This is a genomic window from Paenibacillus alkaliterrae (assembly GCF_021532375.1).
GTDB lineage: Bacteria > Bacillota > Bacilli > Paenibacillales > Paenibacillaceae > Pristimantibacillus > Pristimantibacillus alkaliterrae.
This window is the reverse complement of record NZ_JAKGAP010000032.1, coordinates 1-81418: the sequence shown is the minus strand read 5'-3', so window position 1 is coordinate 81418 and position 81418 is coordinate 1. Positions and strand designations below refer to the sequence as shown.

Sequence of the window (81418 nt, the reverse complement as noted above, 5' to 3'; positions counted from 1 at the left end):
CAGTTAGATGGAACGCCGAGATGCTGGGAAACTGGCACGTCCGGTGTGGAGCAGGGGAAAAGCTGGAGATCACATCAAATGCTTACCTATTGCTACTCTGTTTATTGTCGTCAGCGGCGTTCTCTGTGGATACAATGAATGGGACGATATTTATACGTGGGCAAAAGTGCCAGCAACCCAAGAATGGTGTCGAAGAACGCTTCGCGGGCAGTACGTTCCCCTCCCCCGACGAGATCACCGAGGCCTTTTGGCAAGCGTGCCACGGCGGGCAGCGAGGAGCGGCGGAGTACCTGCTCGAGCAGGGCGCCGACCTCGATTGGATCGGCTACGACGGGCTGACCCCTCTCGATACCGCACGCCGCAGCAACGCAGACGAGCTGGTCGAGTGGCTGCGCGATCGGGGCGCCAATTCCGCCAGCGAGCTATAATGGAGTGAAATGTAAATAAATGATATGATTATTTGAAGCGAAGGAGGGACTAACATGCAACGCTTAAATGCCTTTGGAGAGGACGGTCGCAGGAAGCCGGACATATCTCGTATAAAGATATTAACGGGTTCAAAGGGAGAACTGCCTAAATTCATTGAGACGGGTCCGACTCTAACATTTTTTAAAGCGGGTGCAAAACAAGGAGATCAATACTCTAAGGTAGAGCCGGTTACAGAAGTTATCTGTTATGAGGTTGGAACTCTTCTTGGATTTGACTGCGTACCATACCAATTAATATGGTTAGATCAAGAGATCTTTAATTCAAAAGGCCAAGTGCTTGCATGTGTTAGCAAATCCTTTAAAAAAGATAATTATATCTACATTACTGCTGAAGAAATTTTGGGAAGTATAGATACGGAAACAAATATTTATCAGGAATTAATTCAAATATCTCCCTCTGTTAAAAAGTCAATTAATAAGATGGTTGTATTTGATTATCTATTTAATAATACAGATCGCCATTTAAATAACTTTGAATTTTTTTTCAGTACAGATTCCCAGATTGAAATGGCACCTTTATTTGACAATGAGCGCTCATTATTAAATGAAATTAGTCTGGAAGATGATGCAGAGTTTGAGGACCGTTTATTGTATGACAGTGCCAAACCATTTGAGTATACACATAAAGAAGCCATAAAATTGGTTGATAATTTTAAGGAACTTGGGCTGGATTTTACTCACGAGTGGCCTGAGATCGTATCGTTATTCGATAAGCATGCTGCTCTTTTAAACAGATCTCGGCTGCAGCTTATGAAAGCAATTTTTGTGAGGAGGTACAATAATGTCAGAAAACTACTGCTTGATGCACAAGAACGCTAATATTGGAATGATTTCTTATGATGGCAAAAAGTTTAGTTATATTTTAAATCAAAAAGCTGCGAATTCTTTACCTATCGTTGTTGGATATCCTCCGGGTTTGTTTAATAGTGTGATGGCATGGATGAAGTCTCGCTCGACGGGTATGGCAAAAAGCGAAGTGATAAAGAGTTTGCTGCCGCCTAATCATGAGAAAATCGAATACTGGTTATCAAAAAGAGTAATCTCAGCCAGCCGTTCAGATCTTTCTACGATATTAACGATGGCTGGTTTTAATCCTAACGGCTATGATATATGGGAGCTCAATAAGTACACAAAAAGCATATCAATGACGGATGATTATTGGATAACGGATGATTTGTCTATGAAATATGAAGATTTTCATCCCAAGTATTTATTTGAAACGCAGCAATTGGACAAAATGAAGCATCTGCAAGATATCGGGGTCATCCCGATATAGCTGTGATGCGCTAACCAAGGCCGCCGATATTCGGATGCCTTGGTTATTATTTGGTTCAATCCCAATTTGTAATATCAGTCCCGCATAATCTTTCATGTGCGCTTTCCGTAAATAATCCCTCTAATCCGATCTTCACTTAAGTTAAATATTTCAGCGAGTTCCGCAATGCTTAATCCTCCATGGTATTGCTGGAATATTTCCTCGTTACGCAACTCCATTTCATCGCGAATTCCAGTTGAAGCCCCCCAACTTTGTCGTTCTGTTTGTGGTATATAAATGTGTTGGCCTTTTACATACTTTTGAATTTCCTTTATGAGAGCATCAGGTAAAACTTCCTTTGCATTTACATACTTTTTCATATCGTGTTATGCCTTTTAAACAGATCTGTATAAACGCATTATATTAGCTTTTTCTAAACCTTCATTATGGAATCCTTCGCTAACCATCGCAGCAAAAACATTAAAATTTTTCAAAGTAATTCGTGTATTAGCGTGAACCAAACCTAATTGTTTCATCGAAACCAAGCAACCTTGTAAAAATCTTCGTATTTCCGCACGGTTCAACGCATATTTAGGTCTAATATGAATTCCGAAAGCAATTGCATCCAACAATTCGTTGTCAGTACCTCTATTAGCTATGACCACCCGATAAAAAGCGATGCATGCAATTTCATCCGAAGCTTTATCTTTAAGAGTAATCACTACTTGATCTGGTTTTTTGGTAGAGGAATATTGATTTTGGAATAATTCCGCCATTTCGTCTTCCCCATCTTCAATCAGAATTTGCTTTATGTCTACATAATCTATTTCAACCGCGGGTTCTATACCTGTTATATCAAAGTCTTCAGATTCTTTCCAATTTGTTAAATCTAACATTGTTGTAACCATCGAATATTCATCCGATGTAAACCCCAACTTTTCCCATAATGTAATTTCCTTATTTCTTACCTGCCCAAATTTGGTAGAAGTAAATTTAAAGATTTTGTTGCCCCCTCCTTTTCGAATATAAAGAGTGCATTTAATCAATAATTTATCAAATACAGGGGCTCGTGACGGCGCAAACGATTGAACTTGCGGCCATGGTCATCGCTTCAATTCCAATGATCATTATGTATCCTTTCGCTCAAAAGTTTTTTGTAAAGGGTATTTTACTCGGTTCGGTAAAAGGATAAACGAAGGATTTGAACGTGAAGGAGTCTAAAAGCGATGAATGAACGAGGGACACTTAAGGTATTTACTCAGGAGCGCGGAGCGGAATTAGGCGACCTGTTCGGCATCTTTTTCGAGGACCTGAATCATGCGGCGGACGGAGGGCTTTACGCGGAGCTTGTTCAGAACCGGTCCTTCGAATTCGATCCGATCGATCATTCGGATTACCACGCCTTGACGGCATGGGGGAAAGTCGAACGGGGCAAGGGAAGCGCTGAATTAACGGTGGAAGAGAGCGCGCCTTTTTCTGAGCGCAACAAGCATTACGCGGTTATCGAGATTTTGTCGGAAGGCGACGGCGTCGGCATTTTGAACCAGGGCTTTAATTCCGGGATTCCTGTCAAGGAAGGCGAAGCTTATATGTTTTCCTTCTACGCCAGACGGGATTCCAGCTTTGACGTACCGGTCCGGATCGCGGTCGAAGGCTTGGACGGTATTGTTCATGCTGCAGCGGAAATCGCGGTGTGTTCTGATGAGTGGACAAAGTATGAAGCGGTGATGACGGCGAAAGCCACGGATTACAGCAGCCGTTTGGTCATCGTGACAAAAGGAAGCGGAAAGCTATATCTGGATATGGTATCCTTGTTTCCGGCAAAAACCTTCCGGGACCGTCCTAACGGGATGCGCGAGGATATTGCGGCGATGATCGCGGAATTGAAGCCGAAATTTATGCGTTTTCCGGGCGGCTGTCTGGTTCATGACGGTTCGCTCAATGCCGACGAACGGAATTCGATGTACCGTTGGAAAAATACGATAGGCGACATAGAGCAGAGACCGGCAAGACGGAATAATTGGCGATATAATCAGACCTTGGGCCTCGGGTATTATGAGTATTTCCTGTTCTGCGAGGACATTGGAGCCAAGCCGATTCCGATTCTGACGGCCGGCTACGACCCTCATCATAAACGGATCGTTCCTCTCGATGAGCTGCAGCCCTGGATCGATGACGCGCTTGATCTGATCGAGTTTGCTTGCGGCGACTCCTCGACCGAATGGGGCGGCATCCGCGCGGGGTTAGGCCATCCGGAGCCATTCGGACTGGAATATATCGGCATCGGAAACGAAGAGGTCGGCGAACCTTTTTTCGAGCGTTACGCCTATTTCCATCGAGCCATTAAAGAGAAATATCCCGCTATCAAAATCATCAATTCCAGCGGCCCGTTTGCGGCCGGCGGAGAATATGAGCGGGGCTGGAATTCAGCTAGGGAAAACAGATCCGATCTGGTGGACGAGCACTATTACCAGTCGCCGGAATGGTTTTTGGCCAACTATAACAGGTACGATCATTTCAAAGTCGATGAACCGAAAGTGTTTTTGGGCGAATATGCTTCCTGGGGCAATACGTATTACAATGCGCTCGTAGAAGCCGCTTTTATGACGGGTCTGGAGAAGAATGCGCATGCGGTCGGGCTGGCCTGCTACGCACCGATGCTTTGCAACGTCGATTACGTCAACTGGAAGCCGGATATGATCTGGTTCAACAATCATGAGGTTTACGGGACGGTGAATTATTATGTGCAGCAGTTATTTATGCACCATCAGGGAGATCATTTGCTGAAAATCGAAGCAAGAGGGTTTGAGCGGCCGCATGCCGAACCGGCTGCGTCGATCACAGGGAAGCTTACGCTGTGTACGGATCTTTGTTCCATACAGTTTCGGGATGTTCGGCTCATTAACGATGAAACCGGAGAAATCAAATGTTTTGAAGGTTTGCCTGAGGTGCTGTCGGATATGCAGGAGGACCGCCTGAATGGAACGGCGAAGCGATCGATGGAGCTGGGAGAGACGGATTGGGACAGTTATACCTTGCGTTTCAAAGCGAAGAAAATCAGCGGTCCAAAAGGCTTTGACGTTTGCTTTGGAAAGAGCGATGACAAAAATCAGCTCATATGGGAAGTTGGCGGATGGCAGAACCAGGATTCCATGGTCGTTTCCAAAGTGGATGGCAGAGGTTCATGCCTGACCCAAAGCTTGTTTACTGTGGAAACAGGCATTGAATATGATTTTGCTTTAGAAGTGTCGGGAAGAAGGATTCGAACTTATGTCGATGGTGTATTGATCAATGACACGGAGGATAAGCTGCCGGTCATCGAGGCGGTGTATTATTCCGCCAGCTCCGACCGGTCGACCGGAGACGTCATCGTGAAAGTCGTCAATGTGCAGGAGCAAAGCGCAGCCGGACAGGTCGTATTGGAGGATTTGCCTAAAACTCCATCCATGGTCGAAGTAATCGAGCTGTCGGGCTATGGGCTTGATGAAGAGAATGACTTTGAGTCGCCTAAGCGGATTGTGCCTAAGCGGAAAGAGCTGCATCCCGAGGCGAATAGCTTTTTCTATGATTTCCCTGGGCATTCCGTTACTATTTTTAGGGTGAAGAAGGTACTAAAACAGGACAGAGGCAGGAGGAATCATTGAAATGAGGCGACAAGAGGAATACGCGGGATATTTGTTCGCTTACTTTAAAGGAGAAGCACATGCGGATGGAGAGCAGATTTATTTTGCATTAAGCATAGATAACGATCCGCTGCATTGGCGGGAATTAAACGGCGGCCGGCCGATCCTTGCTTCCCGGCTCGGCGAGGGGGAGTAAGGGATCCGTTTATCGTAAGATCAGCGCTCGGAGATAAATTCTACCTGGTTGCATCCGATCTTAAGATACACGGAAACGGGGATTGGTAGCGGGCGGTAACGACGGGCAGCCGGGAAGCGGGCGAAGCGATTCTTGATGCGTATGAAGCATCAGGCGAATGCGCGCCGAAGCTGCTGCGGCGGTTCGGTATAACGGAAGGGAATCGCCAATGTTTTGTACTGCATGAGCTCGATGCGGTTATCTTGCAATAATCCCTCGGATCACTCGAAAGACGTTAATAATCGACTGACCACCCTGCTTTTTATGCCGGCCGTTCTATTTCCATTGAAAATTTGTCCTTTATCTTATAGAATAATTAGGGTAAGCGCTTTCTCTAGGTTCAAAAGCAGTTGTGCTTTTATACAAGGAGTGATGGAGATGAAGAGGAATTGGTACCGCCGCATGCTGCTTTCATATTTTCCTATATTTTTATTTACGGTGACAATCTTAATCTTTTTGTCCTTTATCATAGTTAATGATATCTCGCATAAAGAAACCGTCAAGGCTGACCGGATAACGACCAGCTATATGGTAGACCGACTGGCCCGTGCGCTTAAAGGGATTGAGCTTGACGTGCTGGAGGAGGTTGAGAAAAACGACCGGTACCGCGACTTTCTAAACACGGAGCTTACGCGCGAGAATCGTCAGGTGATATTTGATGTCGTCGACAGCATGAGGACGCTCGCGGCTAACGACAGCCTGATCGATTCGATCTATGTATACCGCGCTGAAGACAAGAATGTGCTGACGCGGAGCGGGCTGGTGGCCTGGGAGTCATTTGCCGACAGGGCATTCATTGAGCAGGCGCTGGGCCATCCGGACAGTCATGACTGGTCAGCGATCCGGAATTACCATGAATTCAGCACGGAGCTGGATAAGCGCGTTATTTCTATTTATAAAAGAGAGCCGCTGCCCTTCGGGACCGAAGGGCTCATCGTGATCAATGTCGATATGTATGCGGTGGAGCAGATGATAAGGTCAATGAACAATGGCGATGTCTCGTTTGTAGATGTCCGCGATGCTACAGGAAGCTTATTATTCTCTACCCGGACAGACGCTCTATCCAATGAGGAGAAGCCAAGCGGCAAAATATTGAATCGGATTTCCTTAGACCCTCTCGGCTGGACGTTCGAAAGCGGAATTTCTGCTGGGAAGCTGTTTATGTGGGTGTCGGTCATTTCTTATGTTTGGGTCGTCATCGGCTTGCTGACGGTTGTGTTTGCGATCTTCTACATCATCTATATAACTAGAAAAAACTATAAGCCGATTCGGGTCATGATGAACCGGATTGAATCGATCCAGCTTCGCAAGGATGAGTTCGGGATGAAAATGGACGAGCTGTCTATGATCGATCATACGCTGGAGAGCCTGATCCAACAAACTGCGGACTTCGAGAAGCAGCAGCGCGAGAACCTTCTGGTGAGCAGGCGTCAGCTGTTCCATGACTTATTGCAGTCTGACGGGATAGAAGTGGCAGCAGAAGAATTAAAGAAGCTGGGGCTGCTGTCCAAGGGAGAAGAGCTCGATCAATTGGCATTTGTTGTCGTTGAGATAGGACAGTACCGCGATTTTCGCAGCGGATTTTCGGTGCGTGACCAGCATACGTTAAAGTTCGCCTTGACGAATGTCCTACAGGAGCTGGCGGAGGCAGACGGCATGTATGGCTGGGCGGAATGGATCGCCGAGAACAGGATGGGAATGATCGTCGGTTTAACCAAAGGGGAGATGTCCCCGATGGAGAAAATCCGGATATTCGCAGACAAAGGCCGAATCTGGGTGGCTGAGCATTTGCGGATATCATTGCTATTCGGCGTCGGGCATGTTGAGCGCGAATGGGGGCAGGTCGGGCATTCCTATAAAGCGGCATTAGATGTGCTTCAGCACAAAATGTCTCTCGGTAAGGAAGCTGTCATTATGAGCGAGGATCTGCCGGGAGATGCGGGACGGAAATGGTATAAATATGTGCAGCACGGCTCAGAGCTAGTGAGGGGGTTTAGGCTGCTAACCGGCGAATGGCGTATTCATTTGGAAAGCTTATTCGAGCATTTGGAGTCGGATTGCTTGAAGGATGAGGATATCAGGATAGTTTTGCAGATGATGATGGACATGCTCGGAAGTGAGCTCTCGGACATGTCTGAGGAATTGCAGGAGCATTTCAAAGGCGCAAAGGCCGATGTCAGAAAGGCAATGGCTGAAGAGGCGGTGTCGCTGGAACAAATCAAAGCACTTTATTCCGAGCAACTGACGGAAATATACCGCACCTATGTCGCGCACAGCGAAACGAAAAACCACCGCGCGATGATTAATGAATTGAAGGCTTATATTGAAGAGCATTTTGAAAATCCCGATTTGTCACTCAAGCACCTGAGCGACCGGTTCCATGTGTCGGGCAAGTATGTTAGCTATTTATTCAAAGAAGAGTTTAATATGAAATTCGTTGATTTTATTGTCCAGCTGCGGATGGAGCGGGCGGAGGAGCTGTTGGCCGAAACGGAAGATTCGGTGCAAAATATTGCCCTTCAGGTCGGGTACGCGAATTCGATTACATTCGGGCGCGTGTTCAAACGAATCGTCGGCGTAACGCCGGGCGACTATAGAAAGCTGAAGCTAAAGCCCGAGAAAGCCCGTCATTCCGCGGATATTTGAAAATAGTTTATGATGCGAAGATAGTTTCAATTAACAGATATTGGGTTTTTCGCTAGGGTTTATCGTTTGGAAACTAGTTTATTGCCGCCTTCCCGAATGTCATGCCATACTGTGGTCATCCCGATTCGGGCTGCCGCATCATGGCTGAAAGCGTAATCCTAAATGATCAAGCGGCCCGCACGGTACAATACATCATTCGATGAAGGGGTTGGAACGATGATTGGAAATAAGAGAAAAAACGGTATTTTGGGAACGAAGAAATCCTTACTGATGCTTGGCCTGGCTTGCTCATTATTGTTTACGGCATGTTCTTCAAATTCGGAGCCAAATGCTTCGGGGGGAACGAATACGGATACAGGTGCTTCCAAAGAGCGGGTTACGCTCAAGGTTGAAGTATTCGACAGAGGGAACTCGCCGGTCGGCTCCACGATTACAGACAACTATTTGACGAACTACATTCAAGAAAACTTCGGCGAGCCGAACAACATTGATCTGGAATACGTGCCAGTGCCGCGTTCGGAGGAAGTAGAGAAGCTGAATGTCCTGATGGCCAGCGGAAGCAACGTGCCGGATATTGTCTTTACTTACGATCCGAATACATTTAACCGTTATGCCAAGCAGGGCGGATTGACTGATGTAGGTCCGCTGCTTGACGAGCACGCACCGAATTTGAAAGCGTTTCTAGGTGACGAGGTTCTTGGCTACGGCCAATACCAGGGTACGCAATTCGCGGTACCTGCGAAGCGGTCCAATGTAGGCAAATATGCGTCCTTCATCCGTCAGGATTGGCTGGATAAGCTGAATATGCCTGTACCGCAAACGACAGAAGAGCTTTATGAAACGTTGAAAGCGTTTAAAGAAAAGGATCCGGGCGCGACTGGCGGGCAGGTTATTCCGATGGGGATGACGATCGCTTCCGCTCAATACGAGCCGCTCCTTTGGTCTTTCATTAAACCATTGACGGACGAACAAAAGTACACATTGACGCAGCAGCTTGGCTCCAACGATTATCCGACGCTTCTGCCTGGCTTTAAGGATGCGCTGCAGTTCATGAATAAGCTGTATAATGAAGGGCTGATCAGCAAGGATTTCGGCCTCGACAAGGACAAGAAGAAGCTGGGCGAGGACGTAGCAACAGGCAAGGTTGGTTTCTACAGCGAGGATGATATCAATCCTTTCTATGAGAACGGCTCTTACGATACACTGCAGAAAAACGTGCCCGGCGCGCTGCTTCATTCCGTAGACGTATTTACGAACGAGGAAGGCAAGCATGCTAAGCCTATGTACGCACCAAACGGCCTTTATATCATGATTCCAAAATCAAGCGAACGCGCAGTTGAAGCCATCAAGTATTTGGAGTGGATGGCAACCGGCGACAATTTGTTCAACCTGCAAAACGGCATTGAGGGCGAGAATTATACGATGGTTGACGACATACCGGTAGTGGTGGAAAATCCGACAGAAGAAGCGTTGAACCGACTGTACAATGGCGGCGACATGATTATTATCTCGAACGGCAAACAGCTTGGCAGCATGGAATTGAACCTGAAGGCCAGAGCGATGCAAATGCCTGCGAAATTCAAGGATCAGGTTGAGGCTGCTCAAGTCATTGCTAATACAGATGTGATTCCGCCGGTGCTGATGGACAGACCGATCGAAGCGCAAACGAAATACGGCACGACTTTGCTCGATAAATTCAATGAAATGATCGTGAAAACAACAATGGCGAAACCGGACCAGTTCGAAAGCGTCTATGAAACGATGCTGAAAGACTATATGGCTAGCGGAGGTCAGGCGATTCTAGACGAGCGCACGGCTGTATATAAAGAGATGCAGGCAAAATAATGCGCTGATCAGGCTTGGTGAATGTGTTGGAGGCGGGGGATGGCCTCGTCTCCACACCTGAACCGATTGCATAAGGAGGAGACCGCTGTGAGTTGGAACGCCTATTTTCGCAGATATTGGCAGCTGTATGCGCTGCTTGTATTGCCGCTCATTTATTTCATCATTTTCAAATACGGACCGATGTACGGGATCATTATTGCATTTAAGGATTTTAATTTTTTTCAAGGAATAGTGGGGAGCGAGTGGATCGGCTTCGAAGCTTTCAAGGAAGTGTTTGGGATGCGCGATTTTTATTTGACGCTTCGCAATACGCTGATGCTCAACTTTCTCGATTTGCTGGTTTCTTTTCCGGCACCGCTTATTTTGGCCATTATGCTCTACGAGATGAAGGTGCAGTGGTTCAAAAAGCTATCACAAACGGTTCTTTATATTCCGCATTTTATTTCCTGGGTCATTATCGGCGGAATCGTTTATCAGGTGTTTGGCACGCAATCCGGCATGATTAATAATGTGATTACCTCTATTGGATTTGATGCGATACCGTTTCTGACGGACAAGAACGATTGGCTCGCTACTTATTTGCTCGTGGGCGTGTGGCAAAGCGCCGGCTGGGGGACGATTATTTATTTGGCTGCCCTCACCGGCATTAACAAGGAGCTGTTCGAGGCTGCCGGCATCGACGGAGCAGGCAGGCTGAAGCGCATTTGGCATATTACGCTGCCTGGCTTGAAATCGACGATTGTCGTGCTGCTCATTATTAATTTAGGTCATATGATTTCCATCGGCTTTGAGCGACCGTATGTCATTGGCAATTTGGCGGTACGCGAATACTCCGACGTGCTCAGCACGTTCGTGTACCGGATCGGGCTCCAGTCGGGCCAGTATACGCTGGCGACGGTTGTCGGCTTGTTCCAGGCAGTCGTTGGGCTAGTCTTTGTGCTCGGCGCAAATTATACCTCCAAGAAGCTTACGGATGAAGGCATCATGTAGGAGTGACGTCAAGCCTATATTCAACCTGATTTTGATTATTTGAAAGGAGCGGACGCTATGAGAGAGCAAACCGCCAACCGCGTGTTCGATACCGCCAATTTTATTGTTTTACTCGTTTGCACGTTGATATGTCTTGCTCCATTTCTTCATATAGCGGCGATTTCCTTTAGTTCGGCAGGACCGATCTTATCCGGGAAAGTGAGCCTGCTTCCGGTCGATTTTAATGTTGAAGCCTACACCAAAGTATTTACCGACGCATCGATGATTCGTTCGCTCGGATTTACAGTGCTGCTTACCGGCTTGTTTACGGTGCTGTGCATGCTGATGACGATTGCGATCGGATATCCTTTGTCCAAAAAAAAGCTAAAGGGCCGCAAAGGAATCATGTTTATCGTCGTCATTACGATGTTTTTCAGCGGCGGCATTATTCCGGAATATATTTTGGTCCGCAACCTGAACCTGCTCGATTCGATCTGGGCGCTCGTGCTGCCGGGACTAATCAACCCTTTTTACTTAATTATCTTAATTACGTTCTTCAATAATATCCCCGAAAGCCTGGAGGAATCCGCTGAAATTGACGGCAGCAGTCATTTTCGGACGTTGCTCAGCATTATGCTGCCCTTATCGCTTCCGGTTATTACGACGCTCAGCCTGTTTTACGCAGTTGGTCGCTGGAACGGATTTACGGACACGCTGATGTACATTAACAGTCCAGAGCTTTATCCGCTGCAGCTGAAGCTTTATCAGCTCATCCAAAACAATATGATCACGGACCTTCTGCAGATGGAAGGGGCGCAGATGGCGACCGTCGTGCCGGAAAGCCTGAAGGCGGCCAGCGTCATATTCGCTACCGTGCCGATACTGATCGTCTACCCATGGCTGCAGCGTTACTTCGTCAGCGGCGTGATGCTCGGTGCGGTGAAGGGATAGCGGAAGAGGAAATCTGGAGAAAGTGTGGGAAGCAGAATGGGCATATACGAAAAGCTGGTCTCCATAAACGACCAATGGGTAAAAGTCGGCATGGAAAATCAAGTGCTGGACAGTGAAAGCCGTTTTTACGGAGGGGTGACCGATCCCGTGAACGGCATCGCGTGGCCGAGCCACCATGGCGGTACGCCGATGATGATGGCATTGTGGGCATCCGCTCTCATAAATGCAGATTCAACGTATTATCACGATGAGGAGCTGCTGCACGCTTTGGAGCTGAGTGCACAGTACATGCTGCGGTTCCAGCATGCCGACGGCACGATTTCGCCGCCTTGGACGAATATGCACTCTCCGCCTGATACGGCGTTTGTCGCGGGCGGGCTGGCACAAGTGTATGAGCTGCTGGCGGCTCATGAGTGGGAGCCGTTGAAGGGCGCTGCGGCGGACATCCGGACGTTTCTGGAACGGACGATCCCTGCGCTGCTGACTGGCGGCTGCCATACCCCGAATCATCGCTGGGTAATTACGGCGGCGCTTGGGTTTATGTATAAGCTGACGGGACGGCCTGAGCTGAAGGAACGGGCTGAGCAGTGGCTCGCGGAAGGAATGGATTGCACGGAAGATGGCGAGTGGACAGAGCGTAGCAACGGTATTTATAACGCTGTCAGCGATATCGTTTTATACTTTACCGCGGAGCTGTTCGACCGTCCTGAACTGCTTGAGCCGGTGCGCCGGAATTTGCGAATGATGGCTTATATGATTCATCCGGACGGCGAAGTAGTGACGGATTATTCCGGGCGTCAGGATTTCGGCAGCAAAACCGATATGAGCAACTACTTTCTCATTGCCAAGCTGATGGGGAACCGCGATAACGATCCGCTGTTTGCAGCGATGGCCAAGCTCGCGGGAGATGCAATTACTCATCCGGGCGGCCTGCCTAATAACGGACTGATCGGCTTATTGCGTTATCCGGAGCTGCGTGAGCAGCCGGTTCAGTCTGGTGCGCTGCCGGACTCCTACCGCGTTGTCGTTAACGGCGGTTTTCCGCGCGAACGTTATCTGAGCGGGATGGAGGCGGCCGGACATGGAGGCCGTATTTACCACAGCAGGCTTCATCCCGATTTTGGCGCTCCGGTGGCCAGGCATCGGAACGGGGCGACAAGCGCGACCGTCATTACCGAGACGAGTTCCTTTTTTGCGTTGCGGCATGGCTCGGCTCGTTTGCTCGCCGTGCAAATCGCGAGCTCCTTCGAGCCCGGCTTCGTGAAGCTCAAGCAGATGGAGGAGCTGGAGTACGGTTACCGGTTGACAGCAACAGAGAGAAAAGGGTACTACGGCCCCGTTGCAAAGCGGCATTTGCCGGAAACCGCCGGCGGACCGGTCAGTCCCTGGTATTTGCTGCCCCACCATCTGCGGGAGCTTACCCACGAGCAGCAGCATCAAATCGAGGTTGTATTAACGGAAAATGAACAGGGCTGGAGCGTTCGCGTTCACTGTGAGGAACCGGAAATATTAATGACGCAAATTTCTTTTGTGTTCAGCAAGGAAGGCGCCTTATCGGGCGAAGGGATTGAGCCGGCTGCCGCTGGAACCTTCTTCTGGGAAAAAGGGACAGCCCGCTTCTCCGCGGGGAATGATTGGATCGAAATCGGCGGCGGAGCTCACGAGCACCGTGCGAAGACACTTAACAATACAAGCTATCCTGCAGATTGCCAGACGCTGATTGTGAATCTGATGACGCCGTACGACAAAACGTTCGATATCAGATTGTCGCGTCAAGATTGGAAGGAAAGCGAACAGGGGAGATGATTCGATGACCGCATACATGGAGCCGCGCGAAAGCGCGCATTATTGGTTTGGCGATGACGAGCGCCGCATACTGGAGGTACTGTCCGGCCGGTATGCAGGCGCGAATCCTCCCGTGCCTTTTGCGCTTCGGGCTTTCGCCAAATCGGGTGTGCTGCAAACCCGGGAAGGGCAATACGATATGGATTTATCCGCCAAGCTGCCGGAAGCGGCTGACGGGGATTATGCTTATGTTTACGGTCTCGTGTGGAGCGACGACGAGCGCTCGATTGACGGCATCATGGAGCCGCTAGGTCCGGTACGTCTGTATGTCAACGAAGAACAGCTGTACCGGTCGAATGCGGTAGACGAGATGAAACCTGGCGCGCGAGCCGTTATTCCGCTTTTGCTGCGCAAGGGCTGGAACGCTGTTTTGGTAGAAGCTCGCAAGACGGAAGCGGGCTTTGGCTGCCGCTTCGGCGCGGATGAGGCGAAGGTCCGCATTATGCAGGTGCTGGCTCCATTTGCCGGAAGGGAGGGAAGCGCGGGCTGGGTGTTCACTGGACCAATGAAAAGCCAGCTGTTCGATGGAGAAAGAGGTTTTCCCGACTTCAAACAGGCAGAAGAAGAAACCGGCATAACGTGGCTTCCGCGGGTAAAGTGGAAGGAGGAGGAGTTGAAGCTGCCGAACTGCGAGCGGCTGTTCGGCCGTCCTGTTCAGCCAGCCGCGGCTTACGGCTGGAGCGGTTTGAGTGTGCCGGCAGGGGCGGACACGCTCATGCTGGAAGGCAGCGTCTTGGGGCCGACCGTTATTTGGCTCGACGGCAGGAAGGTGGCCGAGCTTGAAGCTGCCGGCTCCTACCGGACGGAAGTGCCCGCGGGCTCCGGCTCCCGCCAGCTGCTCGTTCGCAGCATAGGCGGTTCCGGCGGCTGGGGTTTTGAAGTAAACGTCTATTCCGGAGGACGGCTGCTGCCGCTCGAATTGCCGGCGGCCGTTCATGGGGGCGAAGGAGCATGGCTGTACGCGGGACCGCTTGATCCGGCAGTTGAGACTGACCCAGCGGCGGTTTGCACGATGGATGCGCTCTATGCTGCCGTCGATTCGGAGGGCCGTGCTGCAGGACATACGTATTGGATGGTTGATGCTCCCCAGTCGGCGTTAAGGCCCTATTATGAGAACGCCATGCTGAGCAACAAATGGACAACGGGCAGCGCTACGAATTACGGGCGCTGGGATTATCCGCTCGGCGTTACGATGTATGGGCTGCTGCGAACCGCCCGCGAGCTTGACCGGAAGGATTTGGAGGATTACGCACTGGGCCACATCCGCAGCTGTACGGACATGTATGAGTATTCGTTGTGGGACCGTGACCAATACGGCTTTCCTTCCGTCAACCACCAGCTCGTCCTGATCAAGATGCTCGACAATTGCGGCTCGTTCGGTTCCGCCATGCTGGAAGCTTACTTACAAACGGGGGATGACCATTTTCTCCGCATTGCGGACGTCATTGCCGATTTTATGCTCTGCAGGCTGGAGCGACGGGAAGACGGGGCATTCTACCGGCTGTGCCCGGGTGATTATGCTGCCGACACGATGTGGGCGGACGATTTGTACATGAGCGCTCCGTTTCTGATCCGGTATGCCGCAGCGACAGGCAATCGGGAAGCGCTGGATGAAGCGGGGAGACAGTTTTTGCATTATAAGCGCTACTTGTTTATGGAGCAGGAAGGTGTCATGTCGCATGTGTTTGACTTCAAATACGGCAAGGCGACGCGCGTGCCGTGGGGACGCGGCAACGGCTGGTGCCTGTTCTCGTTGTCCGAGCTGCTGGAGAAGCTGCCTGACGATCATCAGGACTGGGAAGCGCTGCTTTCTATGTTCCGGGAGCTGTGTGCGGGTGTCGCTGCGCTGCAGGCGGATTCGGGATTATGGCGCCAGGTGCTTAACCAGCCGGATGCGTACGAGGAAGCGTCCTGTACTGCGATGTTTGCTTATGCCTTCGCGAGGGGAGTGCGCTTTGGCTGGCTGAAGGGTGAGGATGGCTATGCGGCTGCCGCGCTTAAAGCATGGAAGGGCCTGACCGGCGGGGCGATCGATCGCCAAGGCAATGTGCACGGGGTATGCAGCGGTTCGCGCTATTCCTTTGCACCCGATTACTATATGTACGACCTGCGGACCGTCGTGAACGACAACCACGGCATCGGCATCATGATGCTGGCGGGGGTAGAGATCAGACGGATGAAATCGGCGGCAGCCCGCGACGAGCAAGGCGCTGAAGAGCGGGCGGAACATAGTGACGCGAACTAAACCGGACAAGGCGCTGATTGGCACTGGGGAGCAAATTTACTGTATAAATCCAACATAGCGCGCTAAAAGCGGTACCGCGGAGCAAAGTTACTGGATAAATCCAACATAGGGCGCGGTACCGGGGAGTAAAGTTAACGTATAGTCCAATATAGCGCGCTGAAAGTGGCACTGGAGAGCAAAGTTACTGTATAAATCCAACATAGCGCGCTGAAAGCGGCATTGGTGAGCATAGTTACTGGATAAATCCAACATATGGCGCCTGAAGTGTAAGGCATACAGTTTACCGGCTGTATAATTTTTCCTACTAAGTTAAGCGCTTAACTTAGCTGCCTGCAGCTTGACAGCGCGCCAGCTTTCCTGCCAGCATGCCGATTTGGGCTCGGGGACGAATGCCGGCGCGGCAAACATGGACACAAATCGGAAGGGGATGCGAATGAACACGATTCGATTAACGATGGCGCAGGCGCTGCTGAGGTTTTTGGACCAGCAATATGTGTCTGTAGACGGTATGGAGACGAAGTTTGTAAAAGGAATCATGGGCATTTTTGGCCACGGGAACGTAACGGGGCTGGGCGAGGCGCTTGAGAGGAGTGCGGGCAGCCTAACATTCATTCAGGGCAAAAACGAGCAGGGAATGGTGCATGCTGCGGCGGCTTTCGCGAAGCAGCACGGACGCAAGCAGATTTATGCGTGCACGTCATCCATTGGTCCGGGAGCGCTGAACATGGTGACCGCTGCAGCAACGGCAACCGTGAACCGGATTCCGGTGCTGCTGCTGCCAGGCGACAATTTTGCTTGCAGGCAGCCCGATCCCGTGCTGCAGCAGCTCGAGGTGCCTGCAGATTACACCGTATCAGCAGTCGATGCTTTCCGTCCGGTCAGCCGCTATTTCGACCGGATCGTCCGGCCCGAGCAGCTGATAAGCGCCGCGTTTCAGGCGATGCGGGTGCTGACCGATCCGGCGGAGACAGGAGCGGTAACGCTCGCGCTGCCGCAGGACGTGCAGGCGGAGGCGTATGACTATCCGGCGTCGTTCTTCGAGAAGCGGGTGCATATCATCGACAGGCGACCTGCATCAGGTGACGCGGTTCAGCGCGCAGCGGCGCTTATCGCCGGGAAGAGCAGGCCTTTGATCGTAGCGGGCGGAGGCACGCATTATGCGGACGCATCGAAGGAGCTGGCCGCGTTCGCGGAAGCGTTCGGCATTCCGGTAGCGGAGACGCAGGCCGGCAAAAGCATCCTGCCGTGGAACCATCCGCAGAACATGGGCGCCATAGGCGTAACCGGCTCGTTAGCGGCCAACCGCCTCGCGCAGGAGGCTGATGTTATTATCGGCATCGGCACAAGGTATTCGGATTTCACGACCGCGTCGAAATCCGCCTTCGGCCGCGAAGACGTAAAGTTCGTCAACTTGAACGTCAGCGGCTTTGATTCGGCGAAGCTGAACGGCTTGCAGTTGACCGCCGATGCCCGGGAAGGCTTGACGGCGCTGCATCAAGCGCTGGCAGCAGCGAATTACCGGAGCGGCTACGGCAAAACCGAGCTAGCGGAGCTAAAGGCAGACTGGGACAGCGAAGTCGACCGGCTGTACGCGCTGGAGTCGGATGAAGGGCTGACGCAGACGCGCGCGCTTGGCGTCGTCAACGAGACGCTTCTGCCGTCGGATGTTATCGTCTGCGCCGCAGGCAGCCTGCCCGGAGATCTTCACCGGCTGTGGCGCTCCACCGAACCGCGCACTTACCATATGGAATACGGCTTCTCATGTATGGGCTACGAAATAAGCGGAGCGTTCGGCGCGGCATTGGCTGAGCCGGACCGCGACGTCTATGCGATCGTCGGCGACGGCAGCTATCTCATGCTTCATTCCGAGCTGGTAACCAGCCTTCAGGAAAGGAAAAAAATGACGGTGCTGCTGTTCGACAACCACGGCTTCCAATGCATTCATAACCTGCAGCGCGGTCACGGCAGCGACGGCTTCGGCAACGAATTCCGCTACCGCGACTCCGAAAGCGGACGGCTTGCCGGAGACTACATGCAGATGGACTTCGCCGCCCATGCGCAGAGCATGGGGGCGAAGGCTTATAAGGCGAACACGGCTGAGGAGCTGCGTGCCGCGCTGCTGCAAGCCCGCGAGGAAACGGTTACGACGCTAATCGAAATTAAAGTGCTGCCGGGCACGAATACGTCCGGCTATGAATCCTGGTGGCGCGTCGGCGTTCCGGAAGTGTCTGTGAGCGGCAAAGTGACCGACTCCCACCGGGAGATGGCGGAGCAAATCAGCAAGGCAAGAGAGCTTTAAACGCAGCGAACCCAAAAGGAGGAACGGATATGCTGGAGCAATTAACGTTTCAAATTGGCGCCCACCCGATCAATTGGGTCGGGGAGGACGTGCGCGAGCACGGGGCTGACACGACGTACGAAACGATTCTTGACGATATGCAGAAGCTTGGACTCAAGGGAACGGAAATGGGCCGAAAATATCCCAAGGATACGGCGTTGCTAAAGCGTGAGCTGGACTCGCGCGGCATTCAGCTCGTCTCGCAGTGGAAATCGGTGCTGTTCTCCGATTCCGCTTACCGCGAGCAGGAACTGGCCTCCTACAGGGAGCATGCCGCATTTTTGAGCAGCATGGGCAGCAAGGTCATCAGCACGGCGGAAGTGGGAGGCTCCCTCCACTTTGACCCGCGGCGGACGCCGAACGAGAAGGAAGTGCTCCGCCTGGACGAAGAGGGCTGGCAGTCGCTGGCCGAGGGGTTGAACGCTGCGGGCGGCATTGCCGCCGAATACGGGATGAAGCTGACGTATCACCATCACGGCGGCACGGTCGTGGAGCGGCCGGAGGAGATCGACCGGCTGATGGCGCTGACGGATCCGTCGCTCGTGCACCTGCTTTACGATAGCGGCCACGCCTATTACGGCGGCGCAGACCCGCTCGCGGTTCTCCGCAAGCATTTTGACCGGATTGCCTATATTCATCTGAAGGATGTACGCCAGTCCGTGCTGGATGAGGCCCGCGCTGTGCAAGCTGATTTTGTCACCTGTATTCGCAAAGGCGTGTTTACCGTTCCGGGCGACGGCTGCCTTGATTTTGAGCCTATTATTACAGAGCTGCAGGACAAAGGCTACAGCGGCTGGGCGATGCTGGAGGGCGAGCAGGATCCCGCTCTGCATCCTCCTTATGAATACGCCCTTCGCGCATTGAACTATATCGATTCGTTAGTGCCTGTGACCGGGCTGAGAAAGGAGTAGAGCATGAGCAGCATTCGATTTCCAGACCAGAAGACGCTTGATTTTGTGGCGGTTGGCCGCCTGTGCATCGATTTGAACGCAAATGAAATTAACCGCCCGATGGAGGATACGGTTACCTTTACGAAATACGTCGGCGGCTCTCCGGCAAATATATGCATCGGCATGGCGAGGCTAGGTATGCAGACTGGCTTTATCGGCAAAGTGGCGGATGACCAGATGGGCCGTTTTATCGTCCGCTATCTGGAGCAGAATGGCATCGACACCGGCAATGTTGTGACCGACGATACAGGCGCGGTGACGGGGCTTGCTTTTACCGAGATTAAGAGCCCGTCTGATTGCAGCATTCTGATGTACCGGGACAATGTCGCCGATCTGCTGCTGAAGGCAAGCGAGGTGAAGGAGGAGATCGTTGCAGGTACCAAGCTGCTGCTCATTTCCGGCACGGCGCTTGCGCAAAGCCCTTCCCGCGAGGCGGTGTTCCAGTCGCTGGAATATGCGAAACGGCACGGAGCCGTCATCGCTTTCGATCTCGATTACCGTCCCTACACCTGGACCTCTGAGGAGGAAACGGCGGCGTACTACAATCTGGCGGCTGAAAAATGCGACATCCTCATCGGCACGCGCGAGGAGTTCGACATGATGGAGAGGTTCGAGGACAATCCGGGCCATGACGACAATAAAACCGCCTCGAAATGGTTCGATTACAGCGCGCAGATCGTCATTATCAAACATGGCAAAGAGGGATCGATTGCTTATGCCAAGGACGGCTCCAGCCATCGTGCCAAAAGCTTCAAGGCCAATGTCGTTAAGACGTTCGGAGCCGGCGATTCCTATGCGGCGGGCTTCCTGTACGGGCTGATGCAGCAATGGCCGATTGCCAAAAGCATGGAATACGGCAGCGCGGCGGCAGCGATCGTCGTGTCGAGCCACAGCTGCTCCGACGCGATGCCGACGGCAGAGCAGGTTAACGATTTTATCGAGAAGAGCAATGCAGCAAGCCCGAACTGACGAGAGGAGATGGATGAAAGATGGTAAACACAAGCAATGCGCAGACGGTCAACAACTATATCGGCGGCCAGTGGGTCGCATCCGAAGCAGAGGTCAAGGAGCCGGTATTCAACCCCGCGACGGAGGACATTCTGGCCTACGTTCCGCTATCCTCGAAGTCAGAGGTGGATGCTGCCGTTCAAGCGGCCAAGGAAGCCTTCCCTGCTTGGAGCCGGACAGCGGTTCCGAGACGTGCGCGAATTTTGTTCAAATATCAACAGCTGCTAGTCGAGCACTGGGAAGAGCTGGCTAAAATCATTACGAGCGAAAATGGAAAAAGCTACGCGGAAGCGTACGGGGAAGTGCAGCGGGGGATCGAATGCATCGAATTCGCCGCCGGCGCTCCTACGCTGATGATGGGCAAAGTGCTGCCTGACATCGCGACGAACCTGGAGTCGGCGATGTACCGGTATCCGATCGGTGTCGTGGGGGGCATTACGCCGTTCAACTTTCCGATGATGGTGCCGTGCTGGATGTTCCCGCTGGCGATCGCCTGCGGCAACACATTCGTGCTGAAGCCGTCGGAGCGCACTCCGCTGCTCGCTAACCGGCTTGCCGAGCTGTTTGCCGAGGCGGGCCTTCCTGCAGGTGTGCTGAATGTGGTGCACGGTGCGCATGATGTCGTTAACGGCATGCTGGAGCACTCGGACATTAAGGCGATTTCCTTCGTCGGCTCCCAGCCCGTAGCGGAGTATGTCTATACGACCGGCACATCTTATGGCAAAAGAGTTCAGGCTCTCGCCGGCGCCAAAAACCATTCCATCGTCATGCCGGACGCGGACCTGGATGCAGCCGTCCAGCAGATCGTAGGCGCAGCCTTCGGCTCAGCCGGCGAGCGGTGCATGGCATGCGCGGTCGTTGTCGCGGTCGGCGAGGTTGGCGATGCTCTCGTCAGCAAATTAAAGGAAGCGGCCGACGGCATCGCCATCGGCAACGGCATGGATAAAGGAGTCTTCCTCGGTCCGGTCATTCGCGGGCCGCACAAGGAGAGAACGCTGAAATATATCGATATCGGCGAGAAGGAAGGCGCGCTGCTGCTGCGCGATGGACGCAAGGATGCGGCAACGGGCGAACAGGGCTACTTTGTCGGCCCAACGATTTTTGATCAGGTCGAATGCGGGATGAAAATATGGGAGGATGAAATCTTCGCGCCTGTGCTGTCAATCGTACGCGTCAGCACGCTGGACGAAGCGATCGAGCTCGCCAACCGCTCGGAATTCGCGAACGGGGCCTGCTTGTTCACGCAGGACGGCAGCAGCGTCCGCCAATTCCGCGAGACGATTGACGCAGGAATGCTCGGCATTAACTTGGGCGTTCCGGCACCGATGGCGTTTTTCCCTTTCTCCGGCTGGAAAAAATCGTTTTACGGCGATTTGCATGCGAACGGCACCGACGGCGTCGAGTTTTATACGAGAAAGAAAATGGTCACCTCGCGCTGGTAAGCTGCAAGAAAAAATGGTCGCTTTGCGCTGATAATCCGCCGGCGCAAGGCGCGCCTACACATGCAAGGCTGCTTTGCACTACATGTAGAAGGAGCAAGACGATATGGACAAAGTCAGAATTGGCATTATAGGGGCAGGCAGGATCGGTAAAATCCATGCGGAAAATGTGCTGAGGCTTCCGAACGCGGAAGTCGTCGCGATTAGTGATCCTTTCGCGGACGATAACCTGCGCGAGTGGGCTGCCGCCAGAGGCATTGGCATTGTAACGCAGGACAGCGAGGATGTGATGAATAACCCGGCCATTTCAGCAGTATTTATTTGCTCGCCTACCGACACGCATGTCCCGCTCATCAAGCGGGCCGCGGCCGCGGGCAAGCATATCTTTTGCGAGAAGCCGATCAGCATGGATATCGCTCAGACCAAAGAGGCAATTGAGGCGGCGGAGGCGGTCGGGGTGAAGCTGCAGGTCGGCTTCAACCGCCGTTTTGACCATAATTTTCAGCGGGTGCGGGAGCTTGTGCAGTCGGGGCAAATCGGGGATGCGCATCTCGTGAAAATTACGTCGCGCGACCCGGCTCCGCCGGGCAAAGAGTATATCCGTTCGTCGGGCGGCATTTTTATGGACATGATGATCCATGATTTCGATATGGCGCGCTTCCTGTCCGGCAGCGAGGCGGAAGAAGTGCATGCGTACGGCAGCGTGCTGGTGGATCCGGTGTTTGCGGAGTTTGGCGACGTGGATACCGCGATCGTAACCATCCGTTTTGCGAACGGTGCGCTGGGCGTCATCGATAACAGCCGGAAAGCGGTGTACGGCTACGATCAGCGGGTCGAGGTGTTCGGATCGGGCGGCAGTGCTGCGATTTCGAATGATTATCCGAATACGGCGGAGATTCATACGGCAGAGAGCGTCCGCCGCGACAAGCCGCTTCATTTTTTTCTGGAGCGCTATAATGATGCCTACATCCAAGAAACCGTTCAGTTTATCACATGTATTCTTGAAAATAGGGACGTGCCGGTCAGCGGTTATGACGGCTATCAGGCCGAGCTCATGGCGCTTGCGGCCAAGCGGTCGCTTCAGCTGGGGAGACCGGTAAAGCTTGCGGAAGCTTACGAGTTCACGAAGCAAGCGCATGTGAAGGAGGGGATTCAATGAAATCGAAGCTGATTGTGCCCGCATCGGAGCACCCTGCCGCGGACGGCAGCGTGCTGAGCATTACGCCGGAATCGGCAGGGTGGACGTATGTCGGGTTTGAGGCGGTGAAGCTTGAAGCCGGCCAGCTTCTCAGCAGGGAGACAGGGGACAAGGAAGTATGCCTTGTGCTCCTTAGTGGAAAAGCAAGCGTCAAGACGGCGGCATCCTCATGGTCTGAAATTGGCGGACGGATGAGCGTGTTCGAGAAAATCCCCCCGTATTCGGTGTACGTGCCAAACGGAGACCGTTACGAGATTACCGCTTTGACGGAGATTGAGCTGGCGATCTGCTCGGCTCCAGGCCGGGGCGGGCATGAAGCGCGGCTTATTGCGCCGGCGCAGGTGGGCGTAGAATTGCGCGGCAGCGGCAGCATGGAGCGGCTCGTGCACAATATTTTGCCGGAGCGGGAGCCAGCGGACAGCTTGCTTGTCGTCGAGGTATTCACGCCGGAAGGCAACTGGTCCAGCTATCCGCCGCATAAGCATGACCGCGATGCGCTGCCGGACGAATCGCTGCTGGAGGAAACGTACTATTTTCGCGTGCAGCCTGAGCAGGGCTTTGCCATTCAACGCGTATATACGGATGACCGTTCGCTTGATGAGACGCTGACGGTGAAGGACGGCCAGGCGGTGTTGGTGCCGAAAGGCTACCATCCGGTGTCGGCCCCTGCTGGCTATGAGGTTTATTACTTGAATGTGATGGCAGGACCGGTTCGGACATGGAAGTTTTATAATGATCCTGAGCATGAGTGGATGTTGAAGAAATAGGTTACCTGATGCAGAGCTTCGACTATGCGATTGTGATTGCAAATTTTGCCTTTCTCCAAGCATAATAGAGGGTAGGACGACTTGAGTGAGTGAGGAATGCGCATGAAAGCGACAATTTACGATGTAGCCCGGGAAGCGGGCGTATCCATAGCGACGGTATCCAAGGTAATCAATGCCAAAGGGAAAATAAGCCAGGAAAGACGCGAAGAAATATTCGCGATTATGGAGAGGCTTCATTATCAGCCCAGCGTCATCGCCTCCGCCTTGACCGGAAAGCATACCTTCACGTTAGGCCTGCTTATTCCGGACATTGCGAACCCTTTTTTCGGGGAAGTGGCGAGAGCGGTTGAGGACAGGGGCCATCAGCTTGGCTACAGCGTTATTATTTGCAGCACGGACAATAAGGATGAACGGATCGAACAATATATATCGGTGCTCAAGCAGAAGCGGGTAGACGGCATTATAATCGGTACGGGCATGGAAAATACGGATATATTGCGTGATTTGGGCGAATCAATGCCCGTTGTGATCATTGGCCGCGAGGTATCTGCCGTCTCCGTTCATACCGTTGTGGCGGATGATTGGCAAGGCGGCCGGTCGGCGGCGGAGCATCTGCTGCTGCTCGGCCATCGCCGCATGGCTGTGTTGTCCGAGAGCTTGACGGTCAGCAGCAGCCGCGAAAGGCTTCATGGCTTTAAGCAGAGGCTTGGGGAAGAAGGCGTTATGATGTCTGAGCGCCATGTGCGGCCGTGCAAGCAACGGATGGAGGACGGAAAACGGGAAGCTGCCGCATTGCTTCAGGGCAGCGACCGGCCGACCGCTATTTTTTGTTGCAATGATCTGCTTGCCGTCGGCGCGCTCCAAGCGGCCAAGGAGGCGGGGATACGGGTTCCCTCCGAGCTGTCGGTTGTCAGCTTCGATAACACGATTCTGGCTTCGGTTACCGATCCGCCGCTTACATCGATCGCCCAGCCGATGGAGCAATTGGGCGCCTCCGCCGTCGATTTGCTGCTGGAGCAGTTTGCGCAGGAGGCTCCGACCGTTAAACATCGCATCGCTCTGAGAACGGAGCTTATCGTGCGGGAATCCACGGCCTGCGTCAATCTGGCATATCCTATAGATAATTAACCATTAGAAGAAAACGTCTTCATTGCTCGCCGGAGTGAATGGAGACGTTCTTTCTTTTGCAATAATCATCGCATTGCTTTATATCTCTTTGTATGCTACAATTACTTTCTAAGCAAATACTACCTTTAATTCACATATTGAAAAGGGTGATCATTTGTATAATGGTACCTTTTTCAATGTGTGATTTTTAGTTTTATTACGAAAAAAAACATGTTAAATAAATTATTGGAGGCTACACAAAATGGAAAAAGGCACAGTTAAATGGTTTAACGCAGAAAAAGGATTCGGTTTTATCGAGGTTGAAGGCGGAAACGACGTATTCGTACATTTCTCCGCGATCCAAGGCGACGGCTTCAAATCGCTTGACGAAGGTCAACAAGTTGAATTCACGGTTACTCAAGGCAACCGCGGACCACAAGCTGAGAACGTAGTAAAACTGTAATAACCGCAAAAAATCCCTTAACTTACGTTAAGGGATTTTTTTTTGTCGTCTGATAAGGCAGCCGAACGTCAAAAGTTTCACGCTCCCGGCTGCTTAATCGGTCAAAACGTCAACGAAATGCCAGGAAGATTGCGCCGAGGAACGTTTGAACGTGAACCGGTATTTCCCGTTTTGCCGGGAATGCCCTTTTCTCTCAAGGGAAACGGGAAGCTCCACTTCTGCCGTCAAGGCATCCCCGTATTCCTTATCCGACAAACGGCTCCCCCGCTTTCGTTTCGGAGGCAGCTCCTCTCGGATGGAGCTGAGCGATTCCATTTCTGCCTCGAAGGAAGCCAGCTTCTCCTCCGATAATCCAATGGCCAACTGCCGCAGCAAACCGGTTTCTTTGTGGTTCATGACGGCGACAAAGGTTTTCGCAAGATAAGCAGGGGATAAGCCGGAGAAATAAGCAGGCAAATTCCCTGCAGCCTTATGCACCATGACCTGATGAGCGAGATCGGGGACATTCGATTTATGCGTGCTGCTTAGGTAAAAGTGAATACAGGAATGGCCGGAAAAGCCGTTCTCAGGTATGCCGTCGCCTCCATGAGGCATGCCGTTCATGGAAGCAGCGATCCATTCCCCGCCGGCTTGAACGAGAACGGCCTTTCGGTTCCAGCTCCATTTATCGTTGTAAATTTGCTTCATAATCCGCGTATCTTCCTTCGTCACCGGCTGTACGTCCGCATGGTCGCTGCCCGCTCGCCGTTGAACCCGGAACGAGAAGCCGCTCTCGATATCCGTCACGGTAAAAATGCTCTTATTCGGAAGCAGCTGCTTGGCATCGTTCCATGCGATCAGCTTGCCGTAATGCTGGTTCCTCAGCGCGGTTGCGCAGCGGATCAGAAGGGCGGCGGCTTGATCAGACAATACGATCCGCTCCTCACTCGATTCTTTCCATAAATGGCCATTCTGCTCTAGCCGGAAATGCGTTCCGCTTCCGGTGTCACCCACCGTTTGCGTAATTGTCAGCTCAACATCCTGCAGTACGTTCGCGGACGGAGCTTTTTCCGTCTTCGCATTGCTAAGCGCTCGCGTCAGCACTTTGCTCTTGAAGGCCAGCTCGCTGACGAAATCCGCTGTGTTGCTGGCATGAACAGTCATCAAGACAAAGGCATGATCGATTTTTTTTCCCGCAGCCACAGCAGGCTCCTGAATGACAAGCATGCTGAATAACGCCGCCGCGGCTGCAGCGGCAAGCCATTTTGCAAATAGACTTTTCATTTCTGATCCCTCCGCATGAAAAATTCGCTCTCTCCAGTATTTTTAAATCGGCCTGGAAATATGCAGGAAATGGATGGGGATTTGTCACGGCCTCCGACATTAGTATACGTCAAAGCTTGTGTATGACAGTATCGGTTTTAATCCATACTAAGTCGGTTACTTTTGGATCAGGAGCTGACAGAACATGGGATGGGACTGGCTTTTAGCCCTGCTTTTATTGATGCAGCCTGCAGAGCGGCCGGAAATGCTGACTATTGAGCAGCAGGGGCAAATGATCGCCGAATTTAGGAATCAGGAATATGTTCATCCCCTTCCCGGGGTGCCGCTCGTGGACGACGATAAATTAGACAAGCTGATGGACAGCGTGGACAAAAAAACCGAGCGAAAGCCGGTGAATGCGGCACTTGACGGAGCCGGCAGAATTATACCGGAGAAGACGGGAATCAGGCTGAACCGCCTAACTTTTAAGCGGCAGCTGTATGAGTATATTTATGAAGGGGATACATACACGCTGGAGGTTCCCTTGATCACGACTTTTCCGAAGGTCGACAGCGAAATTTTGTCTACGATTAAGGCGAGACGCATCGGGCTATACGTAACCTATTACAACAGCCGCAATAAAAATCGATCTTCGAACATTGGTCTTGCTGCGAAAGCCATTAACAATTATGTCGTGTTTCCCGGCGAGAATTTCTCGTTCAACCAGGTAGTCGGCAAGCGCACAAAGGATAAAGGATATTTGAGGGCGCCAGTCATCGTGCGGGGAGAGGTCTATGAAGACGTCGGCGGAGGCATCTGCCAAATTTCATCCACGCTTTTTAACGCGGTCGACCGCGCAGGGCTGAGAATCGTCGAACGTTACTCCCACAGCCGCAACGTGCCGTATGTACCGCCAGGCCGTGATGCGACGGTCAGCTGGTACGGTCCTGATTTTGTGTTTCAAAATAATTACAGCCAGCCGATTCTTGTCAGGGCGTATGCAAGCAACGGACAGGTCAGTGTCGTACTCTGCTCTTCAGAGCTCATCGACGTGAAGAAACGCGAAGTGCCGAGCGCTTCGAAGAAGCTGCCGGAGGAGATCAGGCTCGATATGAACGTAAATGGCATGAAGCCATAGCGTATTTTGGAAATAAGCCGGTTCGCCTGCTCCAACGAGCTGACGTGCCGGCTTATTTTTGCCATGAAGAAGTCGAAATAACGCTAAGCTGCTACAATACGATTGACAAACCTATGCGTTTCACATAAAGTAAAGCTATGTAAACGTTTACGTGGAGGCTTGCGCAGGACGATTTACAAAATTAGAATGACAAGCATAGGTGTGAGAATATGAACGATAGCAAAAATATAAGCATCAAAGACGTAGCGAAGCATGCCAATGTATCTACGGCTACCGTATCGCATGTAATCAACGGCACCCGCTTCGTGTCTGAGGAAACGAAGCGGAAGGTACACCAGGCGATGGATGATTTGAATTACCGGATCAATTCCGTCGCGCGTTCGCTAAGAAGCCGCAAGTCGCATGTCATTGCGTTTTTGGCTCCGATCCTGGCCTCGGAAACGTCGAATTACTTTTTTATGTCGGTTGCGGCGGGTATACAGAGCGTTCTGAAGCAGCATCAATACCATCTCGTGTTAAGTGATTCGCATGAGGAGGAACAATTCGAATCAAATGAAATCCGGATGCTCGGCTCCCAAATGATTGACGGGCTCATTATGGCACCGGCGAGCAGAGAACTTGATTATGAGCGTTTGTTCGGTGATTATCCCGTTGTTTATCTGGATCGGGTGCCTAACAACAGCTACAGGGACTTCGTCGTCGTCGACAACAAAACCGTTTCGAAGGAAGCCGTGCAAATGCTGATCGGCAACGGCCATAAGCGAATAGCCTATATTTCCGGGCCGCATACGTTAACTACGACGGAAGAGAGGCATGCAGGCTATCTCGAAGCCTTATCGGAAGCCGGTTTAGCGGCTGATTCAGAGCTTATCAGCATCGGGGAGGTCTCGCTGAACAGCGGCTACAAAATAACGGAGTCCCTGCTTAAGCAGCAGCCTACTGCTATTTTCGTTACGGATAATGTGATGGCCATGGGCGTCATGTTTTATCTGCAAGAGAAGAAGATCAGCGTTCCCGAGCAAATCGCGGTCATTGCGTATGATGAGTTTCAGTGGACACGCATCACGTCTCCGCCGCTGACGGTCATCGAGCAGCCGGCCTTTGAGCTCGGCGTGAAAGCGGCGGAGGTTATGCTGGAGCGGATCGATGATCCGGAGGCTCCAATGCAGGAGCATCGGTTAACGGCAAATCTGATAGTCAGGCATTCGAGCTGACTATTCTTTTTTTTTGCTTGCTACGTAAACGTTTAAATAAACAATTGAGCCGGAACAACCGGTGAACAAAGGACAAAAAAATAACCTTGACGATCATTAATGAAAGCGCTTATAATAAAGGCAAACGATTACGTAAACGTTTTTCTGAGGATTTAAAGAAAACTAATCGTTTGCAAAATTTATTCTCCATGGTTTTCATAAGGTTTACGTAAACGATTGCGCAAGAGCGGAAGGCGGGATGGAAGATGAAGACAGCAAAGCCTGGGCTTCTTCAACAAGAGAAGGATAGTACGAAGATTACGCAAAGCAATAGGACTTGGGTGCAAGTCAAACAAAACTACGAGCTGTACCTGTTCTTGCTGCCCGCGGTGCTAATTTATCTGGTTTTTAAGTATTACCCGATGTATGGCGTACAGATTGCCTTTAAGGATTTCCGGGCAAGCAAAGGGATTTGGGGAAGCGAGTGGGTAGGCTTCGAGCATTTTATCCGGTTTTTCGAGGCGTACAATTTTTGGCCGATCATGGAAAATACGATTTTGCTAAGCTTGTATTCCTTGGCGCTGGGCTTTCCGATCCCGATTCTAGTTGCTCTCATGCTTAATCAAATGATGGCGAAGCGATATAAGAAATTCGTGCAAACGGTCATTTACGCGCCGCATTTTATTTCGACCGTCGTTCTAGTTGGGATGCTTGGCGTCTTCTTATCTCCAAACAGCGGAATTGTGAATCACGTCATTACGTTTTTCGGCGGCGAACCGGTTATGTTCATGGCTGACGAAGGATGGTTTCGCCCCCTGTATGTCCTTTCGGGGATTTGGCAGGAAACGGGCTTTGCGACCATCATCTATTTGGCGGCATTAGCCGGCGTCAATCCCGAGCTTCACGAAGCGGCCGTTATGGACGGCGCCAGCAAATGGAAGCGCGTCAGACATGTGGACGTTCCGGGCATTATGCCGACGATTATTATTCTGATGGTGCTGGCACTCGGCAATGTGATGAGCGTCGGCTTCGAGAAGGCTTATCTGATGCAAACGGATTTGAACTACGCCGCATCCAATATCATTCCGACTTATGTCTATGAGCTGGGGATTCAGAAGGCGCAGTACAGCTTCTCGGCCGCGATCGGTTTGTTCAATGCCATTATTAATGTAGTGCTGCTAGTTACCGTGAACCGTGCAGCCAAGAAGCTGACGGAAACGAGCTTGTGGTAAGGAGGGAACAGACAATGAACATGCTGCTGAAACGCAAAACAAAGGGCGATCTGCTGTTTGATACCATGAATTACACGCTGCTGACGATTGGAATGCTGCTTATTTTGTATCCGCTTTATTTTGTACTGATCGCTTCCTTTAGCGATCCCAACCGGATTTACTCCGGCGAAATTTGGCTGCTGCCAAAAGGGCTGACCCTTGACGGGTATGAACGTATCTTCGCCGATTCAGCCATCTGGATCGGATACGGAAATTCGCTGCTCTATGCTGTCGTTGGGACGGCAATCAGCGTGGTGATTACGTTAATGGCCGCCTATCCGTTATCCCGCAAGGATTTGGTCGGCCGCAGCTTATTTATGTGGTTCTTCATGTTCACCATGTTTTTCGGCGGGGGGCTTATTCCGACCTACCTGCTCATCAAGGATTTGAACATGATTAATACGATATGGGCGCTCGTCGTCCCAGGCGCCGCAGGCGTGTTCAATATTATTATTGTGCGTACCTTCTTCCAGAGCTCGATTCCCGATGAAATGCGGGAGGCTGCTTTTATAGACGGCTGCTCGAACACGAGATTTTTTCTAGGCATGGTGCTTCCGCTCTCGAAGCCGATCATTGCGGTGATGGTGCTTTACCATGTTGTCGGTTTTTGGAACGGCTTCTTCGATGCCATGATTTATCTTAATGAGGAAACGAAATATCCGCTTCAGCTGGTGCTGCGGAACATTCTCGTTCAGAACCAGGTCAACTCCAGCATGATGATTGACGTGGAGTCCTACGCCGCTAAGCTCCGGGTAACGGAGTTGATCAAATACGGCGTTATTATTATCGCAAGCCTGCCGCTGCTTATCCTCTATCCGTTCCTGCAGCGTTATTTTGTCAAAGGGGTTATGATCGGCTCCATCAAAGGCTAGTGACGGCGACAGCCGTATCCGATTTGATTATCGCCGGGCTTCGTAATACCGCGGACCGGACCCGGTTGATGATAGATAAATAGATTGCCTATATTAAGGGAGGATCACTAAAATGAAGAAGACAGCGTCAATCGGGGTAAGCGTTTTATTGACGGCAAGCCTGCTGCTATCCGCCTGTGCGGACAACAAAAGTAATCAAGCTGCAAATAACGGGGGCAAGACAAACGGCAGCCAGACGACGGAAGAGACTAGCTTTAATAAGGATGGGCTTCCGATCGTCAATGAGAAAATCACACTTTCAATCGTTTCGCCGAAAGCGGCGCTTGCGCCGGAGTATAATGAAATGGAAATTTTCAAACGGCTCGAGAACGATACGAATGTTCATATTGAATGGAATAATATCCCGGATACCGATTATGTGGAAAAGAAAAACCTGCTGCTGGCCAGCGGCGACCTCCCGGATGCGTTTTACGCTTCGCAATTTTCCGATTATGAATTGATTACTTACGGAGAAGACGGAACGATCATTCCTCTGGAGGATTTGATCGAGCAATATGCTCCGAATTTGAAGAAGCTGCTGGAAGAAAGGCCGGATATCAAAGCGGCAATCACGGCGCCTAACGGTCATATCTACGGCCTGCCGACTTGGGAGGAGAACGAGCTTGGCACAAATCCGTTCTTCCATGTTATTAATACGCAGTGGCTCGACAAGCTGGGCTTGAAGTTCCCGGAAACGCTTGACGAGTATACGGAGGCGCTTGTCGCTTTCAAAACGCAGGATCCGAACGGCAACGGCAAAGCCGACGAAATTCCGCTTAGCTTCATGCATATGCAGTGGTGTATGGATATTGCAGGCCTGTTCGGCGCCTTCGGCTTACCGGATAACCTGGAGCACCGCATCGTAAGAGACGGCAAAGTAATCTTCACGGCTACGCAACCGGAATATAAAGAGGCATTGAAATATTTTAACGAGAAATGGTACAAACAAGGCTTAATTGATCCCGAATCCTTTACGCAGGATGCGCCGCAATACTTGGCCAAAGGAAAAACGGCTGAACCGACGCTCGGCTCCTACGTATGGTGGGAAATCGAAGAGGTCGTGGGTACGGAGCAAGCGAAAAACTATGCGCTCGTTCCTCCGCTCACAGGACCGACAGGCAAGAAAACGATTGGCAGAGGCAACGGCGGCGGCCCGGGCAGAAACGCATTCGTCATAACGAAGGAAAACGAAAATCCGGAAGTCACGATGCGCTGGATCGATCAGCAGTATGAGCCGTACATGGCTGCGCAAATTCACTGGGGCCCGATTGGCGTTATTTATGAGAAGGATGCGAACGGCAAGCTTGTGAACCTTCCTCTTGAGGAAGGCGTATCGATGGGGGAATTCCGTCAGAAGGTCGCACCGAACGGTGCGGGCGTCATTACGAGCGAGCATTTCAAAACCATTGTAGACATGGAGCCGCGCGCGCAGCAGCGGAAGAAGGATTTGGAGCAATATTACGAGCCGTTCATGGAGAAAGAAAACTATCCGACGATCTTCTTCCTGCCGGAGGAGCTGGATACGATCAACCAAATTGAGCCGGAGCTTATCAAATTCGTCAATACGCAAAGAGCGAAATTCATCGTTGACGGCATGGATGACAAAGCGTGGGACAGCTATGTGAAGACAGTAGAAGATATGGGCCTCAGCGAGCTGATGGAACTATACCAAACCGCGCTTGACCGTTATAAGGAAGCGCAAAAATAAAAAAAGAGAGAGCAATGCCGATAGGAGGAGAGAGAATCATATGAAACCTATTTACGGTCACCCGCTGCGTCCGCAGTTTCATTTTACACCCGAAGCCAATTGGCTGAACGATCCGAACGGGATGGTGTTTTACGAGGGAGAGTATCATTTGTTTTACCAGCATCATCCGGATAGCACCGTGTGGGGTCCGATGCATTGGGGCCATGCGGTTAGCAAGGATCTTGTGCATTGGGAGCATCTTCCGATTGCTTTATACCCGGATCATAACGGTACGGTTTTTTCGGGAAGCGCGGTCGTGGATGCTGAAGATACGAGCGGCTTTTTCGATGGAAAAGCAGGACTGGTCGCGATTTACACGCAAACGGAGATGATTCCGGGCACAGACCTGTCCAAGCAGCGGCAGAGCATTGCTTATAGCAAGGATAATGGACGCACTTGGCATCCCTATGCGGATAATCCTGTGCTTGCAGACGAGCGGTTCGCGGATTTCCGCGATCCGAAGGTGTTTTGGCATGAAGGCACGAAGCGCTGGATTATGGTGCTGGCGGCGGGAGACCGGCTTTGCCTGTACCATTCAGCGGATTTGAAAGAATGGACGTTTGCCAGTGAATTCGGGGCGCAAGAAGGTTCGCATGACGGCGTATGGGAATGCCCGGATTTGTTCGCTTTGCCGATTGAGGGCAAGGACGGTCTTGCGAAGTGGGTAATGCTCGTGAGCATCGGTGATGAGGCGAATTGCCCTGAAGGGTCGAGAACGCAATATTTTATCGGTGAGTTTGACGGGATGACGTTCATGAACGACAATTCGCCGGAGACGGTGCTGTGGATGGATCACGGCCGCGATAACTACGCCGGGGTGACATGGTCGGATGCAGGCGACCGGCTGCTTATCGGCTGGATGAATAATTGGAAATACGCGAATTTGATTCCGACGGATGAGTGGCGCGGCGCGATGACAATTCCTCGGAGGCTTAAGCTCCGCGATTTCGAGGGTCAAGTGAAGCTTATACAGGAAGCGCCTGAGGAGCTGCGTAAGCTGCGGCAAGAGGTTGTCGAATGGCAGGATGAACGGATATCGGCGGACGACAATCTGCTCGACGGATATAAAGGCGAGCTATTCGAGATAGAGGCTGAATTTGAGCTGGATACGGCTGTCGAATTCGGCTTTAGGTTAAGAGTCGGCGAAAGCTGCGAGACGATAGTAGGCTATGACGCCGCGGCCGGCCAATTGTTTATCGATCGAACGAAATCGGGGATATTAGACTTTCATCCACAGTTCGGCTGCAGACACGGCGAGCCGCTGGGGCCCGTAAACGGCACGGTTAAGCTGCACATATGGGTGGATCGTTCTTCCGTTGAAATTTTCGCTGATGAAGGCGGCCTTGTCATGACCGATCAGCTGTTCCCGCATGCGGGCAGCGACGGGATCGAGCTTTTTGCAAAGGGCGGAGAAGTATGGCTTCGATCGCTGAAGCTGTATCCGTTGAAATCGATTTACGCGGCAAGGGTGACTGAGACGGTAGGAAAATAACGATTGCCCGAGCGGGAGGAATGGTGTTCATGGATAATAATAACCGGAATAAGCCGACAGGTACCGGTCTAGTTGCTCATTGGCCGCTGGATGAAGGCAGTGGCCGCACGGCTATGGATGTCGTTAGCGGCCAAGCGGACGAGATCTCTTACGCTCTGCTTGATGCCAGATTTACGGAGGCGATTGATCCGGGTTGGCGTTTCGGGATGAATGGCGGTTCACTGCTGTTTGACGGTTATTCGACTTGGATTACCCGTAAGGCCGGCGCTTCGCCAAGGCTAGGGGAGGCTTTTACGGTCTCCGCCTGGGTCGCGCCTCGTTCGTATGAATGGGGAGCGGAGCAAAGGCTCTCCGCGATTGTGAATCAGCATGACAGGGAAGCAAGAGAAGGATTTATTTTTGGCATTTATCGGCATGGCTCATGGTCGCTCCAGCTCGGACTGGGCGGTGAGTGGCATGAGCTCTGGTGTCATGATCGGCCGCTTGCGAAGCAGAAGTGGTCCCATGTTGCCGCAACGTTCGATAAGGACCAGGCGGGCATGAAGCTGTTCCTGAACGGGGAGCAGGTTGCCGAACTGGCAACGCCGGCGAATACGGCAATGACGCCGTGCGCTTCCGACCTGCTGATCGGGAAAAATAATCAAGCGGCGGTGCTTGCGGAAGCGTTCCGCCATAATATGTTCGACGGGCTGATGGACGAGGTGCGGATCTATGACCGCGCATTGTCTACGGCTGAAATCGCGGCCTATTATGAAGCGGAGCTGCTGCCGCATGAAGGGGACATTCCCGCAATCGCTGAGGCCGATATTCGGCTGGACCGGGCGCCGCTCCTGAAGGACCGGCATCGTCCGCAGTATCATGCGAGCCCGCCCGTTCATTGGATGAACGAACCGCATGCGCCGATCTATTTTAACGGGAAATATCATTTGTTCTATCAGCATAATCCTCAAGGTCCTTATTGGGCGCAAATTCATTGGGGCCACTGGGTAAGCGAGGATATGGTGCATTGGCGCGATCTGCCGATTGCGCTTGCGCCCGAGAAGGGGGCCGTCGATCCCGATGGGGCATGGTCTGGCAGCGCTGCCTATGATGAAAACGGCATCCCGGCTTTATTCTTTACGGCAGGTGATGACAGCGCATCGCCGAATCAAAGGGTGGGACTGGCCCGCAGCAGCTTCTTGGAGGACGGCGACAGCGATTTGGTGCGATGGAAGAAGCATCAGGAGCCTTTGATCGTGCAGGAGAAGGGGCAGGGCATGTTCGGCGACTTCCGCGATCCGTTCGTATGGAAGGAAGGAGAACTATGGTATTTGCTGATCGGTTCGGGCACGGATGGACAAGGCGGAACGGCGCTTGCTTATACGTCGGGCAACATGATCGATTGGGAATATAAGGGCCCCTTTTATGTCGCTGATCCCGATGCGTATCCGTATCTCGGCAACATGTGGGAGCTGCCGGTTCTTCTGCCTCTCGGCAAGGACGGCGCTGGTGAGGAGAAGCATGTATTCTTGATCAGTCCGCTCGGCCCGGGAGCCGATGTCGAGGTATTCTATTGGATTGGCGCATTCGACTGTGATGCCTTTCGTTTCGTTCCCGATCATGATGAGCCTCAGCTCATTGACGTCGGCGATTTTCATTTTACCGGACCGAGCGGAATGGTTGATCCAAGGACGGGCCGCAATATCGTATTCACGATCGCGCAGGGCGAGCGGACGCCGCAGCTGGATTATGATTCCGGTTGGGCACACAATGCCGGCTTGCCTGTGCAATTGTTATTGCGGGAAGACGGGCGCCTCGGCGTTGAACCGATCGAGGAGCTGAAGTCGCTGCGCGGCGAGCTGCTCTGTTCGCTTCGAGATAAGACGTTGGCGGAGGCAAACGGGCTGCTTGCGAACGTGCAGGGCGATATGCTGGAGATTCAGGTCGAGTTTGCGGCGGGAGCGGAAGCCGGTACCGGCACAGTCACAGACACCTCGCGTATGGGGCTTAAGGTCAGACGTTCACCTGCAAGCGAAGAGGAGACGTTCCTTTATTATGATCCTCATTCCTCCGAATTCGGTGTTGATCGCTTGAAGGCCACATCTGCTCCGGAGGAACGTATCGGCGGGGTGCAAAGCGGCAAGCTGGAGCTGAGAGGAGAAGCGCTAAGGCTGCGGGTTTACTTGGACCGCTCTATGGTCGAGGCCTACGCGAATGGGCTGAAAAGCTTGACGACAAGAGTGTATCCGGGCCGATTGGATGCGCTTGGCTTGCAGCTTTATGGCGACGAGGACCAGCGGATTAAGTCATTGGACATATGGGAAATGAAATCGATATACTGGTAAATCGGAATCGGAACATTTGGTCCGATCGACATTGATCCGGCAAGCGCAACGTATGGCTGTGTGACGACTACCCCGAAGCCGGGCTGGTCCGGCTTTCCATTTCTCGAAACGCTGAAGCGGGAATTATCTCCGAAACGGGTTATTTTGGGCGGGGGCGTCATGCATCAGAAACAGCTGCTTCCGATGGTTCGGGCCGAGGTGGAGAGAAATCTTAACGGCTATGTCAGCGCGGAGGCGCTTCTTAACGGAATAGACGAATACATCGTTTCACCTGGGCTTGGCGATAATGCAGGCTTATGCGGCTCGCTTGCGCTTGGTTTGGCGGCTTTGGAACGGGCCAGATGAATGGATAGCATTCCATATTGATCATAATAAAAAACAAAGCGGCAGTCCGGGACATGAAAATAAGGTCCAAGGCTGCCGCTTTTACAACGTTTTATTTTGATTTTTTCTTTGCTGCCGATCTTCCTTGCTTTTTCGGGTCATTCGAAGGCCGCTCGACATGTTGCGACCCGTTGGGTTTGATTGGATTACTCCCCATGCTCACTACTCCTTTCCTGTGGCTTCTGTTAGTTATTTGCCATTAGGTAAGAAACTATAACTTATCTGTATAGGTTGACAGCACCTTGCATAATGGCGATGATGGAGAGAGATATGAGTTGAAAAATAAGCAAATGGAAATAGGTTTGTTCACATATAGATTATATAGATAGATCACACATAGACGAAGGAGCTGACAGCGATGAAATTAGTGGTGGAGCAGCCGGCGGCGCGCTGGTATAAGTCGGAGATGGGGCTTGCGGACGGGGATGCCATTCGAATATTTGTGCGTTTGGGCGGCTGCGGCAGTGTGCATCCGGGTCTTTCGCTCGGTGTGATCAAGGATGCTCCGAGGAGAATCGGGATTAGCGAAATCGTAGAAGGCGTCACGTATTATATAGAGGAAGACAATCTGTGGTATTTGGACAATAAGACGCTGCGAATTTCGTTCGACGAGAAGTATGAAGAGATTAAGATGGCTGTTGAGTGAAGAGAAACCTTCTCGTAAATAATCTACAAGGCTGTCCGTTTGGTCTAGACACAGAGACCTTGCGCGATCAGCCTCTTTTTGTTGAATGACTAAGTTGGTTCAGCCATAGCCAGCAGCTTATCTACGATAGCCCAGTTGCAGCACCTCACGATGTTGAATGATAGGTTAAGTGTACATGAAAGCCCGCAATCAGGGAAATAGCTATGCATGAATCCCAAGTTTATAAATAGATCAAGCCCATTTTGGCAATAATGGTGTAGTTTGGCGAATGCCGAGAGGCTATATGATGTTAGGGAGGTCAGCACGATGAAATGGGAGCTGGGATCCTGCTTACTTGACCAGCGTTTAGTCGACTGTGGTATGTCGAGGCTGGAGCTTGCGGCCGCGCTGCTTGTTAAGCCGGAGCGGATTAACGATTATATTGAAAATACGCGGGTTATGCCCCTCAAGGTAGCCATATCCATCGCCGACACGGTAAAATGTGATGTACGGGACCTTTATGAACTGCGGTCCTCATCAAGTACATCATTTTGAAACGCGGGAGTGACGAGGATGAAGCTGACCGAAGAACAAGTGGAAGAGAAGCTCGCCGCCTTGGATGGCTGGAAGCGGGAGGATGGCAAGTGGATCGTGAAAAAATACCGGTTCCGCGCGTTTTTGGACGGCATAGCATTCGTGAATCGGGTGGCGGAAGCTTCCGAACAGCTGAATCATCACCCCTTTATCGCCATCGATTACAAGATGGTAACGCTGCGCATGACGACATGGAAGGATGGCGGCTTGACCGAGCTTGATTTTAAAGCTGCTGCACAATTTGACCGTGTATATAAAAATGATTAAATACGCAAGCTTTAATGGAGAAAAACCTCCATTTGCAGCTAATGCCTGCAGGTGGAGGTTTTCATATCGTTTTTGTCTGTTAAAAGACCGTTACCTTATTGTTTCGCTTTGGAGCTGTCTTCTTGGCTTAGCTCTTCGAGCGACTTCACTTTGCCATGCGGCTGCTGCGTATGCTTGCGCAGATGCCAAGCGTTTTCGCGACGGTTTTTGGACGATGTCATAGCTGCTTCACCCTCCCTTCCTCCTGTAGGGTGGCATATTGCCGTCTATCTCATACGGAGGAGAAAAGGAATTCGCCGCTTAAGCTTCATACGCCCGAGTAAGCTAAAAATCCGCCGTCCACGGGAATCGTCGTTCCGGTTACGAAGCCTGCTGTCGTGTCGTCGGCGAGCCACAGCAGGGCACCGAGCAGATCCTCCGGCTTGCCGAACCGCCGCATCGGCGTGTGGGAAATGATTTTGCCCGAGCGCTCGGTCAAGCTGCCGTCCTCGTTCGTGAGCAGCTTACGGTTCTGGTCCGTTAAGAAAAAGCCAGGAGCAATCGCATTAACCCGGATGCCCGACTCCGCCAGATGAACCGCCAGCCATTGCGTGAAGTTGACGATGGCAGCCTTCGCCGCGCTGTAAGCCGGAACCTTCGTCATGGGCGAAGGGGCGCTCATGGACGAAATATTAATAATGACCGCGCCTGTCCGCCCAAGCATCTGCTCCGCGAATATTTGCGTCGGGATTAGCGTTCCGACGAAGTTCAGATCCATGACGCTGCGGAAGCCGTCCACGCTTAGGCTGAACAGCGTCGTTATGTTGTCCGCATTCAAATGCTCAGGCTTAAAGGTTTCGTTCGTCGTATTCGCGCTCGGGTGATTGCCGCCTGCGCCATTGATTAAGATATCGCAAGCACCCAGCTGCTCGAGCACGGCAGCGCCTGCCGCCCGAGTGCTTTCGACGCTTGTTACGTCGCAAGCGACCGCAATTGCGGTACCGCCTGCGGCGCGAATCTCCTCCGCAACCGCTTCACCTTTCTCAACCGTTCGATTTAGAATCGCGATCTTAGCGCCTTGACGAGCCAGCTCGAACGCCATGACGCGGCATAACACGCCGGCGCCGCCGGTGACGACCGCTATTTTGCCGGCAAGCGATTCATGAATGGGAAGTTGTATCATACGCCGCTCACCTTCTTCTCTGCTTCAAGCTCATAAGCATCCCAAAGTCCCCATAAATACATGATGCCAAGTGCGCGGTCATATAAGCCGTAGCCCGGTCTGCATTTCTCATCCCAAATATGGCGGCCGTGATCCGGCCGGGCATAGCCTGTAAACCCGATCTCGTGATACGCGCGAACGATGCCGGCAATATCAACGGAGCCGTCTTGCGTGCGATGCGACGTTTCTATGAAATCGCCGTTGTCATATACGCGAACGTTGCGGATGTGCGCGAACGGAATGCGATCGCCGAATTCATGAATCATCGCTACAATATCATTGTCCGGATTTGCGCCCAGCGAGCCGCTGCACAGCGTAATTCCGTTGTAAGGGCTGTCATAAAGCTGCAAAAATTTGCGGAATTTTTCCTGACAGGTCATGATGCGAGGTAAGCCGAACACGGACCAAGGCGGATCATCCGGGTGAATCGCCATACGAATGCCGCTGCGTTCAGCCACCGGAATGATTTCGTTCAGAAAATAACGCAGGTTTTCCCACAAATGCTCCTCCGTCACGCCTTGATAAGCTTCGAACAATCGGGTCAAATGCTGCAGCCGCTCCGGCTCCCAGCCCGGCATCGTCAACGCGGAATTCGCATTAATTTCCTTCACCAATTGGAAAGGGTCCGCATTTGCGATTCGGCTATTTTCATAAAATAACGCGGTAGCGCCATCGCCCATCGGTTTATGCAAGTCGGTGCGCAGCCAGTCGAAGATCGGCATGAAGTTGTAGCAAATGACCTTTACGCCAACGCTTCCAAGCTTCTCGATCGTCTTTTTGTAATTCTCAATATATAGGTCACGAGACGGAAGGCCGAGCTTGATATCCTCATGCACGTTAACGCTTTCAACAACATCGATGTGCAAGCCGGCACGTTCTGCCTGCTCCTTTACTTCCAAAATACGATCCAGCGGCCATTCCTCGCCAGCCGCAATGTCATGCAGCGACCAAACGATGCCGTCGGTTGCCGGAATTTGCTTAATATAGCTGAGAGGAACCGTATCATTTCCTTCTCCGAACCATCTGAACGTCATTTTCATGAAACACACGCCTCCTGCGGTCATTTGTAATAATTCGGGTATTTCTCTTTCAGCAGAGCCTGATCCGCAATGTTCAGGCTAAGATGCTCCTTCATCAGCTGTTCGCCGCGCCGCGCATCTTGTGCTTCGATGGCTTCATAAATGAATCGATGCTGCTCATAAAGCTGCTCCCAATTATGATCGTCGACAAGCCTTAACATGCGGCTGCGATTCAAATGGGTATTCATCTGCTGCATGACCGCCCACATATTGCTCTTGCTGCAGCCATCGAACAAAATACGGTGGTACGCTTCATCCAGCTCGAACATGCTTTTGTCATCCGGATCTTGAAGGCAAGCCTGCTGCTGCCGCAGATTCATCTCCAGCTGCGTTAGCGCCTGCTCCGGAAAGTGAGCGCAAGCGAGCAGGATAACGGCTCTCTCCAACTGCTCCCGCATAAACCTGGCTTCCTCGACGAGAGCCGTATCGATTAACGATACGAATGTGCCCCGCTGCGGAAGAACCTGCACCAGACCTTCTTGAGCAAGCCTCAGGAAGCTTTCACGGACGGGCGTTCGGCTAACCTTGAACAGAACGGAGGTTTCATTCTCGGATAGCGGCGTTCCGGGAGGGAGCTCAAGCTTCAAAATTTGCTCTCTTAGCTGATAGTAGACCGCATCCCTGGTGGAGACGGGCTGCGGGCGAATACGGAAGTCCATACGATCATTCCTTTCGATCTCACGCTACCATACTACCATACAAGTATGGCAGTGTAAATCCATAAAACAGCAAAAAAAGCTGTCCCCGAAGCAGTTATCTACTTCAAAGACAGCCCGCGGTATAATCGTAATCGGCAAAATTATTTTCCGCTTGCAACGTCCGTCTTTCCCTCGGTTCTATTCTCCTCGCGCTCATAGAGCGTCTGCAAATAGGTGGCCATAACCCTTGCAAGCTGATCGGAAACCTCGACGAGACTCATATGCGCGACATCCTCGAAGGTTGTCTCCAGGATATGAGGGTATTTGTAGGTCGTTTCGGCCTCATGAAGATTCGTAACGGTAAACGTATCGTCCGGTTTAACGACAGCATCCTCGGCGCCGGCAACAAGCAATACCGGATATTTGGCCTCAGCCAGCACATGGCTTCTGTCGGGACGCTGCATCATGCCCTCAAGCGTCGAGATTGCGGCCTGCTCCGTCATTTGCTGCCCGACGCCAATCAGCTGATCAACCTCGTCATGCAATTCCTCAAGCTTCTCTTCCTTAAATAAGTTCGGAATAATGCCGCGAACATAAGGAGTAATTCCATTTGCGCGAATGTCCGCCATATCTTGCCTCCGCTTCTCTTTCGCTGCCTCCGTATCCGGCAGTGCCGTGGAATGGATCAGAGCGAAGCCGGAAAGCCTGTCCGGATATCGCTCGGCGAAGGCGGCGGTTACGTAACCGCCCAAGGAATGACCGAACATGACAACCTTATCAATCTGCAGCGATTCCAGCAGCATCGCGATATCCTCGGCCATCATTTCCATTGAATACGTGCCTTCGGGGCTTTGGGAGCCTCCATGACCGCGCAGATTCGGTATGATAACGCGATATTGCTCGCTCAGTACCGGACATATTTTATGCCAATATAGGGAAGAGCCGCAAAATCCGTGAAGCAATACGATTACTTTGCTGTTGCTGCTGCCGCACTCTTCATAGACGAAATCGATGCCACCAGCGTGAATACGTTGTTTTTCCATCGATCCTCACCAGCCTTTTTAATTAGCGATTTGTTTTGTTTGGTGTACTCTTATTACCCATTCTCCAGCCTTTGAAACAACCTGAGAATATTTAAACTGTAAAACAGAGAAAATGATAAGTACTCCATCCAAGAAATCTGTTATTCTGATTGGATAACATGCTGCATCAGATCATGATAATTTAAGGGGGTGCCGATCCGTGCGGGTAAAATATAGAACAATCGCCATGATGACGGCAATGTGTGTCATGATTATAACGGGCTGCATGAAAGGCGAAGGCCATTTGACGGACAATAAGGGTCGAATAGACCATGTCGCAGCTGAAAAAACGGTAACGCTTACTTTTTGGCGAAACTCGGGAAATAACGCGGAAAATACGGCTTACGAGCAATTGACCGCAGCTTTTATGAAGAAGCATCCAACGATTAAAATAGAAATGACGCCATTTCCTTACAGCGATTATGATACAAAGCTAAGAACCTCAGTCGCTGCAGGCAATCCGCCCGATATCATGGCCGTCGACGCTCCTAATCTCGCCTCTTACGCGCAGGCGGGGGCTCTTATACCGCTTACGGAACATTTCAAAAAGGATGGGAATTTGGAGGATATACCGCTTACGACGATTGAAGGCTACACGTATAAGAACGACATTTATTTGGCTCCTATGACGGAGTCGTCGATCGCGATGTTTTATAATAAAAAGATGTTCGAAGCCGCTGGAATTCCGCTGCCTTCCCGTAATCCCGACGAAGCTTGGACGTGGGGGCAGGTGCTGGAGGCGGCCGTGAAAATTAATGATCCCGCGAACGGCATTTACGGCATCGATCCGGCCCAAGGCTTTCAAAATGCGGGGGCAACCGCTTATTTTAAATATCCGATTATATGGCAATTCGGCGGAGACGTGATGAATGCGGAGGGGACTACGGCGAGAGGGTTTCTGGACTCGCCCGAAACGAAGCGGGCATTAACGTTTTATACCGAGCTGTTTACGAAATATAAGGTCGCCTCGTTCGAATATCCGGTTGACGCTTTTCCGAACCGCAAGCTTGGCATTACGATCGACGGCACCTGGACATTATCGCATATTGCCGAGAAATTTCCGGATTTTAAGCTGGGAGAGGATTTCGATGTCGCCCCTCTGCCGAAGGGGAGCAGACAAGCCGTTGCGAACGGCAGCTGGGCGCTGGGCATCTCCACGAAAAGCAAGCATCCGGAAGAAGCTTGGCTGTTTGTGAATTGGATGACCGGGTACGAGGGATTGAAGCTGTACAGCAGCGTTACGAAGGACATCCCAGCAAGGTATTCGGTTGCTAAGGAATTTACGGAGCTGAACGAGTATCCCAAAAATATATTCGTCATCCAAAATCAAAAGTACGGCAGACCGCGTCCCATTACACCGGTGTTTCCTCAAGTGTCGGAAGCCGTCAAAAATTTGTTTGTGGAAGTGACGCTGGAGAAACGAAACCTGGATGAGGCGATCGATGATGCAATCAGCACGATCGATAAGGCGTATGCCGATTCTAAATCGATTGCCAATTGAGTGTATTTAAAAGAGAGGGGCTGCCTTATGTTTTTTTCGTTGCGAAGCCGGCTGATGGCGGCTTTCTCCTTCCTGCTTATCGTCCCCTTTATCGCTCTCGTATTCCTATTAAGCGAAGAGTCCGCCAAGCTTATCCGTCAATCTATTGAGACGTCTACGTCACAGACGATTGAGCAATTCGGCTCGCATGTCAATACGTTTATGACCCAAGTCGAAGAAATCGGCAATCAAGTGATGAGCAACCGGGTGACGCAGGATTGGGTTACAGCATTAATGAGCCCGGATAGTTCGATGGAGGAGCGGCTGCTCGCGAAGCAAAAGCTGGTTGAATATGTGTCTTCCTACTCGATCAACAACTCCAGCGGCATCTCCATCGGCGTCTTTTCTGATTTCGGAGGCGGCGTGTGGACGCAGGATCGAACGTATTTGGAACAGGAGTGGTATAAACGGTTCTTGAGTGATGACAAGCGATGGACGAAAGCCCATTCCGATCCCGATCAAGCGGATGAAATCATGAAATCGCGGCTCGTTAACAGCTATATGCTGCCCTTAGTTCAATTGCAATCGTTTACACAGTCTGGATTTGTAAAAGTGAATTATCCGACTTCGGTGCTGAGGGATGCGATTGAGAAAATACGTTTCGGTGAAACCGGCCGCGCGTTTCTGCTTGCCTCAGACGGCAGCAGTGTGCTGAATCAGCGGCTGCCTGAAGACGGGCCATCCTTTCTAACGGACGGTCTCGCTGAAATTAAAGCGGCTCCCGGCAATGTTACGAGCGGCGTGTTTCCGATTCATAGCGATGATGAAACGTACTTGCTGTTTTACCGCTATTTTGAAGCACAGGATTGGTATGTGATCGGGGAAGTTCCCGAGAAGGAGCTGTTCGTGAAAATCGATCAAATTCGCCGTACGATGCTGCTCGTCAGCCTTGTCTTATTATTGCTCGTCATTCTTGCCGCCTTCTGGCTGTCGTATGGCATAACGAGACCGTTAACATCGATGGCCAGAGCGATGAAGCATGTGGAACGGGGCGAATTTGCACAGGCGCTCAGTATGATGCCGGCGGTTAGAACCGGTCACAGCGAGGTCGGTTATGTAACAAGGGTATTCGAGAATATGACAACACGGCTCCGTTATCTGATCGAGACGGAATTCGAGACGAATCTACGAAGGAAAAACGCGGAATATAAAGCGCTGCTGCTTCAAATTAATCCGCATTTTTTCAACAATACGTTGGAAATTATTGGTGGCCTTGCAGCGATGAAGCGCAATGACGTGCTGATGGATGCGACGGAAGCGCTTGGGCAAATGATGCGGTATTCGCTGAATTTAAACAGCGATTTGGTCAAAGTAAGAGAGGAAATGAATTATATCCGCGATTATTTATTCATCCTTCAGCTGCGTTACGAGGAGCGGCTGCAAGTCGAGATAGAAGAGGATACGGCATCGAATCAGCTGTTGATCGCCAAGTTCATTTTGCAGCCCATCATTGAAAATGCAGTGAAGTACAGTCTGGAAAAGGGCGGCGTAGCCCGAATAGCTCTTCGCGTTAAAACCGGGGAGGGGCGCCTCTTTATCAAGGTAGCCGACAACGGGATCGGCATGGATGCCGAATTAATTGATCATGTAATGGAAGAGCTCGTCAGCGCCGATTCGGTAGACATATTGAACAGCGGCGGTGACAGTATCGGTCTGCGCAATGTATTGTCCAGGTGTCGGCTATACTACGGGGAACAGTTTAAAGTCAGCATAGAGTCGAGTCGCGGCGAAGGAACGGTCATTCGGATCAGCATTCCCGCCGTTAAGGGGTGAGGTAGACGTGTACAGCATTATCATTGTCGATGACGAAGCGGGCGTACGAAATAGCATCAAGGCAAAAATTGACTGGAATGCTGCGGGTTTTCAGATCGAAGCGGAAGCGTCTAACGGCGAGGAAGCGTTGAAACTGCTTAGCGGGCGCCGGCTTCCGGACGTGCTCATTACCGATATTCGCATGCCGCAAATGGATGGTATCGGGTTGATTAAAGCATGCAAGCAATTGTATCCGGCGCTTAGAATTGTCGTCCTATCCGGCTATTCCGATTATGCGTATATGCAGGCCGCTATTCAAGCGGGCGTGAAGGACTATTTGCTTAAGCCGGTTGGCCGCAAAGAGCTGACCGCTTTGCTTGAGAAGTTGTCTGCGGAAATTGCCGCGGATCAAACCGATGAGCAAGCGCAGCGCACCGAGCGGCTGCAACGCGAACAGCAGTTGATTGCCCTGCAGGAGCAGATGCTGCTCCGGTTAGTAAAGGAGGAGTTTTTCAGCCTTTTGGCCATGAAGGAAAGGCTGGAGCAGCTGCAATTGTCCGCTTTCGTTAACGAAAGCCTTCCGGTTCGTTTCATTACAGTCGAAATGAGAGTGCCGCCAGGCAGGTTGGAGGATGAACGGGAGCATATTGACCTGCTGCATATGGCTTTTCAAATGCTGTGCAGGGAATCTGCGGGCAGCCATCGGCAGGTTTATCCTTTCTATGACGCAAGCCATCCGTCGATGATGCATTTTTTGGTGCATGCGTTAGAGGAACGTGACGAGACGGATTTTGCCGATAGCTTCATTCGTCAAATTCGTCATCAAATCCGGTATTATTTGAAACTCGATTGTGTGATCGGCGCAGGGGAAGCGGTTAGCGGCTTGCGGCAATTCAAGAATGGATATTCCTCGAGCATGCTGTCGTGGAGCCGCAGCACCATCCATGGTACGAATACGGCAGGCGAGCGTCAGGTGCATGATTTGATTGCGGCGTTCTCGCCGGAAATGGAAAGGCAGCTCGTCGTATCCGTCGAGAACGGGGACTATAAAGCTTATTCGGCGCTAATGGAGCGCATTGTTCCGAAGCATATCGACTATCCCATGTTTTCGTTTACGTTCGTCGCGTCGCGAATATTGCTTTTGTTTCATTCCATCGCCAAAAAATACGGGGAAGGCGAGACGGCGCTGCAGAAACGGCTGTGGGATTGTCAAATGACGATCGGCGATTTTCATTCGCGTGAGCAAATCCTTGAGCAATTGGAGGAGCTGGCTCGCTTAGTAATGAAAGAGGCGCTGAAGACGCGCAGCTCCAGCGGTCAGTCTATCGTGAAGGCCATTCAAAAGTACGTCGACGATAATTTTGCCTATGAGCTGACGCTAACCTCGCTCGCCGGTATGTTTCATTTGAACGAGACGTATTTATCGGGCTTGTTCAAGCAGCATGTCGGCGTGACGTTTAGCGAATACGTGACAAGCCTGCGTATGAAGAAGGCGTGCGAGCTGCTCTCGCACAGCGACTTGAGGCTGACCGACATCGCCATGCTCGTCGGCATCTCCAGCTCGAGCTACTTCAGCACCTCGTTCAAGAAATTTTACGGCACCAGCCCGAAAGAGTACCGCGAGCGGTACAATAGCAAAGCTTAAAATCTTTAAGCATTTGTACACTATAGCTCCGATCGAGGCTCGAGAGACTAAAGTTACTGGATTTATACACTTTAGAGCACCAATCAAGGCTCGAGAGACCAAAGTTACTGGACTTATACACTTTAGAGTTCCAATCTAGGCTCGAAAGACCAAAGCTACTGGATTAATACACTTTAAAATCGTTCTCGTCGGCTAATGCTAATTTTAACGTAAAAAATAAGGTTAACCAGTTTTTGCTGGTTAACCACATAATACGAAACTATTATACAGACTCAACCGGAGCGCATCTTAGGAAATGTCGTCAGAAGGCTTACTTGTCGATTCTCTCTCGATCAAGGTCGTAGGAAGAAGAATTTCGATATAGGGTTCCGAAGGATTGTTAATTCGCCAAAATAATTGTTGAATGGCTTTTTGGCCGAATTTACTCAAATCGACGCCCATCGTAGTCGTCGTCGGCGTATTGATGCGCGATAGCTGGCCGTTGTCGAAGCTGCACACGGAGAAATCATCAGGAACTTTATGGCCCAATTGCTGAAGGGACGAAATTAAAAGAAAACCTAAACCATCGTTGACGCAAAACCAAGCCGTTGGCAGAGAAGTCATTCTTAAGAACTTGTCGGTTACATCGGTCGACTCCTCCGAGGCATCTTTAACCAGCCAATCAGGGTTAACGGCAAGCCCGGCTTCGTTCATGGCCATATGGTATCCTTCCAAACGTTCCTGGTAGCTAGGTGAAAAGGAGACATTGCCCCAAAATCCGATTTGCTTATGGCCTAATCGAATTAAATGATTAACCGCATCATATCCGCCAAAACGATTGTTGGTTAAAATGCAATCTGCATGAATACGAGGATGGTGATGGTCGATGAGAACGGTAGGGATTCCGGTTGCAAGCACGGTATTGATATAGTCTGTGCTGATATGAGAGAGAACCAGCACGCCGTCAACGCTTTGGTTTTGCAGAAATGACGGCAATACCAATCCATCTCTGGCTTGCGGGTTTACCGATTGAATTTGCAAAGTCATCCCTCGTTTGGAGCACTCCTGCTCAATGGATAAATAAATCTCGCCAAAAAAGCTTCTCTGAGAGAAAGCAAAATCCGAAGCGATCAAAGCGATACTGCCGCTTCGCTCGGGCTGTCTGTTCTTTCGGGTTTCTGAGTACCGATACCCAAGTTTCTGCGCCGTTTCGATTACCAGCTGCCGCGTTTCATCGCTAACTCCGCCTTTTCCCGTAAGGGCTTGAGACACGGAGTTTTTAGAAATATGTAAAGTATCAGCAATCATCTGCATGGTAACCTTTAGCTGCTTCATGATACCGTTCCCTTCCAATTAATCTGTCGTGCTGCTCTGATTAAGCGAAGTTGTAACGTTACAAATTATATCGTATTGAATAGCAAAAAGGAACTGTTATTATAGTGAATTTTAATTTTTATGGTTTGGGTTGACTTTTTATTCTCCGTCAATAATAATGAACATTAATTCAAAAAATAAAGTAAAGTAATTTTAAAGTAACGTTACAATTATGAATGTATCAAGGGGGGAAAGTGATGGTTAAGCTGATCAAAAATGAAGCGATAGCTTGTAAAACGCTGTTGGAACAATATTTGAATAATACCGGGTCCGTAATAAATCCTATTAAGCTTCTGTTAACGGGAGTGGGGGAGCGTGATGTATATAACATTACCGCTCCGTTCGTGGATGAAGGGGAGCTCGTTATTGCCGGGCGTGTTGAGTTCAGGGACAGCGAGCATTCTGAGATTATGTTTTTTGTCGAACGAAGCGATGAATGGGTGCCTAGAGAAGGAATGCCAAAGCTTACGCTTCAGGATCCGTTCTATACTCGAATTGGCGGGGAAATCGTTCTCGGCGGCGTAGAGATTTATCCTCATCCTACCAATGTCGGAGCACTAGCTTGGAGGACGGTTATGTACAAAGGGAAGCGTCTCCAAGATTTAGAGTTGTTTTTTACAGGACCTAACGGAATGAAGGACCTTCGTATAGCGGAGCTTCATGACGGCAGTATAGCCATGCTCACTAGACCTCAGGGGGAGAAGGGTGGCCGAGGAAAGATCGGATTCACGCGATTGGCTTCGCTTGCTGAACTGACGATTGAGCGGGTTGAGGAGACTCCGCTTTTGAAGGATCAATTTATTGAAACGGAGTGGGGCGGCGCGAACGAGGCTCATTTGCTGTCCAATGGACTGATCGGCATTCTAGGCCACATTGCTTGCTTCGATGAAGCGGAAAATCGTCATTATTATCCGATGGTCTTTGCGTTGGACCCGTTTACGGGAGATTATTCAGATATTGAACTTATAGCCGTCCGAGACAAGTTTCTGCCCGGCGAGGCTAAACGGAAGGACCTGAACGATGTTGTTTTTAGCGGAGGCCTTGTTAGGAAGGAAGACGGTTCCGCCGATTTGTATGCCGGCATCAGCGATGCGGAGGCTCACAGAATTACCATTCCGGATCCGTTTTTAAAATTTGAAGGCCTAGAGGTGAGATAGTCGTGAACATTTATCGTTATGAACAAAATCCGATTATTACGCCCGCTGACGTACAGCCCTATCATGAAGGCTATAAGGTCATCGGTGCTTTTAATGCGGGCGTTGCTGAATACAACGGCGAAACGCTGCTGTTGCTTAGAGTTGCTGAACAGCCTGTAAGCGATGATCCAAACATCGTGCTTGCTCCGATATATAATCCGGAAACAGGTGTTATTGATCTAGTGGAATTACACCGAGATGATGAAAGGTATGATTTCTCGGATCCGCGAGTCGTAAGAGATCGGTCCCAGAGCGCTACCTTTGCATACTTGACGTCAATTTCATATATCCGGATAGCCCGAAGCGCCGATGGGCATCATTTCTCCATAGACAGCAAACCGTTCATATACCCTTCCAACGAGCAAGAAGTATTCGGCGTAGAGGATCCGCGCGTCACGCAAATGGGTGATGATTATTATATTTACTTTTCAGTTGTTTCCCCTGTTGGGATCGGTGAATCCATGGTTTCCACTAAAGATTTCATCAACGTTACGCATCATGGTATGATATTTTGCCCGGATAATAAGGATGTATTGATCTTCCCGGAGAAAATTGGCGGGAAATATTATGCCCTTCACCGTCCAACCATGAAAAGCGTAGGCATGCCGGAAATTTGGATCGCCGAATCGGACAACTTGCTTTACTGGGGCAATCACAAGCATCTGCTTGGACTGCGCAAAGGCATGTGGGACAGCGGCCGGATAGGCGGAGGAGCGGTTCCCATCCGAACGGAAAAAGGCTGGCTCGAATTGTACCATGGCGCAACGAAGGAGCATCGTTACTGCATGGGAGCGGTTCTGCTCGACCTGGAAAATCCCGCGAAGGTATTAGCCCGTTCCGCATTACCTGTGCTGGAACCGGATGCTCCTTACGAGAAGGAAGGCTTCTTTGGAGATGTCGTATTTTCCTGCGGCGTGATCGTTCAAGGAGATACGGTGAAAATGTATTACGGGGCAGCCGACACCTCAATGGCCTGCGCGGAGCTTAGTCTGCAAGAAATTTTAAACAGCCTGGTCTATGAGCAGCTATTAACGGAAAAGTGCACGCTTTAAGGATTTGAACGTAATTTAAGATTACAAATTACATTACAAAACTATTTATTTACAATTACTGATAAAATAATAATGTTGACAAAAACGAAAAGTAATTTAAAATAATAAATATAAAACGTTTTCATTTCAAGTTACTATTAGCATGATTCCGATGTTTGTCATGTAGCTAGGACATTTCAATATATTCACAGGGGGAGAGAATGTGCGGTCAAAAAAATATACGGGCTATGTTTATATATCCCCGTGGATTATCGGATTTCTTGTTTTTACGATCGCCCCCCTCATCTTTGCTTTTTATGTGGGTCTTACGGAGTGGGATACGTTCAACAAGCCTAAGTACGTAGGCTTCGATAATTATTTAGATCTCATAAAAGATGAGGATTTCCGCAAGGCATTATGGGTGACCATTAAATTTGCGATTATTTCGGTGCCGCTCGGGATTGCGACCTCGATGCTGATCGCGATTTTAGTGAATACGAAGGTGCGAGGAGTATACTTCTTTCGGACAGCGCTTTACATGCCGGCGATCGTGTCCGGCGTTTCGATCTCGCTGCTCTGGAAATGGATTTTGGACACGGATTTCGGACTCATTAATTTACTGCTCTCCAAGGTTGGAATTGCTCCGCTTGGCTGGCTTACCGACGGCGCACTCGTCATGCCTTCCTATTTAATGATGGTGATATGGGGTGCGGGCGGCGGAATGCTTACTTATCTTGCCGGTCTGCAGGATATTCCCGGACATTTGTACGAAGCTGCGGATATCGACGGGGCGAATGCCTACCAGAAATTCAAGCATATTACGTTGACTATGCTGACCCCGGTTATATTTTACAATCTCATCATGGGAATTGTAGGAGCTATGCGAAAGTTCGGAGATGCCTATATTATCGGCGGGGCCGAAAATGAGGGACGGTTCTATATGATTTACTTATATGAGAACGCGTTCAAGTTTTTTAAAATGGGCTATGCTACCGCGATGGCATGGATATTGTTCGTCATCATCATGCTGCTTACCCTTTTGGCCTTTAAGTCATCCTCGGCTTGGGTTTATTACGAAACCGAAGTCAGTACCAAGAAAAAGCGGAAAGGGAGGTGAGGCGTTTGGTTTCTTACGGAATGGGAAGAAGACAAAAAAGGGTCTGGCGCAGTATTATTCTGTACGTTTTACTAGGGATCTTCGCCTTAAGTACTTTGTTTCCGCTAATCTGGATGATTTCCACCTCTCTTAAATCGGGAGATGTTATCTTTGAAATCCCTCCCCGGTTTTTACCGGACGGCTTGCATTGGGAAAATTATGCGAGAGCCGTTATCGAGATTAATTTTTTCGTTCTTTTTAAAAACACGGCAGTCATTACTTTTTTTCAACTGTTGTCTAACGTGTTCGTTTCCGCCTTTGTGGCTTACGGTTTCGCGAGATTCAATTTTCCGGGGAAAAACATTTGGTTTCTGTTAGTGCTCGCCACCATTATGCTGCCAGGGGAAGTAACGATGATTCCTGTGTTTATCGGTTTCAGTGAAATCGGTTGGAGCAATTCGATCCTGCCGCTTGTCGTTCCCGGTTTTTTCGGAGGAGCGCCCGTATTCATTTTTCTTCTGAGACAATTTTTCCTTTCGGTTCCGAAGGATTTGGAGGAATCGGCGTATATCGACGGAGCGAGCAGCTTTAAAATTTTCTGCAAGATTTTTCTCCCGTTGTCTGTTCCCGCATTGGTTACGATCGGGATTTTCTCCTTCCAAGGCAGTTGGAACGATTTGCTCGGTCCGTTGATTTATTTGAATGATGTCGATAAATTTACGCTGACGCTCGGCTTGTCGATGTTCAAAGGCGTAATGAAAGTGGAATGGGGACCGCTCATGGCGGGTTCGATTCTTGCGCTGCTTCCGGTTCTTATCGTCTTCTTCATGGCACAAAAGCATTTTGTGGAAGGCATTAAGCTAAGCGGTATTAAAGGCTAAACACATTTCATCTGAATGAAGCTTGATTTTCGACTAATTCGTCGATATCAATTTCAAATAAATAATAAGGGGAACGATAGACATGAAAAAGTATGCAACTGCAAGACTGGGACTGCTTCTCGCTTTGGTGTTAGCGTTTACGGTTGTATTGGCCGCATGCGGCGGAAACTCGAATAACGGCAATGCGCCAGCCGACAACAATGTAACCGCAGACAATGCCGGAAACGCCGGGCAGCCGGCCGAGAAAGTGAAATTGAAGGTTGCGACGTGGGCAGGAGCGGAAGAGCTTAGAGAATTCGAAGAGCTGGTAGCGAAGGTGAATGCAAGCGCGACAGACTATGAAATCGAAGTGCAAAGTATTCCGGCTGACTATTATCAAAAGCTTCAAACGATGATTGCAGGCAAGCAGTCTCCGGATTTTATGTGGTTGTCACAGGAATATATTGCGCAGTATGCAAGCCTGGGGGCGATCGCTCCGCTTAATGAGCATGTGTCCACTATTAGCAATTATAAAGCGGATGACTATTTCCAAGGCGCACTCGACGTAGGTACCTATAAGAATGATTTGTATGCATTGCCATGGATTTCACAGCCCTATGTGCTTTATTACAATCAGGATATGTTTGAAAAAGCGGGTGTCGAGCTTCCGACAAACGATTGGACCTGGGATGACTTTATCGCAGCCGGCAAGAAACTGACCAAAGACGGTGAATGGGGCGCATTGCTGAATAATATACCAACAGCTATGTATACGTGGTCTTACGGCGGCGATGTGTTTGACAAAGAAGGCAATATTACGCTGGATTCTCCTGAATCCATCAAAGGCTTGGAAATGTATCAAACGATCGTAAAATCGGGAATCGCTCCCGCAAGAGCTCAAGCGGATTCCATGGGTAACGGCGATATGTTCAAAACAGGCAAGGTTGCAATGTTCATAGGCGGCGCGGGCGATGATTTCGAGAAAACGACAAACTTCAAGATCGGCATGGCCGTGCCTCCAAAAGGAACAAATCAGGTTACGTTCAGTTGGATCGGTGTGACGGCAATGTCCAGCACTACGAAAAATCCTAGCGTCGCGGCAAAAGCACTTGTCGATATGACGGGTGCGATTCATCAATGGAAGGTAGTGGCGCCGACGAAAAGCGGCTTCGATCTTATTAAAACAAGCCGTCCGGAAAAAGAATATGCTGTAGAAACCATTCGTCTAGCATCCGAATTTGCCAGAGGCTTCAACAATCAGCCTAAGCAAGGAGAAATTGACGGAGCGATTTGGGAAAAGCTGACGCAAGCGATTGAAAAAGGCGATGATGTGAATGCAGCGGTAAAGAGCACGATCGAGAAATTTAATGCTATTATTAAGTAATAGCTTTTAACAGCGTTATTTGCCCGCTTGACCGGCTTCACCTAAACACCTGCCGCCAACGGAGGCTTGCCCCCGGATACGGCGGGTTTTTTCATATGCTGGAATGATGAGAGGAGAAGTTAACATGGAGAAGGAGACGGAAATGATGGAAATAACAAAACTGTCCTTGAAAGGAAGCAATAGTTGGAATGAGGATGCTCTAGTCGAGCATCCTGCTCTCGCGATGTATGGAGTTATCGACGGGGCAACATCGCTGGTGCCCTTCACCGGCGAGAATGGTGCAACCGGCGGTTATTACGCATCCCGGATTATTGCGGATTTCTTGCACGGCATGCCGTCATCATCAGGAAGCGATTGGAATCCGGCAGAAGCCATGCTTCAGGCCAATCGGATATTGCACGATGAAATGGTCAAGCAAGGCATTCGGGCGGATCGCAAAGATGAGTTATGGGGAGCTTGTGCTGTTCTGATCCGTATCGAGGAGGATTTTATCGAATACGCCCAGGCTGGAGATTGTATGCTTGCCGCGGTGTATGAGGATGGCTCTATACGTACCGTGACGCATGATCAGCTTGCGCATGTGGATAATAGGACGAGGGAGCTCTGGGCGGAAGGTGTCGAGGCCGGGCTTCGAACGAACACCGAGTTGTGGGCGCATGTGAAACCTCAAATTATTAACGGGCGCAATACGGCCAATACGGCGGAAGGCTATGCGGTGATTAACGGTGACCCTGCATTGTCCCGCTACATAGAATCCGGAAGAATAAACAGAATCCAATTAAAAGCGTTATTGCTCATTTCAGATGGCTTATACATGCCGAAGCCTGCCGGTTTCCCGGCAGCGGATGCGGAGGAGGTCACCCGGTCCATATTGGATAAGGGACTTGAAGGCTACGTAAACTGGCTGATTCAATTGGAGGAAGGGGACCCGCAATGTCTTCAATATCCGCGTGTCAAAAAATCCGATGATAAAACAGCTATCTGGATAGATTTTAAATAGGGAGAGCCAACCTTATGATTCGCAAAGTAGAAAAAATGCCGAACCTGCCGATGCCCTTTCAAATGAGAGATTGGAGTTGGGGTTCGATCGATCTGGGATTAAAAAAAAAGCGTAACAGTGGAAATCGGAACGGAGACATCGAATATTTATGATGCGGCTTCGCATGCTTATATTCAAACGAACGTCAATGGAAAAACGATGATTACGATTGCTCCGGACGCTGCTGTTCTCGTAGTTATTATTCCCGCGTATGCTAAGAAGAGTAGGGAAGGGACGAAGCTGCTCGCGGGCGGCGTAGTCATCGACTACCAATCACCTAACTCGCTTATGCTCAGTGGTAATTAAACAAAGAAAAAACGAGTGACGATGAAGGCTAATCCACGGCGAATTGGTTCATGGTTATATGAAGTGGCTTGGATTTACTCCCATCCATTTTTAAAATATACGGTTAAAGTAGGCTTGATCACAGTATCCGAGGTACTCCGTTACCTCAGCTCTTCAATAGTTACGTTTGTACGGAAATTGTGCAAAATATATTCCTGAATTTTCCGTGCGATCCGTTCTTTAGCTGGGGAAGCCCGTTGTTCAATGCTCTCTTGAGCGATATGCAAAGAGATGGAACGCTTACCCATTCATATAATTCGGGTATGCCGTATAACTCAGCGATCGTTGAAAACGTTGTGGAGCAAGGCCTTTCATATGAATAGTTTCTTCTATCACTTTCTTGCGAAGAACGATTAGGTGATCGCATTTAGCAGCAATTGTACACTTTAGAGCTTCGACCGAGGCCCAAGTGACCGAAGTTGCTGGAAAAATCCACTACAGAACGCCGAAAGTGGCCCGGGAGCGCGAAGTTACTGGGCATCCTTATCCATACTCACGTTTCTGGCCTTATATCGCCGTTTCAGGTGCTGTTAACCTGTTTCAGCGGGATAAGGCCTTTTTTTGTCATTTTTCACCATCCGAAAACTTTGAAAGTCATTTCCCGAGCATTATGAAATAAGTGTGATTTCCGTTTTGATATATTGTTGATGCAGCAGCAATGAAGTAGGCTCCAGTCCCGATAGATCGGGGCCGATAGCGCGGAAAAAACGAATTCGGGGGTTGGCCGTGAATAAAAATTGGATTTTTTACACTGTGATGTTCTCGCTTCTCATCGTAACGATAGGCGCGGCAGCCGTTTTCTCCTATTCCGAGGAAGAAACCGCTGAAGCGGTCATATACAAGCTGTCGGATGCGGAGCGTCCGTCCGGCGGCATTATATTGAATGCCGGCAGCATGAACGGATCGCTGGCGAATGCGGCTATACTTCCTGAATGGGAAGGAAGGAAAAAAACCGCGGAGTGGAAGGAAGGAGAAACGCTCGCGTGGACGGTTGATATTGCCGACGAGGCAAGCTACGAGCTGTCTGTCGGTTACTATCCGCTCAAAGGAAACGGGCAGCCGATCGAGTTCCTGCTCTACGTCGACGGCAAAGCGATTTCCGATCCGTATGCGCCCTTCGAGCTTAACCGCCTGTTCTACGATGAGCCGGGACCGCTTAGGAAGAGCGGCGGAAACGAGCTTCGTCCCAAACAGCTGGAAGGCGAGGTTTGGCTGAATACAGTCGTTGCGGCAGCGGGCGAAATGGAAGATGGACCATTGCAGCTGGCGCTTACGAAGGGCGAGCATGTGATCCGGCTGGAAAATGTAAGAGAGGCTGCGGTCGTTGATTACATTCGATTATCGAAGGTTGACGAAGCAGCATCTTATTCAGCGTATAAAGCGTCGTTTGAAAAGTTTTTGGGCAAGAAGGGCGGCGAAGCGTTTGTACCGGTTCAAGCGGAGCATGCGTACGCGAAGTCGGCTTCAGGCCTATTTCCTACCACCGACAAAAAGTCGCCGCTAACCGCGCCATACAGTCCGGTCCAGCTTCGGATCAATACAATCGGCGGCGACAATTGGGACATTCCCGGACAATGGATTAGCTGGAAGTTCGAAGCGCCCGAGGACGGGTGGTACAAAATTGGCGCCCGCTATCACCAGAACGAAGTAAAGGGCTCATTCGTTTCCAGAAAAATGTTATTGGACGGCCAAGCGCCATTCGAAGAAATGAACGCGGTTCGTTTCCCGTACGAGCTGAAATGGGCCATAAAGGAGCTGGGCGAAGAGACGGGCGAGCCTTACCTGTTCTACTTGGAAAAGGGCGAGCATGAGCTGAAGCTCGAGGTGACGCTAGGCGATCTGGCTCCAGCCGTGCAAAGCGTTCAGCAGATGGTGTACGACCTTAACCAAATTTATCGCAAAATCGTGATGATTACGGGCGTAAACCCGGATGTATACCGCGATTATGAGATCGATAAAAGCGTTCCTGGATTAATCGGGCAGTTCCAGACGCTTTCCGCTCAATTGAAGGGTGAAGCAAGCAAGCTGGATGAGATGTCAGGGCAGGCGAACGCCGGCTCTAGAACGCTAAGTCTGCTTGCCTTGCAGCTGGACGGCTTCATTGCTCGGCCGGACCAAATTCCGAAGCGGCTTGAAAACTATAAAACGAATATCACCGCTTTAGCCGATTGGATGCTGAGCGCGAAGAAGCAGCCGCTGAAGCTCGATTACCTCTATATCGCATCGCCGGATTATGGGAAGCCGAAGGCGGAAGCCGGCATCATCGCGCAAAGCATACATGAAATACGCGCATTCGCAGGCTCTTTCCTGCAAAATTACGATTCGATGGAAGGGGACGAGGAGGCGAAGCGCTCGATTCAAGTATGGACCGGTCTCGGCCGCGACCAAGCTTACGTCTTGAAGCGATTGATCGATGAGTCGTTCACGCCGGAGAGCGGAATTAGCGTCAATCTGAATTTGGTCGGCACATCGCTCGTTACCGCCGTTATGGCGGGTGAAGGACCGGATGTCAATTTGTTCACCAGCCGCGGCGACGCGATGAACTTGGCTGTACGCGGTGCGCTTGCCCCGCTTGATCAGTTCAGTGAATTCGAGCCCATGAAGAGCGAGTATACAGACTCTGCATTCGTTCCTTATCAGTACCAGGGAAAAACATTCGCCATTCCGGACGATCAGGAATTTTTCATGCTGTTTTATAGAAAAGACGTTCTGAAGGAGCTTGGCATCGAGCCGCCGCAAACGTGGGAGGAGCTGCTCCAAGTCGCTCCGGTGCTGCAAAACAACAATATGCAAATTGGATTGCCTTACGAGAACCTGGACGCCTTCCAGCTTCTGACGAAAGGGATCGGCTCGCTCAATTTGTTCCCGACGCTGCTTATGCAAAGCGGAAGCGGCATCTATAACGCGGGCGAGGACGGCACTCGCTTCGATGAGCCGCAGGCTTATGCAGCCTTCAAGCAATGGACCGATTTCTATAACTTATACGACTATCCGCTTTATAAGGATGACTTTAACCGGTTCCGCACCGGTGAAATGCCGATCGTCGTTTCCAGCTATAAGCTGTATACCCGCCTGGCAGCCGCAGCGCCGGAAATTACGGGTACATGGGATATGGTTCCGATCCCGGGGACGAAGCAAGCGGACGGTGCGATCGACCGCTCGACGGGAGCGACCGGCACGGCAGCCATCATTTTGAAGGATGCTTCCAATGTGAATGATGCATGGGCGTTTATGAAATGGTGGAATGAAGCGGAGACGCAAAGCAAATTCGTCAGCGAGCTGGAAAATGAGATGGGCGTTCTTGGCAGAAGAGTGCCGGCCAATCTGGTTGCCTTCGAATCAACGAACTGGAGCCGCGCGGAGCAGGCTATGCTCTCCGAGCAATGGGATCAGGTGAAAGAAATTCCGGAGCTGCCGGGAGGCTACTATACGTCAAGAAACATCGATAATGCGTTTCGCGAAGTCGTGTTCCAAATGGGTAACGCAAGGGAGAGCCTCTTCTATTGGAACAAGGACATCAATGAAGAAATCAAACGAAAAAGGTATGAATTCGGGGTGGAGCAATGAACAAACCGTTAATCCGGACCATCGGCAGACATAAGGAAAGTTATTTATTGATGACTCCGTTCATGATTTTCTTTCTGCTCTTCACCATACTTCCCGTCGCCTTGTCGATCGTGCTCGGATTTACTTATTACAACATGATCGAGCCGCCGCGCTTCATTGGCTGGTACAACTATATCCGGTTGTTTCTGGATGACGACATCTTCATCATTGCGCTCAAAAACACAATGTTCTTCGCTTTCGTCACCGGCCCGGTCAGCTATTTGCTTAGCTTCCTGGTCGCTTGGATGATTAACGATTTGTCCCGGACGCTTCGCTCGATCGCGACGACCGTGTTCTATATCCCGACCATTATCGGTGTATCGGTGTTCCCGATGTGGCGGTTGATTTTCAGCCCGGATGCTTACGGCTACTTGAACGGGATGCTGATGGGTCTCGGTATCATTAGCGATCCCGTCGCATGGCTGATTGATAAAGAGTATATTTTGCTCATTCTGATCGTTGTGCAGCTGTGGATGAGTCTTGGCATCAGCTTCCTGGCGTTTGTGGCCGGTCTTCAAACCGTCGACCGCAGCTTGTACGAAGCGGGAGTGATGGACGGCATTAAGAACCGGTTTCAGGAGCTATGGTACATTACGCTGCCTTCGATGATACCGCAGCTTATATTCGGGGCGGTCATGCAGATCGTTATATCGTTCAGCGTAGCTGACGTGTCCATACAGCTTGCCGGGTTTCCGAGCACGGAGTACGCGGGCGAAACGATGGTTACCCACATTATGGATTACGGCAGTATCCGTTACGAGATGGGCTATGCATCCGCGATGGCGGTCGTCTTGTTCTTCATGATGGTATTCACGAACCGGCTCGTTACGAAAATATTGCAGAAGGTCGGAATCTGATCGCAGGAGGACATGCATGTTCAAAATAACTACAAAAAAATCCGGCATCAAAGCAAGACGCTCGCTTGCCGGCAACATCGCGATATTCGGATTCGTGGCGGTTCTCGGTCTGTTTTCAGCGTTTCCGTTTCTATTCGCCATTATCACTGCGCTGAAGCCGATCGACGAGCTGCTTCAGTTCCCGCCCAGGCTGATCGTAATGAGGCCGACATTAAATAATTTTACGGATTTGTTTCAGCTGGCATCGAATATGTGGGTCCCGCTGTCGCGTTACATTCTCAACACGGCATTTATTTCTATCTTAGGTACGGTGTTGCACGTGCTGTTTGCGGCAATGGCCGCTTATCCGCTGGCGAAGCACAAGTTTCCGGGCAGAAACATCCTGTTCTCCATCATCGTAATGGCGCTTATGTTCGTGCCGCAGGTGACGTTCATTCCGCAATTCGTGCTCATGTCGCAACTCGACATCGTGAACTCGTACGCTGCCTTGATTCTGCCTTGGATCGGAGCTTCACTTGGCTTGTTCCTGATGAAGCAGTTCATCGAACAGCTGCCGGACGCGATATTGGAAGCGGCGCGGATCGACGGAGCAAGCGAGTTCAAAACGTTTTTCTCGATCATCTGGCCGAATTCAACGCCAGCCATTATGACGGTTGTTATTTTTCAATTCATAAATCTTTGGAACTCCGCGCCGAAAGAACTGATTTTCAGCGAGTCGCTAAAAGTGTTCCGTATGGCGCTTGAGCAAATCGTGGCGGGCGACCCCATCGCGAGAATGGGGGCAGGTGCCGCTGCCGCGGTCATTCTCATGATCCCGCCGATTATCGTATTTATTTTGCTGCAGCGCAAGGTCGTAGAGACGATGACCTTCGCAGGGATCAAATGATGGAGGTAAAAGGAGGGGCCATGAAAATCAAAATCGTGCTTGCTGCCGCGCTGCTTCTCCCGGTTTTGGCCGCAGCGCCGTTAACGGTGAAGGCCGAAGCGCCTTACCAGTCTTATGTATATAACGAGTGGGATAAATCGAAAGCGGCTCCAGCAAGCTATTTGCCGGAGCAGTCCTATACGGGACTGGAGCTTGGAGCCGGCTTGTTCAGCGAGCCGCAGGATCTGTACGTCGATAAGAGCAACGCGATCTACATCGCAGACACCGGCAATAAACGAATCGTTAAGCTGAACGACAGGTTTGAGACGGTTGACATCATCGACAAGCTGGATTGGGACGGCAAAGAAACGACGCTGGCGACGCCAATGGGACTGTTCGTTTCCGATGACGGAACGATGTATATAGCAGACAAGGATAACGGCCGCATTCTTCGCGTTAATGCGGATAAGCAGGTAGAGCTCGTGATCGAGAAGCCGAGCGATCCGCTCATACCGGAAGGTTTTCCATTCAAGCCGACCAAAGTGGCCGCTGACAATGCGGGCCGGATATACGTGCTGTCGGAAGGTCAGTTTTACGGCTTGATGCAGTTTAACAGCGAAGGAAAATTTACGGGTTATTTCGGAAGCAACCGGGTTGAAGTGACGCCGGCCGTCGTGATGGAGACTTTTTGGAAAAACATCCTGTCGAAAGAGCAGCGGGCGGCCATGATGAAGCTGCTGCCTATTGAATATTCGAACCTAGAGATCGGTAAAGACAACTTTGTTTACACCACGACGATCATTTCCAAAAATTCGCGGGAAGAGATAAAGAAGCTGAACCCGCTTGGCAACAACGTTTTGACGGGCAAGCAAGGAGCGGCAGATTTCGGCGACAAGGAGTTTTCGTTCAAGCAAGGGGTAAAGCAGGATACCTCGTTTATCGACTTGACGATAGACGCGGACGGCTTCATTGCAGGACTTGACCGGACGCGGGGACGCGTCTTCGAATACGATTCGGAAGGCAACCCCATCGCAGTGTTTGGCTCGCTGGGCAATCAGAAGGGGACATTTCTGCAGCCGTCGGCCGTGTCGTATTGGAAGGGCGAAATGCTCGTACTCGATTCCACGAAACGCAATATAACGAGGTTCGCGCTTTCGGAATATGGAAGCCTTGTCCGTCAAGCAACCGTGCTGTACAACCAAGGGCTTTACGAGGAAGCGGCGGTCATCTGGGAAGACGTGGCCAAGAGGAATGCCAATAACAGCATCGCTTATACCGGGATCGCGAAGGCGCTCGAGAAGGCAGGGAAATACGGCGAGGCGCTGGTCTATTACCGGCAGGGAACGGATCGTTCCGGCTACTCGGATACGTTCGGACAAATCAGGATGCAGGCGGTGCGGGATAATTTGCCAATCATCATGACGATTTTCATCTGCGCTTTGGCTGGCTATTACGGCTGCAAGGGCGTTAGAGCGGCAAGGCACAAGAGTCGAAGGGAGGTTAACCGATGAGTGCAACTTCCGCTTCCAGCAAGAAGTTGAATCCTTTAAGCTGCCTGCTTCATCCCTTTGACGGTTTTTATTCGGTCAAGGAGGAGGGCAAGGGCTCGGTGCTCGCATCTTGTTTCATCGTTCTCGTTTTTTTCATCGCTGCCGTCTTTAAGCGGCAGAGCACCGGTTATACATTCAACCTGGCCGATCTGAGCGCTTTGAACGTGTGGCTGATCGCAGCGAAAACGATTGTGCTGTATGCGCTTTGGGTGGCGGGCAACTGGGCGGTTGCAACGTGGATGGACGGCGAGGGCAAAGCGGTTCAGATTGGAATCGTCAGCGCCTATGCATTAATTCCTTACGTGGCATCCATCATTCTCTCTACGCTGCTCAGTAAGGCGCTTGTTCAAGAGGAAGGCATGTTTCTGGGCTATATAACGACGGTCGCGATGATCTGGAGCGCGGTGCTGATGTTTATCGGCATGCTGACCATCCATGATTACGGCGCGGTCAAAACGTTGCAGTCGTTTGCGTTGACATTTGCGGCTATGGGGATCGTTATTTTTTTGGCGGTGCTTTTCTACACGCTCTTCCAGCAGGTGTACGTGTTCATCTATACGATTTACAACGAATTGCTGTTCCGCCTATGAAGCGAACGTTGATCAGAAAGGGGAAGGCAGCATGAACTTACGATTATGGACGGCCTTCATGGCGGCTATGCTGCTTGTTATAACCGCAACCGGCGGGATTGAAGTAAATTTCGCGGCGAATCAGACAAAGAGCGCAGCGAATGGCGGCGGACTTGTCCGAGCGGCCGACACAGGCAGACTTGCGCTTGACTACAACCCGGAAACGGCTGAGATTACGGTGACCGATAAGGTGTCAGGAGCCGTTTGGACGAGCAATCCAGTCGACCGGGAAGCGGATAAGCTGGCCAAAGGGGCCAAAAAAATGGATCTTTCAGCGCAATTGCTGCTGGATTACGTGGATGACCAAAACAAGCCGTTTCAATTGAATAGCTTTACGGGAAGCGTGAAGGAAACACAGCCCGTATGGACTGAGGTGCAGAACGGAATCGAAGTGACGTACGAATTTCCGAAAGCGGGCTTTACGGTGCCGGTAAGGTACACGTTAAGCGGCGATGCGTTCTCCGCATCGATCGTAACGGAAGGAATGAAGCAGGCCGGCAAGTTCAAGCTCGTGAACATAAGCCTGCTGCCTTTCTTCGGAGCAGCCGGAGCGGCGAACGAAGGTTATTTATTCGTGCCCGACGGCAGCGGGGCGCTAATCAACTTCAACAATAACAAAAGCATCTACAAAAGCTATAACGAAAGGGTATACGGCCAAGACCAATCGCTCGACCTGCCCAGCAAGATGGAGCAGAAGGAAACGGTCAGGCTGCCGGTATTCGGAATGAAGAAGGATAATTCGGCCTTCGTCGCCGTCATTCATAAAGGCGCTTACCAAGCCGGAATTACGGCGGAAGTAAGCCGCAAAAACAACCAATATAATAACGTCTTCAGTTATTTGAACATGATGGAGTTCGAAACGAACCTGCTGCTTGAAGGCACGCTTAACGAGAAGCAGGTAACGCGTTCCTCGCAGTCCATGACGGGCGGCGCTGCCTATGCAGTCAACTATTATTTCCTGAATGGAGACGAAGCCGATTATGCAGGCATGGCGGGCAAGTACCGCAGCTATTTGCAAAATGAGCTGGGCGTGAAGCCGGCTGCTGAGGCAGGAGCAACAGGAGAGAAGCAGCTTCCGCTGCTAGTCGACTTTGTAGGAGGGGTGAAGAAGAAGGCAACCTTCCTTGGTGTTCCCTATAACACCGTAGAGGTGCTGACCTCATTCAAGGATGCGGGAAAAGCGGCGGATCGCTTGCTCGGCGACGGCTTCGCAAACTTATCCGTCCGATTGGAAGGCTGGACGGCGGGCGGCGCAAAGGATGAAATTCCGGTATCGCTGGACGCGGAAGGCAAGCTTGGCGGAAACAAAGGCTTTAAGACGCTGGCGAAGGAGCTGGAGGCTAAGGGTGTCAAGTTCTACCCTGCCGCCGACCCCGTCAAGCTGTATGAAGGCGGCAACGGCTTTAGCAAGTTTTGGGACGCCGCGAAAGGAATCAGCCGCGCTCCTGCGCTGAAGTATGATTACCGGTTAAGCGACCGTGTGAAAAACAAAGATTTAAAGCGCTGGTATTTGCTGAAGCCGGAGTCGGTGAACGAAGCGGTCGACCGGTTTACCGCTGCCGCAGCGAAGGGCGGCCTAAAGTATGCTTCGCTGCAAACGGTAGGGTCGATCATTTATTCCGATTTTCGCAGAGACAGCCAGCCTAAGAACGCAACCGGTACGGCATGGGAGAGCGGTCTCAAGAAAGGCCAAAGCAATCTCGGAGGCTTGATGTTCGATCACCCGAACGCTTACGCCTTCCCCTATGCGGAAAGCTTGTCGGATGTGCCGCTTTTCTCCAGCGGATTCGATACGGAGGATGAAGCCGTTCCGTTCTACAGCATCGCGTTAAGCGGGCTTATACCGGCCTATAGCGAGCCTGTTAACCTCTCGAGCATGCCGCAGCGGTATTTGCTGAAGCTGATTGAAACAGGCACTTATCCGGCCTACCGGTTTATCGCGAGAGATTCCGCGCTGCTTGCGAATACCGAATACGACTCGCTTTACAGCGCGGATTTCAACTTGCTGTACGGAGATATGACTGAACAATACGACAGCTTGAACGAAGCGCTAGGCGAGGTGATGGGGCGTGCGATTACGAACCATGAGAAGCTGCAAGAAGGCGTATATCGCACGACATTCGAGAACGGCAAGACAGCCGTCGTCAATTACAACAATGAGATGGCTGCCGTCGGCGCTGAAAGCATTCCGGCGCTGGGCTACCTCATCCGTTAGGGGGTGAACGCATGATCAGACAACTACGGGCTTTGCCATATACGAAGAAAAAAGAGCTGTACGGCTTTCTATTCGTACTTCCTTGGATACTCGGCTTTATATTGTTTTTCGCCAAACCGTTATTCACGTCGCTCCTCTATTCGTTTCAAAACTTGGAGATGACGCCAGAAGGGCTGCGCGGCGTATTCATCGGCTGGGACAACTTTGAGTACGCGCTGTTCAAGGATCCGGCTTTCATTAGAGAAGTGACGAATTCTTTCGTCAACATGCTTTACGGCGTTCCGCTTATTCTGGTGTACAGCCTGTTCGTGGCCGTGCTGCTGAAGAACAAGTTCCGGGGCAGAGGATTTATGCGTGCCGTCTCCTTCCTTCCGGTCATTATCGCCTCAGGCGTGCTCATGCAAATTTTGAAGGAGGATGTATTCTCGCAAGGGATGCGCGGCGGGGCGGAAAGCGTGTATTTGTTCACGGGTGCCGGGATTAACGGTATCTTGAACGAGCTTGGCCTGGGAGCGCAGCTCATTGAAATTTTCAATAACGTCATTTCCCGTATTTTCGATTTGACGTGGCGGTCCGGCGTGCAGGTGCTGCTGTTTCTGGCAGGCCTTCATGCCATACCGGGCTATTTGTACGAAGCTTCTTCGATCGAAGGGGCGAGACCTTGGGAGCAATTTTGGAAAATAACGCTGCCGATGCTGACGCCAATGATGCTGCTCAATATCGTTTATACCATTATCGACACGTTCACGGATTACGGCAACAGCGTTATTCTGATGATTTACAACACGGCTTTCTCGCAGGTCAGGTTCGGTTACAGCAGCGCGCTCGCGTGGCTGTATTGCTTGTTGATCGCCGTGTTCCTTGGCGCTGTCTACATGCTGCTCAAGAAACGCATCGTCTACATGCAGGATTAAACGGAAAGCGGGGAACCCGAATTGAACGCAATCATTCAGAAAAAGCAGATGAAACGGGCGCGGAAGACACTGACTTCCATTATTCGCTTTTCTCTTCTGGCGGCACTGGCTTATCAGCTGTTGTATCCGCTCTTGTATATGCTGAGCATGGCGCTCCGCCGTCCGGAGGAAGCGATGGATCCGAGCGTCATCTGGGTTCCGAAAACCTTTACGCTCAGCAATTTCGCCGACGCGCTGCGCGTCATGGATTTCTGGGATGCGCTGCAAAACAGCATGATCATCGGCATCGGCTGCGGCCTCCTGGACGTATTATCATGCGCCTTCGTCGCTTACGGCTTTGCGAGATTCAAGTTCCGTTTCTCGGGGCTGCTGTTCACGCTCGTTATTCTGACGCTGGTCGTGCCGGTCCAGACCATCATTTTGCCGCTCTACGCGGACATGAAATATTTCGATGCTTTCGGCATCATGAAGCTTACTTCCATGGTGACCGGCGGACCGGACTCGGTGAGCTTAGTCGGAAGCTACTGGGCTTTCTACCTGCCGTCCATGCTTGGCATGGGGCTTCGCTCCGGATTATATATCTTCATCTTCCGCCAATTTTTCAAAGGGATGCCAAACGAGCTTGAGGATGCGGCTTATATGGACGGCTGCGGACCGTTCAAAACCTTCTTCACCGTTATGCTTCCGAACGCGAAGAACGCGATTATTACCGTGTTTCTCTTCTCCTTCGTCTGGCATTGGAACGAGTTCTACATGTCGAATCTGCTGCTGGGCAACTTGAAGAAAAACTTCGCCATCGCCCTATCGTCGCTTCGCGTGGATTTGCAGGCCGTCGTCAATGTGCAAACGATCAGCGATCCGCTGGTCGTCGTAACACGGATTCAAGCAGGCGCTTTGCTCGCTATTTTGCCGCTGTTCATTCTTTATTTGGTTACGCAGCGTTACTTCACGGACAGCATCGAGCATGTCGCCATTAAATAAAGACGCATTACTAAGTTGTGTGCAAGCAGGAAGGGAGGCGAGGCCAGGCCAGGAGGTTTGCGGTGAAGTGTCAGGCGGATTTGCGAAATAGCACAAATTAGGGGAGGCATTTTAGAATGGTTAAAAAAATGAAATCAATGGCAGTTATGATTGCAGCGGTTATGATGATCGTCACGGTAATGGCCGGCTGCTCCGGCAATAATGGCGGCAACACTAAAACAAATGAAGGCTCTGCTGACAATACCGGCAACAAGCCGGCAGCAATAGAAGAAGCACAGGAAGAAGCGCCTAAGCTGGAAAACGGCGATATTACGATCTTATACCATACATCCAAAGAGCAATACGATGAAAATAAAGCGGCAAACCCTGCCGCTTATGACGCGGTATGGGAAACGGTTCCGCAATTCGAGCAGGCTTACGGCGGTAAAGTAAACGTAATCGCAGTGCCGTGGGGCGATCAAAAGTCAACGCTAATTTCGATGGTAAACGCAGGCGACCAGGTTGACGTAGCGCAAGCAAACGATCAGAACTTCCCTGTCTATCCTTTGAAAAAAATCGTGCAGCCGCTTGATCAGTACATGGATATGACGGACGGGTTCTGGAACGCTTCGGTAACGAACGCATTCACATTCGGCGGCAAGCCTTATGCAGCGGGCGTAGGCGCGGCTCCGATCGTGATCTACTACAACAAAACCTTGTTCGATAACAATGGCGTAAAATCGCCGGGCGAGCTTTACAGCGAAGGCAACTGGACTTGGGAAACATTCCGTTCGACTGCGCTGGAGCTTACGCAGGATACGGACGGCGACGGCAAAAACGATCAATACGGCTTTGGCTGGTGGGATGCAGGCTATCCTCTGATGGTTGCTTCCAACGGTTTGACGCTTCTTTCCTACAAGGAAGACGGTTCCATCACATCGAATTATGAGTCCGACAACGTGAAGGAAGCGATGCAGTTCACGCAAGACGCGCTTTTGAAAGATAAATATATCGATAAAGACAAAGAAGGCGACTACTTCAATGCGGAGTTCAAAAACGGCAAGCTGGCCATGACGGCAGAATACGGCTTCGGCGGCTTCACGGTATTCAAAAGCGATTACGAGATCGATTTCGTACCGGTTCCGACAGGGCCTAAAGGCACCAAGGATGTCGGTCCGGGCGGAATGTCCGGCTGGTCGATCCCGACGGTATCAAAAAACCCGCAAGGCGCCGCTGAATTCATCAAGATGATGTCCGAAAACGAGCTTAAGGTTGCTGCGGAAAACAATGTGAAGCAATTTGGTCAAGAGAAGGTTGATCAAATGAACGAGCTCGGGGGCAAAATCCTGTTCGCGCCAATCGGCGTCGAGAAGTACTGGGATGCGAACACGGCTGCTTTGACCGGCATCAAGGACGGCACGCCAGTCGGAACGTTCGCGGCTGCTGCAAAAAGCATGCTTGAGGAAGGCATTAAAATTACTTTGACTCAATAAACAAGAAGCTGCAATATCCGCCGTCATGCATGCATGGCGGCGGGTATCGTTATATACGGCAAGAATGGAGCTGCAATCCGTTTGGCATAATTAAAAACGCATGCAAGGGTAGGTGAGTTACATGGAGCATACGACAAACAAGCATAGCAAGCATCAAGCGTTCATCGCGCAAGCCGATGAAGCGCTATTAAAGAAAAGAAACGCCGTGGATGCCGCGTTCCGCCTGCATTACCACGTTATGCCGACGGCCGGATGGATGAATGACCCGAACGGAATGATTCATTTTAACGGCGATTATCATCTGTTCTACCAGCATGACCCGTATCAAGCGAAGCAGGGGCCGATGCACTGGGGACATGTTAGGAGCAAGGATCTTGTCCACTGGGAGCATCTTCCGGTTGCGCTCGCGCCATCCGAGGAGTATGACAAGGGCGGTGATGGCGGGCAAGGCTGCTGGTCGGGCAGTGCGGTAGACGACAATGGAACCTTGACGCTGATCTATACGGGGCATGTTGACGGAAAAACGCCGGAAGAGGTACAGTGCCTGGCGACGAGCAAGGACGGCGTGATATTCGATAAATATGCGGCAAACCCGGTAATCGGCGATTCTCCGGATGCGAAGCGCTTCGGCTTCCGCGATCCGAAGGTATGGAAGCGCGGCGGCAAGTGGTATATGGTAGTCGGCTATGGCAAAGACGGCATTGGAAAAGCGATTGTTTATACATCCTGCGATTTGCTGAAGTGGGAATTTGCAGGCGCTGCGGCGGAAAGCGACGGCTCGATGGGTGACATGTGGGAATGCCCGGATTTATTCCCGATCGGGGATGCGGATAAGCATGTTCTGCTTATTTCCCCAATGAATATAGCGCCGGTCAAAAACTTGTATTTGTCGGGAACATTCGATTACGAAAGCTGCCGCTTTGATAAGCAATATGCTGAGCAAATAGACTACGGTTTCGATTTCTATGCGCCGCAATCGCTATTGGACGACAAGGGTAGAAGAATCATGATCGCATGGATGAACATATGGGGCGCAACGATGCCGGAGCAGGCGCATGGCTGGCTTGGCGCGATGACGCTGCCGCGCGAGCTGACGCTTGCAGCGGACGGATCGCTCCGGAGCAATCCGGTGCCGGAATTGATTGCATTGCGGGGCCGGCATGCCGCAGCAGCGGATCTTACCTTGGATGAAGGCCGTTTCGTCGAAATACCCGGCGTTCGCGGCGATTCGTTAGAACTGATCGCAGTGTTCGATATGTCTTCTTCAGATGCTTCGGAGTTCGGACTGCGGATTCGCTGCTCAGAGGATGGTTCGTCATACACGGAGATTCGTTACGCCAAGTCGGAGCAAAAGCTTTATATGGACCGAAATCTTGGCGGAGCGGGCGATGGCGGAGTCAGCGCAGCGCCGCTGCAGCCTGCGGCGGACGGACGCGTACAACTGCGGCTGTTCATCGACCGGTCCTCGGTCGAATTGTTTGCGAATGACGGCCGTATCGTGATCACGAACCGGCTTTACCCGGATCCGGCTAACGTGGGGATCAAGTTCTTCGCCCGCGGCGGGTCGGCCGTTATCGAAACGTTGGATGCATGGGAACTGAGTTCGATTTGGTAATGGATGCGATTGATCCAACGTGCGAATGGTGGGGCTGTATAGTGTAATTATTTGTTTTATTCCCACGATCTAATGCGTCCGAGGCACGATTGAGGCCGAGCGAAGCGCAATAGATCTGATTTCTAGATCTATTTTTGCAATTTTGGTTAGTTTGTAAGAAATAGCGCTAATTTTTAGATCTATTTTCTCGTTCTGGCGCGTAAGAGGCCCGATTGAGGCTGTGCGAAGCACAATTGAGCTAATTTCTAGCTCTATTTTTGCAATTTTGGTTTGTTTGAAGGAAATAACGCTAATTATTAGCTTTATTTCCACGGTCTAGCCCATTTGAGGCTCGATTGAGGCCACGCGCAGCACATTAGAGCTAATTACTAGTTGCATAATTGCAATAGAACGGCCGGCATTGCTCGTGAAAAGAGCCGAATCGGCCTTTTCTGTTGCAGTAACTGCAGTGGAATGATATGCCTCGCTCGCGGTATATGAGTTTTTTGTATGATGCTGATTTAGATCACGCAAATAATTGATAGCGGTTTCATTGAAATTAAAACGTTAAGGGGGATTTATCGTGAGTTTAAATAAATTATGGGTGGCGTTGCTGTCCGTTGTGCTCATCTGGTCGTTGCTGTTGCCGGCCAGCCCGGGCGATCGCGCATACGCTGCGGATACGGCAAAGGTTATGCAGGGCTATATTCCGCTTTCGGGAAGCTGGACGCCGGAGGGGCGTGCGGCGGTTAGCGGGAGCAGCGGTTCAGATGCGAATGCTTTCTTGATGTCGACGACAACTGCAGGAACGAATTTTGTATATGAGGCGGAAGTAACGGTAAACAGCGCATCGCCATATGACGTAGGCTCGCTCGTGTTTCGAGCGAACGCAGAAGGCACCGAAGGGTACGTCGTCAACCTGGATCCGAATATGGATCGGGTACGGTTGTTTGATTGGGCGACTAATAGCGACGTCGGTCAGCCTTATACGACTGCCATTGAGCCGGGTGTTGCTTATCATGTCAAAATTGCAGCAGACGGTTCAAACCTACGCATTTATATAAACAATCAATTGGTAATCGACGCGCAAAGCACCTCTTATATTGGCGGCAATGTCGGCCTTCATATCTATAACGGTAACGTTCAGTTTAGCGGTGTCGATATACAAGAGACAAATACGAATTTGAGCGGTTGGACGACTAGCGGAGGCCAGTGGACAACCACGTCCCAAGGCTGGGAAGCTATAGCGCCAGAAAATGAGAACGCTTACGCAATGGCTTCGACGGTGGCGGATGACTTCACGTATGAGGCGAATGTTCTCATACGTGATCAATACGCGGTAGCGACCCTGTTATTCCGGTCTAACGCGAACGGCTCGCAGGCCTATGCGCTGCAGATTGATCCGAATGCCGGCCGCATACGGCTAATGGACACGAACGGAGATCGCGAGCTCGGCGTAAGCACTGCCGAGCTTGTTATCGGAAACATTTATCACGTTCGGATAAGAGCGGAGCAATCGTCGATAAAGGTCTACTGGGGCAGCGGGTACGCGCCTAAAATTTCGGTCGCCGATCATACATACACAAGCGGGCAAGCCGGTTTGCAGGTATGCAACGGCGCTGCGGTGTTCCAAAACATATTGGCTGCCGGGTTCAGAACGAACTTGACAGGCTGGTCGGCGACAGGAGGCACATGGACTCCGCATCTGGAAGGACTGAAGGCGGTAAGTCCGGGAAGCGGCGCCGCGTATCGCGTATCCTCGGGCCCGGCCTCCGACTTCGTTCTGGAGGGAGATGTTACGATAGCGGATGGCGGCGGGAAAGCAGGACTGTTGTTCCGTTCTAATTCAAACGGTACGGCTGGCTATATCGTTGAATTAGACGCTGCGGCAAGCCGTATCCGGTTGGCGAAGGCTGGCGATGGAACCGAGCTTGGAAGCGCAGCCTTCACGGTCCAAGCGGGCAAAAGCTACCATTTGGAGGTTGCGGCAAATGGCTCCGATATCGATGTTTTCGCAGACGGCTACGCATCGCCAGTCCTATCGGTACAAAACGGTGAAGTGCTTAGCGGAACCGTCGGCTTAGGCGTTACGAACGGCGCAGCCTATTTTCAAAACGTATACGTGACGGAGCGACCGGATTACTATGCGGAGCTTTATCGCCCGCAATATCATTTCACTCAGGCGGGAGGGTGGGCGAGCGACCCTAACGGGCTGGTCTATTTTCAAGGGGAATATCATCTGTTTCATCAGGACGGCGGACAATGGGCGCATGTGGTGAGCACCGACCTCGTTCATTGGAAGCTGCTGCCGATCGCGATCAAATGGAACGAGATGGGGCACGCATGGTCTGGCTCGGCGGCAGCGGATACAGAAAACAAATCAGGATTGTTTAACGGCGTGCAGGGAGGCGGTCTAATCGCTTACTATACCTCTTTCAATCCGGACAAATGGAACGGCAATCAGAAAATCGGCGTTGCTTACAGCAGCGACAAAGGACGTACATGGGAGTTTCATGATGGAAACCCCATTATCGAAAATATCGGCGGTGCGGGCGCGGGCTGGGATTTCCGCGATCCGAAGGTTGTATGGGACGAGGAGCATAACCAGTGGGTAATGGTCGTGTCTGGCGGCGATCATATTCGCTTCTTCAAATCAACAAACCTGCTTGACTGGACGGCGATTGATTCGTTCGGGTACGGAGCTTACGTTCATAACGGAGGTGTGTGGGAATGTCCGGACTTCTTCCCGTTATACGTCGATGGAGAGAAGAAGTGGGTGCTCCTCTTCAGTACCGGAGCAAGGGCGGAGACGAACGGCTCCGATTCGGAATATTTTATCGGCAGCTTTGACGGGCAGCGCTTTACCAGCGACAATCCGGCCGAAACCGTATTGAGATACGAGAGTGGAAGAGATATGTATGCAGCTATGACATTTGCGGATATGCCGGATGGACGCAGAGTGGAGATCGGTTGGATGTCGAACTGGGATTATCCGTTCAGCTTCCCAACCTCTCCTTGGAAGGGTCAAATGTCCGTACCGCGGGAGCTGAAGCTTAAGAAAAATGACAATGGGGACGTTCGTCTCGTACAAAAGCCGGTCGTCGAGCTTGAAACGTTGCGGGGAGCCGCAGACTCTTGGAGCAATGAGACCGTAACGCCAAGCAGCGGGAATTTGCTTGCTGGCCTGTCGGGTACTGCTTATGAAATCGTGGCAGATCTGGAGCTGCCTGCACAACATGCAGCAACGGAATTCGGCTTCACCGTTCGTGAGCTTGGCGGACAAAAGACGATCGTCGGTTATCAGCAAGGTGCAGCAAGCCTGTTTGTCGATCGATCCGAGGCTGGCCGGAATGACTTTACGGAGCTATTCAGGCCTGAGCAAGCAGCGAGCCTTACTCCTGATGAGAATAACCGTATCCAAATGCGTATTTTCGTTGACAAATCGTCGGTAGAGGTATTTGGAAACGACGGAGAAGCCGTTATTTCCAGCTTGATCTTTCCTGGAGCAGCTAGAGATGGCATGAGCTTCTACGCTAAGGACGGAAACGTAAAAGTCGTTTCGCTAAACGTCTATCCGTTGTCGAATATATGGCGTGATGAAATGGCTGGGGGCCAGTCACCTGCTAAGGTTGTCATGGATCTCGGCAAGCTGGAGCTTGGTGTTGGTCAGACACACAGGCTATATGCTTCTGTACGGCCTTACACGGCTAATAATAAGGAACTATTATGGAGCTCCAGCAATACTGCGGTAGCAGCCGTTTCCGCTGCGGATTCCCGCGGCGCGTCGGTGACGGCGGTCGGCGAGGGCAGAGCTGTTATTACGGCGGCAACACAGGATGGAGGTATTGTCGGTGAAACAGTCGTAACAGCAGGTGAATTCCATACGAACCTGTCCGGGTGGAAAGCGGCGTCAAAAGGACAATGGCTGACGACATCGGACGGCATTGCCGGCATGTTCGATAAGGATACACATTATATGTCGGCGGATAGCGCGCGCAACTTCGCTTACGAGGCGGATGTGAAGCTGGATCCGGCCGGGGGAGCCGCATCGATGCTGTTTCGCGCCAATGCGGACGGCTCAAGCGGGTATTATTTTAACATCGATCCGAATATGAAATCGCTGCGGTTATTTTATAAGGATGACGGATCGTTCCATGATGACCAATTGCTCGCGAAGGTGCCGGCATTCGTCATGCCGGGCAAAACCTATAACGTCAAGATCGTTGCGAATGGTTCGAGCATAAAGATTTATTTCGATGACAGCGCCGAGCCGGTTATTGACGTGAACGACGTCACGTTCAGCCGGGGGTATTTCGGGTTAAACGCGTTCGGCGGCAGAGCCTATTACCAAAATGTGTTCGCGTTGATCGGCGAGCCGAAGCAGGAGCCCGTCTACAAAATCGTAAATCCGGGCAGCGGAAAAGTGCTTGAGGCTGACCATGCATCAAACGGCGCTCACGTTAAAATCCGAACGGATTCCGGAGCGGACAGCCAAAAGTGGTATGTCGAGCCGAATGAAGACGGCAGCTATACGATCCGCGGAGCCGTAAGCGGCAAAGTCCTTAACGCATCCGGCTCGGATGACGGCTCGCACGTCCAAATATTGCGTAATTTCGGCTATGACAATCAACGGTGGACAATGCCGGCGAATGAAGACGGTACACTTGCTTTCGTCGCGGCCAATAGCGGCAAAGCTCTCGATATTGTTAACGGCGGAACCGAGGACGGAACCGCTGTCCAGATGTGGGAGCGCAATGATTTTGAGGCGCAAAAATGGACGCTTGTGGAAATTGCGCCTCCGGCGGAAGGGGGTGACGGCATCCCGGGCGAGGGAACGGGTGGTGATAGCGGCGACACTCCGAGCCAAGGAACCTCAGATAACGGGAAGATTATTGCCCATATCGACGGGATAGAGGTGACCTTCGCAGTCGGCAAAACCGAGCAAACGGCTGGGGGCGCGTTGACTAAGATTACGGTGGATGCGAATAAGCTCAAGCAGCTGCTTGGAAAAGGAAGCAGCCATAAACTGACCATTCACGTCCCGGAAGAAGGCGATGTAAGGCTTGATGGCCTATCCGTCCCGGACTTGATGCTGCTAAGTAAAAAAGGTTCAAGTCTGACTGTTCATACTGAATATGGCATATTTCCGATACAAGGAAGCAAGGATTGGAATAAGACCATTAAACCGTTTGGCGACGAGGCCGTATTAGCTGACATTAAGGTGAGCGCATCAATTGTCAAAGCTTCAGAGCAGGAAAGGAAGCTTGCGGCAGCTACTGCTGCCAAAGGCGGCTATCATCTGCTGGTTGATCCAATCAGTGTGACACTGCAGCTCAGCTTTGGAGGAAGAACAATTGATATTGTTGGTAACCGAAGTGAAAACGGTCAAATATGTCACGCTGCCAGCAGACTTGGATGCCGCTAACGTATCGACGGCGGCAGTCGTATATACGGATGGAACGGCCTACCCTTTGCCGACTTTGATAGAACGGAACGAGAATCAGTATAATGCGAAAGTTACGGATTGGAACAACAGCTCCATGTATACGCTCCTGCGGAACGATAAATGATTCATGGATACAGAAGCACATTGGGCGAGAGAAGCGATAGACAGCATGACAGCACGACTCATCGTTTCCGGGAGCGGGAAGGATACGTTTTCTCCGAATCGCAAAGTAACTCGTTCCGAGTTCGCCGCTATTGCGGTTCGCTCGCTTGGCTTCATGCGCGCAGTAGAAGAGAGCAGCGCCTTCTCTGATGTGAGAGACGGAACGTGGGAGCATGATCCTGTAGTTATCGCGAGTGAAAGCGGGATCGTCTCCGGCTTTGAGAATGGAACGTTCCAAGGCGACAGCAACATGACGAGGGAGCAGGGCATGGTGATGCTCGCGAATGCGCTTCAACTTGTTTTGGGCGATTCGTATGTTCCGATGACGGAGGAAGAAGCAGATGCCGTACTGCAGCAGTATGGAGATGGAGCGCAAGCGTCGGACTGGGCGAAGCCGTCTATTGCCTGTTTAATTAAGGCCGGCATCGTTCGGGGGGACGACAGCATGCAGCTTCATCCGTTGGACACGCTGACAAGAGCGCAGGCGGTAACGATTATTAGCAGCATGCTAGAGCATATTTCGTATATTTAAAGTCACTAACATTGCATTAATTTTCCTTTTCAATGAAATGGCAGGTAGTACCTGTCCATAATCCATCGAAGAGGATTACCCCATGGATAAGAATACCCTAGTGATATTTAATATTATGATTTGACCCCAAAAAGGTATATATGACTTTCCAGAGCGTTTCGCTCCTTCAAATCAAACAGGCGATCTGGGGATAATATTTTTGGAAAAACCAACTTTGAGAGGGTTTACCCCATTCTCGTTTGGTATTTGAACACTGAACTGAAGTTAAATGCGCCAATCTTTGCACTTATCCACATTTTTGAACGCAGCAAACCAAAGACGGGGAGATTATCCACATCAAATCGACGTCTTATGGCTGAAACCATACCTTCGACTCCCGCCCGAAACCTAGATAATTCACGGTGTCGCTCTGTTCCATGTTTAATTCTCGTGGCATCGGACTGACGTTTGGTTTCCGTAAACCGAACGGTGTTATTCTTTACCTGCTGTTGCACAGGGCAGGTAGAAAGCATGGGGCAGGTTTGACATACGCCTTTATCAAACGTTGCCTTGTATACCTGCTTCTCTTCGTTATACGAAGACCGAAGAGGTGCATGTCCAGCGGGACAGGCGGTAATGATCTGTTCGTCATTCACTTCAAATTGAGTCACAGGAATATGATCTACGGCTGCTTTTCGTCCTGTCATATTAGAGAAGTTCATTTCAATATTCTTGCTTTCTGCAGCCTTGACGGTTTCTTCGCGGTAGTAGGCGCCGTCGACAGCCAGTACTTCAATATCTTCTGCGAGTGGACTCTTTTGTACGAACGCTTCTCCAAAAGCAGCATCACTGTGTATATTTGGCTGCACATCAAAGTCGAGTATGAGACCAAGATCCTTCTCGACGTCTCGTACTTCAACGATATTGGTCACATAACCGATGTGTCCCTTACCACCTTTGTTTCGGTAGGTGGCGCTAGAATCGGATGGATTTTGAAGACCATCAGGCTTCAGCTTAGCTCCTTCGATGGCAATGCGTACGCCTTCTTCGGTTTCAATACATTGTTCCCGCAGTAGACGAGTAAGTTGCTGGTAGGCTGTGGTGCCGTGAAAATCACGTAGTCGATTCACATGGTTGTATAATTCGCTGGCTTGATCGATGAGATGTTCCAGCTTGGAACCAGCCTCTTCACTGCGTGTGTGGTAAAGAAGTGTGTTGCGGTACCCTTCTTTTAAGAAGTCTTGAAATGCTTCGGGTACCAGTCCCTTATCTTGTTTATGCAAGGCCTCAATCATAGCCGTAACCACGCGGTAGACGAGTTCAAGCCGGGAGAGCTTCTTACACGCACTACTGACCATAAAGGAATCCATACGAGCCATGCTTTTATTCATTCCGACGAGTTCTGCTAGTTTGTCAGATAGGGCCTTCATCTCTTGCTCGAATAGGTCTTCCTGATGTTTCGCTTCATATTGAAGCAGTCGCATCCTGAAGTTAGTGAGCGTATTGATGCAGATTCCTTCACTCTCAATATCACTTATACCGAGAGCGTATTGAAAACGATAATCGAAATACAAAGATGCGATTAGCTGTTCATCCGTCAGCCCATGCAATTCCTTTAGCAGTAGCAAACTGATGAGGATATTTACTGGCCGATTAGGTCGGCTGTAAATCTGGCTATACATGGGAGGGAAGCGGTCTTCATTAACGGACAGAAACACGTTAGCGTAGAAGGATCCCGCCCAACCTTTCTCAAGAGATTCCACCAAGGATTTTGGAAGTTGCATAATGGGACTATCCATTGTGATCTGTTGTTCTTTTCTTCCGTACTTGAACATTTGTAATTCTCCCGGTCAATTCTTTGAATATTTCCATTTTAACAAATGTTCGGGCGTGGTTATATCAAAATCTCGAGTTAAGACCTTTTTGGGGGCGAATCATATTATAACTTCGGTCAAATAGTTGATCATGGAAAATAAAGATGTAGATTGTACCTGTAGATGTTCAATGGAAATTTTCATATACACTAACTTGAGATAAATAGACAACTCCAATTAGGTTTGTTCAGCTGAACGATTGTTCATGCGGACCGGCTAGAATTAATTTGATTGCCGTAAAGTAGGGAAAATCGTTTTTTTTACTTGCAACAATTGTCTTAGTGTATATTTTCGTTAAAATATTGGCAGGACTACACAGTGGAAAAACTGTGGAGAGAGACATTCTAGTCATCGGTGGTATAACTAAGGCCTTTAAAAAAAGAAGCATCCCCGTGTTTGCGTTTTGGCAAACATCCTGGAGTTGCTTCTTTGTTTTGATTACCAATGAAAATCAAGAACCGTCTTCTTCCAATCACGGTGTTCGGCTGTCTCGTCAAAAGATTGTTTCAGATCTTCAATCGAATGAATGCCGATTACTTGAGTCGGCAGCAAACGCTTCAGTGCTTTTTGATATTGCGGATTTTTCATGGCCTCTACAACAGGAGGATAATCCGGAATCGTGCTCCGGCTACTACCGACGAGGATGAGGCCTTTCTCGAGCACATCCCGGGTGTTGATCGAAACCAGTTCTTCCGTGACGCCCATCAGAATGATTCGCCCGCCGGGATTCATCATCTGGATCGCCTGGTTGACGGCGGATGAGCTGAAATGGCCTCCCGTACATTCAATGGCGATATCTACTTTTTCCCCATTATCGAAATCATAGTCTTGTACAAGCGCACGTTTGGCAAATTGAAATTCATTCAGTTTTTCCGCGATTGCTCCGAACGCCAGTAGACGTTCAGTTTCCACTCTGAATAGATAGTGTATCAATGAGCTTGTCAAATAGCCGACCGGACCGTCTCCGAAAACCGCTACTTTTGCCGTTTTAAACGAGTCTTTCAGGTGTTTGATCGCTTGGTAAGAAACAGAGATGAGTTCGGCCAATACCGCAATGTTATCGGGAACCTCGTCCGGAATCGGAAGCACACTTTTAGCCGGCATCACTAATCGGCTTTGGGCGATACCATCATATCCACTGCCCAGAAAACGACCGCGCTGGCAGTAGTTTTCACCTAATTCCCCACTGCAAGCCGGACAGCAATCCTCCGGTTCGACACCATCAAGCAGGTAGCCGGGGATATTGGGAACGATCAAAACACGCTGTCCCGGTTTTAAATCAGGGGCTTTGCTTGCTACGATTGTTCCTACTCCTTCGTGAAGCAATGCCATAGGCAATTTCTTCTTCAGTGCTTCAGGTCGACGCTTCCCGGTATAGTAACGTAAGTCTGCGTGGCAAATACTCGAAAGTGTCGGCTCGATTACAACTTCATTTTCGCGAACCACTCGGTCGATTAGAAATTCTTCCATAATACCCGGCTGAACCAAACGATAGGTACGGGATTGTACGGTAGTCAATGTGTCCACTGTTCTAGTCACCCTCCAAATTATTGTTTGCCATCATGGTATAACGATCAAACTTGGATCACTGTAATTCCCATGTCTCTAAAGCCTTTCAGCTGCACTTCTGAAGCTTCTATGCCGGTTATAAACTTATGAATGCTTGTGATCGGTGCGACTTCATGCAGGGTGACTTTCCCGATTTTCGTATCATCCGCGGTGATAATGATTTCTTGTGCCACCTCAATCATGGCTTTTTTGACTTCGACGACATCTGCGTTCGTATTGGTGGAACCGTATTTGGCATGTATCGAGCTGGTGCCTAGGAAATATTTTTGAACATGCAATGTCTTTAAGGTATTCAAAGCAAACATACCATTAAGCATATAACTGTTGGGTGCCAGTATGCCTCCTATTACGATTACCGTAATACCTTTGGCCTCGCGTAGTTCTGCGGCAACATTAATGTCATTGGTAATGACGGTGATATTGGAGCGATTCACCAAATTTTTCGCGATATATAGTGTCGTTGTTCCCGAGTCTAAAATGATGTGTTCGCCATCTTGGACCAAATCTGCCGCTGCTTTGCCGATACGAGCTTTCTGTTCCTTCTGATCATTCAATCGCTGTGAGACTTCGGGTTCGTGATTGGCGCTTGTGTCCAGAATGACGCCGCCATGCGTTCGTTTCAAATAACCTTCCTGTTCGACTTCCGATAAATCGCGCCGTATGGTGGCCTCTGAAACCTGGAATTCCGAGGCAAGGTCAGTCACGGAGGCAACTCTTTGTTGCTTGACGAGTTCAATCAAGCGAATCTTTCTTTCGGCTGCAAGAATTTGTACCCTCTCCTTTCATAAATAGCCAATAGTCGAGAATATTCTGTAGTTGATTGATAATGCTTGATATTGACTATTATTGTTTAAAGATGCACGTTTGTCAATGTAAAAGCCGTATTATTACGCTTACAATCCATTTTTACTTTCATTTTTGATTATATTTTTGTTGATTTGTTCATTTTAATGAGGTATTATCTGGATACGAACAAAATTGATAGCGCTTTCCAATCAACGAAACTAAATGAGGTGAGGAAATGAGCACAACAATGAAGCCTATAGAACCAGCGCTCGTGCCGTTATTGTCCGAGAAACAAAAGATCAAAAAGAAGTCGATTGTCGGCTGGCTGTTGGTTTTACCCACGATCTTGTTTCTATTGTTCTGGACGGTATATCCGCTAATCTATGCCGCCTTTGTAAGCTTAACGAATTTGAATTTATCGCGGCCTGCGATGCAGAAATTCGTCGGACTGCTCAACTATAAATTGTTGCTGCAGGATGCGACGTTTCTTACTTCGATCAGCCAGACGATGCGGCTGACTTTCGTATCCATCGTGCTGGAACTGATTCTGGGCTACATGCTGGCGAAGTTCTTCATCAATGCCAAA

At 50.7% G+C, this 81418-nt stretch carries 65 protein-coding genes and 2 pseudogenes; 55 read left to right on the top strand and 12 right to left on the bottom strand.

Going from position 1 to position 81418, the window contains the following annotated elements; genetic code table 11:
• From L1N85_RS14985 to L1N85_RS14975, 3 genes are all read left to right on the top strand, one after another.
• The coding region (locus L1N85_RS14985; RefSeq protein WP_235239878.1) for an ankyrin repeat domain-containing protein at nucleotides 1-428 on the top strand (428 nt) is incomplete at its 5' end.
• 54 nt (nucleotides 429-482) lie between these two features.
• The gene (locus L1N85_RS14980; RefSeq protein WP_235239876.1) at nucleotides 483-1307 is read left to right on the top strand and encodes a HipA domain-containing protein; all 825 of its coding nucleotides are present in this window, start codon (nucleotides 483-485) and stop codon (nucleotides 1305-1307) included.
• Nucleotides 1270-1764, top strand: a complete 495-nt coding sequence (locus L1N85_RS14975; RefSeq protein ID WP_235239874.1) for a hypothetical protein — start codon at nucleotides 1270-1272, stop codon at nucleotides 1762-1764. The genes L1N85_RS14980 and L1N85_RS14975 overlap by 38 nt, the downstream gene beginning before the upstream one ends.
• 92 nt (nucleotides 1765-1856) lie before the next feature.
• On the opposite strand, the gene L1N85_RS14970 is transcribed toward L1N85_RS14975, so the two are convergent.
• Together L1N85_RS14970 and L1N85_RS14965 are read right to left on the bottom strand one after the other, a co-directional pair.
• Entirely contained in the window at nucleotides 1857-2123 is a 267-nt protein-coding gene (locus tag L1N85_RS14970; protein WP_235239872.1) for a CD3324 family protein, read from the bottom strand.
• A 15-nt stretch (nucleotides 2124-2138) separates the two neighbouring features.
• Nucleotides 2139-2651, bottom strand: a complete 513-nt coding sequence (locus L1N85_RS14965; RefSeq protein WP_235239870.1) for a hypothetical protein — start codon at nucleotides 2649-2651, stop codon at nucleotides 2139-2141.
• A 318-nt stretch (nucleotides 2652-2969) separates the two neighbouring features.
• On the opposite strand from L1N85_RS14965, the gene L1N85_RS14955 reads away from it, so the two are divergent.
• From L1N85_RS14955 to L1N85_RS14880, 16 genes are all read left to right on the top strand, one after another.
• On the top strand, nucleotides 2970-5387 hold the full coding sequence (locus L1N85_RS14955) for an alpha-L-arabinofuranosidase C-terminal domain-containing protein (protein ID WP_235239868.1): 2418 nt from the start codon (nucleotides 2970-2972) through the stop codon (nucleotides 5385-5387).
• A gap of 1 nt (nucleotide 5388) precedes the next feature.
• Entirely contained in the window at nucleotides 5389-5562 is a 174-nt protein-coding gene (locus L1N85_RS14950) for a hypothetical protein (protein ID WP_235239866.1), read from the top strand.
• 417 nt (nucleotides 5563-5979) lie between these two features.
• Nucleotides 5980-8247, top strand: a complete 2268-nt coding sequence (locus L1N85_RS14945; RefSeq protein WP_235239864.1) for a helix-turn-helix domain-containing protein — start codon at nucleotides 5980-5982, stop codon at nucleotides 8245-8247.
• A 216-nt stretch (nucleotides 8248-8463) separates the two neighbouring features.
• Nucleotides 8464-10092, top strand: a complete 1629-nt coding sequence (locus L1N85_RS14940) for an extracellular solute-binding protein (protein ID WP_235239862.1) — start codon at nucleotides 8464-8466, stop codon at nucleotides 10090-10092.
• Nucleotides 10093-10179: 87 nt separating this feature from the next.
• A complete protein-coding gene (locus L1N85_RS14935; RefSeq protein WP_235239860.1) occupies nucleotides 10180-11082 on the top strand; it encodes an ABC transporter permease in 903 nt (300 codons plus the stop codon).
• Between the two features lie 57 nt (nucleotides 11083-11139).
• On the top strand, nucleotides 11140-12012 hold the full coding sequence (locus L1N85_RS14930; protein WP_235239858.1) for a carbohydrate ABC transporter permease: 873 nt from the start codon (nucleotides 11140-11142) through the stop codon (nucleotides 12010-12012).
• 36 nt (nucleotides 12013-12048) lie between these two features.
• Nucleotides 12049-13818, top strand: a complete 1770-nt coding sequence (locus tag L1N85_RS14925) for a hypothetical protein (RefSeq protein WP_235239856.1) — start codon at nucleotides 12049-12051, stop codon at nucleotides 13816-13818.
• Between the two features lie 4 nt (nucleotides 13819-13822).
• On the top strand, nucleotides 13823-16102 hold the full coding sequence (locus tag L1N85_RS14920) for a glycoside hydrolase family 88/105 protein (protein ID WP_235239854.1): 2280 nt from the start codon (nucleotides 13823-13825) through the stop codon (nucleotides 16100-16102).
• A 433-nt stretch (nucleotides 16103-16535) separates the two neighbouring features.
• Nucleotides 16536-18401, top strand: a complete 1866-nt coding sequence (iolD, locus tag L1N85_RS14915) for a 3D-(3,5/4)-trihydroxycyclohexane-1,2-dione acylhydrolase (decyclizing) (protein WP_235239883.1) — start codon at nucleotides 16536-16538, stop codon at nucleotides 18399-18401.
• A 29-nt stretch (nucleotides 18402-18430) separates the two neighbouring features.
• Entirely contained in the window at nucleotides 18431-19351 is a 921-nt protein-coding gene (iolE, locus tag L1N85_RS14910) for a myo-inosose-2 dehydratase (RefSeq protein ID WP_407946433.1), read from the top strand.
• Nucleotides 19352-19354: 3 nt separating this feature from the next.
• On the top strand, nucleotides 19355-20359 hold the full coding sequence (gene iolC, locus L1N85_RS14905) for a 5-dehydro-2-deoxygluconokinase (protein WP_235239852.1): 1005 nt from the start codon (nucleotides 19355-19357) through the stop codon (nucleotides 20357-20359).
• A gap of 20 nt (nucleotides 20360-20379) precedes the next feature.
• Entirely contained in the window at nucleotides 20380-21840 is a 1461-nt protein-coding gene (locus tag L1N85_RS14900; protein WP_235239850.1) for a CoA-acylating methylmalonate-semialdehyde dehydrogenase, read from the top strand.
• A 103-nt stretch (nucleotides 21841-21943) separates the two neighbouring features.
• Nucleotides 21944-22996: an inositol 2-dehydrogenase gene (gene iolG, locus L1N85_RS14895; protein ID WP_235239848.1), complete on the top strand. Its 1053-nt coding sequence runs from the start codon at nucleotides 21944-21946 to the stop codon at nucleotides 22994-22996.
• Nucleotides 22993-23802 (top strand): 5-deoxy-glucuronate isomerase, encoded by an 810-nt coding sequence (iolB, locus tag L1N85_RS14890; RefSeq protein ID WP_235239846.1) that lies wholly within the window; start codon nucleotides 22993-22995, stop codon nucleotides 23800-23802. Before iolG ends, iolB begins: the two co-directional genes overlap by 4 nt.
• 102 nt (nucleotides 23803-23904) lie before the next feature.
• Nucleotides 23905-24930: a LacI family DNA-binding transcriptional regulator gene (locus L1N85_RS14885; protein ID WP_235239844.1), complete on the top strand. Its 1026-nt coding sequence runs from the start codon at nucleotides 23905-23907 to the stop codon at nucleotides 24928-24930.
• 241 nt (nucleotides 24931-25171) lie between these two features.
• Nucleotides 25172-25372 carry a cold-shock protein gene (locus L1N85_RS14880; protein WP_235239842.1) on the top strand — a complete coding sequence of 67 codons (201 nt, stop codon included), beginning with the start codon at nucleotides 25172-25174 and terminating at the stop codon, nucleotides 25370-25372.
• 93 nt (nucleotides 25373-25465) lie between these two features.
• Here L1N85_RS14880 and L1N85_RS14875 read toward each other — a convergent pair whose 3' ends face one another.
• Entirely contained in the window at nucleotides 25466-26635 is a 1170-nt protein-coding gene (locus tag L1N85_RS14875) for a hypothetical protein (RefSeq protein ID WP_235239840.1), read from the bottom strand.
• A gap of 184 nt (nucleotides 26636-26819) precedes the next feature.
• Between L1N85_RS14875 and L1N85_RS14870 the strand changes: the two genes are divergently transcribed.
• From L1N85_RS14870 to L1N85_RS14820, 11 genes and pseudogenes are all read left to right on the top strand, one after another.
• Nucleotides 26820-27752 (top strand): VanW family protein, encoded by a 933-nt coding sequence (locus L1N85_RS14870; RefSeq protein ID WP_235239838.1) that lies wholly within the window; start codon nucleotides 26820-26822, stop codon nucleotides 27750-27752.
• 209 nt (nucleotides 27753-27961) lie between these two features.
• Nucleotides 27962-28966 carry a LacI family DNA-binding transcriptional regulator gene (locus L1N85_RS14865; protein ID WP_235239836.1) on the top strand — a complete coding sequence of 335 codons (1005 nt, stop codon included), beginning with the start codon at nucleotides 27962-27964 and terminating at the stop codon, nucleotides 28964-28966.
• Nucleotides 28967-29211: 245 nt separating this feature from the next.
• Entirely contained in the window at nucleotides 29212-30177 is a 966-nt protein-coding gene (locus L1N85_RS14860; RefSeq protein WP_235239834.1) for an ABC transporter permease, read from the top strand.
• A gap of 14 nt (nucleotides 30178-30191) precedes the next feature.
• The gene (locus L1N85_RS14855; RefSeq protein ID WP_235239832.1) at nucleotides 30192-31088 is read left to right on the top strand and encodes a carbohydrate ABC transporter permease; all 897 of its coding nucleotides are present in this window, start codon (nucleotides 30192-30194) and stop codon (nucleotides 31086-31088) included.
• Between the two features lie 112 nt (nucleotides 31089-31200).
• On the top strand, nucleotides 31201-32835 hold the full coding sequence (locus tag L1N85_RS14850) for an ABC transporter substrate-binding protein (RefSeq protein WP_235239830.1): 1635 nt from the start codon (nucleotides 31201-31203) through the stop codon (nucleotides 32833-32835).
• A gap of 40 nt (nucleotides 32836-32875) precedes the next feature.
• A complete protein-coding gene (locus tag L1N85_RS14845; protein ID WP_235239828.1) occupies nucleotides 32876-34366 on the top strand; it encodes a glycoside hydrolase family 32 protein in 1491 nt (496 codons plus the stop codon).
• 29 nt (nucleotides 34367-34395) lie between these two features.
• Nucleotides 34396-36690, top strand: coding sequence for a GH32 C-terminal domain-containing protein (locus L1N85_RS14840; protein WP_235239826.1), 2295 nt, complete (start codon nucleotides 34396-34398; stop codon nucleotides 36688-36690).
• A gap of 123 nt (nucleotides 36691-36813) precedes the next feature.
• Nucleotides 36814-37035 (top strand): annotated as a pseudogene (locus L1N85_RS28175) (ROK family protein); the annotation flags it as partial.
• Nucleotides 37036-37432: 397 nt separating this feature from the next.
• Nucleotides 37433-37720 carry a HesB/YadR/YfhF family protein gene (locus L1N85_RS14830; RefSeq protein ID WP_235239824.1) on the top strand — a complete coding sequence of 96 codons (288 nt, stop codon included), beginning with the start codon at nucleotides 37433-37435 and terminating at the stop codon, nucleotides 37718-37720.
• Nucleotides 37721-38026: 306 nt separating this feature from the next.
• Nucleotides 38027-38254, top strand: a complete 228-nt coding sequence (locus tag L1N85_RS14825) for a helix-turn-helix domain-containing protein (protein ID WP_235239822.1) — start codon at nucleotides 38027-38029, stop codon at nucleotides 38252-38254.
• Nucleotides 38255-38272: 18 nt separating this feature from the next.
• Nucleotides 38273-38560: a 4a-hydroxytetrahydrobiopterin dehydratase gene (locus L1N85_RS14820; RefSeq protein WP_235239820.1), complete on the top strand. Its 288-nt coding sequence runs from the start codon at nucleotides 38273-38275 to the stop codon at nucleotides 38558-38560.
• Nucleotides 38561-38655: 95 nt separating this feature from the next.
• Here L1N85_RS14820 and L1N85_RS14815 read toward each other — a convergent pair whose 3' ends face one another.
• The 5 genes from L1N85_RS14815 to L1N85_RS14795 all read right to left on the bottom strand — a co-directional run bounded on the left by L1N85_RS14815 (nucleotide 38656) and on the right by L1N85_RS14795 (nucleotide 42521).
• Nucleotides 38656-38781: a DUF6254 family protein gene (locus tag L1N85_RS14815; RefSeq protein ID WP_235239818.1), complete on the bottom strand. Its 126-nt coding sequence runs from the start codon at nucleotides 38779-38781 to the stop codon at nucleotides 38656-38658.
• Nucleotides 38782-38867: 86 nt separating this feature from the next.
• Complete coding sequence (locus L1N85_RS14810; RefSeq protein ID WP_235239816.1) at nucleotides 38868-39722, bottom strand: SDR family oxidoreductase; 855 nt, start codon at nucleotides 39720-39722, stop codon at nucleotides 38868-38870.
• Nucleotides 39719-40801 (bottom strand): mannonate dehydratase, encoded by a 1083-nt coding sequence (gene uxuA, locus L1N85_RS14805; protein ID WP_235239814.1) that lies wholly within the window; start codon nucleotides 40799-40801, stop codon nucleotides 39719-39721. The genes L1N85_RS14810 and uxuA overlap by 4 nt, the downstream gene beginning before the upstream one ends.
• Before the next feature lie 20 nt (nucleotides 40802-40821).
• Entirely contained in the window at nucleotides 40822-41499 is a 678-nt protein-coding gene (locus tag L1N85_RS14800) for a GntR family transcriptional regulator (RefSeq protein ID WP_235239812.1), read from the bottom strand.
• Between the two features lie 140 nt (nucleotides 41500-41639).
• Nucleotides 41640-42521 (bottom strand): alpha/beta fold hydrolase, encoded by an 882-nt coding sequence (locus L1N85_RS14795; protein WP_235239809.1) that lies wholly within the window; start codon nucleotides 42519-42521, stop codon nucleotides 41640-41642.
• A 199-nt stretch (nucleotides 42522-42720) separates the two neighbouring features.
• Between L1N85_RS14795 and L1N85_RS14790 the strand changes: the two genes are divergently transcribed.
• Genes L1N85_RS14790 through L1N85_RS27625 form a run of 3 tightly spaced genes read left to right on the top strand, consistent with a single transcriptional unit; the run spans nucleotide 42721 to nucleotide 47497 of the window.
• Nucleotides 42721-44061: an ABC transporter substrate-binding protein gene (locus L1N85_RS14790; RefSeq protein WP_235239807.1), complete on the top strand. Its 1341-nt coding sequence runs from the start codon at nucleotides 42721-42723 to the stop codon at nucleotides 44059-44061.
• Between the two features lie 27 nt (nucleotides 44062-44088).
• Nucleotides 44089-45873: a cache domain-containing sensor histidine kinase gene (locus tag L1N85_RS14785; RefSeq protein WP_235239805.1), complete on the top strand. Its 1785-nt coding sequence runs from the start codon at nucleotides 44089-44091 to the stop codon at nucleotides 45871-45873.
• Between the two features lie 7 nt (nucleotides 45874-45880).
• The gene (locus L1N85_RS27625) at nucleotides 45881-47497 is read left to right on the top strand and encodes a response regulator transcription factor (RefSeq protein WP_235239803.1); all 1617 of its coding nucleotides are present in this window, start codon (nucleotides 45881-45883) and stop codon (nucleotides 47495-47497) included.
• 288 nt (nucleotides 47498-47785) lie between these two features.
• Here L1N85_RS27625 and L1N85_RS14775 read toward each other — a convergent pair whose 3' ends face one another.
• Nucleotides 47786-48811 (bottom strand): LacI family DNA-binding transcriptional regulator, encoded by a 1026-nt coding sequence (locus L1N85_RS14775; protein ID WP_235239800.1) that lies wholly within the window; start codon nucleotides 48809-48811, stop codon nucleotides 47786-47788.
• Between the two features lie 236 nt (nucleotides 48812-49047).
• Here L1N85_RS14775 and L1N85_RS14770 point away from each other — a divergent pair, with 236 nt between their 5' ends.
• From L1N85_RS14770 to L1N85_RS14670, 21 genes are all read left to right on the top strand, one after another.
• Nucleotides 49048-50007: an MTP-1 family protein gene (locus L1N85_RS14770; protein ID WP_235239798.1), complete on the top strand. Its 960-nt coding sequence runs from the start codon at nucleotides 49048-49050 to the stop codon at nucleotides 50005-50007.
• Between the two features lie 2 nt (nucleotides 50008-50009).
• Entirely contained in the window at nucleotides 50010-51098 is a 1089-nt protein-coding gene (locus tag L1N85_RS14765; protein ID WP_235239796.1) for a BtaManbiosPhlase, read from the top strand.
• A gap of 202 nt (nucleotides 51099-51300) precedes the next feature.
• Nucleotides 51301-52194 carry a carbohydrate ABC transporter permease gene (locus L1N85_RS14760; RefSeq protein WP_235239794.1) on the top strand — a complete coding sequence of 298 codons (894 nt, stop codon included), beginning with the start codon at nucleotides 51301-51303 and terminating at the stop codon, nucleotides 52192-52194.
• Nucleotides 52195-52199: 5 nt separating this feature from the next.
• Nucleotides 52200-53054 carry a carbohydrate ABC transporter permease gene (locus tag L1N85_RS14755; RefSeq protein WP_235239792.1) on the top strand — a complete coding sequence of 285 codons (855 nt, stop codon included), beginning with the start codon at nucleotides 52200-52202 and terminating at the stop codon, nucleotides 53052-53054.
• An 82-nt stretch (nucleotides 53055-53136) separates the two neighbouring features.
• Nucleotides 53137-54417, top strand: a complete 1281-nt coding sequence (locus tag L1N85_RS14750) for an ABC transporter substrate-binding protein (protein ID WP_235239790.1) — start codon at nucleotides 53137-53139, stop codon at nucleotides 54415-54417.
• 124 nt (nucleotides 54418-54541) lie between these two features.
• Nucleotides 54542-55417, top strand: coding sequence for a PP2C family serine/threonine-protein phosphatase (locus L1N85_RS14745; RefSeq protein ID WP_235239788.1), 876 nt, complete (start codon nucleotides 54542-54544; stop codon nucleotides 55415-55417).
• A 117-nt stretch (nucleotides 55418-55534) separates the two neighbouring features.
• Entirely contained in the window at nucleotides 55535-55762 is a 228-nt protein-coding gene (locus L1N85_RS14740) for a hypothetical protein (RefSeq protein ID WP_235239786.1), read from the top strand.
• A 448-nt stretch (nucleotides 55763-56210) separates the two neighbouring features.
• Nucleotides 56211-56420: a hypothetical protein gene (locus L1N85_RS14735; RefSeq protein ID WP_235239784.1), complete on the top strand. Its 210-nt coding sequence runs from the start codon at nucleotides 56211-56213 to the stop codon at nucleotides 56418-56420.
• Nucleotides 56421-56527: 107 nt separating this feature from the next.
• The gene (locus L1N85_RS27620; RefSeq protein WP_235239782.1) at nucleotides 56528-59368 is read left to right on the top strand and encodes an extracellular solute-binding protein; all 2841 of its coding nucleotides are present in this window, start codon (nucleotides 56528-56530) and stop codon (nucleotides 59366-59368) included.
• The gene (locus tag L1N85_RS14725) at nucleotides 59365-60264 is read left to right on the top strand and encodes a carbohydrate ABC transporter permease (protein ID WP_235239779.1); all 900 of its coding nucleotides are present in this window, start codon (nucleotides 59365-59367) and stop codon (nucleotides 60262-60264) included. Before L1N85_RS27620 ends, L1N85_RS14725 begins: the two co-directional genes overlap by 4 nt.
• Before the next feature lie 16 nt (nucleotides 60265-60280).
• On the top strand, nucleotides 60281-61150 hold the full coding sequence (locus L1N85_RS14720; RefSeq protein ID WP_235239775.1) for a carbohydrate ABC transporter permease: 870 nt from the start codon (nucleotides 60281-60283) through the stop codon (nucleotides 61148-61150).
• Nucleotides 61151-61170: 20 nt separating this feature from the next.
• Nucleotides 61171-62640 (top strand): hypothetical protein, encoded by a 1470-nt coding sequence (locus L1N85_RS14715; protein WP_235239773.1) that lies wholly within the window; start codon nucleotides 61171-61173, stop codon nucleotides 62638-62640.
• The gene (locus tag L1N85_RS14710) at nucleotides 62637-63269 is read left to right on the top strand and encodes a YIP1 family protein (protein ID WP_235239771.1); all 633 of its coding nucleotides are present in this window, start codon (nucleotides 62637-62639) and stop codon (nucleotides 63267-63269) included. Before L1N85_RS14715 ends, L1N85_RS14710 begins: the two co-directional genes overlap by 4 nt.
• A 31-nt stretch (nucleotides 63270-63300) precedes the next feature.
• The gene (locus L1N85_RS14705; protein WP_235239768.1) at nucleotides 63301-65523 is read left to right on the top strand and encodes a DUF5696 domain-containing protein; all 2223 of its coding nucleotides are present in this window, start codon (nucleotides 63301-63303) and stop codon (nucleotides 65521-65523) included.
• A gap of 11 nt (nucleotides 65524-65534) precedes the next feature.
• Nucleotides 65535-66437, top strand: coding sequence for a carbohydrate ABC transporter permease (locus tag L1N85_RS14700; RefSeq protein WP_235239766.1), 903 nt, complete (start codon nucleotides 65535-65537; stop codon nucleotides 66435-66437).
• Between the two features lie 21 nt (nucleotides 66438-66458).
• Entirely contained in the window at nucleotides 66459-67418 is a 960-nt protein-coding gene (locus L1N85_RS14695; protein ID WP_235239764.1) for a carbohydrate ABC transporter permease, read from the top strand.
• 116 nt (nucleotides 67419-67534) lie between these two features.
• Nucleotides 67535-68890 carry an ABC transporter substrate-binding protein gene (locus L1N85_RS14690; RefSeq protein WP_235239763.1) on the top strand — a complete coding sequence of 452 codons (1356 nt, stop codon included), beginning with the start codon at nucleotides 67535-67537 and terminating at the stop codon, nucleotides 68888-68890.
• 121 nt (nucleotides 68891-69011) lie between these two features.
• The gene (locus L1N85_RS14685) at nucleotides 69012-70505 is read left to right on the top strand and encodes a glycoside hydrolase family 32 protein (protein WP_235239762.1); all 1494 of its coding nucleotides are present in this window, start codon (nucleotides 69012-69014) and stop codon (nucleotides 70503-70505) included.
• 562 nt (nucleotides 70506-71067) lie between these two features.
• Nucleotides 71068-75909, top strand: a complete 4842-nt coding sequence (locus L1N85_RS14680) for a GH32 C-terminal domain-containing protein (RefSeq protein ID WP_235239761.1) — start codon at nucleotides 71068-71070, stop codon at nucleotides 75907-75909.
• Nucleotides 75839-76054: a hypothetical protein gene (locus tag L1N85_RS14675; RefSeq protein WP_235239760.1), complete on the top strand. Its 216-nt coding sequence runs from the start codon at nucleotides 75839-75841 to the stop codon at nucleotides 76052-76054. The genes L1N85_RS14680 and L1N85_RS14675 overlap by 71 nt, the downstream gene beginning before the upstream one ends.
• A gap of 3 nt (nucleotides 76055-76057) precedes the next feature.
• The gene (locus L1N85_RS14670; protein ID WP_235239759.1) at nucleotides 76058-76624 is read left to right on the top strand and encodes an S-layer homology domain-containing protein; all 567 of its coding nucleotides are present in this window, start codon (nucleotides 76058-76060) and stop codon (nucleotides 76622-76624) included.
• A 224-nt stretch (nucleotides 76625-76848) separates the two neighbouring features.
• Here the strand turns inward: L1N85_RS14670 and L1N85_RS14665 are convergent, their stop codons facing one another.
• The 3 genes from L1N85_RS14665 to L1N85_RS14655 all read right to left on the bottom strand — a co-directional run bounded on the left by L1N85_RS14665 (nucleotide 76849) and on the right by L1N85_RS14655 (nucleotide 80786).
• Nucleotides 76849-78438, bottom strand: a complete 1590-nt coding sequence (locus L1N85_RS14665) for a transposase (RefSeq protein ID WP_235239758.1) — start codon at nucleotides 78436-78438, stop codon at nucleotides 76849-76851.
• A gap of 477 nt (nucleotides 78439-78915) precedes the next feature.
• Complete coding sequence (locus L1N85_RS14660) at nucleotides 78916-80016, bottom strand: alcohol dehydrogenase catalytic domain-containing protein (RefSeq protein WP_235239756.1); 1101 nt, start codon at nucleotides 80014-80016, stop codon at nucleotides 78916-78918.
• A 35-nt stretch (nucleotides 80017-80051) separates the two neighbouring features.
• Nucleotides 80052-80786 (bottom strand): DeoR/GlpR family DNA-binding transcription regulator, encoded by a 735-nt coding sequence (locus L1N85_RS14655; protein WP_235239754.1) that lies wholly within the window; start codon nucleotides 80784-80786, stop codon nucleotides 80052-80054.
• Nucleotides 80787-81067: 281 nt separating this feature from the next.
• On the opposite strand from L1N85_RS14655, the pseudogene L1N85_RS14650 reads away from it, so the two are divergent.
• A pseudogene (locus L1N85_RS14650) lies at nucleotides 81068-81418 on the top strand (hypothetical protein); the annotation flags it as partial.

Bases quoted from the DNA above. Each gene is read 5' to 3' on its own strand.
- L1N85_RS14925 (WP_235239856.1), top strand. From the start codon at position 12,049: ATGGGCATATACGAAAAGCTGGTCTCCATAAACGACCAATGGGTAAAA.
- L1N85_RS14665 (WP_235239758.1), bottom strand. From the start codon at position 78,438: ATGTTCAAGTACGGAAGAAAAGAACAACAGATCACAATGGATAGTCCC.
- L1N85_RS14705 (WP_235239768.1), top strand. From the start codon at position 63,301: ATGAACTTACGATTATGGACGGCCTTCATGGCGGCTATGCTGCTTGTT.
- uxuA (WP_235239814.1), bottom strand. From the start codon at position 40,801: ATGAAAATGACGTTCAGATGGTTCGGAGAAGGAAATGATACGGTTCCT.
- L1N85_RS14800 (WP_235239812.1), bottom strand. From the start codon at position 41,499: ATGGACTTCCGTATTCGCCCGCAGCCCGTCTCCACCAGGGATGCGGTC.
- L1N85_RS14745 (WP_235239788.1), top strand. From the start codon at position 54,542: ATGGAGAAGGAGACGGAAATGATGGAAATAACAAAACTGTCCTTGAAA.
- iolE (WP_407946433.1), top strand. From the start codon at position 18,431: ATGCTGGAGCAATTAACGTTTCAAATTGGCGCCCACCCGATCAATTGG.
- L1N85_RS14965 (WP_235239870.1), bottom strand. From the start codon at position 2,651: ATGGTTACAACAATGTTAGATTTAACAAATTGGAAAGAATCTGAAGAC.
- L1N85_RS14875 (WP_235239840.1), bottom strand. From the start codon at position 26,635: ATGAAAAGTCTATTTGCAAAATGGCTTGCCGCTGCAGCCGCGGCGGCG.
- L1N85_RS14850 (WP_235239830.1), top strand. From the start codon at position 31,201: ATGAAGAAGACAGCGTCAATCGGGGTAAGCGTTTTATTGACGGCAAGC.
- L1N85_RS14970 (WP_235239872.1), bottom strand. From the start codon at position 2,123: ATGAAAAAGTATGTAAATGCAAAGGAAGTTTTACCTGATGCTCTCATA.
- L1N85_RS14725 (WP_235239779.1), top strand. From the start codon at position 59,365: ATGAACAAACCGTTAATCCGGACCATCGGCAGACATAAGGAAAGTTAT.
- L1N85_RS14785 (WP_235239805.1), top strand. From the start codon at position 44,089: ATGTTTTTTTCGTTGCGAAGCCGGCTGATGGCGGCTTTCTCCTTCCTG.
- L1N85_RS14920 (WP_235239854.1), top strand. From the start codon at position 13,823: ATGACCGCATACATGGAGCCGCGCGAAAGCGCGCATTATTGGTTTGGC.
- L1N85_RS14845 (WP_235239828.1), top strand. From the start codon at position 32,876: ATGAAACCTATTTACGGTCACCCGCTGCGTCCGCAGTTTCATTTTACA.
- L1N85_RS14700 (WP_235239766.1), top strand. From the start codon at position 65,535: ATGATCAGACAACTACGGGCTTTGCCATATACGAAGAAAAAAGAGCTG.
- L1N85_RS14750 (WP_235239790.1), top strand. From the start codon at position 53,137: ATGAAAAAGTATGCAACTGCAAGACTGGGACTGCTTCTCGCTTTGGTG.
- L1N85_RS14715 (WP_235239773.1), top strand. From the start codon at position 61,171: ATGAAAATCAAAATCGTGCTTGCTGCCGCGCTGCTTCTCCCGGTTTTG.
- iolG (WP_235239848.1), top strand. From the start codon at position 21,944: ATGGACAAAGTCAGAATTGGCATTATAGGGGCAGGCAGGATCGGTAAA.
- L1N85_RS14945 (WP_235239864.1), top strand. From the start codon at position 5,980: ATGAAGAGGAATTGGTACCGCCGCATGCTGCTTTCATATTTTCCTATA.
- L1N85_RS14865 (WP_235239836.1), top strand. From the start codon at position 27,962: ATGAACGATAGCAAAAATATAAGCATCAAAGACGTAGCGAAGCATGCC.
- L1N85_RS14955 (WP_235239868.1), top strand. From the start codon at position 2,970: ATGAATGAACGAGGGACACTTAAGGTATTTACTCAGGAGCGCGGAGCG.
- L1N85_RS14770 (WP_235239798.1), top strand. From the start codon at position 49,048: ATGGTTAAGCTGATCAAAAATGAAGCGATAGCTTGTAAAACGCTGTTG.
- L1N85_RS14795 (WP_235239809.1), bottom strand. From the start codon at position 42,521: ATGGAAAAACAACGTATTCACGCTGGTGGCATCGATTTCGTCTATGAA.
- L1N85_RS14860 (WP_235239834.1), top strand. From the start codon at position 29,212: ATGAAGACAGCAAAGCCTGGGCTTCTTCAACAAGAGAAGGATAGTACG.
- L1N85_RS14710 (WP_235239771.1), top strand. From the start codon at position 62,637: ATGAGTGCAACTTCCGCTTCCAGCAAGAAGTTGAATCCTTTAAGCTGC.
- L1N85_RS14885 (WP_235239844.1), top strand. From the start codon at position 23,905: ATGAAAGCGACAATTTACGATGTAGCCCGGGAAGCGGGCGTATCCATA.
- L1N85_RS14840 (WP_235239826.1), top strand. From the start codon at position 34,396: ATGGATAATAATAACCGGAATAAGCCGACAGGTACCGGTCTAGTTGCT.
- L1N85_RS14825 (WP_235239822.1), top strand. From the start codon at position 38,027: ATGAAATGGGAGCTGGGATCCTGCTTACTTGACCAGCGTTTAGTCGAC.
- iolC (WP_235239852.1), top strand. From the start codon at position 19,355: ATGAGCAGCATTCGATTTCCAGACCAGAAGACGCTTGATTTTGTGGCG.
- L1N85_RS14685 (WP_235239762.1), top strand. From the start codon at position 69,012: ATGGAGCATACGACAAACAAGCATAGCAAGCATCAAGCGTTCATCGCG.
- L1N85_RS14690 (WP_235239763.1), top strand. From the start codon at position 67,535: ATGGTTAAAAAAATGAAATCAATGGCAGTTATGATTGCAGCGGTTATG.
- L1N85_RS14810 (WP_235239816.1), bottom strand. From the start codon at position 39,722: ATGATACAACTTCCCATTCATGAATCGCTTGCCGGCAAAATAGCGGTC.
- L1N85_RS14820 (WP_235239820.1), top strand. From the start codon at position 38,273: ATGAAGCTGACCGAAGAACAAGTGGAAGAGAAGCTCGCCGCCTTGGAT.
- L1N85_RS14980 (WP_235239876.1), top strand. From the start codon at position 483: ATGCAACGCTTAAATGCCTTTGGAGAGGACGGTCGCAGGAAGCCGGAC.
- iolD (WP_235239883.1), top strand. From the start codon at position 16,536: ATGAACACGATTCGATTAACGATGGCGCAGGCGCTGCTGAGGTTTTTG.
- L1N85_RS14855 (WP_235239832.1), top strand. From the start codon at position 30,192: ATGAACATGCTGCTGAAACGCAAAACAAAGGGCGATCTGCTGTTTGAT.
- L1N85_RS14775 (WP_235239800.1), bottom strand. From the start codon at position 48,811: ATGAAGCAGCTAAAGGTTACCATGCAGATGATTGCTGATACTTTACAT.
- L1N85_RS14870 (WP_235239838.1), top strand. From the start codon at position 26,820: ATGGGATGGGACTGGCTTTTAGCCCTGCTTTTATTGATGCAGCCTGCA.
- L1N85_RS14720 (WP_235239775.1), top strand. From the start codon at position 60,281: ATGTTCAAAATAACTACAAAAAAATCCGGCATCAAAGCAAGACGCTCG.
- L1N85_RS14930 (WP_235239858.1), top strand. From the start codon at position 11,140: ATGAGAGAGCAAACCGCCAACCGCGTGTTCGATACCGCCAATTTTATT.
- L1N85_RS14815 (WP_235239818.1), bottom strand. From the start codon at position 38,781: ATGACATCGTCCAAAAACCGTCGCGAAAACGCTTGGCATCTGCGCAAG.
- L1N85_RS14940 (WP_235239862.1), top strand. From the start codon at position 8,464: ATGATTGGAAATAAGAGAAAAAACGGTATTTTGGGAACGAAGAAATCC.
- L1N85_RS14950 (WP_235239866.1), top strand. From the start codon at position 5,389: ATGAGGCGACAAGAGGAATACGCGGGATATTTGTTCGCTTACTTTAAA.
- L1N85_RS14900 (WP_235239850.1), top strand. From the start codon at position 20,380: ATGGTAAACACAAGCAATGCGCAGACGGTCAACAACTATATCGGCGGC.
- L1N85_RS14975 (WP_235239874.1), top strand. From the start codon at position 1,270: ATGTCAGAAAACTACTGCTTGATGCACAAGAACGCTAATATTGGAATG.
- iolB (WP_235239846.1), top strand. From the start codon at position 22,993: ATGAAATCGAAGCTGATTGTGCCCGCATCGGAGCACCCTGCCGCGGAC.
- L1N85_RS14830 (WP_235239824.1), top strand. From the start codon at position 37,433: ATGAAATTAGTGGTGGAGCAGCCGGCGGCGCGCTGGTATAAGTCGGAG.
- L1N85_RS14880 (WP_235239842.1), top strand. From the start codon at position 25,172: ATGGAAAAAGGCACAGTTAAATGGTTTAACGCAGAAAAAGGATTCGGT.
- L1N85_RS14670 (WP_235239759.1), top strand. From the start codon at position 76,058: ATGGATACAGAAGCACATTGGGCGAGAGAAGCGATAGACAGCATGACA.